General features: G+C 36.5%; 82 protein-coding genes, 1 rRNA gene and 2 riboswitches (1 of these 85 only partly in view). Of the genes, 67 read left to right on the top strand and 16 right to left on the bottom strand.

Features of this window, described 5'->3' with window-relative positions; genetic code table 11:
• Nucleotides 1-267: 267 nt before the first annotated feature.
• The 15 genes from rrf (at nt 268) to purD (ending at nt 14,528) form a co-directional block, all read left to right on the top strand.
• A 5S ribosomal RNA gene (rrf, locus tag EW028_RS19545) occupies nt 268-383 on the top strand.
• A gap of 140 nt (nt 384-523) precedes the next feature.
• On the top strand, nt 524-790 hold the full coding sequence (locus tag EW028_RS19540; protein ID WP_131522012.1) for a hypothetical protein: 267 nt from the start codon (nt 524-526) through the stop codon (nt 788-790).
• A 140-nt stretch (nt 791-930) separates the two neighbouring features.
• Nucleotides 931-1,125 (top strand): NETI motif-containing protein, encoded by a 195-nt coding sequence (locus tag EW028_RS19535; RefSeq protein WP_131522011.1) that lies wholly within the window; start codon nt 931-933, stop codon nt 1,123-1,125.
• A gap of 93 nt (nt 1,126-1,218) precedes the next feature.
• Nucleotides 1,219-1,317, top strand: a riboswitch (purine riboswitch).
• Nucleotides 1,318-1,525: 208 nt separating this feature from the next.
• Complete coding sequence (gene purE / locus EW028_RS19530) at nt 1,526-2,014, top strand: 5-(carboxyamino)imidazole ribonucleotide mutase (protein ID WP_131522010.1); 489 nt, start codon at nt 1,526-1,528, stop codon at nt 2,012-2,014.
• Nucleotides 2,011-3,135: a 5-(carboxyamino)imidazole ribonucleotide synthase gene (gene purK / locus EW028_RS19525; protein WP_004225748.1), complete on the top strand. Its 1,125-nt coding sequence runs from the start codon at nt 2,011-2,013 to the stop codon at nt 3,133-3,135. The genes purE and purK overlap by 4 nt, the downstream gene beginning before the upstream one ends.
• 13 nt (nt 3,136-3,148) lie before the next feature.
• Nucleotides 3,149-4,444 (top strand): adenylosuccinate lyase, encoded by a 1,296-nt coding sequence (gene purB, locus EW028_RS19520; RefSeq protein ID WP_131522009.1) that lies wholly within the window; start codon nt 3,149-3,151, stop codon nt 4,442-4,444.
• A 128-nt stretch (nt 4,445-4,572) separates the two neighbouring features.
• Nucleotides 4,573-5,283, top strand: coding sequence for a phosphoribosylaminoimidazolesuccinocarboxamide synthase (gene purC / locus EW028_RS19515; protein WP_131522008.1), 711 nt, complete (start codon nt 4,573-4,575; stop codon nt 5,281-5,283).
• 2 nt (nt 5,284-5,285) lie between these two features.
• Nucleotides 5,286-5,534: a phosphoribosylformylglycinamidine synthase subunit PurS gene (purS, locus tag EW028_RS19510; protein WP_004225741.1), complete on the top strand. Its 249-nt coding sequence runs from the start codon at nt 5,286-5,288 to the stop codon at nt 5,532-5,534.
• Between the two features lie 2 nt (nt 5,535-5,536).
• Nucleotides 5,537-6,220: a phosphoribosylformylglycinamidine synthase subunit PurQ gene (purQ, locus tag EW028_RS19505; protein ID WP_048394895.1), complete on the top strand. Its 684-nt coding sequence runs from the start codon at nt 5,537-5,539 to the stop codon at nt 6,218-6,220.
• Nucleotides 6,207-8,441, top strand: a complete 2,235-nt coding sequence (gene purL / locus EW028_RS19500) for a phosphoribosylformylglycinamidine synthase subunit PurL (RefSeq protein ID WP_131522007.1) — start codon at nt 6,207-6,209, stop codon at nt 8,439-8,441. Before purQ ends, purL begins: the two co-directional genes overlap by 14 nt.
• Entirely contained in the window at nt 8,417-9,841 is a 1,425-nt protein-coding gene (gene purF / locus EW028_RS19495; protein WP_004225733.1) for an amidophosphoribosyltransferase, read from the top strand. Before purL ends, purF begins: the two co-directional genes overlap by 25 nt.
• 84 nt (nt 9,842-9,925) lie before the next feature.
• Entirely contained in the window at nt 9,926-10,981 is a 1,056-nt protein-coding gene (purM, locus tag EW028_RS19490) for a phosphoribosylformylglycinamidine cyclo-ligase (RefSeq protein WP_131522006.1), read from the top strand.
• Nucleotides 10,981-11,550, top strand: a complete 570-nt coding sequence (purN, locus tag EW028_RS19485; RefSeq protein ID WP_004225729.1) for a phosphoribosylglycinamide formyltransferase — start codon at nt 10,981-10,983, stop codon at nt 11,548-11,550. Before purM ends, purN begins: the two co-directional genes overlap by 1 nt.
• Nucleotides 11,551-11,663: 113 nt before the next feature.
• Entirely contained in the window at nt 11,664-13,190 is a 1,527-nt protein-coding gene (gene purH, locus EW028_RS19480; RefSeq protein WP_131522005.1) for a bifunctional phosphoribosylaminoimidazolecarboxamide formyltransferase/IMP cyclohydrolase, read from the top strand.
• Between the two features lie 81 nt (nt 13,191-13,271).
• Complete coding sequence (gene purD / locus EW028_RS19475; protein WP_131522004.1) at nt 13,272-14,528, top strand: phosphoribosylamine--glycine ligase; 1,257 nt, start codon at nt 13,272-13,274, stop codon at nt 14,526-14,528.
• 95 nt (nt 14,529-14,623) lie between these two features.
• Here purD and EW028_RS19470 read toward each other — a convergent pair whose 3' ends face one another.
• Complete coding sequence (locus tag EW028_RS19470; RefSeq protein ID WP_131522003.1) at nt 14,624-15,049, bottom strand: YgaP-like transmembrane domain; 426 nt, start codon at nt 15,047-15,049, stop codon at nt 14,624-14,626.
• A 199-nt stretch (nt 15,050-15,248) separates the two neighbouring features.
• On the opposite strand from EW028_RS19470, the gene EW028_RS19465 reads away from it, so the two are divergent.
• The 16 genes from EW028_RS19465 (at nt 15,249) to rlmD (ending at nt 34,362) form a co-directional block, all read left to right on the top strand.
• Nucleotides 15,249-16,970 (top strand): adenine deaminase C-terminal domain-containing protein, encoded by a 1,722-nt coding sequence (locus tag EW028_RS19465; protein WP_131522002.1) that lies wholly within the window; start codon nt 15,249-15,251, stop codon nt 16,968-16,970.
• A gap of 69 nt (nt 16,971-17,039) precedes the next feature.
• Entirely contained in the window at nt 17,040-18,095 is a 1,056-nt protein-coding gene (locus tag EW028_RS19460; protein WP_131522001.1) for a DUF3048 domain-containing protein, read from the top strand.
• A gap of 15 nt (nt 18,096-18,110) precedes the next feature.
• Nucleotides 18,111-18,431, top strand: a complete 321-nt coding sequence (locus EW028_RS19455) for a YerC/YecD family TrpR-related protein (RefSeq protein ID WP_004225717.1) — start codon at nt 18,111-18,113, stop codon at nt 18,429-18,431.
• 111 nt (nt 18,432-18,542) lie between these two features.
• Nucleotides 18,543-19,232: a heptaprenylglyceryl phosphate synthase gene (gene pcrB, locus EW028_RS19450; protein WP_131522000.1), complete on the top strand. Its 690-nt coding sequence runs from the start codon at nt 18,543-18,545 to the stop codon at nt 19,230-19,232.
• A gap of 32 nt (nt 19,233-19,264) precedes the next feature.
• Nucleotides 19,265-21,517 carry a DNA helicase PcrA gene (gene pcrA / locus EW028_RS19445; protein ID WP_131521999.1) on the top strand — a complete coding sequence of 751 codons (2,253 nt, stop codon included), beginning with the start codon at nt 19,265-19,267 and terminating at the stop codon, nt 21,515-21,517.
• 14 nt (nt 21,518-21,531) lie between these two features.
• On the top strand, nt 21,532-23,538 hold the full coding sequence (gene ligA, locus EW028_RS19440) for an NAD-dependent DNA ligase LigA (RefSeq protein ID WP_131521998.1): 2,007 nt from the start codon (nt 21,532-21,534) through the stop codon (nt 23,536-23,538).
• 118 nt (nt 23,539-23,656) lie between these two features.
• The gene (locus EW028_RS19435) at nt 23,657-24,796 is read left to right on the top strand and encodes a CamS family sex pheromone protein (protein ID WP_131521997.1); all 1,140 of its coding nucleotides are present in this window, start codon (nt 23,657-23,659) and stop codon (nt 24,794-24,796) included.
• Between the two features lie 233 nt (nt 24,797-25,029).
• Nucleotides 25,030-25,317: an Asp-tRNA(Asn)/Glu-tRNA(Gln) amidotransferase subunit GatC gene (gene gatC, locus EW028_RS19430; protein WP_004225708.1), complete on the top strand. Its 288-nt coding sequence runs from the start codon at nt 25,030-25,032 to the stop codon at nt 25,315-25,317.
• Between the two features lie 24 nt (nt 25,318-25,341).
• Entirely contained in the window at nt 25,342-26,805 is a 1,464-nt protein-coding gene (gatA, locus tag EW028_RS19425) for an Asp-tRNA(Asn)/Glu-tRNA(Gln) amidotransferase subunit GatA (protein WP_131521996.1), read from the top strand.
• A 1-nt stretch (nt 26,806) separates the two neighbouring features.
• On the top strand, nt 26,807-28,234 hold the full coding sequence (gene gatB / locus EW028_RS19420) for an Asp-tRNA(Asn)/Glu-tRNA(Gln) amidotransferase subunit GatB (protein ID WP_048394874.1): 1,428 nt from the start codon (nt 26,807-26,809) through the stop codon (nt 28,232-28,234).
• A 157-nt stretch (nt 28,235-28,391) separates the two neighbouring features.
• Nucleotides 28,392-28,955 carry a thioredoxin family protein gene (locus EW028_RS19415; protein WP_131521995.1) on the top strand — a complete coding sequence of 188 codons (564 nt, stop codon included), beginning with the start codon at nt 28,392-28,394 and terminating at the stop codon, nt 28,953-28,955.
• A gap of 72 nt (nt 28,956-29,027) precedes the next feature.
• Entirely contained in the window at nt 29,028-29,942 is a 915-nt protein-coding gene (locus tag EW028_RS19410; protein ID WP_004225701.1) for a diacylglycerol kinase, read from the top strand.
• Between the two features lie 432 nt (nt 29,943-30,374).
• A complete protein-coding gene (locus EW028_RS19405; RefSeq protein ID WP_131521994.1) occupies nt 30,375-31,721 on the top strand; it encodes a cytochrome ubiquinol oxidase subunit I in 1,347 nt (448 codons plus the stop codon).
• Nucleotides 31,718-32,743 carry a cytochrome d ubiquinol oxidase subunit II gene (locus EW028_RS19400; RefSeq protein ID WP_131521993.1) on the top strand — a complete coding sequence of 342 codons (1,026 nt, stop codon included), beginning with the start codon at nt 31,718-31,720 and terminating at the stop codon, nt 32,741-32,743. Before EW028_RS19405 ends, EW028_RS19400 begins: the two co-directional genes overlap by 4 nt.
• Nucleotides 32,744-32,756: 13 nt before the next feature.
• Nucleotides 32,757-32,879 carry a cytochrome bd oxidase small subunit CydS family protein gene (cydS, locus tag EW028_RS25925; protein WP_004225690.1) on the top strand — a complete coding sequence of 41 codons (123 nt, stop codon included), beginning with the start codon at nt 32,757-32,759 and terminating at the stop codon, nt 32,877-32,879.
• 109 nt (nt 32,880-32,988) lie between these two features.
• Entirely contained in the window at nt 32,989-34,362 is a 1,374-nt protein-coding gene (gene rlmD, locus EW028_RS19395) for a 23S rRNA (uracil(1939)-C(5))-methyltransferase RlmD (protein ID WP_131522013.1), read from the top strand.
• Between the two features lie 29 nt (nt 34,363-34,391).
• On the opposite strand, the gene EW028_RS19390 is transcribed toward rlmD, so the two are convergent.
• The 5 genes from EW028_RS19390 to EW028_RS25355 all read right to left on the bottom strand — a co-directional run bounded on the left by EW028_RS19390 (nt 34,392) and on the right by EW028_RS25355 (nt 39,458).
• Entirely contained in the window at nt 34,392-35,876 is a 1,485-nt protein-coding gene (locus EW028_RS19390; protein WP_131521992.1) for a recombinase family protein, read from the bottom strand.
• The gene (locus EW028_RS25360) at nt 35,873-36,034 is read right to left on the bottom strand and encodes a hypothetical protein (protein ID WP_193767405.1); all 162 of its coding nucleotides are present in this window, start codon (nt 36,032-36,034) and stop codon (nt 35,873-35,875) included. The genes EW028_RS19390 and EW028_RS25360 overlap by 4 nt, the downstream gene beginning before the upstream one ends.
• Nucleotides 36,035-36,421: 387 nt before the next feature.
• Nucleotides 36,422-37,921, bottom strand: a complete 1,500-nt coding sequence (locus EW028_RS19385) for a recombinase family protein (protein ID WP_131521991.1) — start codon at nt 37,919-37,921, stop codon at nt 36,422-36,424.
• Nucleotides 37,918-39,294, bottom strand: coding sequence for a recombinase family protein (locus tag EW028_RS19380; protein ID WP_131521990.1), 1,377 nt, complete (start codon nt 39,292-39,294; stop codon nt 37,918-37,920). The genes EW028_RS19385 and EW028_RS19380 overlap by 4 nt, the downstream gene beginning before the upstream one ends.
• A gap of 5 nt (nt 39,295-39,299) precedes the next feature.
• On the bottom strand, nt 39,300-39,458 hold the full coding sequence (locus EW028_RS25355; protein ID WP_193767404.1) for a hypothetical protein: 159 nt from the start codon (nt 39,456-39,458) through the stop codon (nt 39,300-39,302).
• Nucleotides 39,459-40,172: 714 nt separating this feature from the next.
• Here EW028_RS25355 and EW028_RS19375 point away from each other — a divergent pair.
• The 6 genes from EW028_RS19375 to EW028_RS19350 all read left to right on the top strand — a co-directional run bounded on the left by EW028_RS19375 (nt 40,173) and on the right by EW028_RS19350 (nt 50,064).
• A complete protein-coding gene (locus EW028_RS19375) occupies nt 40,173-41,378 on the top strand; it encodes an ABC-three component system protein (protein WP_131521989.1) in 1,206 nt (401 codons plus the stop codon).
• Between the two features lie 2 nt (nt 41,379-41,380).
• On the top strand, nt 41,381-41,878 hold the full coding sequence (locus EW028_RS19370) for a three component ABC system middle component (RefSeq protein ID WP_131521988.1): 498 nt from the start codon (nt 41,381-41,383) through the stop codon (nt 41,876-41,878).
• Nucleotides 41,875-43,818 (top strand): DUF3732 domain-containing protein, encoded by a 1,944-nt coding sequence (locus EW028_RS19365; protein WP_131521987.1) that lies wholly within the window; start codon nt 41,875-41,877, stop codon nt 43,816-43,818. Before EW028_RS19370 ends, EW028_RS19365 begins: the two co-directional genes overlap by 4 nt.
• A 192-nt stretch (nt 43,819-44,010) precedes the next feature.
• A complete protein-coding gene (locus tag EW028_RS19360) occupies nt 44,011-44,736 on the top strand; it encodes a hypothetical protein (protein WP_131521986.1) in 726 nt (241 codons plus the stop codon).
• A 20-nt stretch (nt 44,737-44,756) separates the two neighbouring features.
• On the top strand, nt 44,757-45,524 hold the full coding sequence (locus EW028_RS19355; protein ID WP_131521985.1) for an HNH endonuclease: 768 nt from the start codon (nt 44,757-44,759) through the stop codon (nt 45,522-45,524).
• Between the two features lie 409 nt (nt 45,525-45,933).
• Nucleotides 45,934-50,064 (top strand): NACHT domain-containing protein, encoded by a 4,131-nt coding sequence (locus EW028_RS19350; protein ID WP_131521984.1) that lies wholly within the window; start codon nt 45,934-45,936, stop codon nt 50,062-50,064.
• A gap of 638 nt (nt 50,065-50,702) precedes the next feature.
• Here EW028_RS19350 and EW028_RS19345 read toward each other — a convergent pair.
• The gene (locus EW028_RS19345; protein WP_131521983.1) at nt 50,703-51,428 is read right to left on the bottom strand and encodes a FadR/GntR family transcriptional regulator; all 726 of its coding nucleotides are present in this window, start codon (nt 51,426-51,428) and stop codon (nt 50,703-50,705) included.
• Nucleotides 51,429-51,653: 225 nt separating this feature from the next.
• Between EW028_RS19345 and EW028_RS19340 the strand changes: the two genes are divergently transcribed.
• The 5 genes from EW028_RS19340 (at nt 51,654) to EW028_RS19320 (ending at nt 56,717) form a co-directional block, all read left to right on the top strand.
• Nucleotides 51,654-53,039: an FAD-binding oxidoreductase gene (locus tag EW028_RS19340; RefSeq protein WP_131521982.1), complete on the top strand. Its 1,386-nt coding sequence runs from the start codon at nt 51,654-51,656 to the stop codon at nt 53,037-53,039.
• Between the two features lie 11 nt (nt 53,040-53,050).
• Nucleotides 53,051-54,034: a bile acid:sodium symporter family protein gene (locus EW028_RS19335; protein ID WP_131521981.1), complete on the top strand. Its 984-nt coding sequence runs from the start codon at nt 53,051-53,053 to the stop codon at nt 54,032-54,034.
• A gap of 309 nt (nt 54,035-54,343) precedes the next feature.
• Nucleotides 54,344-55,312, top strand: a complete 969-nt coding sequence (locus tag EW028_RS19330; protein WP_048394862.1) for a tRNA dihydrouridine synthase — start codon at nt 54,344-54,346, stop codon at nt 55,310-55,312.
• Nucleotides 55,313-55,576: 264 nt separating this feature from the next.
• Nucleotides 55,577-56,071: an RNA polymerase sigma factor gene (locus tag EW028_RS19325; protein ID WP_054548990.1), complete on the top strand. Its 495-nt coding sequence runs from the start codon at nt 55,577-55,579 to the stop codon at nt 56,069-56,071.
• Nucleotides 56,058-56,717: a zf-HC2 domain-containing protein gene (locus tag EW028_RS19320; RefSeq protein ID WP_131521980.1), complete on the top strand. Its 660-nt coding sequence runs from the start codon at nt 56,058-56,060 to the stop codon at nt 56,715-56,717. Before EW028_RS19325 ends, EW028_RS19320 begins: the two co-directional genes overlap by 14 nt.
• A 227-nt stretch (nt 56,718-56,944) precedes the next feature.
• On the opposite strand, the gene EW028_RS19315 is transcribed toward EW028_RS19320, so the two are convergent.
• Nucleotides 56,945-57,265 (bottom strand): YflT domain-containing protein, encoded by a 321-nt coding sequence (locus tag EW028_RS19315; RefSeq protein WP_131521979.1) that lies wholly within the window; start codon nt 57,263-57,265, stop codon nt 56,945-56,947.
• A gap of 290 nt (nt 57,266-57,555) precedes the next feature.
• On the opposite strand from EW028_RS19315, the gene EW028_RS19310 reads away from it, so the two are divergent.
• Together EW028_RS19310 and EW028_RS19305 are read left to right on the top strand one after the other, a co-directional pair.
• Nucleotides 57,556-58,893 carry a trypsin-like peptidase domain-containing protein gene (locus EW028_RS19310; protein ID WP_131521978.1) on the top strand — a complete coding sequence of 446 codons (1,338 nt, stop codon included), beginning with the start codon at nt 57,556-57,558 and terminating at the stop codon, nt 58,891-58,893.
• 303 nt (nt 58,894-59,196) lie between these two features.
• Nucleotides 59,197-60,393, top strand: coding sequence for an MFS transporter (locus EW028_RS19305; RefSeq protein ID WP_131521977.1), 1,197 nt, complete (start codon nt 59,197-59,199; stop codon nt 60,391-60,393).
• 70 nt (nt 60,394-60,463) lie between these two features.
• On the opposite strand, the gene EW028_RS19300 is transcribed toward EW028_RS19305, so the two are convergent.
• Nucleotides 60,464-60,667: an alpha/beta-type small acid-soluble spore protein gene (locus EW028_RS19300; RefSeq protein WP_004225662.1), complete on the bottom strand. Its 204-nt coding sequence runs from the start codon at nt 60,665-60,667 to the stop codon at nt 60,464-60,466.
• Nucleotides 60,668-60,852: 185 nt separating this feature from the next.
• Here EW028_RS19300 and EW028_RS19295 point away from each other — a divergent pair, with 185 nt between their 5' ends.
• The 6 genes from EW028_RS19295 (at nt 60,853) to EW028_RS19270 (ending at nt 66,905) form a co-directional block, all read left to right on the top strand.
• On the top strand, nt 60,853-61,347 hold the full coding sequence (locus EW028_RS19295) for a YehS family protein (RefSeq protein ID WP_103118849.1): 495 nt from the start codon (nt 60,853-60,855) through the stop codon (nt 61,345-61,347).
• A 141-nt stretch (nt 61,348-61,488) separates the two neighbouring features.
• Nucleotides 61,489-61,683 (top strand): hypothetical protein, encoded by a 195-nt coding sequence (locus tag EW028_RS19290; RefSeq protein WP_004225659.1) that lies wholly within the window; start codon nt 61,489-61,491, stop codon nt 61,681-61,683.
• A 211-nt stretch (nt 61,684-61,894) separates the two neighbouring features.
• Nucleotides 61,895-61,980, top strand: a riboswitch (cyclic di-GMP riboswitch).
• 107 nt (nt 61,981-62,087) lie between these two features.
• Nucleotides 62,088-63,839: a methyl-accepting chemotaxis protein gene (locus EW028_RS19285; protein WP_131521976.1), complete on the top strand. Its 1,752-nt coding sequence runs from the start codon at nt 62,088-62,090 to the stop codon at nt 63,837-63,839.
• Entirely contained in the window at nt 63,829-64,581 is a 753-nt protein-coding gene (locus EW028_RS19280; RefSeq protein ID WP_131521975.1) for an SDR family NAD(P)-dependent oxidoreductase, read from the top strand. Before EW028_RS19285 ends, EW028_RS19280 begins: the two co-directional genes overlap by 11 nt.
• 21 nt (nt 64,582-64,602) lie before the next feature.
• A complete protein-coding gene (locus tag EW028_RS19275; RefSeq protein WP_131521974.1) occupies nt 64,603-66,093 on the top strand; it encodes a sodium:solute symporter family protein in 1,491 nt (496 codons plus the stop codon).
• A 137-nt stretch (nt 66,094-66,230) separates the two neighbouring features.
• Nucleotides 66,231-66,905: a hypothetical protein gene (locus EW028_RS19270; protein WP_131521973.1), complete on the top strand. Its 675-nt coding sequence runs from the start codon at nt 66,231-66,233 to the stop codon at nt 66,903-66,905.
• A 56-nt stretch (nt 66,906-66,961) separates the two neighbouring features.
• Here the strand turns inward: EW028_RS19270 and EW028_RS19265 are convergent, their stop codons facing one another.
• Nucleotides 66,962-68,656 (bottom strand): methyl-accepting chemotaxis protein, encoded by a 1,695-nt coding sequence (locus tag EW028_RS19265; protein WP_131521972.1) that lies wholly within the window; start codon nt 68,654-68,656, stop codon nt 66,962-66,964.
• A gap of 262 nt (nt 68,657-68,918) precedes the next feature.
• Nucleotides 68,919-69,914: a M23 family metallopeptidase gene (locus EW028_RS19260; RefSeq protein WP_131521971.1), complete on the bottom strand. Its 996-nt coding sequence runs from the start codon at nt 69,912-69,914 to the stop codon at nt 68,919-68,921.
• Between the two features lie 212 nt (nt 69,915-70,126).
• Between EW028_RS19260 and EW028_RS19255 the strand changes: the two genes are divergently transcribed.
• The 3 genes from EW028_RS19255 (at nt 70,127) to EW028_RS19245 (ending at nt 74,892) form a co-directional block, all read left to right on the top strand.
• Nucleotides 70,127-72,022, top strand: coding sequence for a PrkA family serine protein kinase (locus EW028_RS19255; RefSeq protein WP_066038234.1), 1,896 nt, complete (start codon nt 70,127-70,129; stop codon nt 72,020-72,022).
• A 264-nt stretch (nt 72,023-72,286) separates the two neighbouring features.
• Complete coding sequence (gene yhbH / locus EW028_RS19250) at nt 72,287-73,444, top strand: sporulation protein YhbH (protein WP_131521970.1); 1,158 nt, start codon at nt 72,287-72,289, stop codon at nt 73,442-73,444.
• A gap of 44 nt (nt 73,445-73,488) precedes the next feature.
• On the top strand, nt 73,489-74,892 hold the full coding sequence (locus EW028_RS19245; protein WP_131521969.1) for a SpoVR family protein: 1,404 nt from the start codon (nt 73,489-73,491) through the stop codon (nt 74,890-74,892).
• Nucleotides 74,893-75,093: 201 nt separating this feature from the next.
• Here the strand turns inward: EW028_RS19245 and EW028_RS19240 are convergent, their stop codons facing one another.
• A complete protein-coding gene (locus tag EW028_RS19240; protein WP_131521968.1) occupies nt 75,094-75,507 on the bottom strand; it encodes a hypothetical protein in 414 nt (137 codons plus the stop codon).
• 196 nt (nt 75,508-75,703) lie between these two features.
• Here EW028_RS19240 and EW028_RS19235 point away from each other — a divergent pair, with 196 nt between their 5' ends.
• Nucleotides 75,704-76,579 carry a radical SAM/SPASM domain-containing protein gene (locus EW028_RS19235; RefSeq protein ID WP_131521967.1) on the top strand — a complete coding sequence of 292 codons (876 nt, stop codon included), beginning with the start codon at nt 75,704-75,706 and terminating at the stop codon, nt 76,577-76,579.
• Nucleotides 76,580-76,621: 42 nt separating this feature from the next.
• On the opposite strand, the gene EW028_RS19230 is transcribed toward EW028_RS19235, so the two are convergent.
• Entirely contained in the window at nt 76,622-77,011 is a 390-nt protein-coding gene (locus tag EW028_RS19230; protein ID WP_004225641.1) for a helix-turn-helix domain-containing protein, read from the bottom strand.
• 211 nt (nt 77,012-77,222) lie between these two features.
• Between EW028_RS19230 and EW028_RS19225 the strand changes: the two genes are divergently transcribed.
• A complete protein-coding gene (locus EW028_RS19225; protein WP_131521966.1) occupies nt 77,223-77,879 on the top strand; it encodes a restriction endonuclease subunit S domain-containing protein in 657 nt (218 codons plus the stop codon).
• 44 nt (nt 77,880-77,923) lie between these two features.
• Here the strand turns inward: EW028_RS19225 and EW028_RS19220 are convergent, their stop codons facing one another.
• Nucleotides 77,924-79,597: a ribonuclease J gene (locus EW028_RS19220; RefSeq protein ID WP_131521965.1), complete on the bottom strand. Its 1,674-nt coding sequence runs from the start codon at nt 79,595-79,597 to the stop codon at nt 77,924-77,926.
• A 202-nt stretch (nt 79,598-79,799) separates the two neighbouring features.
• Between EW028_RS19220 and EW028_RS19215 the strand changes: the two genes are divergently transcribed.
• Nucleotides 79,800-80,567: a DUF2935 domain-containing protein gene (locus tag EW028_RS19215; RefSeq protein WP_131521964.1), complete on the top strand. Its 768-nt coding sequence runs from the start codon at nt 79,800-79,802 to the stop codon at nt 80,565-80,567.
• A 39-nt stretch (nt 80,568-80,606) separates the two neighbouring features.
• Here EW028_RS19215 and EW028_RS19210 read toward each other — a convergent pair whose 3' ends face one another.
• Complete coding sequence (locus EW028_RS19210; RefSeq protein ID WP_131521963.1) at nt 80,607-81,101, bottom strand: L,D-transpeptidase family protein; 495 nt, start codon at nt 81,099-81,101, stop codon at nt 80,607-80,609.
• A gap of 134 nt (nt 81,102-81,235) precedes the next feature.
• Here EW028_RS19210 and EW028_RS19205 point away from each other — a divergent pair, with 134 nt between their 5' ends.
• The 6 genes from EW028_RS19205 (at nt 81,236) to EW028_RS19180 (ending at nt 84,921) form a co-directional block, all read left to right on the top strand.
• Nucleotides 81,236-81,469 (top strand): hypothetical protein, encoded by a 234-nt coding sequence (locus EW028_RS19205; protein WP_016993469.1) that lies wholly within the window; start codon nt 81,236-81,238, stop codon nt 81,467-81,469.
• A 44-nt stretch (nt 81,470-81,513) separates the two neighbouring features.
• Nucleotides 81,514-81,723, top strand: a complete 210-nt coding sequence (locus tag EW028_RS19200; protein WP_004225632.1) for a hypothetical protein — start codon at nt 81,514-81,516, stop codon at nt 81,721-81,723.
• A gap of 12 nt (nt 81,724-81,735) precedes the next feature.
• On the top strand, nt 81,736-81,933 hold the full coding sequence (locus EW028_RS19195) for a gamma-type small acid-soluble spore protein (protein WP_131521962.1): 198 nt from the start codon (nt 81,736-81,738) through the stop codon (nt 81,931-81,933).
• A gap of 79 nt (nt 81,934-82,012) precedes the next feature.
• Nucleotides 82,013-82,201, top strand: a complete 189-nt coding sequence (locus EW028_RS19190) for a cysteine-rich CWC family protein (RefSeq protein WP_131521961.1) — start codon at nt 82,013-82,015, stop codon at nt 82,199-82,201.
• A 102-nt stretch (nt 82,202-82,303) separates the two neighbouring features.
• A complete protein-coding gene (locus tag EW028_RS19185; protein WP_004225628.1) occupies nt 82,304-82,888 on the top strand; it encodes a DUF305 domain-containing protein in 585 nt (194 codons plus the stop codon).
• Nucleotides 82,889-83,169: 281 nt separating this feature from the next.
• Nucleotides 83,170-84,921, top strand: a complete 1,752-nt coding sequence (locus EW028_RS19180; RefSeq protein WP_131521960.1) for a methyl-accepting chemotaxis protein — start codon at nt 83,170-83,172, stop codon at nt 84,919-84,921.
• Between the two features lie 40 nt (nt 84,922-84,961).
• On the opposite strand, the gene EW028_RS19175 is transcribed toward EW028_RS19180, so the two are convergent.
• Complete coding sequence (locus EW028_RS19175) at nt 84,962-85,555, bottom strand: metallophosphoesterase family protein (RefSeq protein ID WP_131521959.1); 594 nt, start codon at nt 85,553-85,555, stop codon at nt 84,962-84,964.
• Between the two features lie 244 nt (nt 85,556-85,799).
• Here EW028_RS19175 and EW028_RS19170 point away from each other — a divergent pair, with 244 nt between their 5' ends.
• The 5 genes from EW028_RS19170 to EW028_RS19150 form a co-directional block, all read left to right on the top strand.
• Nucleotides 85,800-87,296, top strand: coding sequence for a class I adenylate-forming enzyme family protein (locus tag EW028_RS19170; RefSeq protein ID WP_131521958.1), 1,497 nt, complete (start codon nt 85,800-85,802; stop codon nt 87,294-87,296).
• A 210-nt stretch (nt 87,297-87,506) separates the two neighbouring features.
• Nucleotides 87,507-88,496, top strand: coding sequence for a C39 family peptidase (locus EW028_RS19165; RefSeq protein ID WP_131521957.1), 990 nt, complete (start codon nt 87,507-87,509; stop codon nt 88,494-88,496).
• Between the two features lie 55 nt (nt 88,497-88,551).
• Nucleotides 88,552-89,784, top strand: coding sequence for a carboxylate--amine ligase (locus EW028_RS19160; RefSeq protein ID WP_131521956.1), 1,233 nt, complete (start codon nt 88,552-88,554; stop codon nt 89,782-89,784).
• Nucleotides 89,781-90,482 carry a cysteate racemase gene (gene cuyB / locus EW028_RS19155; RefSeq protein WP_131521955.1) on the top strand — a complete coding sequence of 234 codons (702 nt, stop codon included), beginning with the start codon at nt 89,781-89,783 and terminating at the stop codon, nt 90,480-90,482. The genes EW028_RS19160 and cuyB overlap by 4 nt, the downstream gene beginning before the upstream one ends.
• A 210-nt stretch (nt 90,483-90,692) precedes the next feature.
• On the top strand, nt 90,693-91,643 hold the 5' portion of the coding sequence (locus EW028_RS19150) for a DEAD/DEAH box helicase (RefSeq protein ID WP_004225614.1). The gene runs 198 nt beyond the window's last position; the window shows 951 of its 1,149 coding nt (coding positions 1-951); the start codon lies at nt 90,693-90,695; the stop codon falls past the right edge of the window.

Raw genomic sequence — 91,643 nt, 5'->3', positions numbered from 1 at the left:
AGGTAGATAGGTTCGAGGTGGAAGTGTGGTGACACATGGAGCTGACGAATACTAATCGATCGAGGACTTAACCAAAAACGTTTGAAGCATTCAATGCACCGTTTATCCAGTTTTGAAAGAACAACTCTTTCAACAAAAAAAGAGAGCTTCAAGACACAAGTAGTACAAGGAAGCAAACGAGTGATTGAAGGAGCGTACTTATGTACGTGACTGATTGAACGAGAGCAGCTGACGCAGTAATACGCCGTGTATTGGAGGTCGAATAAGTCTAGTGATGATGGCAAAGAGGTCACACCCGTTCCCATACCGAACACGGAAGTTAAGCTCTTTAGCGCCGATGGTAGTTGGGGGCTTCCCCCTGTGAGAGTAGGACGTCGCTAGGCAATTATAAAGTCATGGATCTATTCCATGACTTTTTTTTATTTTGTGAACTATTCATAAAATGCTATAATATATTTAAGTGGATTTAAAGGAAAATTCTTTCACCTAGATACATTCTGGATTTAATAATGGAGGAATCAAAATGAGGCAGAACATTTTTTCTGCGATTTCGATCTCAAGTCTACTACTTATATTCTTTATGTTTGGCTATGATTCAACCAAATGGTATGGAAACTTTTTTACACTTCTCTATCGTGTAAATATGTTTATGCCGTTTATTTTAGGTGGTTTAGGCATCACCAGTGCCCTATTTGGCATCAAAGGATATCGTATGGTTCTTGTTGTCCTTCATTTGTTCCTACTGTTATTATTTTTTTGTATCTATTTAAAGGCATTTTATATTCTATGAGCATTCATCAAAACTGTGGAGAGAAATCTGCAGTTTTTTTCTATTTATTTAAGTTCTTACATACTTCTGTAAGCAACAAAAGGTATAATGAATTACAAATTGGTTGTGAATGAATATGTACAATGGAAAGGAAGAAAAAGTTGGGAAAAAAGCAAATTTGGTATGAGGTACTGGAAAACGAGTCAATCGAGGATTGCTTGGCAAGAATGCGGAAAGATGGCTTTATGGTCATAGGACGAAAAGAAGAGCCGCTTTTTCATATCGTAGATGACGAGCCAGCTTATCTGCGTCAAAAAATTCAGTTTAAAGGTATACCTGCTCAAGATATCGAATGATTTTGACTAAAAACCGAACATTTTTTTTCGCCTAATAAAAAATGTTCGCATTTTTGGATTGACGATAAGACAATCCCTTGTTAAAATGTGAGAAGGAAAAACAAATAGATCCCACATATATGCTAGAGGATTGGCTCTAGTGTCTCTACCCGGCACCGTAAATGCTGGACTATGCGGGAAAGCACTTTTGGCGTATGGTGAGAAGGTCTTTGTACAGCTATGTACATGGAGACGATCTTGTCCGAATAATCCTCAAGTAAACTGCTTTCACGTGTACTGGTAGAGAGTAGTTTACTTGGGGATTTTCTTTGTAAATAAGAATTGCAGTAGCTATTTAAAATAGAGGCTAGCACAATAAATAATTGATCATTTTTCTATCGTTTAAAAGGAGCGACAATTTATGAATCCGAAAATCGGTGTCATTATGGGTAGTTCAAGTGACTGGGAAACAATGAAACATGCATGTGATATTTTAGATGAATTACAAGTACCGTACGAAAAGAAAGTTGTATCTGCACATCGTACACCTGATTTAATGTTTGAATATGCAGAGGCAGCTCGCGAGCGAGGAATACAAGTAATTATTGCTGGTGCAGGCGGTGCTGCACATTTGCCAGGAATGGTGGCAGCTAAAACAACATTACCTGTCATTGGTGTACCAGTTCAATCACGAGCACTTAATGGACTTGATTCACTATTATCCATCGTTCAAATGCCTGGTGGCGTACCTGTAGCTACTGTAGCGATTGGCAAAGCAGGAGCGACTAATGCAGGGTTACTTGCAGCTCAGATTTTGTCAACAACAGATGTGGAGCTTGCTAATAAATTAGATGCTAGACGTGAAGCAACAAAGCAGCAAGTATTAGAAAGTACAGGTGACTTAGTGTGACGAAGATTATTTATCCTGGACAAACGATAGGCATTATAGGCGGAGGACAACTTGGTCGAATGATGGCACTTGCTGCAAAAGAGTCAGGTTTTAAAGTGGCTGTTCTTGAACCAGCAATGGACTCACCTTGTGGGCAGGTAGCAGATATTCGCATTGTAGCTCCATATGATGATGAAGCTGCTTTAGAAGAACTTGCAGAAGTAAGTGATATTATCACATATGAATTTGAAAATATTGATTATGAAGGCTTAAAGCGTTTATCACAAATGGCTTATGTTCCTCAAGGAGCAGAGTTGGTACGTATTACACAAAACCGTATAACAGAGAAAGAAGCTATTGTGAAAGCTGGTTGCCCAGTAGCACCATATATTGTTGCAAAAACTTATGAAGAATTAGTAGCCAATATTGATTCGATTGGTTATCCTTGTATAGTCAAAACAGCAAGAGGTGGTTATGATGGCAAGGGACAGCAGCTTTTAAAATCAACTGAAGATTTGCCTTTAGCGAAAGAATTATTCACACATTCACAATGTATTGCAGAAGGGTTTGTTCCTTTCGTAAAGGAAGTATCGGTCATTGTTCAAAGAAATGGTCATGGTGAATCGTATTGTCAGCCAGTTGGAGAGAACATTCATGTTCATCATATTCTTCACGAGACAATAGTACCTGCTCGCATAACTGAAAGCACAGCTCAAGCTGCCGAACGAGAAGCTTTGAAAATTGCAGATTATTTACATTTAGTAGGAACGCTAGCAGTAGAAATGTTTGTATTAGAAGATGGTAGTATTGTTATCAATGAATTAGCACCAAGACCTCATAATTCTGGTCACTATTCAATTGAAGCATGTAATGTTTCACAATTCCATCAACATATTCGTGCTGTTTGTGGATGGCCGTTACGTAAGCCACAACTATGGGCACCGTCCATTATGGTCAATGTATTAGGGCAGCATGTCGTGCCACTCAGTAACTCAATTGCTAAATATCCTGAATGGTCCATACATCTTTATGGGAAAGCTGAAGCTAAGGTCAACCGTAAAATGGGCCATGTGACGATTATGACAAAAGACTTAGAAGCTACACTACAACAAATCGAAAGTTCTGGCATTTGGTCAGAATAGAAGGAGATACGCGATGATTGAACGTTACACAAGACCCGAAATGGGCGCAATTTGGACAGAACAAAATAAATACCAAGCTTGGCTAGAGGTTGAAATTTTAGCTTGTGAAGCATGGGCAGAGTTAGGGGATATCCCAAAAGAGGATGTTGCTAAAATTCGTGAAAATGCTTCATTTGATGTGAATCGTATATTAGAAATTGAACAAGAAACTCGTCATGACGTTGTAGCCTTTACTCGTGCTGTTTCTGAAACACTTGGAGAAGAGCGCAAATGGGTACATTATGGTTTAACTTCTACTGACGTAGTAGATACAGCACTTTCTTATTTAATCAAACAAGCAAATGATATTTTACGAAAAGATATCGTAAATTTCATTGATATTATTGCTGCTAAGGCAAAAGAACATAAACATACAGTTATGATGGGACGCACACATGGTGTTCATGCTGAACCAACAACTTTCGGTTTGAAACTTGGTTTATGGTACGAGGAAATGAAGCGTAACCTTGAACGTTTTGAAGCAGCTGCGAAAGTAATTGAAACAGGAAAAATGTCTGGGGCTGTTGGAACATATGCCAATATTGATCCTCGTGTTGAGCAATATGTTTGCGATAAATTAGGCCTTGCAGCATCACCGATTTCAACACAAACTTTACAGCGCGACCGCCATGCTCAGTATTTAGGTGCATTAGCTTTAATCGCTACTTCAATTGAAAAATTCGCAACAGAAATTCGTGGACTACAGAAATCTGAAACACGTGAAGTGGAGGAAGCTTTTGCAAAAGGTCAAAAAGGTTCGTCCGCAATGCCACATAAGCGTAATCCAATCGGTTCTGAAAACATGGTTGGTATGTCCCGTTTAATGCGAGGTTATATGGTGACTGCTTATGAAAATGTAGCTTTATGGCATGAGCGTGATATTTCACATTCATCTGCAGAGCGTGTTATTTTACCGGATGCAACAATTACTCTTAACTATATGCTAAATCGCTTCGGTAATATTGTGAAAAACTTAACAGTATTCCCTGAGAACATGAAACGTAATATGGATCGTACATTTGGTCTTATTTATTCTCAACGCATCTTACTAGCATTGATTGATAAAGGATTAGTACGAGAAGAAGCTTATGATACAGTACAACCTTTAGCAATGCAGGCTTGGGACGAGCAAGTTCAGTTCCGTACATTAGTCGATGGAAGTGAAAAAATCACATCTTATTTAACAAAAGAAGAGTTGGATGATTGTTTTGATTACAACTACCACTTACAGCATGTTGATATGATTTTTGAACGACTAGGACTTAACTAATATTTATTTAGCCATCTAATAATAAATGTTAGAGCCACCCGTAAAAGTTTCAGAGTTGAATCGTAGAGATACGGTTCAATTCTGAATATTATTACAAGCGTATCTCATAATATCAGGGGGAAAACGAAATGACTAAAGGTCAACTTTTGTATGAAGGTAAAGCAAAAAAATTGTTCACAACAGAGGAGCCAAATGTGCTACTTGTTGAGTACAAGGATAGTGCAACAGCATTCAATGGTGAAAAGAAAGAGGAAATTGAAGGTAAGGGCATTTTAAATAATCGCATTACTTCATTAATTTTCGAAAAATTACAAGCTAACGGAATTGCGTCACATTTCGTAAAACAATTATCCGATACACAACAACTTGTAAAAAAAGTAGAAATTATTCCGATTGAGGTAGTTGTTCGTAATATTGCTGCTGGAAGTTTAGCAAAGCGCCTAGGTCTTGAAGAGGGGACACCTTTAAAACGACCAATCGTTGAATTTTATTATAAAGACGATGATTTAGGCGACCCACTTATTACGACAGAACATATTGATGTTCTTGAACTTGCCACACCAACTGAAGTGACAGCTATTTATGATGGTGCATTAGCCGTTAACAAAGTGCTACAGCCGATCTTTGCAGATGTCAATGTGACATTGATTGATTTTAAATTAGAGTTTGGCCGTGATATGGATGGTCATGTATTATTGGCAGATGAAATTTCACCAGATACATGCCGACTTTGGGATGCAACAACGAAGCAAAAGTTAGACAAAGATGTTTTTCGTCGTGACCTTGGTAATTTAACTGAAGTTTATACTATTATACTTTCTAGACTCGGAGGCAAATAACAATGAAAAAAGTAAAAATCTATGTAACATTACGTGAGAGTATTCTTGATCCTCAAGGCTCTGCAGTACAAGGTTCTTTAGCTAAGATGGGCTACGGTGAAGTAGAAGATTTACGTATCGGTAAATATCTTGAACTATCAATTAAAGATTCAGAACGTGACATTGATACTCTAGTAAAAGAAATGTGTGAAAAGGTTTTAACGAACGTTGTAATTGAAGACTACCGTTACGAAGTCGAGGAGGCTATTTAATCATGAAATTCGCAGTACTCGTATTCCCTGGGTCAAACTGTGACATCGATATGTATCATGCGATTAAAGACGAGCTAGGTGAAGAAGTAGAATATGTATGGCATACAGCAACAGATCTAAGTGGTTTTGATGGTGTATTAGTACCTGGAGGATTCTCCTATGGGGATTATCTTCGTTGTGGTGCAATGGCTAATCAATCTAACATTATGACAGAAGTTAAGAAGGCAGCAGATGCTGGTAAACCTGTATTAGGTGTATGTAATGGCTTCCAAATCCTAACGGAAGCAGGTTTATTGCCAGGAGCTTTATTGCGCAATAAAAACTTAAAATTTATGTGCCGTACAGTGCAGCTTAAAGTTGAAAACAACAATACATTATTCACAAATCAATATGAGCAAGGTCAAATCATCAATATTCCAATCGCACATGGTGAAGGTAACTACTACTGTGACGAGGAAACTTTACAATCACTAAAAGATAATAATCAAATCGTATTCACATACTCAGGTGACAATCCAAACGGTTCTTTAGAAGATATCGCAGGGATTATAAACGAGCGCGGCAATGTATTAGGGATGATGCCACACCCAGAGCGAGCTGTTGATGCACTGGTGGGCGGCGCAGACGGTCTAGCAGTATTTAAATCAATCGTGAAGCAGTGGAGGGAAAATCATGTCAACAACTAAGTTTGAGCCAACAGCACAGCAGATTAAAGATGAGAAGCTATACGCTGGAATGGGGATGTCAGACGAAGAATTTGCAATGGTAGAAGGTATTTTAGGACGTCTACCTAATTGGACAGAGACAGGTCTTTTCTCAGTAATGTGGTCTGAACACTGCTCGTACAAAAATTCAAAGCCAGTACTACGTAAATTCCCTACTAAAGGGCCACAGGTACTACAAGGACCAGGTGAAGGTGCAGGTATTGTTGATATTGGTGACGAACAAGCAGTAGTGTTTAAAATGGAATCACATAACCATCCATCTGCAATAGAACCTTATCAAGGAGCTGCAACGGGTGTGGGTGGTATCATCCGTGACGTTTTCTCAATGGGTGCACGTCCAATTGCAATGTTAAACTCATTACGCTTTGGTGAATTAAAGTCAGCGCGTGGTAAATATCTATTTGAAGAAGTAGTAGCGGGAATCGCAGGATATGGTAACTGTATCGGAATCCCAACAGTAGGTGGCGAAATTCAATTTGATCCTTGCTATGAAGGTAATCCCCTAGTGAATGCTATGTGTGTCGGTTTAATTGATCATAAAGATATTCAACGAGGTATTGCTGCTGGTGTAGGTAATACAGTGATGTATGTTGGAGCGAAAACAGGCCGTGATGGTATTCATGGTGCAACATTCGCCTCTGAGGAATTAACTGAGGAATCAGAAAACCAACGTCCAGCGGTACAAGTTGGAGATCCATTTATGGAGAAGCTTTTACTTGAAGCTTGTTTAGAGGTTGTAAAATCGGATGCTCTAGTTGGTATTCAAGATATGGGTGCAGCTGGTCTTACTTCTTCTTCAGCAGAAATGGCTTCAAAGGCTGGTTCTGGTGTAGAAATGAACTTAGATTTAGTGCCTCAGCGTGAAACAGGAATGTCAGCGTATGAAATGATGTTGTCTGAGTCTCAAGAACGTATGCTTTTAGTTGTGAAAAAAGGTCGCGAAGATGAAATTAAAGCGATTTTCGATAAATATGATTTAGATGCTGTAGCAATTGGTCGTGTAACGGACGATAAAATGCTTCGTCTTTTACACAATGGACAAGTGGTGGCAGAGGTACCTGCTGATGCATTAGCAGAAGATGCACCTGTTTATCATAAACCATCTGCAGAACCTGCATACTATGCTCAGTTCCAAGCAATCGAAAACACTGAACCTGCTGTGACTGATTACAAAGAAACACTAATTGCTCTATTAAAAGCACCGACAATTGCTTCGAAAGAATGGGTATACGATCAGTACGATTATCAGGTTCGTACTTCAACTGTTGTTAAACCAGGCTCTGATGCGGCTGTTATTCGTGTACGTGGTACAAATAAAGGCTTAGCAATGACAACGGACTGTAACTCTCGCTACATTTATCTAGACCCAGAAGTGGGCGGTGCTATTGCAGTAGCTGAAGCAGCTCGTAATATTGTTGCAACTGGAGGTACGCCACTTGCAATTACAGACTGCTTAAACTTTGGTAATCCAGAGAAACCAGAAATCTTCTGGCAAATTGAAAAATCTGCAGATGGTATTTCGGCAGCTTGTACAGCATTAAATGCTCCAGTAATCGGAGGTAACGTTTCTCTTTATAATGAGCGTTCAGGCGAAGCGGTGTATCCAACGCCAACAATTGGTATGGTTGGTCTTATTGAAGACTTAGCACATGTAACGACACAGGATGTAAAGGCAGCAGGAGATCTTGTCTTTGTTATTGGTGAGACAAAAACAGAATTTGGTGGTTCAGAGCTTCAAAAACTTTTAAATAATGGTGTTATTTCAGGGAAAGCGCCAGCTATTGATTTAGAGGTTGAAGCGACACGTCAGCAAGCTTTATTAAAGGCGATTAAAGCAGGCCTTGTTCAATCTGCGCATGATGTAGCAGAGGGAGGTCTAGCTGTGGCGATTGCTGAAACAACATTTGGCGCTAACGGTCTTGGTGTGGATGTAACATTAACAGGCTCTGCAACAACTGCGCTATTCAGTGAGAGTCAATCTCGTTTTGTTGTCACAGTTAAAGAAGAAAATGCTGCAGCATTTGTAGAAATCATGAAAGATGCTCAAAAAATTGGTGTCGTAACAAACGATGCACTTGTGAAAATCAACGGGGACAAAGGTGTGCTTGTAGAAGGTACAGTGGAGGAATTCCGTTCTAATTGGAAAGGAGCAATCCCATGCTTGCTGAACTCAGAGGCTTAAACGAAGAATGTGGGGTGTTTGGTATTTGGGGTAACCCAAATCCAGCACACCTTAGCTATTACGGGCTTCATGCTCTTCAACACCGTGGACAAGAAGGCGCTGGAATTGTCGTTTCAGACGGACAGCATCTTCGCGCGGTGAAAGGCGAAGGACTAGTTAATGATGTTTTCAACGAAGATAAATTAAAAGCAGTGAACGGCAAAGCAGCTATTGCGCATGTTCGTTATACGACTGCTGGTGGTGGCGGTATCGAAAATGTACAGCCATTATTATTCCACTCCTCAACTGGTAGCCTTTCAATTGCCCATAACGGTAACTTAGTCAATGCGACACATTTAAAGCAATATCTAGAGCGACAAGGTAGCATTTTCCACTCTAGCTCTGATACAGAAGTGTTGGCGCATCTTATTAAGAAAAGTTCGCATTCACCATTCCGTGCGAAGGTGAAAAATGCCCTCTCTCTTTTAAAGGGTGCCTATTCTTTCTTAATTATGACAAAGGATGAAATGCTTGTTGCACGTGATCCACATGGTTTACGTCCACTATCTCTTGGAAAGCTAGGAGATGGCTGGGTGGTAGCTTCTGAAACTTGTGCATTCGATTTAATTGGTGCAGAATTTGTTCGTTCGGTAGAACCAGGTGAATTAATCATTATTAATGATGAGGGCGTAAAATCAGATCGTTTTGCTGATATGGATAAACGTTCGATGTGTGCGATGGAATATGTTTATTTAGCACGTCCTGATTCGGATATTGATGGTATTAACGTTCATATGGCACGAAAACGTATGGGTAAACAGCTTGCTCGTGAGTGTGCGCATATTGAAGCAGATGTTGTAACAGGTGTTCCTGATTCAAGTATTTCCGCAGCGATTGGTTTTGCAGAAGAAAGTGGAATCCCTTATGAATTAGGTCTTATTAAAAACCGTTATGTTGGTCGTACGTTTATTCAGCCGACACAGGAGCTACGTGAACGTGGTGTGAAAATGAAACTTTCACCTGTTGTTCAAGTCGTAAAAGGAAAAAAAGTAGTAATGGTTGATGATTCTATCGTTCGTGGTACAACATCTCGTCGCATTGTCAAAATGCTAAAAGATGCTGGCGCAGCGGAAGTTCATGTTGTGATTTCATCACCGCCGATGACAAACCCTTGTTATTATGGCATTGATACATCAACGCATGAAGAACTAATTGCTTCTAGTCATAATGTAGATGAAATTCGTGAAGCAATTGGTGCAGATTCTCTGACATTCCTTTCTGTTGAGGGGATGGTAGAAACAATTGCACGACCATACGAAGATGAAAACCGAGGACTTTGTCTTGCATGCTTTACAGGCAAATATCCAACAGAGATTTTCCCGGATACGATTTTGCCACATGAAAAAGAATTATTACGTTAAGAACAACATCGCAACAAATTAGTGTCTTACAGTCATTTCTATCTAGGAAACTTAGGCGACTTGGATGATAAGGAGGAACTCTGCGTGTCAAAGGCATATGAACAAGCAGGTGTAAATATTGAAGCGGGCTATGAAGCCGTAAAACGAATGAAGTCTCATGTTGAACGTACGAACCGTCTAGGTGTAATGGGGACATTTGGTGGTTTTGGTGGCATGTTTGACTTGTCAGAACTGAATCTTAAAGAACCTGTTCTTATTTCGGGGACAGATGGTGTTGGAACAAAGCTAAAGCTAGCCTTCATGGTAGACAAGCACGATACAATCGGTGTGGACTGTGTAGCAATGTGTGTAAATGATATTGTTGCTCAAGGAGCAGAACCGCTGTACTTTTTAGATTACGTAGCTCTTGGAAAAGCAGAGCCTGCAAAAATCGAACAAATTGTCAAAGGTGTTGCAGATGGCTGTGTGCAATCAGGTGCGGCTCTAATAGGTGGAGAAACTGCGGAAATGCCTGGTCTTTATGAAGAAGATGAATATGATCTAGCTGGCTTTGCAGTAGGCGCTTGTGAAAAGTCTGCTATCGTGACAGGTGAAGAAATCGTAGAAGGCGATGTACTTATTGGAATTGCATCAAGTGGTGTACATTCAAACGGTTATTCTTTAGTGCGTAAAATTGTCTTTGCAGATCATCAATATGCTGTGGATGCTATTGTAGAAGGCTATGAAGATCTAGGCCCAATCGGTGAGGCGCTTCTAGTGCCAACAAAGCTATATGCTAAACCTGTGCTAGCAGCTTTAAAGGCAGCAGATGTACATGGCTGTGCACATGTTACAGGTGGCGGTTTCTATGAAAATCTACCACGCATGATGCCAGAGGGACTAGCAACGGAAATCGACTTAGGTTCTTGGCCTGTATTACGTATCTTTGAATTCCTAAAAGATAAGGGTCAGCTAGAAGATAAGGATTTATATAATGTGTTTAACATGGGTATTGGCTTTGTAATAGCTGTGCCAGAAACTGAAGCTGATAAAGTAATCGCTGCAGTTGAAGCAAATGGTGAAAAGGCTTATACAATCGGACGTGTTATTAAAGGTGACGGAGTAGTATTTAATGGCTCACATGATGGGAGTTTAGCGTAATGACTGCACCAACAAAAATAGCCGTGTTCGCGTCAGGTAGCGGTAGCAATTTTCAAGCCATTCAAGAGGCCATTGAACGTGGTGAACTCCATGCAAAGGTTGCACTAGTGGTCACAGATAAGCCTGGAGCATTTGTAGTAACGCGTGCTGAAAACTTTGGGATTCCAGTGTTAGCATTGAATCCAAAAGAGTTTGTCTCAAAGTCAGCTTATGAGACAGCAATTATCGAAGCTTTACATGAGTGCGATGTGAAATGGATTGTGCTTGCTGGGTATATGCGTTTAATCAGTGACGTATTATTAGCAGCCTTTCCACAGCGAATTGTTAATATTCACCCGTCCCTATTGCCTGCCTTTCCTGGAAAGGACGCTATTGGACAAGCCATTAATCATGGTGTGAAAATAACAGGTGTCACAGTGCATTTTGTTGATGAAGGAATGGATACTGGACCAATTATCGCTCAGGCAGCGGTACCTGTCATTGAAGGAAATCGCGAGGCAACAGAAGCTGAAATTCATAAACAAGAGCATTTATTATATACAAAGGCATTACAGCAATTATTACAATAACTGAAGAAGGAGTTAGGTCGAGAATCCTACTCAACAAGTAAGACCTAACTCTATTAATCTATTGAAGCAAGTCAGTTCGTGGACAGCACGATAAAAATTAGGAGGATATTGTTGTGACAAAACGTGCATTAATCAGTGTTTCCAATAAAGATGGTATTTTAGAATTTGCAAAGGAATTAGTAGCATTAGGTTATGAAATTTTATCAACTGGCGGTACAAAAAAAATGTTACAGGATAATGCGGTAGCTGTAACAGCAGTAGATGAAGTAACGAAGTTTCCTGAAATTTTAGATGGTCGTGTAAAAACTTTAAATCCAATGATTCACGGTGGTCTATTAGGAAAGTTTGATGATGTCTCTCATCAAGCACAGATGAATGAGCATGGAATTGAACCAATTGAAATTGTTTGTGTGAATCTCTATCCGTTTGTTGAAACAATTTCAAAGCCTAATGTAACTTGGGATGATGCAATTGAAAACATTGATATCGGTGGTCCAACAATGTTACGTTCTGCTGCAAAAAACCATCAATATGTAACAGTAATCGTGGACAGCAATGACTATGCAACAGTATTAGAGGAACTTAAAGCAGACGGTGCCACAACAATTGAAACACGTCGTAAACTAGCTGCGAAAGTTTTCCGTCACACAGCCGCTTATGATTCTTATATTTCGAACTACCTGACTGAAGAAGAGTTCCCAGAGAGCTTAACGATGACATATGAATTAAAGCAAAATTTACGCTATGGCGAAAACCCTCACCAAAAAGCGGCCTTCTACCAAAAGCGTCTTGGCTCTGACTTTTCATTAGCTTATGCTACACAATTACATGGTAAAGAGTTATCCTACAATAATATTCAAGATGGTAATGCAGCATTGCAAATTGTAAAAGAATTTGAAATGCCAGCTGCTGTAGCGGTGAAACATATGAATCCATGTGGTGTTGGCACTGGTGTCACGTTAGAGGCAGCATTCGATAAAGCATATGAGGCCGATCCAACATCTATTTTTGGCGGTATTATCGCATTAAATATGGAAGTAGATGCAGCAACTGCTGAGAAGCTAAGTCATATTTTCCTAGAAATTATTATTGCACCTGCTTTCTCACAAGAAGCATTAGATATTTTAACGAAAAAGAAAAATATCCGCTTACTAACAATTCCTTTCGAGCAAGCGAAACAAGATTCATTCAATGTAGTATCAGTTGAGGGTGGCCTTCTTGTGCAGGAGCCAGATCGTTATGGCTTCGGCAATGCGGATATTAAAGTGATGACAGATCGTGAACCAACAGAGCAAGAATGGGAAGCATTGCAACTTGGTTGGTCTGTTGTCAAACATGTGAAATCCAATGCGATTGTTGTAACAGATTCCCAAATGACACTTGGGGTTGGCGCAGGTCAAATGAATCGTGTAGGTGCAGCTAAAATTGCCTTTGAACAAGCTGGAGAAAAAGCAAAAGGTGCCGCATTAGCATCAGACGCATTTTTCCCAATGAGCGATACTGTGGAGGCGGCGGCAGCTGCAGGGATTACAGCAATTATTCAACCAGGTGGTTCCATTAAAGATCAAGATTCCATTGATAAAGCAAATGAATACGGCATTGCGATGGTATTCACAGGTGTACGTCATTTTAAACATTAATTGTTGAATTGTATAGAAATCAAAACAGACCGAGATGTTGGTTCATCTCGGTCTTACTTACAAAGAGGAGGATTCTCTAAAATGAATGTATTAGTAATCGGAAGCGGTGGCCGTGAGCATGCAATCGCTAAACAATTTAGCATCTCTCCATCAGTGAAAAACGTATTCGTCGCGCCAGGAAATGATGGGATGCGAGGCGAAGTAGAAGTTGTTGCTATTGATACAATGGATTTCGCAGGTCTCGCTCAATTTGCCAAGGAAAATGATATTGCATTAACATTTGTTGGCCCAGAACAGCCGCTTGCTGAAGGCATTGTCGATTTCTTTACAGCTAGAGGTTTACGTATTTTTGGTCCTACAAAAGTTGCTGCTCAAATAGAAAGCAGTAAATCCTATGCGAAAGAAATTATGAATAAATACAATATTCCTACAGCAGCACATGAAACATTTACTGAAGCAGAAAAAGCAATAGCCTATATTAAAGAACAAGGAGCGCCTATTGTCATTAAGGCTGATGGTTTAGCGGCTGGTAAGGGAGTCGTTGTGGCAATGACAGAGGAAGAAGCGATTGAAGCTGTAGTGGATATGATTGGAAACCAACGTTTTGGTGAATCCTCTTCACGTGTTGTCGTTGAGGAATTTTTAGACGGTGAAGAATTCTCCTTTATGTCTTTTGTACACAAAGGACAAATTTATCCGATGGTTATTGCACAAGATCATAAACGAGCTTATGACGGTGATAAAGGACCAAACACAGGAGGTATGGGTGCTTATTCACCAGTACCACAAATCCCACAAGAGGTAGTAGATATTGCATTTCAAACTATTGTAGAACCAACTGTTAAAGGGATGGAGGCAGATGGTGCTTCCTTTACAGGTATTTTATACGCAGGGTTAATTTTAACGAAGAAAGGTCCTCAGGTCATAGAGTTTAATGCTCGTTTTGGTGATCCTGAAACGCAAGTTGTATTGCCACGTATGGTTTCAGATTTTGGTGCATTTATGATGGCGTTAATGGATGAACAGCCTTTTGATTTACAATGGTCAGAAGAAGCAATGCTTGGTGTAGTCATTGCAGCAGAGGGTTACCCAGGAGACGTTGAAAAAGGTAAGGTATTACCGAATTTAGAGGCACTTTCGACATCACATGCAGTTTTCCATGCAGGTACAAAATTAGTAGACGGTCAATTCGTTGGTAACGGAGGACGTGTACTGTTAGTTGGTGCAAAAGCAGCTACTTTACAAGAAGCACAGGAAAAGGTTTATGAAGGTATTGCAACGGAAACATGGGATCACTTTTTCTTCCGTAAAGATATTGGCTGGCGTACATTTAAGTAATTATTATTTTCACTAAATATTTTTGAAACCTCTTGTTGTTTCAAAACGTAAGAGGTAAGAGCCGTCTCAATAATAGATTGGGACGGCTCCTTTGACTAAGAAGGATTTTGAGCTTTATTCGTTGAAGAATCGCTACTATTTGAGGAATTTTGAGTTGAAGTGCTGGTATCAGATTGTTTTGAAGCAGTAGCTTGTGAACCTGAAGAATTACCAGCTATAGCAGAGGAAAAATCCTTCATGAGCTTATCGATTTGTTCAGTAGACATAGAATTTTGCCCGCTGAACATACTTTGCATAGAGGTGTTCATGGCATTCTGCATATTGGAGCTTAAAACTGCTTTCGTTGGACAATATTTAAAAAGTCCCTCAGCCATTTTCATGGCACCTAATGCAATCATTAATCGACCTTTTGTACAATTAGGATTTCTAGAAACTTTAGCGATACCAAATGCGGTCAAACTCGTCCCCATGGCAAAACGACAAAATGCATTCTTTTCGCTTAAATTTGCTTGCTGCATCATCATACTTCCTCCTTTAGTCATTGTGGAAAAAATAAGCGAGGTGCACTTTGCTTTATGAAAGTGCTGTGTTACGATTGAAACAAGATGATTGCATAAAGCATAATTTTTATGAAAATATGCGATTATGCAGTAGTAGTATGTGATTTCAAGTTGGATTTACACAATGAAAAATTACGTAATTTAGGAAGGAGCGAATAGCATGGATCCAGTATGGAAAATAACAAAAATACGTCAACAATTAGCAGTAATTGATGGGAAAAAGGCACCAGATATCGTGCTGAAGAATGCACGTTATTTGCATAGTATGTTAAAACAATTCATAGTAGGGAACATTTGGATTTTGGGAGATCGCATTGTCTATGCTGGTGACAGAATGCCTCCTTTATTAGAAGGAACAGAAGTGGTGGATTGTACAGGAAAAACAATCGTACCTGGCTATATTGAGCCACATGTACACCCATTCCAGCTTTATCATCCACAGTCATTTGCAGATTTTTGTGGTCAGCTTGGGACAACAACTTTTATTTCGGATAATTTAAGCTTTGTTTTAAATTTAGAAAATAAGAAAGCGTTTTCAATTTTAGAGAGTTTGAAAAAGCTACCTTTTTCTTTTTATTGGTGGACTCGCTTTGACTCACAAACTGAATTGGAGCAAGAAGAAGAGGTTTTCTCTAATACTTCTATAGTAGAGTGGTTAGAGAGAAGTGATGTCTTACTTGGTGGAGAGTTGACAGGCTGGCCTAAGCTGTTGCATGGTGACGATCAAATGCTTTATCGTATGCAAATGGCTAAGGGACTGGGAAAAAAAATTGAAGGCCATTTCCCTGGAGCTTCAGAAAGAACATTGGCACGCATGAAACTGCTTGGTGCTGATGGTGATCATGAGGCAATGACAGTAGAAGAGGTAGAGCGTCGTATTATGCAGGGCTATGCTGTAACTTTACGTCATTCTTCCATACGACCAGATTTACCAAATCTACTAAAAGGAATAGTAGAAAAAGAGCTTCCAATCTTTGATCATTTAATGATGACAACAGACGGTTCAACACCTTCATTCCATGAGGATGGTGTGATGGATAAATGCATTCAAGTAGCTTTAGATGCAGGAGTATCTCCTATTGATGCTTATCAAATGGCTTCCTATAATGTAGCACGTTATTACAATATGTCTAATTTACATGGTTTTATCGCAACAGGGCGTTTTGCTTCACTCAATATTCTACAAGATGAATATCATCCTGTTCCAGAAAGTGTCTTATCAAAGGGTGTCTGGTTGAAGCGTGATGGGGATCGTGTGCATAGAATGGCGACAATTGATTATTCTGCCATCCCAGCTTTAGATTTAGATTTCTCATTAGATTCACAGGATTTCCAGTTTTCTATGCCGTTTGGGATTCAATTAGTTAATGATGTGATTACAAAGCCTTATAATTCTTTAATTACGAAAGAAGGGCAATTGGCAAATCATGATGAGTGCTATTTAATGCTCATTAACCGAAAAGGCAACTGGCATGTAAATACAATGATTAAAGGATTTGCAACAGATGTCCAAGGCTTTGCATCCTCTTATTCCAACACGGGTGACATATTGCTAATTGGAAAAAATAAAGACGATATGATTAAAGCCTTCGAAGAAATGAAGGCAATGAATGGTGGTATTGTTCTCGTTGAAAAAGGAGAAGTTATAGCGGATATCCCATTAACAATTGGTGGACTTTTATATGATGGAGATGTATTCACTTTAACGGAGAAAGAAAAGTCTTTAAAACAAGCTTTAGCAGATAGAGGCTATCAATTAGGAGATGCCATTTATACATTATTATTTTTACAATCTACTCATTTACCATATATTCGTATAACACCACAAGGAATTTTCGATGTGATGAAGAATAAGTTATTATTACCTGCTGTTATGCGCTAATTCATGAAAGTGTTTCAGTTGTTTAAACAATTACAAATATGTGTAATTGTTCAAAGGAGAGATATGCTTGTGTTCAAATCGAGAAAATTATGGATTGCTTTTGCATTTAGTGCTTTGGTGATCGGGGGATGTTCAAAGGATACACCAAAAGTCAAAGAGAATGATGAACCAATTGTAGAGGAAGAAGCAGTAGTGGAGGAGCCTGTGCAACAACCAGCTTTTGTTGCACCACTTACTGGGGAGGCTGTACAAGAAGAAATTACACAGCGACCAATTATCGTAACCATTAATAATCATCCAGCGGCACGTCCACAATCAGGCTTAGCTGCGGCGGATATCATTTATGAAATGCTTGCAGAAGGTAATGTGACACGCTTTTTAGCAGTATACCAAAGTGAACTGCCTGAAAATATTGGGCCAGTTCGTAGTGCACGCTCTTATTTTATCGATATGGCCAAGGGATTTGATGCCTTTTATGTAGCACATGGCTATAGTCCAGAGGCGAAAACAATGCTTGATCATCGTATCGTCGACAATATCAACGGTATGGCTTATGATGGTATTCTGTTTAAACGTTCTAACGACCGCGTTGCCCCACATAATTCCTATATTACATCAGAAAACATTCTAAAGGGTGCTGAAATGGTAGGCGCTTCAATGAATTACAGTGAAAAAGTACTTCAGGCTTTTTATGAACCTGATGAACGTGGTAAAATAGGTATTGAAACAAGTCAAGTGGATATTTACTACGGAAATAATGAAGATTTCCATAACGCGTATGTGTATGAACATCAAACTAATCACTATGAACGACAATCGGCTAGCGTGGACACAAAAGATATGTTAACAGACGAAACAGTGTCATTGGCAAATGTTCTATTTTTCGAAATGGATCACCAAACAATTGATGATATTGGTCGCCAAGCAATTGATTTAACGTCTGGTGGAAATGCGTATGTATTTCAAAATGGCTATTTGAGGGAAGTCAAATGGGCTAATGTTAATGGAATACCAATGGCTGTAGAGCAAACAGGGGATCCTGTAAAGCTTGTACCAGGAAAGTCGTGGGTTCATTTCGTACCATCTTCGCCAGGGTTACAAGCAATGGTGAAAACGCAGCCTTAAAGGGAGGAAAATTGCATGCAAATCGAAAAAATTCGGGGGCATCAAACAGATCAATTATTTAAAGCAGTGTTAGAGTTGAAGGACATCGAGGAATGCTATAAGTTTTTTGATGATTTATGTACGATTAGTGAAATTCAATCGTTGGCACAACGCTTTGAGGTTGCACATTTATTACGATTAAAGAAAACCTACGAATCCATTAAAAAGGAAACAGGGGCAAGTACTGCAACTATTTCGCGCGTGCGTCGCTGCTTCGATTACGGGAATGATACATATGATGAAATGTTAGGTCGTTTGTATCCTGATGAAAAACCATTCCAAGCACCAAAAGAATAGTCAGAAAAAAGGCTGAGTAGAAGTTCTACTCGGTCTTTTTCATTTTTTTGTCGTGAATCATAAGCTATACTTGTAAACGAATAGATAGAAAATGATAGGTGGTAAACATAGATGGATTATTTAGAATGGAGACATGTGTTCAAGCTAGATCCAGCGAAGGACATTTCCGATGAAGCACTAGAAAAAATTTGCGAGTCTGGGACAGATGTTATTTTAGTTGGGGGAACAGATAATGTAACGTTGGATGGGGTATTAGATTTACTTGTTCGAGTACGTCGTTTTGAGGTGCCAATAGCCCTTGAAATTTCTACGATTGATGCGGTAACACCAGGTTACGACTATTATTTTATCCCAACGGTATTAAATAGTGATGATCCAAAGTGGATTAAAAATTTACATCACGAGGCTATTAAGGAATACGGCGATATTATGGTATGGGATGAATTAGTAGCGGAAGGATATTGTATTTTGAATCCTGATTGTAAAGTAGCCCACGTAACGGGGGCGAAAACAGATTTAACGATGGATGATGTGGTAGCTTATGCACGCATGGCAGAGAATTTCTTTAAACTGCCTGTTTTTTATTTAGAGTACAGTGGAATGTATGGGGATTTAGGGATAGTCAGTGCTGTGAAAAACGAACTGAAGCATACCAAGCTCTTTTACGGTGGTGGCATAACATCTGCAAAGCAAGCAGAGGAAATGGCACAGTTTGCAGATACGGTAGTAGTTGGAAATATTATTTACGAAGATTTAAAAGCTGCACTTGCGACTGTTAAGGCTGTTAAAAATACGTTATAATTTTAGAACAAATGTTTGTAAGGCGGTGCGAAATGGAACAGTTAACAAAAAATTTACTAGCAGGCATGAATCCTGAACAGGAAAGAGCAGTTAAAACAACTGAAGGACCATTACTCATTATGGCAGGTGCTGGGTCAGGAAAAACACGAGTTTTAACACATCGTATTGCTTACCTAGTGATTGAAAAGGAAGTATATCCTTCTAAAATTTTAGCGATTACATTTACAAATAAAGCAGCACGAGAAATGCGTGAACGTATTGATGGCATTCTTGGTAATGGTACGGGCGATAGTATGTGGGTATCTACTTTCCACTCTATGTGTGTAAGAATTTTACGTCGTAATATCGATCAACTAGGCATTTCCCGTAACTTCTCTATTTTAGATTCTACGGATCAGCTTTCAGTCATCAAAAATGTGATGAAGGAAGAAAATATTGACCCAAAACGTTTTGAGCCACGAGCAGTTTTAAATGCTATTAGTGCAGCAAAAAACGAGTGTATAGCAGCGGATGATTATGCAGGTCAAATGAACGATAAGAATCCTTATGAACAAACAGTTGCACGTGTCTATAAAGGCTATGAGAAAAGATTACGCCGCAACCAATCCCTTGATTTTGATGATTTGATTATGACGACGATTACGTTGTTTAAACGTGTACCAGAAGTGCTTGAATATTATCAAAATAAATTTCAATATATTCATGTCGATGAATATCAAGATACCAATAAATCTCAGTATTTACTTGTACAGTTACTAGCAAAGAAATTTAAAAATATTTGTGTTGTAGGTGATTCCGATCAGTCTATCTATCGTTGGCGTGGTGCAGATATTGGGAATATTCTATCCTTCGAAAAGGATTATCCAACTGCAAAGGTGATTATGCTAGAGCAAAATTATCGTTCAACTAAACGCATCCTACAGGCAGCTAATGACGTCATTCAAAATAATACAACACGTTACCCAAAAGAATTACGCACAGAAAATTCAGAAGGTGAAAAGATTGCGCTATATAAAGCTTATAACGAGCAAGAGGAAGCACAATTTGTTGTACAAACAATTCAACAGCTAATTGAAAAAGAAAATCGTTCATTTGATGACTTTGCTATTTTATATCGTACAAACGCTCAATCTCGCGTAATGGAGGAAGTACTTGTTAAGTCCAATATGGCCTATCAAATAGTAGGCGGAACAAAGTTCTATGATCGTAAAGAGATAAAGGACTTACTAGCATATTTACGACTTATTGCCAATAATGATGATGATTTATCACTAGCACGTATTATTAATGAGCCAAAGCGCAGTATAGGTGCAACTTCCTTTGAAAAAATGGCACGTTATGCAATAGATCAGGATCGTTCGATTTTTGACGCGATGAATGATCTTGTTTTCATGGGACTATCAGGGAAAGCAGCAAATTCGGCTGAGCAATTTTATGCCATGATTAAAGGCTTTACACAAATGCAGGAATATCTATCTGTCACTGAAATTGTGGAGCAAGTTATTGACAAATCGGGTTATCGAGCAATGTTACAAAACGAAAAAACAATTGAAGCAGAAAGCCGTTTAGAAAATATTGAAGAGTTTTTATCTGTCACAAAGGCTTTTGAAGAGCGCAGTGATGATAAAAGCTTAATTGCCTTTTTAACCGATTTAGCCCTTATAGCTGATATTGATGCACTCGACAAAGAGGATGCATCCAAGGGCAATATTATTTTAATGACGATGCATGCAGCTAAAGGCTTAGAGTTCCCAGTTGTCTTTATTATCGGTATGGAGGAAAACATCTTCCCACATTCCCGCTCACTTGACGATCAAGATGAAATGGAAGAGGAACGCCGCCTTATGTACGTAGGTGTGACCCGTGCTGAGGAACGTCTATATTTAACATGTGCCCAAAGCCGTACGATTTTTGGTCGTTCAAGCTTTAATAATGCCTCCCGATTTTTAGGTGAAATTTCTCAAGATATTACAGAGTCAATTTCTAAGGCAGGGACAACATCAACAGTACCATTTGCTACTAACAATCGTTCAACAGGTGGTCATCAAAAGCGTACACTTGGTGCTATTCAGCAAACACAACCTGCCACAGCACGTTTACAAGCAACGGGTGGAGATCAATTTGGATGGAAGGCTGGAGATAAGGCGATTCATAAAAAATGGGGAACAGGTATGGTTGTTAGTGTAAAAGGTGAAGGTGATAGTACAGAGCTCGATATCGCATTCCCACAACCAATTGGTATTAAACGATTACTTGCTCAATTTGCACCGATTGAAAAAGCGTAAGCGGAGGAACGTAAATGAACGAAATAGAACAGCGTATAGCGGAGTTAAATAAATTATTGCATGAATATGGTTATGCCTATTATGTTTTAGATAAACCTGTCGTAGCAGATAGTGTCTATGACCAGCTATTACAGGAACTGATTGCATTAGAAGAAGCGAACCCATCCCTTATTTACCCGGATTCTCCTACGCAGCGTGTTGGTGGAGCAGTGGTAGAGGGCTTTAAAAAAGTAACGCATGATTACCCGATGCTTAGTCTTTCAAATGCTTTTCATGAAGCGGATTTGCGAGAATTCGATCGTAAAGTGCGTCAGGCTATCGGAGATCAATTTTCTTATGTATGTGAGCTGAAAATAGATGGTTTGGCTATTTCATTAAAATATGAAAATGGCATGTTTGTACAAGGGGCTACAAGAGGAGATGGTGTGGTAGGAGAAGATATTACCGCCAATTTAAAGACCATCCGTGCGATTCCCCTTCGTTTAAAGGAACCCATTACGATTGAAGTACGTGGTGAGGCGTATATGCCGAAAAAATCCTTTGAAAACTTAAATGCCCAACGTGCTGACAATGGTGAGGAGTTGTTTGCTAATCCACGTAATGCGGCTGCTGGCTCATTACGTCAGTTAGACCCTAAAATTGCGGCCAGTCGCCAACTATCAACGTTTATCTATGCCATTGGCGGAGACGGTGAAGTATACGGTATCGACGGTCATGCTGAAATGCTTGATTATTTAGAAGGCTTAGGCTTCCCTTCCAATAAAGAACGCCAACGATGCTCTACTATTGAAGAGGTAATGGCCTTTATAGAACATTGGACAGAAAACCGTCCAAAATTGGCTTACGAGATTGACGGAATTGTTATTAAAGTTGACCGTTATGCTCAGCAAGATGAACTAGGTTATACAGCAAAGAGTCCACGCTGGGCGATTGCCTATAAATTTCCTGCAGAGGAAGTTGTTACTACGTTACTTGATATTGATTTAACAGTAGGTCGTACAGGTGTTGTTACTCCTACAGCGATTTTAACCCCCGTACAAGTAGCGGGGACGACGGTTCAGCGTGCTTCTTTACACAATGAGGATTTAATTCGAGATAAGGATATTCGTCTTGGAGATACAGTTATTATTCGAAAAGCTGGAGACATTATCCCTCAAGTTGTAGGTGTACTAATAGAACAACGTCCTGAGGATTCAGTCCCTTTTGTCATGCCAAAAAATTGCCCTGTTTGTGATAGTGAATTGATTCGTATTGAAGGCGAAGTTGCCCTGCGCTGTGTAAATCCTGCCTGCTTTGCTCAAATTGCAGAAAGCATAAAATATTTTGTTTCTCGGAACGCGATGAATATTGACGGTCTTGGGGATAAAGTAGTGGAGCAATTATTGCGTGCAGATTTAATACATGATGTTTCTGACTTGTATCATTTAACGGTGGAGCAACTTGTGGAATTGGAGCGTATGGGCGAAAAATCAGCAACTAATTTAGTAAATGCTATTCAAGAATCGAAGGAAAATTCGATGGAGCGTTTATTAATTGGACTAGGAATTCGTCATGTTGGTGAAAAAGCAGCCAAAATCGTATCAGAGGAATTTGGTTCAATGGAAGCGGTGATGGCTGCAACAGAGGAGCAGCTTGTGGCAATTTATGAAATTGGAGATAAAATGGCTTCATCGTTAGTGGAGTATTTCTCAAATGAAGATGCACGAGCAGTTATTGAGCGTCTTGCTGCTGCAGGCGTTAATATGACATACAAAGGTAAAAAAGTAGAAGTGGCGATTGGTGATAGTCCTTTTGCAGGTAAAACAATTGTCTTAACTGGTAAACTTGAGCAATTGACACGCAACGAAGCAAAAGCGAAAATAGAAGAGTTAGGTGGTACAGTCACGGGTAGTGTCAGCAAAAAAACAGATCTAGTGATCGCAGGTACGGATGCAGGCTCTAAACTAACAAAGGCTGAGCAATTGGGTATCGAAGTTTGGACTGAAGATAACTTAATTGAACAACTTAACCTCATCGAATAAGTGCATGATATCTTCCCTTTTATGAATAGGAAGCGATGTCGAGTGCACAACCGTTACATCAAGGCGTCGAGTAGTTTCGTCGACCTAAAATTGACTATTAGTAAAGGAGCACTAAATAATGAAGTCTTTTCGACTCATTCCAGCAATCGTAGCTGCTGCAATGCTAGTCGGCTGTGTGCCTTCTGACAAGAAGGAGACAGAGCTTACACAGGAAACGCAACAGAAAGAAAAAGCTGAAACAACAATTATCCCAAGCATACAAATTGATGAATCTTATTATAAGACGCTTATCCCTTATAAAGAGAGTGCAAGTAGAGGTCTAGTGGTATCTAATATTTATACGAAATATGATATGAAGGAAGTTGAATCAGGTTTAATGCGTTTATCTCAAAATGAGTTCGACACAGATAACTACTACTTCCAAGAAGGTCAATATTTAGCTGAAAGTACAGTAAGCTCTTGGCTTGCTCGTAGTTCACAAACAGAGGATGGATTAAATCCACCGACAACAGACACAATGACACCAGAGGAGCGAGCAACAAAGGCTCCAGTTTATTTATCTCATATTGTAGAGCAAAACTACTTAACAAAAACGAATGATAATAAAGTGAAACTAGGTGGGATTTCAATTGGTCTTGCCTTAAATTCTATCTATTATTATCAAAAAGAACAGTATGGCGAATATTACGAGAAACCAATTTCAGAGTCTACTCTTATTGAGCAAGGCAAAAAAATGGCTGCTGAAATCGTTTCCCGTTTACGTTCACGTGAAGAGTTAAAGGATGTACCGATTGTGGTCGGTTTGTTTAAGCAGCAAGCCCGTAATCAAATTATTCCAGGGACATACTTTAGCTATGGTGTAGCAAAAGCTGGACAGAACAGCATTGCTGATTGGGAAGGTATAGATGAAAATTACGTCTTGTTCCCAACAGATGATTCACAAGATGTATACCGAGATATCAACAATAACTTCAAGAACTTCAAACAAGATGTTGATAAATATTTTTCTAACTATACAAGTGTGATCGGTACTGGTTTCTATCGTAATAAACAAATTCAAAATCTTTCGATTGAAATTCCAATCCAATTTTTCGGTAAAGCAGAGATAATAGGATTTACGCAATATTTAACAGGGATTTTAATCAATCAATTTGATAATATTCATGTGGAAGTGAGTGTTACTTCAGTGAATGGTCCTGAGGCACTAATCATTAAAAAGGCCAATGACAAGGACCCTTACGTGCATGTCTATGATTAATATAGTCAGCCTTTGTGCTGACTATATTTTTTATGGTAATGGATTGAAATAGAGGAACACAACAGGATGATAGCGACAACACTTTGTTATAGTAGTGAAAGTTTCTATATTTTTAGTGAAAGTTGTGATTTTTAAAATGAAAAATGTTATGATTATTGGCATGGTTAACTTTATTCAACCCTATTGTTATCAATAAAAACAATGAATTGAACAAGTATTCGGAGGTGTGAAAAATGGCTAAATTAACAAAAGAAGAAGTAAAGCACGTGGCAAATTTAGCACGTCTTGCAATTACAGAAGAAGAAGCAGAGAAATTTGCTGAACAGCTTGGTAAAATTACAGACTTTGCGGAGCAGTTAAATGAACTGGATACAACAAATGTTGAACCAACAACGCACGTTTTACCATTAGTGAATGTAATGCGTGAAGATGTAGCAGTAAAAGGTTTAGACCGCGAAGTAATGATGTTAAACGTAAAAGAACAAGAAGATGGTCAAGTAAAAGTACCAGCTATCATGTAATACTAAAACATAGGAGGATTCCTCATGACGCTATTTGAACGTTCAGCTAAGGAGTTACAAGCAGAAATTAAAGCGGGTAACTTATCAATCGCTGACTTAACGAAAGAAGCATACGAGCGTATTGCAAAGCTTGATGGCGATGTACAAGCATTCCTTGCTTCAAACGAAGAAAAAGCAACTGCTCAAGCTGCTGAAATGGATAAAGTACCATTTGAAAAGCGTGGACCATTATTCGGTCTACCGATCGGTGTGAAAGACAACATCGTAACAGAAGGCTTAGAAACAACATGTGCCTCTAAAATTCTAGAAGGCTTTATGCCAATCTATGATGCAACTGTTGTCAACAAGCTACGTGAAGCTGGCATGATTACAGTTGGTAAATTAAACATGGATGAATTTGCAATGGGTTCTTCAAACGAAAACTCATACTATAAAACAACAAAAAATCCATGGAATTTAAACCACGTACCAGGAGGCTCTTCAGGTGCATCTGCAGCAGCTGTAGCAGCTGGTGAAGTACCATTCTCTCTTGGATCAGATACAGGTGGTTCAATCCGTCAACCTGCAGCTTACTGTGGTGTTGTAGGGATGAAACCTACATATGGTCGTGTATCTCGTTTTGGTCTCGTTGCATTCGCATCTTCTCTAGATCAAATTGGACCAATTACACGCAATGTTGAAGATAATGCGCTATTACTAGAAGCTATCGCTGGATTAGATCCAAATGATTCGACTTCCGCGAATGTTGAGGTGCCAAATTACGCTGCAGCTCTTACTGGTGATGTTAAGGGCTTACGTATCGCTGTGCCAAAAGAATTCCTTGGTGAAGGCGTTGGTGAAGCAGCTCGTCAATCAGTGCTTGCGGCATTAGAGGTATTAAAAGGCTTAGGCGCTACTGTAGAAGAGGTATCACTTCCTCACTCGAAATATGCACTAGCTGCGTACTATATCCTTTCTTCATCTGAAGCGTCTTCTAACTTATCTCGTTTCGATGGTATCCGCTATGGTTTCCGTGCAGAAAACGTAACAAATTTAATGGACCTTTATAAAGAAACGCGTGCACAAGGCTTTGGTGATGAAGTAAAACGACGTATCATGCTAGGTACTTACTCACTAAGTGCAGGTACGTATGATGCGTACTACAAAAAGGCACAACAAGCACGTACACTGATCAAAGCAGACTACGATAAAGTATTTGAAGACTTTGATGTTATCATTGGTCCAACAGCTCCAACACCAGCATTCAAGATTGGTGAAAATGTTGATGATCCAATGACAATGTATGCAAACGATATTTTAACAATCCCGATGAACTTAGCAGGTGTACCAGCGATTTCAATTCCTTGTGGCTTTGAAAACGATCTACCATTAGGTTTACAAATAATTGGTAAATATTTCGATGAAGCGACTATTTACCGTGTGGCTCATGCTTTTGAACAAGCAACTGAGTTCCATAAAGAAGTTCCTCAAATGTGGGAGGGAAAATAACATGAACTTTGAAACAGTCATTGGTTTAGAAGTACACGTTGAGTTGAAGACTAACTCAAAAATCTTCTCACCAGCACCAGCTCACTTTGGTGCTGAACCAAATACAAATACAACAGTAATCGATTTAGGCTATCCTGGGGTCCTACCAGTCCTGAACAAAAATGTAGTAGATTTCGCTATGCGTGCAGCGCTTGCACTCAATATGGAAATCGAACAAGAAACAAAGTTTGACCGTAAAAACTACTTCTATCCAGATAATCCGAAAGCTTATCAAATTTCACAATTCGATAAACCAATCGGTAAAAATGGTTGGATTGATATTGAAGTAGACGGCTATACAAAACGTATCGGTATCACGCGTCTTCATATGGAAGAAGACGCTGGTAAGCTTTCACATGCTGGTGACCATTCACTAGTTGACTTTAACCGTCAAGGAACACCGCTTGTTGAAATCGTTTCTGAGCCAGATATTCGTACACCAAACGAAGCGTATGCATATCTCGAAAAATTAAAATCGATTATTCAATATACTGACGTATCTGATTGTAAGATGGAAGAAGGCTCATTACGTTGTGATGCCAATATTTCTATTCGTCCTTATGGTCAAGAAGAATTTGGTACAAAAACAGAGCTTAAAAACCTGAACTCCTTCAACTATGTTCGTCGTGGTTTAGAGCATGAAGAATTACGTCAAGCAGATGTATTATTATCTGGTGGCGTGATTGAGCAAGAAACACGTCGTTTTGATGAAAAAACAGGTAAAACAATTTTAATGCGTGTTAAAGAGGGAACAGATGATTACCGTTACTTCCCAGAGCCAGACTTAGTTCGTCTTTCAATTGATGATGCGTGGTTAGAGCGTGTGAAATCTGAAATTCCAGAGCTTCCAGATGCTCGTAAAAAACGCTATGTTGAAGAACTAGGCTTAACACCTTATGATGCTGGAGTTCTTGTTATCTCTAAAGAAATCTCAGACTTCTTTGAGGCAATGGTAGCAAATGGGGCAGATGCTAAGCTTTCTGCTAACTGGTTAATGGGTGATGTTTCTGCTTATTTAAACGCAGAGCAAAAAGATCTAAAAGATACTGCATTAACACCAGAAAACCTTGCTGAAATGGTAAAATTAATCACGGACGGTACAATTTCTTCTAAGATCGGTAAAAAAGTATTTGCTGAATTGGTAGAAAACGGTGGCTCTGCACAGGATATTGTGAAAGCAAAAGGCTTAGTGCAAATTTCCGATGAAGGTGCATTACTAGCAATCGTAACAGAAGTTTTAGATAACAATGCTCAATCTATCGAGGACTTCAAAAATGGTAAAGACCGTGCGATTGGCTTCTTAGTTGGTCAAATTATGAAGGCAACAAAAGGTCAAGCTAACCCACCAATGGTTAATAAATTATTACAACAAGAAATTGCCAAACGATAATACTCGTTGTAACATAATAGCCGAGAGAGCTTCATTGCTCCCTCGGCTATTACTATTCAAAAATGTAACAAATTTGCATTTTGTGAAACTTAATAGTTGTTTAAAAAGCGTATCCATAGCAAAATATAGAATAGACAGTAATAAGGGGGACGAGCCAATGAAAACAGAACAACAGTATTTTAATGAAGCTATATCAATACAGCAATATATGGAGAACATGACGACGTTAAAAGAAGAAAGCTTTCGTATTTATGATGGCTTTGAAGTACCAACAAACGATGGTTTTATTGCGTTATTAAAAGAAAAACAACCTAAAATTTTAACGATTACAGAGGATTGGTGCGGAGACGCAATGTTAAATAATCCAATTATTCGCCGTATTGCTGAAGCGGCAGGATTAGATATGCGTACCGTTTTCCGTGATGCTGATACAGAGCTAATTGATCGTTATTTAACAAACGGTGGTCGTGCAATTCCAATTTATCTATTATTAGATGATGCTGGAGAAGTGATTGGAAAATGGGGACCACGTGCACCTGAATTACAAGAGTTCGTCGTAACGAAACGAGCAAGCTTACCAGATAAAGAAGATCCAACCTTTGAAGAGGCTCAAAAGGCTCTGTATGCAGAAATTCGTGAGGAAAATATCTCCAATCAAACATATTGGATATATGTTTATGAGGACTTTAAGAAGCAAGTAACAGAAGCATTACAAAAATAACAAGAGCATTGCAACATTTCAACGTATAAATCGTTGAATGAAGTAGAATCTTATGAAGCAGGAAGGTATGTTATGAAACGAGCAAGAATCATTTATAATCCTACATCTGGACGCGAAGTGTTTAAGAAACATCTACCAGAGGTGTTGGAAAAACTAGAGGTAGCAGGCTATGAGACATCCTGTCACGCAACAACATGTGAAGGCGATGCAACGCTTGCAGCAAAAAATGCGGTAGAACGCGGTTTTGATATCATCATCGCAGTTGGTGGAGATGGCACATTAAATGAAGTTGTTTCAGGTGTAAGTCCATTTGAAAACCGTCCGAAAGTTGGTCTAATTCCAATGGGCACTACAAATGATTTTGCCCGTGCCGTGCATATCCCTCGAAATATTGAAGAGGCAGTAGACATTATTATTCAAGGCGACACATTGCCAGTGGATGTTGGTCTCTTAAATGGCGAACGCTATTTCATCAATATTGCTGCTGGCGGACGTATTACAGAGCTTACTTACGAAGTACCAAGCAAAATGAAAACAATGCTTGGTCAGCTAGCCTATTATGTAAAGGCAGTTGAGATGATTCCATCCATCAAAGCCTCACATATGCGCATTGAATATGATGGCGAAGTATTTGATGGCGACGCTATGATGTTCCTATGTGGGTTAACGAATTCAGTAGGCGGCTTTGAAAAACTAGCTCCTGATGCAAGCATTAATGATGGTTACTTTACTTTAATAGTGCTAAAGAAGGTAAGTCTTCCTGAATTTATTCAGCTAGCTGCCATGGCACTAAGAGGCGAACATTTAAATGATGATCGTGTCATCTACAAGAAAGCTAGTGTTGTCAAAGTGACTACAGAAAATGAGGTCCACCTTAACCTCGATGGCGAATATGGCGGAGACGCTCCTGCTACATTTGAAAACCTAAAGCGTCACATCGAAATCTTTGTTCCACTCGCAGATATTCGAGAGGAAGACCGTATTTAATGAACCCGAAAAGCTCATCCGATTTTATTGAGGATGAGCTTTATTTTGTATTTTTTGGTTGATTGCTTGAAGCGCTCTCAAAGGAGGTGAGGCCGCTCCAAATTAAAATTCCATCATTAGAATAAAATTGGCTAAATCCCATAAACTAAGCTTTAGAAGTAAGAATGTGAATGAAATTAGAAAAATGTTTGGCAAATGTGCGTATATTACTTGAACAAAATTTGAAACCTTAATAATAGACTGAAGTTTCGGTCCGTTATTAAGGTTTTTTTCGTTGGAATAGTGGAAAATGGGGGTATGGATAAGGGAAAGGAAGTGTTGCCTTTGTATAAGTCACAAGAAAAGAAGCTTATATGGCTAAGCTTTGGTGTTGCAATCATTATGCTACTTTCTATTCTTGGAAGAATATTTGGAAGTTAAGGGGGCAATGAGATGATTAATGAATCAGCGGTCTATTGGAGCCGAGCATTAACGGAGTTAACATTATCGTTCCATATTATTTATGCAACAATTGGTGTGGGTGTCCCGTTAATGATTATGATTGCTCAATGGACTGGGTATAAAAAGAATGATGAACATTATATCTTAATGGCAAGACGTTGGGCCCGTGGTTTTGTCATTACTGTAGCAGTCGGTGTGGTAACTGGAACCGCAATCGGCTTACAACTATCATTATTGTGGCCTAATTTTATGCAACTCGCTGGTCAAACAATTGCGTTACCACTTTTTATGGAAACGTTTGCATTTTTCTTTGAGGCGATATTCTTGGGCATCTATTTATATACTTGGGATCGCTTTGATAGTCAGAAAAAGCATATGCTTCTGTTAATCCCTGTTGCTGTCGGAGCATCCATGTCAGCAGTCTTTATCACAATCGTTAATGCTTTTATGAACGCACCAAGAGGATTTGATATCGTAGACGGAGAACTTGTTAATATTCAACCTTTTCTTGCAATGTTTAACCCCGCCATGCCAACGAAGGTTGCACATGTACTTGTGACAGCGTACATGACATCGGCTTTTGTGCTAGCAGCTATTGCAGGATTTAGAATGTTAAAAGGCTCGAAGCATGTATACCATAAAAAATCACTACTTTTACTAATGAAAATTGGCTTGATTTTCTCCATAGCAGCCGCTGTGATTGGAGATTTTTCAGGAAAATACTTAGCCGAATATCAACCCGAAAAACTAGCAGCAGCAGAATGGCATTTTGAAACAGAAGGTAAGGCGTCTCTTGTATTATTTGGTGTCTTAGATGGAGAAGAAGTTAAATATGCTATTAAAATTCCGTATGCTTTAAGCATTCTTGCACATTTTAATCCTAATGCAGAGGTAATCGGCTTAGATCAATTTGAGGAAGAGGATCTACCGCCACTCTATATTCACTATCTCTTTGATATCATGGTTTCCATTGGTATGTTTATGCTGCTAGTTTCATTACTTTATGTTGTAGGGAAAGCACGGGGCTGGCAGTTTATTCATTCAAGATGGTATAGATGGATTATCGTAGCGGGTGGACCACTATCAATTATCGCCATTGAAGCAGGTTGGTGGCTTGCCGAAGTTGGACGTCAACCATGGATACTTTATGGACTAATGCGTACACCTGAGGGAGCTACGACGAGCGACCATGTCGATTTAATGCTGCTTTTATTCGCAGGCGTCTATGCAGTATTAGCAGTGGGAAGTATTGTCGTATTGGTAAGAATGTTTAAAAAGAACCCAATCGAACGCGAGATTGAAGATCGCCACTCTGAAAAAGGCGGTGACATCCTATGACGTTAGAGATTTTAGGTATTTCAGTATTATGGATATTCCTATTTGGCTATGTCATTGTCGCATCAATCGATTTTGGTGCTGGCTTCTTTAATGCATACAGTCTACTTATTGGAAAAAATCATATTTTAACAAATATTATTAAACGTTATTTATCGCCTGTTTGGGAAGTTACCAATGTCTTTTTAGTATTCTTCTTTGTAGGAATCGTAGGATTTTTCCCGCAAACCGCTTTTTATTACGGAACGATTTTACTTGTGCCCGTTAGTATTTCGCTTGTACTATTGGCAATTCGAGGCTCCTATTATGCCTTTGAATCGTATGGTACACGAGGCCATATCGGATATACACTGACATATGGTGTAGCAGGTTTATTAATTCCCGCTTCTTTATCCGTTGTCTTTGCCATTGCTGGTGGAGGCTATGTTGATGTAATTGATGGGCAGCCTATGCTGAACTACTGGACTTTATATACAAGTCCATTTGCTTGGAGCATAGTGGTACTCAGTATCGCTGCTGTATTGTATATTTCAGCCGTATTTTTAACATGGTACGCGCATAAAGCAAATGATAGCGAAGCAACGAAACTGATGAGAAAATATGCTCTTGTGTGGGCAGCACCGCTAATGATTAGTGCGCTTGGCATTATGTATGAAATGAAATCCATCAACCCAGAGAGCTACAGTCATATGGTAAATTTATGGTGGATGTTTGCGATTTCAGCTGTCTTATTTATTGTCACAGTCGTACTCATTGCCATGCGTAAAAAGTACGGACTTGCAGTTGGGCTCCTGATTGCTCAATTTGCCGTAGCCTTCTTTGCTTATGGAATAGCTCAATATCCATACCTACTGTATCCGTATTTAACCATTTACGATAGCTTTACAAGCACACAAATGGCGATTGCTTTAGTTATCGCATTTATTTTAGGACTGTGTCTTCTTCTTCCTTCACTTTATTTATTGATGAAACTATTCTTATTCAATAAAAAATATGTGACAGGAAAAGAAGACAATCACGCATAGGAGGAAAGCACATATGCAAAGTTTTTTAATTTTTTATGCACCTTTTATTGTCGTCATACTTGGGATCTTGTGTGCATTTTGGTGGGCACCAAGGGATTATCATATTACAAAAGAGCAGGAAAAGAGTCGCGAATAGCGACTCTTTTTTCAAGTTAATTAGCAGAGACACGCAACAGCCAAGTCTTGTTCTTTTTTCATTCGCCAACACATGCTACAATAAGGAGATTGAAATGGAGGATGTACGAATGTCAGCACCCGTAAAAAAAAATGAACGACTTTCAGTTTATATAGAAGATCTAACGCATGATGGCAATGGTGTCGCAAAGGTTGAAGGTTATCCACTATTCATACAAGGCGCACTGCCAAACGAAACGGCCGAAATCCATGTGTTAAAAACATTAAAAAACTATGGCTTTGCAAAGGTAATAGATATTATCAAGCCATCTCCAGACCGTGTTGAAGCTCCATGTGATTACTTCAAGCAGTGTGGCGGCTGTCAATTACAGCATTTATCCTATGAGGGGCAGCTAAAATGGAAAGAAAATATGGTGCGCAATGTGATGCAGCGGATTGGTAAAATTCATGCACCTGTTCACCCAGTAAAAGGTATGAAAGAACCTTGGCACTACCGTAATAAAGCACAAATTCCTTTCTCTGAAAATGAAGCAGGACAAGCGATTGCAGGCTTTTATAAAACAAAAACGCATAGCATTGTGGATATGGATCGCTGTTTAATTCAAACAGGAGAAGCAGATGCAATTCTTGCAGGCTTGAAAAAGGAATTAGCAACGTTAGGTGTTCGCTCTTACAATGAGCATACACATGAAGGCATGTTGCGTCATGTCGTTATCCGTAAAGCACGAGCAACAGGCGAAGTCATGGTTGTCCTTGTAACGAAAAAGAAAAAGTTCCCACAAAAAGAGGCAGCTATTGCAGTCATCCAAAAGCTAGTGCCAAACGTTACATCGATTATGCAAAATGTGAATAGTGAGAAAACCAATGTTATTTTTGGTGATGACACAATCAACCTTTGGGGTAAAGACGTTATTATTGATACAATTGGTGACGTACGTTTTGAAATCTCTGCTCGCTCCTTCTATCAAGTCAATCCAGAGCAAACAGAGGTCCTCTACAAGCAAGCACTAGATTATGCTGACTTGCAGGGAGATGAACGTGTCATTGATGCGTATTGTGGAATTGGTACGATCTCTTTATTCCTTGCTCAAAAAGCAAAGGCTGTCATGGGCGTGGAAATTGTCCCACAAGCGATTGAAGATGCCAAACGCAACGCACTGCTTAATGGCTTTACAAATACTTATTTTGAAGCAGGGCCAGCAGAGGAAGTTATCCCAAGATGGTATAAAGAAGGCAAGGAAGCAGACGTACTAGTCGTCGATCCACCGCGCAAAGGCTGCGATGAAGCACTGCTAACTACGATTCTAGAGCAACGACCAAAACGAGTGGTCTACGTATCCTGTAACCCAGCCACACTAGCACGCGATCTTCGCATTTTAGAGGATGGCGGCTATCAAACGCAGGAAATCCAGCCAGTGGATATGTTCCCACATTCGACGCATGTAGAGTGTGTCTCGCAACTCATTTTAAAAGAAGGCAACTAACCATGGCTAGTTGCCCTTCTATACAGTTTTTATTCTACTTGTAAGGGGTTCACGAAGGTGTAATGAATATGGATATAACCATCGTGAGTACAAGTAATTTTCTCAACCAATGAATGAAGAATAGGAGGCGTTAGTGCATCTAAGGAAAGAACATCTTTTAGTTTTCTCCCTATAGATACTGCATAATTTTCTTCTTCACATTCGGATGCTTTTTCATTTAATTGAGCTTTCTTAGTTTGTAGTTCCTTAATATTGTTATCTGTTAAATCTCGATACTCAATCAGTTCTTCTTTCGAGATAATATTGTCAGTATATAAATGGACATATTCAAGTTTCTTTTGTTTTAAAGCATCAATATCAGATTTAGTTTTTTCTAGCTCTTTTTGAATTTGATGCTTTTTCTTATTGAGTTTTTTCAACAAGGTCTGTACAAAACTTTCCTCTTTCAAAGTATTGTATAATGGCTTTAGGTCATTCATGATAACGTCAATTAATTCTCTTTCACGCACTGCAGTTTTATTCACACAGAACGTATCACCATGCCTTAAGTTGCCACCACACCGATACCCTTTCTGATTGGCTTTGTACCACATACCTTTCTGACATTCTTCACAGTAAAGTAAGTTTGTAAAAAGGTGTTTTTGTGGTGCAGTACCTGATTTTGTTCGACGTTGCAATAACTCCTGAACTTTATTGAATGTTTCTTTTTCAATAATAGACTCATGAGTGTTCTCATTGAAGATTTGATTCTCTTCATCAATTTCTCTTCTATATGAAGAAGTTACAGATATCGTTTCAGATCGACCTTGTACGAGATCCCCAATATAGTGTCTGTTCTTAAGAATTTTCTTAATTGTAGAACCATGCCATTGTGTTGATGCATTTGATTTCTTGGCAACTTGTGCAGGTGTAAGCACTTTTTCTGTCGTCAAATTTTTAGCAATGGTATCCATACCTATACCTTCGAGATAATCAGAGAATATCCGCCTTACAATATTTGGCTTATCATCTTCTTTTATTTTCAATACACCATTATCAACTGAATAGCCATACGGAGGATGGGAACCAATGTAGAGACCGCGTTGTGCTTTTACCTTTTTTGCTTGTTTGTTTCGACGGCTGCTATTTGCTGACTCAGTTTCATATAGCCAAGCGAATAGTCCAAAGTTTTGAACGTTTCCTTCCAGTGTATTTATGGAATTATCAAGGCAGACTATATGGATATTGTTAAATTGACAGATATCCCGTAGTTCATAAGAAAGTTTACCATTCCTTGCTAAACGTGATAATTCCTTTGCTAAGATGACATCATACTCACCATCTTTACCATCTTTAATTAAAGCCTTCAATCCAGGACGATTGCTCTTTGTCCCAGTTTTTTTATCTGTATAAACTTTTACGATTTCCCAGTTTTTTTGAGCAGCGTAATTATTAAAAATGTCGATTTGATTTTCAATAGATGTTGCTTGTGAATCCATGTTTGTTGAAACGCGTGCGTATACTGCGCATCTCATACATAATCACCACCATGATTAATTTTTTTATGAGATGCTGGTGGGTTTATAGCATTAGTATTTACTTTCTTTTCGAGTTCTAATTCAATTAGTTGACGTAAAATATGTGAAGCATTTACTGCTTTATCAGATGATGCATATGATCGAATAATTTTCATTAAAATGTTTCTCCTTTATAATTACTGATAAAAATAAAAAACCGCAGAATCACATAGCCAAAAAAGTTTGACTATGTGACCTCTGCGGTTTTCGCTTATCGGGTTACAATATTTGATTAAGCATTTCTTAAATCATTATATCTTTGCATTTTTATATTTTAAGACTCTTAAAAAAATAATTATTTTTTAAGTTTAGATTTTCGGTTACTTGACCATAAATGAATTATAGCTTTCGGTTATATAGCCATCGAAGTATACTAAGATGGTTGGAAAACCGAATGGCTATGCTCTAAATCGCTTGATATCAAGGGATTTAGAAGTAAGTAGTTTTGTGAAAGTATAATTAGTAAATTTTATTTCGGTTTCCTAACCAGTCAAAATATCGTTTTATTTAAATTGTTCGGTAATATAGCCAGTTGAAATATCTAATGAAACAAATGGAGATAGGCGGTAATTAATATGAATTTCGTTGTTATTCGCAAAGTTAATTGCAACCTCTTCAAAATACATTAAGAAAAATACTCGTAATTCAGTATCAGTAAAATTAAAAAAGCTTTGTTGTATCATTTCTTTTAAAATTTTGTCGAGATAATCATCTTTAAGAAGAGAATCAATTTCATCTAGTGTTTCATTTGTATAGATTAATTCATTTTTTAAATGCTGCTGGGTAGTATGAAAAACCTCGGCTAAAAGAGAGTTATTCTCAATATCTGTAGACATCATAATTTGGTTATATTGTACTTTTTCAAGAAGTTGTTTTATGCTACTTGTTGTTTTAGTAAGTTTAGTAGACCAACTTTTTAGTTGCTCCTTAGAGGTAGCTGAAAAGTTAAGGAGCTGTGTATTCCATTTTTTCTGCAGATCATTTAGCACAGCTTGATGAGTAGTGATTATTGGTACAGATTTTTTACATCTTGTACATTTATAAATCATGTATTTTCCGTTTTTACCCTTTGGAGAATTATCTTTTGCAACTAAAAAACAATTACATTTTTTACATTTTATTATTGTGCGGAGATAATATGGTGTATTCATTGTGCCAAATTGCTTTTTTAAATCATTTACTTGTTTAGATAAGTGAAAGACTGTTGGACTAACAATGGGTTCATGAACATTTTTGAATAAATCTATCTCTGATTCATGCTTCGGTTTACTAGATTCATAACTAGTCCTAACGTTCCAAGCTAGATTTCCTGAGTAAACCTTATTTGAAAGAATATATCCGATTGTGCTACTGTTCCAATACTTCACTTTTTTAGTTGTAATGTTACATTTGTTTAGGTAATCAGCAATTTTTTCATTAGAGTGTCCCCAACAAGCTAAATGGAAAATTAATTGGACTATTTCAGCATCTTTATTAGGATGTAAAACCCCCCCGATCATATCATAGCCAATAGGGGTGCGACTCCCAGGTCTTGTTGGATGCTCACGGTACAGTAAACTTTTTTGAGCATCTTTTGCTCGGACAGATTTTATTTCTGATTCCTCTGCAGCAAAGACAAGCTTTGCCTGCACGATTGGATCATTTGGATTCCATTCTGCTTCAGATTGAGTACTAAAAAATTTGACATGAGGATACTCCATTTTAATCGGCGAGTAAACCTCATTGAAAAAATCAGTAATGCTTCTAGTTATACGAGACTCTTCGTAGAAGCAGACAGCCTCTGCACCATTCTTAATATCTTCAATAATTAGTTTAATACCTACTCGTTTACTAATGTTATTATGAAATGCACTAGCAGCCTTATCAGCTCGCCATGCAATGATTTCGAGATTTTCCCTTTCTGCTAATGATTGAATATGGCTTTTTTGGATTTCTAATGAATGATTATCTTCCTGTTTCAGATCAGAGTAACGTAAATAACCAGTAGATTTTAATTTTTTCATGAGACCCTATCCTCCTTGTCAAATGATGAAAGGAATAGTTCAACATGTACATAAGTTTCATAAACTTTTACTTTATCAATAAGCAATTCGGACAGTCGTTGAAGGTCTTGTAGTGTTAAATCTAATGTAAGAGGCGTTAATAGTGAACGAATTTCTAAAATTTCTTCCCGGAGTTTCTGTAGACTTAGCAAATCTTGTTCTAAATCATTGTACTTATCTTTTAAAGATTGTAGTTTATCTAAAAGCTTTGCAATAGCAGGTTTTCTTTTTACATCGATAGTACTTAGCGTTAGTGAATTATCTAGGAATTCAGATTTAGTTATCTCTAATTCTTTTTGTAGCCTTTTATTTTCTGAGATGATGCGTTTAGAAATAATGCTTTTTAAATGTTTGGCGGAAATCGATTGGATGTGTTCTAATAATGTTTGTTTAACTAAACTATTTAACTCTTCAACTGTGATTGAAAGTCGTTTGTGGTTATTACTACATACAAAGTTTCCTATATCAAATACATTCTCTCTTCGATGCTTCATTACATTTCCGCACTTCTCGCAATTTGGTAGCACTAAAAACTGGTTATTGGCACCTTCTAAACTTTTTTGATAATAAGAAAAATACTCATCTAGCTTAGATTTACCTTTAAGAAAAAGATCTAAATCAATTATTGGTGTTACATGAGGTAATATTTGATAACCACTTTTTGTTTCATAGTGTCCAGCGTAAAAAGGATTTGATAAAATACGAAACAACTTTTCAGGATTATTTAAACCTTTACGTTTCACCATTAAAAAGTTTAGAAACTGATCACCGTCTTGGACATTACTAAAATCCTCAAATAATGAAAGAATTACATCTTTTTTATCCTCATTAATTTGGAAACGAGCTTGGTCATCTTCTTTTATTCGTGTGTAGCCAAAAAGACGTGAAGGATATTGTTTGCGAGCATCATTCGTACGTGTACGAATATTTTCGCCTTCAAGTTGCCCAAACATTCCATAAAATGCTTCGAGGGCTAGCTTGTTTTTAAAGGGTGGTTCATTACTAGCTGTGTATACAACTTCTACATTATATTTAATAAAAATCTTTGTTAAATCTACAAATTCATAAAAGTTTCGAGCTAAACGATCACGTTTATAAACGATTAGCTTTTCTACTTTGAATTCTTTAATTAGGCTAATTAATTCAACCAATTTTGGTCGCTGGTCCATTTTTAATTTTGTTGCAGAAACATCGTAATCAGATAGATAAATAATTGTTTCCTCGTCTCCGCTTAAATCAATCGATTCAAGATATCTTTTTGCAGCAGTTTCTTGTAATTCAAGACTTTGTGCTGCTGAACTGACCCGCATATAAATAACTATTATTTTTTTCATGTAAATTATCCTTTCTTATTAATCAGTAAAGCTCGTAGTCTATAATCATCTTTCACGACATGGTCTAATAGCGTTTTCTCAATAAAACGTCTAAACCATAGTTCTGATTCTGATGATAGCTCTTCAGAGTAACTGACTTTGACAACTCGATATTTTTCTTTCATTTTTGTTCCCTCCAGTATGATTTTGTAATAATCATTGCCTGGAGAGAAACTTTTTATACGTTAGTTCTCCGAATCTCTTTTTTCATCCTTATTAAAATTCAGTGATAATTGCACAACATCTGCAATCGAAGATTTTTTCTTCCTTGGATTAACAATCACTTTTGTTTGGTATCCGGGAATTTGAAGTTTTCTTATAATCTTGTTCATGCTTTTGTTCCTGTAGGTGGATGAACAAATTAATAACAGTTCTAGAGATACCGGAGGTTTCACAATGGTCTAAACATTGTTTATTCGATTCAGTGTTTTTTAGATAATCTCTGTCCTCCACCGTAGGGGACCCCTCCTTTCTAAATAGAGTGTAAAAGTTATAAAGATGCTCTTGGCCTCAAGCGTTATACATCTTACTCTTGGGGTACGAATTTTCTTATAGGTCAAATTGACCATTTACATCTGATGATATCTATTCTTTTTTTATTTAAAGAGAAAATAAAAAGACATAGTGGGAACATCCACTTCGTCTTTTGATATACAAGTTGCATTCACAACATTAATATTATTCGTATTTAAATTTAAATTTTTCGTTGGGAAATTTAGTTTGAAATTTAAAAACAGAACACAAATATGTAATTTTCCCATTTTCATATAAAATAATATAGTATTATACAATTGTGTTTTTAGGGTAAATACACTAACATTTGGATGGGAGGGGATAGAATGACAAATCCACATTCTGCAGTGGACTCATATTTAGGTTATTACTATCAGGGAATGTATGCTTTAGTGACATTACTAGATGCTAATGACTACGATAAAGTTAGTATTGAAACAGCAGATGATGTTTATTTAGTAGGTAGGGAAAAACATTTATATCAATTAAAACATAGTATAAAAGTCGCGGGATTTTTAAATGAAAAAAATGATGGATTGTGGAAAACTCTAAGAATTTGGGCGGGATTGATACAAAAAGATCTTATTGATGAAAAAACATACTTTATTTTTGCAACTCCTTTAAAAATAGATGAAAAATGTTCGTTAAATAAATTATCTGTTACTGGATCAGAAAGACAAGATGTTATTGATTCACTTTTATATGAAGCAAAGAGAGTTTCTAATGCTAGAGTTAAGGCTGAAAAAGAAAATAAAGAAATACCATATAAAACTAGATGGCCTGGATGTAAGGCGTATCTTGAGTTAACAGAGATACAAAAGAAAGATTTGATAGATAGATTAACAATCCATCCTAGTAATTTTAATATTAAGGGCATTAATTATGAAGTAGAGAAAAGAATTAAAAATACTATTCCACCCAAAATACGAAAAAAATTCGTGGAAAGATTACTAGAGTGGTGGGAACGTAGAGTAGTATTAGGTCTAATAGAAGAGTCTGATAGAGAAATAAGTAAATTAGAACTAACACAACAAATTCATAATTTGTATATTAGTTTTCAGGAAGATAGCCTCCCAGATGATTATAGTGATAAAGCTGATGAGGCAGATATTGATGGTGAACTGGGTGGGAATATGGAATTACAAATTGAAATTGTTAACGGGGGATCTAGTAGAAAAAAAAGAGCTGCTAAAGTAAGATGGCAAGCTAGAAATCAAAGAGAAAAATGGTTAGAAGATGATATTTTATTTAGTAATGAATTAAATAAGTATGACAATCATTTAGTTCAACTTTGGGAAGATTCTTTCCTCCCTATGAAAGATGATTTAGAGGGATGTGAAGAAGAAAAGAGAATTAGAATTGGTCGAGATTTGTTAGACTGGTCTCATAAAACAGCACCATATGAAGTAGTATCTATTAAGTCTAATTGGAAGCAGTCTTACTTAGTACAAGGGACTTATCAGCAACTTGCAGATGAACTTAAGGTTGGTTGGCATCCAGATTATGAAATGAAAATCAAAAAGGAGGAATAAGTGTGATTTCTTCTGATATATACGCATCAACTAACCCCGCTTTTTGTTCTTTAGTTCTTTGGCATTTTCTAAAGGGGTATGAGGAAGTAAGTACTGAAGGGTGTGAGTTACCAATTCTTTTCTTACCTATTCCAATTGTACTATCGAAAAGTAATAGAGAAGCTTTTATTGGAACAAATACAAGTACAGGATTATTAACATGGCTAACAAGAGAGCCACAAGTTTTAATTAATATTGCAGAAAGAATAGAGTCGACAAACAATATCACTAGAGAATCGATAATATTTGGTATCGGGAATGATATAATTTCGATTAATAATCATGGTAAGTTTTACCAAAATAATAAAGGTATAGTACAAAAACGCCTTAAAATATTTTTAAATACACCACCTGGGGAGGATTTAAAAGAAATTTTTTCAGTATCTAAAAAACTAGGGAATTGGTGTGGACAAATGAATTCTTCAAAAATCATATTAAATATTATGGGGTTAACATTATGAACAGATGGAATATAAAAAAAATATTTCTTTATAGTCATCATGAAAAAATGAAAGAATTGGAATTTAATCTTGAAGATGTAACAATTATTACAGGAGATTCTCAGACAGGTAAATCTGCAATTCCAGAAATTATTGACTACTTAATGGGGTCAAGTGAATGTCATATTCCGAGTTTTGTGCGCTCTAGTCTTAGTTGGGTAGGTATTCTTTGGGTTAAAGGAAACGTAAATTTTGCTTTTTTTAGAAAGGTTCCTAATATCGGTAAAAAGTCGAGTGGTGAAATTTATTTTGATAAAGGAGTTAATATTGACATTCCCAATAGAGCTAGTGAAATTAAAAAGACTACTAATTTAGAGGGAGGGCTTAATCACTTTGAAAGTATATTAGGAATTGGTAATGTTAAAACCGAATCATTTATAGAAAATAGTACTTCAAAAAAGATCTCAGTTAGAAATACTATGCCATATTTAATACAAGATGATGACGTTATTATAAGTAAAAACACATTATTAAGAGGTGCAAACGAACCTGAGAAAAAAAATAATATAGTTCAATCATTGCCATATTTTTTTAATGTTATAGATGAGAGTACTTTAGAAAAAGAACTTGAATATAATAAAATGAAAAAGCAAATTACAAGATTAGAGAAAAAAATAGAAATATATAATAAATTGAATGAGGGAGTTAATAATAAATTGTTGAGCTTAATTCAAGAAGCTTCACAACTCGGATTATGTGATGATATTAATTCTATGAATTATTCAGAAAAAGACTATGTAGATACTTTAAAAAAAGTGATACGTTGGAATGTGAAAAAAGAAACAAAAATAGTTGAAGATAAAACCCCTCTTTTACATAATCAGTTAGCAGAAGCTCAAGCTAAAGCTATAGAAATAAAGAATAAAATTCATTCTGCGCGTGATAGGTTAAATGTTATGAATAATTTCGATAAAACTGTTAATAATCAAAGAAGAAAACTTGAAGTTATAAATATATTTAAAAATCCATCAGATATTCATGAGTGTCCACTTTGTTCTAGTACAATAAAAACTGAGGTTTCAGCGGTTAAAAAAATAAATGATCTAGTTAATAAAGTACAAACTGATTTAGGCGGAATTGAAAGAGATCGTCCTAAATTAGATAACTACATTAATGAACTTCAAGTTGAATTAAGTTCAGTAGAGCAGAAAATAGATACTTTGAAGAATCAAATTAAAACGATTATTAACGAAAATGAGCAAGCAGAAGAAAACTTAAATATTCTTGAACGTAGATATAGAACAATCGGAAGAATAAGTTTGTATTTAGAAACTATAGAAAATGATTATAATGATACTCCTGATAAAGATGTCAGATTGCTAAATTCTTTAAAAGAACGATTTAATTATTTACATGAAGAAGTAAACATTGAAGGAAGATTGGAATCTTTAAAGAATATAGAAAGACGAATTTCTTCAGATGCAACACAAATAATATCTAATTTACCATTTGAGGGCAGATACAAAGATAATCCGGTTTATATAAATTTACGAAATTTAAATGTAGGTGTTTCATTAATAACGCATAGTGAAAGTATGCGTGATGTGGGTTCTGATGAGAATTACCTTAGTTTACACGTAGCATTTTTATTAGCAATGCATCGCCAATTTGCTAAATTAAATAGTCCAGTTCCTGGAGTATTATTATTCGATCAGTTAAGTCGTCCTTATTTCCCACCAGATAAAGAGCCAGAAGAGGTACAAATTGATAATGAGAGATCAAGTTTATTAACGTTTTTTGAGGCCCTATTTAATGAGGTCGATCGTGGAGAATCTTTACAAATTATTGTACTAGAACATGCATATTTTAGAAACAATGATAGATATAAATCAGCAGTAAAGTATAGATGGAAAAAAGGTACAAGTGGATTAATACCAAAAGGATGGCCTGAAAAGAAATAAATATTTATATTCTAATTTTAAATATGACTTCCGCAAATAAGGATTTAAGATATGCCACTTCTGTTTTTTACAAATTTTTATATACGACAGCATGATCACTTGTATCATTCTAAAATCAAAAGAAACTATTTGAGCAATATCAATTTTTATAAATATTAAACTATTAATATGTAAATTAGGAGAGAGCAATAAATGAATAATTATAAGCAATTTAGAGTAGTCTCGAAAAATGATTATTTAATTTATTTAAGACAAATTATTGTAGGCTTAAATAAGCATTTTAAATCATTAAAAAAGTATATCAATGAAATGGAAAATTTGGTAAAAAATATAGGTTTATTAGAAAATCCGAAGCTTGAGATTGAAGCAACTTTATACGAGGATTATAGAGATAAAACTCAATTTGTTGAAAACAAAATATTAAATTTACTTGGGGATATGCAAAATGATTCGATGTCCTATAATAAATTTAAGAGAAAGCTTGTGAAACGCAATATAGAAGTTAAACAATTAATTGGAGAAATACCAAATGAATTATCAGAAATGCTTAATGAAATGAATAACTCTAGAAACTGGGGGCTACATGAACCTGAATCTCTTTTAAATGCGCATCTTGAAAATATTAAAGAGTTTTGGCCGAAAGAAGAGTTGGAACGGTATTTAAATAATTTTAATCCAATTTATATAGCAAAATTCAATAAGTATGAAGGACATTGGTTATTAAGTCTTTATCATAGTTGTTTTCATAGCTTAGAAAATTATAAAGAAATTTATAATTACATTATTAAAGATTATGAGATTTTGAGTGGAAATAAAGATGTTCAAATAGTTTTTAATGAGGCAGGCACTCGTCCATTTAAATTAGATATAAAAATACCTGAAACTTCTATGAAAATTCAGAAAAAGCAATATAAATAGAATTCAAGGAGGAACTTTTAATGGGAATCACTGATCCTACTAGAAAAAAATTATGGAGTCGTTCAGGTAATAAATGTGCTATGTGTAAAACCCAGTTAATTTCAGATAACGAAGATGTTATAGGCCAAGAATGTCACATTAAGGGTAAAGAGCCAGGAAGTGAAAGACACGATAGTACGATGAGTAAACAAGAAGTAGATAGTTATGGAAATTTGATATTGTTATGCCCAAATCATCATGTTCTAATCGATAAAAAAGGTAATGGTATGGTATATACAGTTGAATTTTTACTTGAATTAAAAGAGCAGCATGAAGAAGAGGTTAGAGGTAGAGAAGTTGTCTTATTTAAAGACCAACTAAAAGAAAGTGATTTAGTTAGAGTTTACAATAAATTAAGTTTTGGAACATATTATGAGTTGTTTAAAGAATCAATTGAAGAGTTTTTTGATCTAACAACATCAGAACAAAATATGATGTTTTACCTTTTTGGAAGATATGATCTTGGTAAATTTAATATTCCTAAAATCTCAAAAAAAGGTGGGGATAATTTGATAATTATCAAGGCTTTATTAGACAACAACTTTTTAAGTTTCCGAGAAGAAATTTCACTATATGTAGAAACCGGTTTTGGTTTAGATGATTTAAATAGTAATATGGATGTAATAACTCAAAAGGCATATGAACATAATTGGGATTTAGGGAAACATGGGAAGATAGTGTTGAAATGTTTTAAGGATTTTGGACGTCCTACAGATATATCTTCATTTAAGAAAAAATTTAAGAACTAAAGATTTCAGGGATACTACTACATCATCTTAAAATATATTGTTCACTATTAGCACTGACCACTTTGTGAAGCGGTTACATGGTTGGAGCTTTTATAATATACAACGTACACACACGATTCAGAAACAATTCTGAAATTCTTATTCGGAAACCTCGCAAAAGGTTTTCGGATTTTTATTTAGATTATAAAGTATTGTTTTTTACAAAAACGTATACAGAAGAGGTTAAGACAGATTAAACATGACTATATACAGGAGGAAGACACTGTTGAGGTGTATGACTTTATTAGTTATTTATATATGAAATGGGAAAAGGGAGAGTTGAACTTGAAAATATTGATTCCTTTTTCACGATAAAGAATTAGACCGTCAAATTTAAAAAAGACGTAATATTTATCAAAGGAGAATTAATTTGATAGAAATTAATTGGGATGTCTTTAAAGTAAAGAATAAAGATTATACAACTGCTTTTGAATTGCTATGTTATCACATTTTTTGCAGAAGATTTGGACAAACAGAAGGAATTATTGCTGATTTTAATCAAGTGGGTCTTGAAACTATGCCTATTTTATATTCTGATGGAAAGTATTATGGCTTCCAAGCTAAATTCTTTGAAAGAGCAAATTATAGTAATATTGAAAAGTCGATAAGTAAAGCACTTAAAACATTTACTAACGAAGAACAAGAAAAAAATCAATTAAATCATATAGTCATCTTTTTAAATTGTAAAATTCAATCAAGTAGTAAGGGTGCTCAAAAAATTGTAGATCTATGTGCAAAAAAAGGTGTGACGGTGGAGTGGTTTATCACAAATCATTTCGAATCAGTTTTAAATAAACCTAAGAATTTAGATTTAGCTCATCTCTTCTTTGGTGAGCCCGATAAGTTAGGATTTATTTTAGATAGTAAGAACATTAGATCAAATACTCTTCTTTTATCGAAAGAATTTATAGAATTAGAGCTACAGGTAGAGGAGAAAAGAAAATCAATCACTGATTACTCTAAAGAAATTCTAAAAAGTAAAAATAAAATACATTTATTATCAGGTAGTCCCGGATCAGGGAAAAGTGTATGTATGAATAAAATATTACAACTTTATACAGGGAATGATAAAAGTAGTGAAGCGGAAAAAATAGCTGTTATAGATAAAATTGCGGCTATGACGATGTATGTAAATTTAAATATTGTTTCCCTAGACAATTTAGAAAATATAATTCGTAACCGACAGAATGATTATAGAATTAGGGATCGAGGTACCAAGTTTATCTACCTGTTTGATGGTTTAGATGAAGTATCAGATCTTAGAATTGATACAACATTGTCATATATTTTTGAGTTAGCGGACAAAGTATCAACTAAATCAATAATTATTTCTTCAAGATTAGCAAGTCCAAATAAATTCAAATTGAAAATGGGTTATAAAAATATTGTTGAACATCAAATAGTTGGCTTGTCAAAGAAACAAATACAAATGTATTTTTCAAGTAAAGGTGTAAGTGAAAAACAGAAGCTGCTTAGTACACTTGAAAAATCTAATCCAACATTTTTTGAAAGCATTCAAGATACTTTGACATTATCAATATTATGGAAAGAAATTGATAAAATCAACCGAGATAGTTATATAACAGACTTAATAGAAATCCATATTAATGAGACTTTAAATAATATAGCTCATACAAAATATCTATATGAATTAAATCTACCAAATCCCAAAATAGAGACTATCATTGAATTAAATAAGCAAATATCTTTATATAGTTTTGAACATCAAATTATCAGTATTAAATATGAGGAAATATATTCATTATTTTTAGAGCTATTACCAAGATGTGATTATCAAGAAATAAATAGGATAATTGATTTCATGGCAGAGAATTACTTTGATGTCTACGGGACTAACACTGTACAATCATATACCTATAAGCATAGAAGGTATTCTGAATACTTTCTTATGCTAAGTATTGTTGAGAAAATGGAGGATGATAGCAATTTTCTCCGTGAAAAGTATTTGTTAACAAATAATGACTTTTTCTATAAAATGTTAATCCCATATTTGAAAAATAAAGCTAATAAAACAAATAATATAGTTTTATCTCAAAGTTTAGGATTATATGATGTTTACTTGGGTAACAACAGAAATTGGGGAGCTGATGATCCTAATTATAAATGGTCAGACTACTTACCATACGCTTTAACTAGCCAGAAAAACGAGGTATTTGAAGTTATCATAAATGATAATAATCTTATGTTTAGAGACTATCTATTAGGGTTGCCAAATAAGATTATAGAAAAATTGCAAAGTTTAAAAACCAAAGCCAGATTTAAAGATACAGAAATTGATTATTTTTTAAATATCTATCTTAGAAGTATAGTCGAGCTACATAAACAGAATAAGAGGGAAACTGTAATACTTTTTGTTGCGAAATATGAAGAAATTATGCAGATAATTATTGAAGTTAAATATAATCTCAATTACACAGATGAAAAATCTGCAAATGAATTTTGGAGAAATAAGTTTTATATTGATATTGTTATAATACAAAGAAACATAGATGATTATAAAAAAATGCTATCCGAGAATGCACGTGATTTATTTGCAGAGGATTTTATGAGAGAAAACCCCCCAATCAAATTAACTGTTATGAAGTCATTAACGTATATTTTAACTACGGAACACCCAAATGAATTTGTGTCATTTATAAAAGACTTCAATGAATATCAATTGGGAGCCTATCTAATTTCCATTTGTGAACCTGAGTGTTTAGCGTTAATTCACCAACATCCAGATTTGAAAAATGAAATCACAAAAAGAGTTAGCTCTTTAAATCCTACTGAAGGTTTAAATCAGGCCTTATTATATGGGTTTAAAAAATATGTAGGTGAAGATTTAACGGATGAAGAAATTAATTGTATTGAAAAATATGTAACCGAATTAGGAAGAATAGAAAGTTCTGTATTTTGGAAAAACCATCATAATGTTATTGCATTTTTATCATTGCCAAATAGAAACAATAAAAGCATGGAAATTATTTTGCATAGAAGTTTAATGACATACAACGATTTTTATAAAATGTATGTTTTATTGTTAGATGGAACTGGTTCTTTAGCTAAAATGGTAAAATTATTCTCCTCCTCTACTGTTTATAAAAATTCAATTGTTGGATATTATGCTCGTTTGCTACTTGGTAACGCATTTGTATTTAATGAGGAAAATATAAAATCGGTTAAGGGTTGTATTAATTACCTCAATCATAAGAAAATAGAAAATATTCAAGTGATTTTTTTCCAAATAAAGAAAACCAATTGTAAAAAGTATAGGGAATTATTTAGTGCTTTTGAGTTATTAGGGTTAACATCTGAAGAAAATTACAAAGATATAGATTACTCGAGTACAAGCGAATCTATGTTCATATTATCCTATTTGTTATCTGATTTTGATGAAGATAAAAGCTATGAATTTTTATTAAGCGGTGTCGATCATGGGATTATGAGGATGAATTCCAGAAAAGATACTTTAGCTGATGAGATACTTATTGGGTCCTTTGAAATTTTACTTCAAAATCATTGGATTTCAAAAGAACAAGCATATGTATACATTGATAAACTAATAGATATAGCTTTTAAATTAAATAATAACAATGTAGCCAATAGTGTATCTGAGATGTTAATTAATGTATTGATTAGAACTAATTTTGAAATCGCATTCTATTGTTATAAAAAGTTAATCAAGTTTGAAAAGTTAAGTAATGAGTTACATCGTGAAGTTGCAGTGACAATGGTTGATTTAGGATTACCTTTAACAGAAGTTGAAGAATGTATCATGAATTTTGATTCTTATTTCGATAATTATAATCAAACAACAAATTTGTCCTATTTTTATGGAAAAATACAAGTATACTTAGCTTTAGCCTTATCAGATTTTTATAGTAAAAGAGAACAAGTCGAGGTTTTTGAAAATATTCGAAACGAGATAGATAGGCTTGATTATGCAGGTTGGGGAAGAGAGTTATATTCAACAGAGTTTCAGAGTTATAGCAGATTATGTGAACAATTTTCGAAACCGATAGATGTAGATGAGAAAAAAGAAGCAGAATATAATACGACTCTAACTTTATCTAACTCAGAAAAAATGGACTTAATGAAAATTATTAATGAGTTGGATTCTGAAAAAAAAGTGGAACAATTTTTCGCTGATTTTGACTCTAAGTATTGTGTGGATGCCCTTGAACATTATGAATGTTTGGTTAGTATATCCTTAGAATTTTTTGGTGGTATTGATATATTAATTAATCATATGCGTGAAAATAGATATCCGGATATGACCCATCTAAAGAAAAACAGTAAATACTTATATTTGGGGATAGTTGCAGCTTTAGATAATGGAAATTCAAAACAGCAAATGGTAAATTACCTTATAAATGAAGGTGGTGGACATGATAGTTATTTAGAATTGATGAAAGTATATGAAGTATTAGGAGACAAAAATATGTGTTTAAACCTATTTAAGAGCTTAGTTAATGATGTCAACCTATTCGTTTACTAGCCTTTTATTATACTTCTTAACGTTTTTTGAAATGTTTTAATGTCTATTTCCAAATGGATAAGGTTAAAGCAGTTAGAGCTATCTTGCAGCAGATTTCTTATACAAAATTTGAACAAATTCAACAAGTTGCTAAGTATAATGAAGGAATATAAGGATAATGATGATTTTGTATTTGATAATTTTGTTTTAAGAATAAAGAATTATCGATATGCAATTAGTTTTTTGAAGGAGAGTGACGAATTAAGTCCTTTATATGTCTTGCGAATTTATGTTAATTTAGCAAATGTTTATAATGAAAATAGGCTAGATCCCACTGAAATAGGAACCTAGCCATTATTGTAAACCCACCAGCACCAATGTGTTGCCACAGACACTCTACACATTGTGAAGCCGTGGCATGGCTTAAGTTAAATGTGTAACACATTACTAAACTCATCTATACAATATAAAAATTACCGTTTTAGGACGGAATTTAGTTAAAATCAATAAAAACTCGGATTCGATCAAATACGAATCCGAGTTTTTTTCGATGTAATTTCATCCATCTGAAACCTTCACTAATTGAGTCAATTCACATTGACAAAAACCATTCAAAACATCTTATCACTTATAAACTATATCATTGTGTACCTCTAGTTTTAATTGTTTTTTTCTCCAATATGACTTAAAAGAGACTCTGTCAATTCTCGTCTTATTTGCGTGATATGGTTTTCCATGAGTTGCTTAGCTTGGTTCGCATCTCCAGAAGCAATGGCTAAGTAAATTTTTTTATGTTCATCGATGGTTTCTTGCGTTCGTTCTGGATCTTCCAAGCGTTGTCTGCGGGTAGCTCGGATTGTGTCTTGCATATGCTCACTAAGGGTTTGAAATAATTGCAAAAATATAGAGTTATGTGAAGCGAGTACAATATTATGATGGAAACTTAGGTCTGCTTGAATTCCTAATTCTACATCATTTTTACCTTGATCCATCATGTCTAATGCTTTGCTAATTCGTTCTAAGTCTTCAGAAGTAGCTCGTCGGGAAGCTAAAAAGGCACACTCTACTTCAAGTGCTTGGCGAAGTTCCAACATTTCATAAATTAATTTTTTTTCAGTATTTATAATTGTAGAGGAAAGCTCTTCACCTAAAGTATGGGATTCTACTGTTTTAATAAAGCTACCACTGCCTTGTTTAATTTCAATAAATCCCTTTATTTCAAGCTTTCGAAGTGCCTCTCTTACGGATGTCCGACTGACATTAAAACGACTCGCTAATTCTCTTTCTGTCGGGAGTTTATCCCCAGGCTGTAATTCACCATTTAAAAAATATTCCTTTATTTGATCAACGATTACCTGATACGCTTTTTTCTTTGGTTGAGGCATTACCTATCTCACCACCTTAAATACATAGTACTATAAACGCTTTAATCATACAGAAATACAGCATGTTTATCAATTTACGAAAAAAATTAATAGTTGATATTTTCTGAATATTTAGTACAATGTAAAAAGGTTGGACCAATTTTAAGAATACGGAAAATTGGTATGACATATAAATTTATCAATTAAACAATCCAAATACTATGAGAGTAAAAGGGGAAGGAAAAAATGATTATTACAAATGAAGAATTAGTGAGGGCCCTACGAAATGTTCTTCCAGAAATTGAAGTGACAATTAATCAAACGATTTTAGAACAGCATAGCAGTGATGAATCCTATCATAGTGCCTGTCTACCCGATATTGTGGTGTTTCCGACAAAGACAGAAGAAGTGAGTAAGATAATGAACATAGCAAATCAATACAAAGTACCAATAGTGCCATTTGGAAGAGGAACAAGCTTAGAAGGACATGTGATTCCTTATAATCATGGGATAACAATTGATTTTTCACTCATGAACAGAATAGTAGAAGTTAGAGAGAAGGACTTTCTTGTGAAAGTTCAACCAGGGGTGACACGTTCTCAATTGAATAAAGAGTTAAAGAAATATGGATTATTTTTCTCCGTAGACCCAGGAGCAGATGCGACAATTGGAGGAATGGCCGCAACAAATGCTAGTGGGACAACATCTGTTAAATATGGAACTATGCGCGATCAAGTTCGAGATTTAGAGGTTGTTCTGTCAGATGGAACCGTGATTCATACAGGGAATTTAGCAGAGAAATCTTCATCGGGCTATCATTTAAACGGTCTATTTGTTGGGTCAGAGGGAACACTTGGTTGTTTTACTGAGTTGACGTTAAGAGTTTATGGTATTCCTGAATGTGTCATGGCTGCTAGAGCGTCCTTCGAAACAGTGAATGATGCTGTGGAAGGAGTTGTGAGTATTCTACAAGCGGCAATTCCCATTGCAAGAGTTGAACTTGTAGATGAACCTTCAATGAAACAAGTGAACTTGTATAGTCAAACAGCTTATGAGGAACAACCAACCTTATTTTTAGAGTTTGAGGGGAATGAGGCTGGCTTAAAGCAAGATATAGAATTTATGAAAGAGATTGTAGCGGCTCATAATTGCAAAAATATTGAATTTGAGATGGATAATGCAGCCCGAAATCAGCTATGGGAAGCTCGCCATAATTTAGCTTACGCCTATGTCCATGGTCATCCAGGAAAAAAACTAATGGTAACCGATGTTTGCTTACCGATATCCGAGTTAGCAGGTGCTATTGAACATGCAAGAGAAGCACTTGATATGTTAGCGCTTACAGGTGGGGTTGTTGGACATGTTGGTGATGGCAATTTCCATGTACTATTAATGATTGATATGAATGATCCAAAGGAAATAAAGAAAGCTGATGAATTAAATGAGTTGATTGTGATGTATGCACTAGAACGAGGAGGAACTTGCACAGGAGAACATGGTGTGGGCATTGGTAAGCAGAAATATCAAGAGAAAGAACACGGTAAAGCACTTCTAGTGATGGAAAAGATTAAACAAGCACTTGACCCTGACACACTTTTCAATCCGAATAAAATATTGAAAATAAAAATATAGGGAGTGGAAATATGAAGATTTTAGAAACGATTAGTACCATTGCTGGTAAATACTTTGCTATATGGGTTATTTGTATTGCTGTTATTGCCTTTATAGCTCCAAAACCCTTTTTAATATTTGGGGGGTATATCACGATTTTGCTAGGCATTGTTATGTTTGGCATGGGTCTGACGCTAAAAGCAGTAGACTTTAAATTGGTTATAACGAATCCAGTACCAGTCATTATTGGTGTATGTGCTCAATATGTTATCATGCCACTTTCCGCTTTTTTAATTGCTTATATAATGAACTTGCCAGCAGAATTAGCTGCAGGGCTAGTCCTTCTTGGATCTGTACCAGGTGGAACTGCTTCAAACGTCATGGTGTATTTAGCTAAAGGAAATGTACCTTTGTCCATCACAATGACATCCTTTTCGACATTATTAGCTCCAATTGCCACACCATTCATCCTATTATTGCTTGCAGGTAAATGGATGCCAGTTGATCCCATAGCGATGTTTACTTCAATTATTCAAGTAATTATTATCCCTATTATCCTAGGGATTATTATCAGAAGAGTTGTTCCTCAAATCGTAGAAAAAAGTATTAATGTGATTCCTCTTATTTCAGTAGTTGCTATTATGATTATTGTATCTGCTGTTGTTGCTGGTAATGTCGATACCATCGCTTCGGCAGGCTCCATTATTTTTGCAGCTGTAGTGCTTCATAACGCATTCGGATTGTTATTTGGTTATATAACAGCTCGTGTATTAGGCCTCGATGAAAGCAATCGAAGAGCTATTTCAATTGAAGTTGGCATGCAGAACTCTGGTCTGGGTGTAGCGTTAGCCACTGCCCACTTCGGTCCCTTAGCGGCCCTACCTAGTGTACTTGGGGCTGTTTGGCATAATATTTCTGGTCCGATTCTCGCTACCTATTGGTCGAAAAAACCAGAGAAACCAGAGGTACAGTATAATAAACAGATGCAAGAAGATAACCGCAGAACTCAAATATAGAAAGTAAATATTTGAATTCCACCCGATAGTAGTGCAGTCATATTATCTATTTTGTTTAAATCCACCTCACAAATGGATCCATTCGAAAAAATATAGGAATGAAAATTAGGTATAATAAAAGTAGATGAGGTAGAAACAATCTATACCATCTACTTTTTTGTTTGTTAAAATACCATTTAGGACTGATTTTCGTTAAAATAAACATTGTTGATTTTTGCATTAGCTAATGAGATAAATGTAACATTTGACTTTATAATTTTTAACTGAGAGCATGGAGTTTTATCCATAGTGAGAGGATTTGGAATTAACATGATCGATAATTTTTGGCGTGATTTACCACGACCATTTTTTGTATTGGCACCGATGGAAGATGTGACAGATGTTGTGTTTCGTCACGTTGTAAGTGAAGCAGGTCGACCAGATGTGTTTTTTACTGAGTTTACAAATTCCGATAGCTACTGTCATCCAGAGGGAAAGAAAAGTGTGCACGGTCGTTTGCTCTTTACAGAAGATGAGCAGCCAATGGTGGCACATATTTGGGGAGATAATCCCGAATATTTCCGTGAAATGAGTATTGGCATGGCAGAGCTAGGTTTTAAAGGCATTGATATTAACATGGGCTGCCCTGTACCGAATGTAGCATCAAGAGGGAAGGGGAGTGGCCTTATTCTCCGACCAGATGTGGCCGCAGAATTAATTCAAGCAGCAAAAGCGGGCGGACTGCCTGTTAGCGTGAAAACACGGCTTGGCTACAAGGATGTAAATGAGTGGGAGGATTGGCTAACGCATATATTAAAGCAGGATATTGCGAACCTTTCGATTCACCTACGAACAAGAAAGGAAATGAGCCTAGTAGATGCGCATTGGGAGCTTATTCCGGAAATCAAAAAACTACGTGACCGTATTGCACCTAATACGCTACTGACGATCAATGGAGATATTCCTGACCGTCAAACGGGACTTCAACTAGCTGAACAATACGGGATTGATGGCGTAATGATTGGACGAGGTATTTTTAAAAATCCTTTTGCTTTTGAAAAGGAGCCAAAAGAGCATAGCAGTAAAGAGTATCTTAATCTTTTAAGACTGCAGCTCGATCTTCAAGATCAATACGCGGAAGAACTACCACGTTCCATCACAGGGCTTCATCGCTTCTTCAAAATTTATGTCAAAGGATTCAGAGGAGCTGGTGAATTAAGAAGTCAATTGATGAACACAAAATCAACGGATGAAGTGCGTGTATTGCTAGACAACTTTGAATCAAACAATATTGAATGACAATGAAATGATGGAACCACTAATAAAGTCAAGTAAATAACAGTAGAAATAGGAGCAAAGATTTGAGGATGAGATTTCCCTTTCTTTGCTCCTTTCAATTTATCGCTATTGAGGTTTTGTCAGATGCTAGGGGGCTCTTGTTTTTATGATTGTGAAAATAACAATATTGCCCCTGAATCATTTGTAGATTGGTAATCGAAAATAACATATTTTTGTAACGTAATTAAATTCTAAGAGTTATATAAGTGAAAGGGGTGAAAATAGGTGGACTTTGAGGAAATCTATCAGGAATACTTTAAAGAAGTTTATTTATATATCCTATCATTAAGTCACGATGAGCGCATAGCCGAGGAAATAACACAAGAAGCATTTTTTAAGGCATTAAAAGCAATAAAAAAATTTGATGGTTCTAAGGATATTCGAGCATGGCTTTTTACAATTGCGAAAAATACATATTTCTCACACTACAAAAGAAAGAAACGACAAGTAGATTCAGGTGCAGTAGAAGAATCAAGTATGGAAGTGCAAATTGTAAAGCATTTGATGAATGAAGAAGATGCCTTCATGGTTCATCAGTTTCTTCACTCGATGAATGAGCCATATAAGGAGGTCTTTTCATTACGTACTTTTGGAGAATTACCTTTTGAAAAGATAGGACGTCTTTTTGGAAAAAGTGCAGGGTGGGCAAGGGTTACCTTTTACAGAGCGAGAAAACAAATTATCGAGTATATGGAGGCGATGAATTATGAAAGAGATTAAATGCACAATTATTCAAGATGTTTTACCTCTGTATGTTGATGAGGTAGTTAGTGAAGATACAAAAGAAATGGTAGACGAACATTTACAGCATTGTGAAAAATGTCAAAAAGAATATGAAACCATGAAACAGGAACTTTATATCCCGGCAGAAAATAAGGCTTTTCAATTTAAAGAGATCAGTAAAAAATGGCGTAAGAAAAAAGTGATCATTTCCATTACTTCGGTTTTCATAACGGCACTTATTTTATTAGGGACCTATTTGTCTGTTTTCTATTATGAAACGGTTATTTCTTATTCGGAAGATTTGATCAAAATCGAAAGACAAAATGATCATCAGTTGGTTTCCCGATATTATGGCAAAAGCCGTGCAGGTGTTCACGGAACGTTTCCTATGGGAATTGAAATTGATGGAGAGAAAAAGATTGTGAGTTTTATTTATTATACAAAAACAGTGGCTGATTCGCCTTCGAGAAACCTGATTGATGATGAAAAGAGGCTTGGACAAGAAGATACCTTTGTTCTACCTGAAAGTGGAAATAACGATGCGGTATATTATGTGGAATTTGATTCAGAAGAGATGGTTCCTGGAGGAAAGGATTCTTGGGATTCAGTTTTAGAACGTGCAGTATTAATTTGGGAGAAATAATAATCTGATGGAAATCATATTTAGTTATTCCATTATCGGGTGCTTTTCCGTAATAAGGAAAAGTGTCATTCTTTATGAATAGGACCATATTGCTAAAGAAGACTCTTTAATGAAGAAGAAGAAAATTTCCTCGAGCAGATCATTGACAATAGTTGAAAGGCTATCTTGAATACAGAGACGAAGGTGTAAAATGAAACAAACCCGGGATTGGATTCCCGGGTTTGTTTTTACTTATTGGCAATTATGACCAATTTACCTGTATCCAGTTCCTTTTCGAATTGAGCAGCTTCCGATTCACTTAATCCGACAGAAGCTAACTTGTTGCGGAGTTCATCTCCACGGGAATTCACCAGGTTCTTCAGAGAAGTCAGGAACCCTTGCTCGCTAATACCAGCTTCTTCAGTCCCGAGTGCTTCGTTAATATCAACTTCACGTTCTTCATAGTGCGCAAAGATGTAAATGTTATCTCGAAGATATCCTTGCGCTTCTAATTTCTCCACTTCTTGTTTCGCCTGTACTACGTTTTCTACTGTCAATTTGACTGTCATTATTGATCCCTCCTATATATGTTCACATTCAATCTATTCCACTAAATTGAATGGATAAAACATCTTTTTAGTTTTTAATTATGTTAGAGTGGCATTAACAACTAATGGAATACTAATGAACAACTAGAAAACATTGGGGGTTGTTATTCTAAATCTTTATTCCAAAGCTACATCCAATTCTTTATAGAGTTGGGCTTTTTTGTTTGCATCAATAGAGGATTTAGAGAAACATCAGAGAATTGTATATAAGTACCATTATGTAATGACGTTCTTATAGGAGTTGTATGAAGATGATTGTGACAACTAGACCGTTAAAAATTAAATACAATAAATCAGCAAGTACTTTTCAGGAGTTTATGCAAATTCATCACCACAAACATTCTCTTACGAAGGAAGTAGTTTTTCTAAGATATATCGGTATACCTGATTCTGTAGATTTTTATAAAGATGAGATTCTAAAAATGGAGGAGTATTTCTCCAAGCAAAGCATTTTTTATTTACGGCTGCAGAAGCTTGAGGTCATTCGTAATAAGGAGGATGTAGATAGATTGACGGAAAGTTGGAGAAGGTGGCAGACTGCTGCTGAAAACAAGCAATTACTGTATAAGCTTTCTTTGTGTAGTAAATTAGCGAGTGATCAACTTGAATGGACAAAAAAGCTAAGCTTTTTACAGATGATTCAACTATTTAAAGAAAATCAGCCTTATCCTAATGAAACGTTGTTAAAAAATTTTGCCGTTAAATTTTTGTATTGGATGGATTATTATTTACCACAAATTTTTTCTGAGGAAAATCCAACGTCCCCAAAAATTGTTTTTATAGGCGACATTACGCAGCATGAATTACTATTTTTATATTTCTTATCGTCACTGGGGTGCGATATTTGTTACATGAATCCTAAAGGAGATATTGCCAATTTGTACCCTATAATAGAAGCGTCATCTACCTTACATATGTGTCGTCATTTCTATGAAAAAGAAATAACATTGCCTATTAAAAGTACTTCAAGACAATTGAACATTCCTGCTCAAAAAACGAATGCGACAGAGGAGTGGAGCTATGAGCAATTAGCCTCCTTAGCCACATCTGTTGTGATGATAAAGACCTTCGGGGAAGATGACAAGGTTTTATGCTATGGCTCTGGTGTCATTCTCCACCAAGATGGATATATTTTAACAAACTTGCATGTTGTGGGTGGTGGAAAATATTATTCTGTGCTCTATGAAAATGATACCAACGAGTATATTGCCCATCAATTTGTGAAATATCATGATATGCATGATTTGGCTATTTTGAAGGTAGACAGAATAAGCCATCCTTTACCTGTAAAAATGGATGGACAATTAGTTCGAGGGCAAAAAATTGTGGCGATTGGCAGTCCGTTAGGATTGTTTAATTCGGTTTCTGATGGGATTGTTTCGGGTTTTCGTGATATTCGGCAAATGTCTATGATTCAATTTACAGCCGCTATATCAAATGGCAGTTCAGGTGGTGCTTTATTGGATATGCATGGGCGATTGGTTGGTCTGATTACAGCAGGCTTCGATGATGGTCAAAACCTTAATTTGGCTGTACCTGCCAATCTAATTTATCAGTTTGCTCAAAACTTTATAGAAATACCGTGTTGAATTTCCACTATTCGACCATTGCTTTTTCTTCAGTAATCTTATAGAATGTAGAACGGTATAAATGAACGATATATAAATCCTTTAATACGGTCCAGAGAGGCTGAAAAGGGCTATGTGATATTTTTAAGCTAATATCTTTGCTTTGTCATGCCCTTTTGTCCTCTGTGACGGAAGGGCTTTTATTATTGTTCCATACTCCTCTTTTAAAGGAAGTCCTGTGAGGCTTCAAAAGAGAATGGACAAGACAGCTATAATCCATTCACTAAAAGAGATCGACAACTAGAAAATTGGAGGCTAACAAGAATGGATTATCGTAAAAAAACCGTGGTCGCTTCAGTGGCAGGGCTAACGTTAGAAGGAATGGATATTATGTTTATTTCCTTTGCTATGACAATGATTATTGCAGAATTTAATATTGATCTTGCAACAGGTGGATTGATTTCATCCATCACGAATATTGGGATGCTACTGGGTGGTATTGTTTTCGGTGTGTTAGCAGATAAATATGGTCGAGTAAAAGTATTTACGTATACGATTATTTTGTTTGCCATCGGAACGGCCTTAACAGGAGTAGCAACAAGTATTGAACAAGTTTATGTTTATAGATTTATCGCTGGTTTAGGTGCTGGCGGAGAATATGGTATTGGGATGGCGCTTGTGGCGGAGGCTTGGCCAAAGAATAAACAAGGCAGAGCATCCTCTTATGTCAGTGTAGGTGCACAATATGGAGTCATTTTAGCCGCTTTATTAAGTGCTATTATTTTACCAACTTTAGGGTGGCGTGCATTATTCTTTGTAGGATTACTACCAGTTATTTTTGCCTTTATCGTACGTAAAAATATTGATGAATCACCAGAATGGTTAGCAGCGCAGAAACAACAAAATAATAAGGAAGAGAACGGGAAATTAGCACAATTATTTGCTTCACCTCGTATCACCATGACAACACTCTCCCTAATTCTAATGGCTACTGTTCAAATTGCAGGCTATAATGGTCTAATGATTTGGCTACCTTCGATGTTACAGAAATCGCAAGGTTTATCGGTCTCAAGCTCAGCATTGTGGACCATTAGTACCGCAGTAGGCATGATCATTGGAATGCTAACGTTTGGCAGATTTATGGATCGTTTTGGTGCAAAGCGAACGTTCGGGATCTTTTTAGTAGCCTCTGCATGTGCTGTATTCCTTTACTCGTTTGCAACAGGTGCAGTAGCGATATTAGTAGGCGGTGCGGTTGTAGGATTCTTCTCTAATGGAATGTTTGCAGGGTATGGTGCATTAATTAGTAGCTTTTATCCAGTACAAATTCGCAGTACAGCAACAAACACCATTTTTAACTTTGGACGAGCTATAGGTGGGTTTTCACCAATCTTTGTCGGCTTTATTTTACAAAGCTACGATATGACTGTCGTGATGATTTACTTAGCAGCACTGTATTGTATTTCCTTTATCGTTATGCTAACGCTTAAGAGCTCAGGGAAGGAATTGCAAACAGCATAATTTTATAGAGCACGAAAGAACGAATTCCAATTATGTAAATGGGATTCGTTCTTTTCTTATTAGTATTTAATTATAATAAACCTTTTGAACGTTTTTCAGCGATTTCAACCAGGCGTTTTGTAATCTCTCCTCCAACGGAACCATTTGCACGAGAAGATGCTTCTGGTCCAAGCTGAACGCCAAACTCTTGTGCAATTTCATATTTCATTTGATTGACAGCCTCATGTACTCCAGGTACTAGAAGTTTATTTGAACTGCGGTTATTGTTAGCCATTGTTCTCACCTCCTTGACCTTAGAATGGTTGCGATGAAATTTTTCATACATTTAAAAAGTAGGAAATGCACACGCTATTTGCTAACAACAACAACTTGTGGAAAGCTAGCAATAATCAGCAAACTCTCTGTTATAATTAAGCCTGGCTCTTTACTATATAAGGTTAATTAAAGGAGGAACATATAATGACAAATAATGATATCTTAATTCGTTTACGCTATGCGTTCGATATAAAAAATGTAGATATGGTAGAAATTTTTAAACTTGGTGGCATGGATTATACAAAGGAAGAAGTATTAAATATGCTGATTAAGATTAATGATGAGGAAGAAGCGCCAGAGGAATACATCAAATGTAATAATAAAATGTTAGAGGCATTTTTAAATGGATTAATTACTTTTAAACGCGGGCCTCAGAAACCAAGGGAAGGACAGGCGGTTGGACCGTTACCTGTGTCAGGTAAAGAAAGCCCAAATAATATGCTACTAAAGAAAGTGAAAATTGCTTTAGCTTTAACAACCGAGGAGATGCTTGAGATTTTATATGACGGCGGTATTAAAGTCACAAAAGGTGAATTAGGTGCTATTTTAAGAAATCCAAGTCATCGTAATTATAAAGAGTGTGGCGATTCATTCGTACGAAATTTTTTAAGGGGCCTAACATATAAATATAGAGCATAATGCACAATGGATATCAATCATAAAGTGCCATTTTTTTCTTTAAAACTCGTTGACAATTTGTGACGAAATTGTGTACAATGAATTTATCACAAAATGTTCACAAAAAAGATGAAAAATGTTCACAAACAAAGGGGTGCTTGTATGATTTATTTTGACATCTTATTAGTAGCTATTGCATGTATTACAATGCCTTTTATTGTTGCAGTTATGTTAGATATTTTTTATGCAGAACGAAAAAAAGTGCGCTTTTCATTACGTCGTACTTCCGTATGGTATATCGCTATGTTTGCGTTATCCTTCATACCATCCGTATTACTTGTCACACAAAACGTATAATTTATTCAAACACTTAGGGGTAAGTGAATTGAAAGTTGACGGCTACAACGCTAATTGAGGTTGTAGCTGTTTTTATTTTGTCCCATAGATGAATAAAACCTTCATAATTAAGTAATTTATATAATTATTAATGAAGGAACAGCTAGTATAAAATATGTATGTTTTAAGTAGAGAGCATTGACTACTTTTACCTACTGTGTTAATTTTGGTAGGGAAATATAGGCAAATTTACTGAAAAGTAGAGACGCAAAGCTACAGGTCTAAGGCAATAAATGCTATGACGGCTGGGTTGCAAAAGAGTGCTAGTTGTATCATCTTCATTCTAGTTTTTGTTCTTTTATGCCTATTTCTTTTGAAATAGGCATTTTTTTTTGCAAGTAAAGTTCAAAGGAGGAAAAGGGGAAATGACGTTGTTAAAAAACACATCATTAAAAAATAAGCTTTTACTAACAGTCTCTATCGTTGTATTACTGCTTATCGCTATTATTACGACGCAAAGTATTAGTGAATTGAATAATCGGATGAATGTGGATTTGAAGCAAGAATTAAAAAGTGTTGGTTTATTAACAGCTATGAACTTAGACAGTGATGAAGTAAAAGATTTGCTGTCCGAAAAAGGGGAAACAAACGCAAAGTTTACAAAGATCCAAAAGCAACTTGATATGATTCAGGAACAGCAAGGTATTATGAGCTGGAGTTATATTTGGGATGTCAAGGATGAGGGTGGCGTCAATCCAATTGGTTATACCTCTAATCTAAATGAAGTCTATGAAGCTGGTGAAATTTTTACTGATTTAGCGGATGAACATGTAGAAACAGCAAAATTAGCTATTGAAAATAATAGTACAGAGGTAACTGATATTTTCGAGGATCCTTTTGGTTCTTGGAGAACGGTTTTTAGTCCTATTAAAGATGATAATGGCCAACTGATTGCCCTATTAGGGATTGATTACTCCGCTGATTATATCAATACGATTATTAAAACAAGTGTGATTAAGCAAATTGTCATTGCCATTATCGGCATTTTAATTTTATTAGTTTTAGTTTACATAATTATAGATCGACTATTAAAGCCACTGAAAAAAGTAGTGAACGTTGCCAATCAAGTGGCAAATGGTGAATTAATAGATGTTGATTTAGAGACATCGAAGGATGAGATTGGTAAATTATCTGAATCCATTCGTACAATGGTGGCTAATTTGCAACATATTATTTTAAACATACGCAATACATCCAATCACGTTTCTTCAGCAGCCAATCAATTAACGGTACATGCTGGTGAAACTTATAACAGCTCAACAAATATTGCACTAGACATGAATCAAATTACACAAAATGCTGAGGCCTCGATGACCATGACAGAGGAAACAGCTGCTGCTATGGAAGAAACGGCAACAGGTATTCAGCAAATTGCTGATTCTGCAAATGTAGCTGCGGAATCTTCTATTTCAGCATCACAGGCTTCTGAACGAGGCAATGAAGTTGTACAACAAGTTATTGCTCAAATGGAGTTAATTAATGATTCTGTTGAACAAATAGGGACAACCATTAATGGTCTACATGTTAATACGAAAAAAATAAGTGAAATTGTTAGCTTAATTACTGCTATTGCCGATCAAACAAATCTATTAGCATTAAATGCTGCCATCGAAGCGGCACGAGCAGGTGAACATGGAAAAGGCTTTGCCGTTGTTGCGGATGAGGTGAGACGCTTAGCAGAACAATCCTCTCAATCAGCAACAGAAATTTATAATTTAATTAGTTCTATTCAGTCTGATTCAAATGCTTCTATCACGGTTATGGAGAAAGGCAAAGAGGATGTTAAGGTAGGGATGGCATTTACCAATGAAGTAGGCGAAATCTTTAAAGAAATTCTTACTTCATCAGAAGAAGTAGCTAGCCAAATACGTGAAATTTCAGCAGCCTCACAACAAATTTCTGCATCCTCAGAGGAAGTGGCGGCATCTGTTAATAATATTAAACAATCTGCAGAGCAGTCAGCAGAATTCTCTTCAAATGTATCGAAATCTACACAAGAGCAATTATCTACCATGCAGGAAGTAAAGGATGCCTCTTCATCATTGGGCAAAACTGCAGAAGAGCTGCAAGGTCTTGTGGCAAAATTCAAATTGGAGAATGATCAAAATGGACATTAATTTTACAGGAAAAAATGTTTTAATTACAGGCTCTAGTAAAGGAATTGGTAAAGCAATTGCATTAGGCTTTGCGCAACATGGAGCCAATATTTTAATTAATTATATTGGGAATGAGCAAGAGGCAGAAGCTGTACGTGCAGAAGCAGAAAAGTGGGGTGTGAAAGCTTTAATATTCCACGCAGATGTTGCTAACTCACAAGAAGTACAAGCGATGCATCAATTTATGGACGAGCATCTCGGGGATCTTGATATTCTTGTAAATAACGCTGGATTTGCACAGGGTTCCAGTATGACAGATTTAACGGATGAGCAGTGGGACCGCATGATTAAAGTTCATTTATATGGCTGTTTCTATAATTGCCGTGAAGCAGCTAAAAGAATGAAGGAACGTAATACAGGGAAAATCATCAATATTTCATCTGATATTGGTAGCTTGGGTTGTGAAGAATTCACACATTATTCAGCTGCGAAGGGTGCTATTAATGCATTTACAAAGGCTTTAGCAAGAGAATTAGCACCTTCTATACTTGTCAATGCAGTTGCTCCTAGTGGAACATTTACGGACATTCTACGAGAGTTTGGCGATAACTATGTGGAGGAAGAATCCGCAAAATATCCATTAAAACGTTTAGCGCAACCAGAGGAGATTGCGAAAAGTGTATTATTTTTAGCCTCTAATCATGCTGACTTCTATACAGGTCAAATATTAACGCCAAATGGTGGGGTCGTAATGAACGGTTAATGGAAAACGAAGGAGTAAATAATGTTAAATATTATTATCTTTTGCTTATACTTATTATTTATCTATTACATTGGCTATAAAGGCTATAAGCGTGTCAACACAGCCGAGGATTTAATTGTTGCTGGCTGGAGCATGCCTTTATCCGTTGTAACGGGTAGTTTAGTCGCTGCTTTATTAGCTGCTCCCTTCTTTTTTGCAGCGGTAGGCTCTGGCTATACAAGTGGTGGCTTTGAAGGTTCGGCAACAATGGGTGGTTTAGGGACTTGTATGATTCTTGGCGCACTCATTTGGACCAAGCCATTACGACGTTTAAAGGGCTGGACATTAGCAGATTACTACGGTTTACGCTATGGCAGTAAAAAGCTAGGAGCCTATACAGGGGTTGTTATGGCAATTGCTTTTGGTGTTTTTAATGCAGCGGCATTAACAGTTGGTGGAACTTATATTATTCAGCAATTGTTGCAAATTGATTTTATACCTGCGGCGCTTCTATTTGTATCGCTAACGGCTATTTATTCAGTTATTGGTGGTTTATGGGCAGTTGCCTATACTGAAATCGTACAAGGTGCGCTTGCAGTGGCAGGCATTTTGGGTATCACCATTTTTATTTTGTTTTACTATCCAGACGTTACATTTAATCCTGAGTGGTGGAATATCAGTACATTATTTGAGAAGGCAGGAGCAGAATTTTGGACTTTGTATCTTGTACTAGCACTTGGAGATATCCCAGCAGTTGACCTTGGGCAGCGGGTAGCTGCTGCGAAAAGTCCGCGAGTGGCACAACGAAGTATGATTATTGCTGGTATTATTGTCATTGCAATTAGCTGGATTCCAGGGATGCTAGGGGAAGCCTTTAAGTCTATTTATCCTGAGAGCACAAACCCAGAAACATTGATGCTTACCTTTGCACAAGGTTATTTTCCGCCTATATTAGCAGCTATTTTCTTAACAGCTATGGCAGCCATGGGGATGTCTACAGTAGCTGCATGTTATGTAGCGACTTCAGGGATTGTGACAAAGAATATTTATTTAGATTTTATTAATCGTAATCCTGATCCTAAGAAGCTATTAAGATTTTCACGATCTATTATTCTAGCTAGTGCTTTATTAGGTTTAGTGCTAGCTGTAAGCTTCCAAAAAGTAATTGATTTAGCTTATTTAGCTTGGGATATTATATTCGTAACAATATTCTGGCCAATCGTTTTAGGACCATTTTGGAAACGTGTCAGTACACCCGCAGTTTGGGCAAGTATTTCCGTTGGCTTAGTTTATTATATTGTGACATCACTAACATTCGTACCTAGTCTGACAATCCAATCAGAAGGCTTCATAGGCCTATTAAATGAATTATGGCAGGCTCCTGTATTTTCGGGTGTTGTTATAACTGGTATCACAATTGTCGTGGTGAGCTTACTCGTGCCGCCATCTGAGCATGTTCTTGAGATGCATAAAATAGAAAAAGATAAAACATTAGATGACGTAAGTAGTAAAGAAGAGCTAATTGGTCGTTAAAAGCAAAAGCACGGATTCATTGTAAAGTTCAATGAATTCGTGTTTTTTATTAGAATGAAAAGATAGAATCAAGAATACTATTGCTAGTACATCATCTGAATTTTTCTAGTGATTATCTTGATAAAGGCGGGAATTGAATGAAAAATATTTTCTTCATTTTATTAGGGATTGTCTATCTTTATCTAGCAAATGCTATTGAATTAGTCATTATTAAGCAACTATTTTTTTTAATTGGGCTCGCTTTAGTCGGTCTAGGGAGTATCCGTTATTTAAAAGAGCGTTATATGGCCATACAAACTTTGACAGCCATGACGGAAGCTAGTGAGGAGGAGATAATGGCTATTCCTCATACACAATGTACAGTTTCCCATGATGCTTTAAATGCTTTACTGTTAAATGAACAGACAAACATGCTTATTTTCGCCCGAAGAGAAGCTTTAGACGAAGAACTAAAAATTATAGAGGTGCCATTTAACAGAATATATGAGGTGGCCATCATGGAAGATGAAGTATTTACGGTTCGAACAAAGAATCATCTAATGAGTGGTTCCTTACTTGCTGAAGCAGATGAAATAGAAGAAGAGGAGGTAGAAGAAGATACAATTTCACAGCTATCGCTAAAGTTAGTTGTAGATCATTTATCAGAGCCTATTCAAGAATATATGTTCATGGATAATAGTGAAGATCCCATATCAAAAGAGGAGGATGACTATAAAGAAGCCATAGAGCTTTGTGAGAAATGGTTTCAAAAGATAAGTGTTATTATTAAACGTCATGAACTGGAACGAGTGCCAATAAGTCATTGGCAATAAGAGAGAAGGCTATCTCAAAATAGAAAAATTTGAGATAGCCATTGTTGTTTAGATGATTAAATTTTAAATTGCTGTAGCTGTGTATTTAATTCTTCGGCCATTCCAGCAAGCTGATTTGCACTTCTAGCGATTTCATCCATTGTAGCGGCGGTTTCCTCAACAGTTGCTGTTGTTTGCTCAACGCCAGCTGCGGATTCCTGTGAAATGGAGGCCATATCATCAATAGAAGCATTAATGGTTTCCGAATTTTGAGCCAGCTGATTTAAATTCGTTGAAATCGTTGAAATATTATCAATCATATCCCCAACAGCATCAGAAATTTTTTCAAATGTTTTATTTGTTTCATCGAGCTGAGTGGTTCCTCTTTTTACTTCCTCATAGCCAGTCTGAAGGGCAGATGTTACAGTGCCAGTTTCACCTTGAATACGCTGGACAATTGTTGCAATATCCGTGACAGAGAACTGTACTTGCTCAGCAAGCTTTCGGACTTCATCTGCCACAACAGCAAAGCCCTTGCCATGCTCACCTGCTCGTGCTGCTTCGATGGCTGCATTTAAGGCAAGTAAATTTGTTTGGTTTGAAATATCATCGATAACGGACACAAGCTTGGATATTTCAGCAGACTGTTCATTTAAATTTTCCACCTTTTTCACAGAGTCTAATACAATTTCATTTATTGTAGCCATTTGTTTGGTAGATTGAACCATTAAACTTTTCCCTGAAACCGTTAATTGTTGAACATGACTAGAATGTTCGCTTAATTCAATGCCCTCCTGTGTAGTTTCATGAATGCTACGCTTAAATGCTGTCATTGTTTCTGCCAAATCACCTGTGGTAGAAGCTTGTGTTTCTGTACCCGATGCAAGCTCTTGCATGGTTACTGTAATTTGCTCAGTACCTGCTTGTACCTCATTCGATGATTGAGCAAGTTCTTCACTACTAGCTGCTACTGTTTCAGAAACCGTGTAGATAGACTGGATCGTTTGTTTTAATTTTTCGTTCATGTCATTGGCTGCTACCATTAACGTTCCAATTTCATCTCGTGTTTTTACAGGTAGAGGCTCTAGTTGTAAATTTCCATCTGCTAATTCTTTCATTCGGTCGGCTACGACTGTAACAGGTTTAGAAATGGTACTTGCTGTGATAATAGCAATAAGAATACCCGCTATAGTTAGAATCAAGCTAAAGGCGATACCAATTGTTCGATTCTCAGAGCTAGTTGATACGACATCGTTACCGACATCTGTAATGGCTTTAGCGCGTTCATCTGCCAGTTTTTCGTAACCATATCGCACTTTCGTTACGAGTTCATGTGTATCCATTAAATTTTCTAAAGCTAATTCTTTATTGCCCTTTTGGTAGATATCAAATACCTCTGTATTGACAAGGGTACTCCAATCTCGGGCAATTGCTACAAGTTGATCGCGTTCATCTGATTTTTCATATTTGTCTAGAATAGCGTTATTTTCCTCAGCCATTTTGCGATACTCATTAAATGATTCTTTGTATTTTTCGTCACCTGTCAACACATAATTTAACGCTGCAGATAGGCGGACACTCATAGAGAGTGCTAAATTTTTACTTGCATCTAAAACAACTAAATCTTCTTTCACTAAATCTTTTGCTTGTTTTTCCATATTTGTATTGGAATTGTAAGTGTAGGTTGTAAAGCTAACTACTAAAACTAACAAAAGAATAAATGCACTTAAAATTCGAGTTTTAAGTGTTTTAAACTTGATAATGCCTTTCATTTTCCCATCCCTTTACTATCTCATTGAGAAATTTTTTCAACACAAGTATTATTTTATAACTAATTATGCGTATTAATAAGCCTTTCGGTAGAAATATTTAAAAATAGTTTCTTAGTACAATGATATAATTATTTTCCTTTTATTAATAGTTAAATATATATAGATGTCTAACGACTGATTTATATATTTATGTAGAATTTCCTATGTAGAAAGAAAATGCACCTGAAGCAACATGCTTCAAGTGCCATAAGTAAAGGATTCTCTATTGTTTTTGACTTTTCGCCTTGCGCTCCCACTGTAGAAGGGAAGGATAAGGGTCAAAAGCCCATTCGGTTCTTCCATTAAATTTATAAATACCATAATGAAGATGTGGAGGGAATTTGCCAGATGTACCTTCTTTTCCATATCCAGAGCTTCCAACATAGCCAAGAACAGTACCAGGTTTTACAATTGTACCTACTTCAATTTCCTTATGATAGCTACCAAGGTGGGCATAATAGTGGTAGGAATTATGATTGTCCCGAATACCAATACGCCAGCCACCAAATTGATTCCATCCTTTAACCTCCACTATTCCATAAGAGGTAGATAATACAGGCGTTCCATAGCTGGCAAAAATATCAGTTCCCTCATGAATACGGCGTCCACCCCAACCACGATTGGCGCCCCAAGTGCCCCTGTAACTGTAATCAGAGCGGATATTTAGCGGGAAGGTATGTGCATCAAGTTCTATAGTTTTAAAATGTCTGTACAATGTGGAGATGGTAAATATTTGATTGACTGCTTCTTCACTTCCGTAATATTCCCATAATGCTAATTTAAAATCCTCATCTGTTGTTCCGAATTTCCCTAAATAACTAGCCATCGAAAAAATGACATCCTCATCATCCTTTGGACTAGCTATTCCATCATGATTACCGTCAAGGCCCATTCCTCCGAAATAGCTAATTGTCTCAGGAGAAGTGTCTTCCTTTACAGGATTTAATGCGCCTGACCAGTATTCATCAGAAAATTGAATAGCCAAATAGCCCTCTCGTTTAGGGATGTCTTTACGAACTGATTGTAGGTTTCTTTCATATTGATCGATAGCAGCTAAAAAATGCCATGGAATGAGTAATTCATCGAATTGTACATAATAGGACATACGCTGCTGTAAAATTTCTTCTTCTGTAAGATCCTCCTTTGCAAAAGAGACGGAAGGGTACAGCATAATCACTAAAAATAAACACGTGAAAAGAAATATAAAATGGCGATGCAATGATAGACCTCCTTTCTAACGTTAGAATAACCGAAATTTTTATCTTCATTCAGTAAGGTTCTATGTATGAAAACAGTTGATATCTCCGCTATTTTTTTGCAAAAAAAAATAGAAATAATAAGAAGAAACTTCATCAAAGAAAAAGTAATGGTATCATCATGCCATTAACTTCATACTATGTTATAAATCAAGCCCTGAATGGAGGGAAGGCTATTAACATTTTAGATAAAGTGAAAAACTATCGCGAAGAAGAAAACAGGCTGAAGTGGGAAGGGACATTTGCAGATTATTTAAACATCATTAGGGAAAGACCTGAAGTTGCTCAAACAGCCCATTCACGCGTCTACAATATGATAAAAAGTTCTGGTGTAGAGGAACGCGATGGGCAAAAAATGTACAAATTTTTCGGACAAGAAATTTTTGGGCTTGAAACAGCAATTGAAAGACTGGTGGAGGAATATTTCCATCCAGCAGCACGCAGGTTAGATGTTAGAAAACGTATTTTATTATTAATGGGACCAGTTAGTGGTGGTAAATCAACTATCGTTACCTTACTAAAACGCGGCTTAGAGCAATATTCGCGAACAGATGAAGGTGCAGTTTACGCAATTAAGGGATGTCCAATGCATGAAGATCCGCTCCATTTAATTCCACATCATTTGCGTAATGAGTTCTTTGAGGAATATGGGATTAGAATTGAAGGAAGTTTATCGCCTTTAAATACAATGCGTCTTGAAAAGGAATACGATGGACGCATTGAAAATGTAATGATTGAACGTATTACTTTTTCAGAAGATAAACGTGTGGGCATTGGGACATTTACTCCATCAGACCCTAAATCACAGGATATTGCAGATTTAACAGGAAGTATTGATTTTTCTACAATAGGTGAATTTGGCTCAGAGTCGGATCCTCGTGCTTACCGCTTTGATGGGGAGCTGAATAAGGCCAATAGAGGAATGATGGAATTCCAGGAGATGCTAAAACTAGATGAAAAATTCTTATGGAATTTATTATCGCTAACACAGGAAGGAAATTTCAAAGCAGGAAGATTTGCTTTAATTAGTGCAGATGAGTTAATCGTTGCCCATACAAATGAAACAGAGTATCGTTCATTTATTTCGAACAAAAAGAATGAGGCATTACATTCTCGAATTATCGTTATGCCAATTCCCTACAACCTCAAAGTTAGTCAGGAAGAGCATATTTATGAAAAGATGATAAAAGAGAGCGATATGTCCCATGTCCATATTGCACCGCATGCTTTAAAGGCCGCAGCAATCTTTTCGGTTCTTACTCGATTGGAAGTTCCGAAAAAACAAGGTGTGGATCTAATTAAAAAAATGCGCTTGTACGACGGAGAAAATGTGGAGGGATTTAATTCCGTTGACTTAGAGGAGCTGAAGAAAGAGTTCCCGAATGAAGGCATGAACGGTATTGATCCACGCTATATTATTAACCGTATTTCTTCCGCTATTATCCGCAAAGAGATACCATCTATAAATGCCTTAGACGTTTTACGAGCATTGAAGGATGGGCTAGATCAGCATGCATCTATTTCTCAAGAGGATCGTGAAAAATACATGAATTATATTGCGGTTGCTCGTAGAGAATATGATGAAATTGCTAAAAACGAAGTACAAAAGGCTTTTGTGTACTCCTATGAGGAATCGGCAAAAACATTGATGAACAACTACCTCGATAATGTAGAGGCATTTTGTAATAAAAATAAAATTTATGATCCACTTACTGGGGAAGAAATGAACCCAGATGAAAAATTAATGCGCTCGATTGAGGAGCAAATTGGCATTTCAGAAAATGCTAAAAAGGCATTCCGTGAAGAGATTCTCATTCGAATTTCAGCCTATGCACGAAAAGGTAAACGTTTTGATTACAATTCTCATGAAAGATTGCGAGAAGCCATTCAGAAGAAATTATTTGCAGATTTGAAAGATGTCGTGAAAATTACTACTTCTTCTAAGATGCCAGATGAATCGCAGCTGAAGAAGATTAATGAGGTTGTGGCAAGGCTTGTTGATGAACATGGCTATAATACAACATCAGCAAATGAGTTGTTACAGTATGTAGGAAGTTTGCTCAATCGATAACTTGATGTTCATTGTTCCAAGTCAGATAGGAGTGTCCCATTTTTAGGGCACTCCTTTTATTATCAGGAGGAGAGATTTATCAACAAAAAGCCCCAGAGGATGTCCGAGACTTTGAAGAGAAACTTTCGAGCATAATCGGAAAAAATCTGGACGCATTGAGGCGTGATTGATAGATTTACAATTGATTTTATGAAAAAAGTTCAAAAATTTGGCTCTCAAGCATAGTATAGAAAAAGCGAATTTGATAGATGGGTGAGGATAAAAATGACTGAACACAAAAATAAACGCTTTGTCATTTCTCAGGAAAATTGGTCCCTCCATCGTAAAGGGCACCAAGACCAACAACGCCATATGGAAAAAGTGAAAGATGCAATTAAAAATAATTTACCTGATTTAGTTAGCGAAGAAAGTATTGTGATGTCCAATGGTCGCGAGGTTATTAAGATACCAATTCGGTCACTTGATGAATATAAAATTCGATATAACTATGATAACTCTAAGCATGTAGGGCAGGGACAAGGGGATAGTAGTGTTGGAGATGTAGTAGCGCGCGATGGCAGTAAGGCCAATCAGGCTCCCGGTAAAGGTAAAGAAGCAGGTGACAAGCCTGGCCAAGATTATTATGAAGCGGAAGTCAGTATTGAGGAAATTCAAAATGTTTTATTTCATGAACTAGAGTTACCTAATTTACAGCAAAAAGAAAAGGCAGATATTAAAACAGAAAAAATAGAGTTTAATGATATTCGAAAAAAAGGACTCATGGGTAATGTCGATAAAAAGCGTACCATTTTGAATGCATTAAAGCGCAATGCGATGCATGGGAAAGCAGAAATAACGCCAATCCACAATGACGATTTACGTTTTAAAACATGGGATGAAGTGGAGAAACCAGAATCCAAAGCCGTAGTGCTCGCCATGATGGATACAAGTGGCTCAATGGGAGCATTTGAAAAATATTGTGCGAGAAGCTTCTTCTTTTGGATGACGAAGTTTTTACGGTCAAAATATGAAACAGTAGAAATTGAATTTATTGCCCATCATACTGAGGCAAAGGTTGTCACAGAAGAGGAGTTTTTTACAAAGGGCGAAAGTGGTGGAACCATTTGTTCTTCAGCTTATAAAAAGGCATTGGAATTAATTCAGGATAAATATCATCCGTCTCGCTACAATATTTATCCTGTCCATTTTTCAGATGGTGAAAATATATCGATGGACAATGAAAAGTGCTTGAAGCTAGTAGGAGAGTTAATGGATGTATCCAGCATGTTTGGCTATGGTGAGGTGAATCAGCATAACCGATTCTCAACGCTTATGTATACGTATAAAAAAATTGATGATCCTAAATTCAGATACCATATTTTGAGAAAAAAAGGCGATGTGTATGACGCTTTAAAGAGCTTTTTCAAGAAAAGTGAAGAGTAACATGGAAGTATCCTCAGCACCACGTTCAAAGGAGGGGGCGTAAAATGGACACAAAAGAGCTTCATCGTGCAATAGATGAAATTACCGAAATTGCCTCAAGCTTTGGCTTAGATTTTTATCCAATGCGTTATGAAATTTGTCCAGCAGATATTATTTATACATTTGGCGCCTACGGTATGCCCACGCGCTTTTCCCATTGGAGCTTTGGCAAACAATTTCATAAAATGAAGCTTCAATATGATTTAGGACTTAGTCAGATTTATGAGCTTGTCATTAATTCAAATCCTTGCTATGCATTTTTACTGGATACCAATACTTTAACCCAAAATAAATTGATTATTGCCCATGTTCTAGCACACTGCGATTTCTTCAAAAATAATATACGTTTTTCTAATACAAGAAGAGATATGGTAGAAAGTATGACCGCAACTGCGGAGCGAATAGCTGGCTATGAGAGAGAGTATGGCAAGGATGAGGTGGAGCAGTTTTTAGATGCTGTTTTAGCTATTCAAGAACATATTGATCCATCAATTTTAAGACCGAAGCTATCCTGGAGTGAAGAGGATGAGCTTGAGGAGGAAAAACCACCAACAAAATCACCGTATGATGATTTATGGAGTATAGAAGAAAAAGAAAAAGTTTATAAACCAATTCGACGCAGATTAAAGCAATTTCCTCCTCAGCCAGAAAAAGATCTGTTGTTATTCTTAGAGGAACATAGCCGTGAATTGGAAGACTGGCAACGAGATATATTAACAATGATGCGAGAGGAAATGCTTTATTTTTGGCCTCAATTAGAAACTAAAATAATGAACGAGGGCTGGGCCTCCTTCTGGCATCAACGAATCATGCGGGAGCTAAAGTTAACTACTGCTGAAACGATCGAATATGCCAAATTAAATGCGGGGGTTGTGCAGCCCTCCAAAACATCGATTAATCCATATTATCTTGGGATTAAAATTTTCGAGGATATTGAAAATCGCTATAATAATCCTACTGAGGAAATGAAACGGTTAGGTGTTTTGCCAAATACGGGACGTGAAAAGATTTTTGAGGTAAGAGAGGTAGAATCAGATATTTCCTTTATTCGAAACTATTTAACAAAGGATTTAGCGAAGCGTGAAGATTTGTACTTGTTCCAAAAGAAAGGGAATGAATACCGTATAACGGATAAGGATCACGAGATGGTTCGCGATCAACTCGTATCCATGCGTGTAAACGGCGGCTTCCCATATATTGTGGTGAAAAATGGTGATTATTTGCGGAATGGCGAGCTATATTTAGTTCATGGCTATGAAGGGATGGAGTTAGATCCACACTATTTAGAAAATGTATTACCTTATATTTACCAGCTATGGGGACGTCCTGTTCATTTAGAAACCTATGTGGATAAAAAGCCGATGCTCTATTCATATGACGGCACAAAAAATTATAAACGCAATGTATAATAAAAAAACTTCTATCTGTTGAGGGTACCATCAAGCAGATAGAAGTTTTTTCATCGCATTGAAAAACAAAACCATTAATAGTAGTTTTTAGAAAAGGTCAACAATCGGTTGCAAGCTACTAGCTTTCCTGTGGCAGAGCACAGAGCCTGTTCTTGCCAAAAGGACTTTTTTTGCGACTGATATGATCTTTTTGAAACCAATCTACTCGCCTTCTTCAGTTAATACATCAGTCTCTTCATTACTTTCACTATGGTTAGAGGATGAATGAATATCACTATCAATGACAAGACTATCTCGTACTTTAATGCCTTGTTGCCCACCAGCCTCGTCATTATGATTACCAGCAATACCGCTTCTTCCATTACCGTCAGCAAACTGTGAATTGACGTTGCGTGTATGACTACCGTTACTAGCGTTTTGTCCACCTTGGTTGGCATTTGTGCCTACATCATGATTGATTTGGCCTCCGCCTTCTGCACGCTGCTCAAAGTGAAAATCAGTATTTCCTATATTGAATGTAAAATTTATTGTTATATGATTTTTCCCTTGCTTGTTAGAGGATTCCTGCTCAGGTTCGTCAGGTCCATAAAATTTTTTAGAATTAAAACTAGACATCGTTTTTCCTCCCTTCCATTCCTATTACTATTAAGATATTAGCGCTTCTTGAACCCACCTGTACGTGTAGCCATGTTACCTAGAGAAAAGGTAGGAGTGGCCAGAGGGAAGCTCAACGATTTTTGCTATCTATCCAATAAATTTGTTAAAATGAATGAGATTTGATTATTTAGTGAATGGGAACGGAGAAGCAACATTGAGAACATTTAAAAAGGTTTATATAGAAATTACAAGCGTTTGTAATTTAGCATGCAGTTTTTGTCCACCTACAGCGCGTGCAAAGGGGCTTATTAAAGTCGAACAATTTAATAAAATATTAGATGAAATTCGTCCACATACAAAATATATTTATTTGCATGTGAAAGGAGAGCCATTACTACATCCAAGAATTGATCAGCTATTAGATGCTGCCCATGCAAAAGGATTCAAAGTCAATATTACAACGAATGGTACGCTAATCAAAAAGAATCGCGAGAAAATATTAGGAAAGCCAGCATTACGTCAAATTAATTTCTCGTTGCATAGCTTTGATGGGCATGAAGGCTCCGAAAATCGTGAAAAATATTTAGGAGATATTTTGGATTTTGTGCGAGATTCTAGGGAATACAATACGATTATTTCCTATCGTTTATGGAATCTACAACAGGATCATGTTTCAGATGTTGCAGCTCGTCGCAACCGCGAGACTTTAGAAATATTAGAAAATGAGTATCATCTTGATTATCGTATAGAAGAAAAAGTAGAACCTGGTAAAGGGGTAAAAATTGCCCCGCATGTGTATTTAAATCAAGATCATGAGTTTAGATGGCCAAGTCTCCTAGAGCCAGAGGATGAAGGCAAGGGCTTTTGTCATGCTCTGCGTAGTCAAGCAGCTATATTGGTGGATGGTACCGTTGTACCTTGCTGTTTGGATGGTGAAGGTGTCATTAATTTAGGGAATGTACATGAAAAATCCTTCTCCGACATTGTAGAAGGAGAGCGTGCCAATAAGATTGTTGAAGGCTTCTCAAGAAGAGAAGCTGTGGAAGAACTATGTAGAAAATGCGGCTATCGTCAAAAGTTTGGTATGTAGCTTCTAAAAAGTTACGTTGAAATAAAGAAGCAGCTCCAATGGTCATTGACCGTTAGAGCTGTTTTTCTTTGATTGAGAATCAATCGTATCTAAAAAATCCTTCGTTATACGAACTACATATTTTACCTCGTCTAAATTTCGTTCTCTTAATAATGAGCGATGAATGTCTAGCATGAGGTTTTTCTCCTCAATATCAGTAACGCCAGATAATTTTTGAAAATTAAATAGCTCCTCAGGGGTAATGTCTAATGCCTTCATGATTGTTTCCAAAGTACTTAAGGTAATATTAGATTGTCCATGCTCAATATTGGAAACTCTTCCTTTACTGAAACCCAACTTCCCTGTTCTTTCAGCCACTTCTTCTTGGCTAAGTCCTTTAGATAATCGAATAATCCGAAGTTGTTCACCTACTAGCTTTAAAAAATCTGACATATGATTCACCTCTATGTTAAAAGCTAGTGAAAAACAATGGAAATGACTATACTATTATAGTGGTATAATAGAGAAAAAGTTTCATTAAAATGGTACAATCTTTAGAGTAATACTTTTATCCAGACAAATGACCTAAATAAATAACTAGGCATGCGTTAATGAAGATTGAATTCAGGGTATTAATTGGGACAGAGGATTGGAGGGTTCATACATGGTGAAGCAGTTTTTTTTAGAAGAAATAGCAAAAGTCCAAATTGGTCATTTAATTGTGAACGATCAATATTTTACTAGGGAAGGTACTCCTTTTATCACCAAAGCAACACTCTTGAAATTAATGGTAGATGATGATGCTAGTCAAGTGCCAAAGATTGATCACACGGTTGATTCATTAAATTTGTCACTAGTACCTGCAAAAAGCATTCTTCTCAACAAATTAAATGTAAAGGAAACCATTATTTATCAATGTAAAAAAGCTGTGTGCATCGGTCATGATATCATTGCCATTATTCCAAATGAATCCATTGTTGTTAGTGACTATTTATTTCACTTTTTTAAATGGTATCAATTAAATAAAGAGAAGCGTCATATCCTTCGTTTAATAATTGAATTACCTCCTCTTGATATACAGCATAGAGCAGCTCAACTATTAAACGCTATTCAACATCTATTAATGAATAAAGATTCTTTAGTCACAGCGGTAGAAAAACTTCCACAGTATTTCGATAATGTGTCAAAACAAGTAAATCAGCATTCAAAAAACTTACATCATAGCTTTGACCAGCTCCAATCTTTATATGCGGATATGTTACATAAGATTTATAATGGAGATTTCTTAAATGATTCCTCCTTTCAAATGCTGAGCAATTAACATAAGTCGGTGCAAATGGATTGAGCAATCCTTGCACCGACTTGTTAAATTTCAATAATAATTGGTAAAATCATGGGCTTACGTTTTGTTTGGGTAAATAAATATTGTCCAACAGCTCTTTTAATTTCTCGGCGAAGGACATGTATTTGCTGTCTGCCCTCTTCTTGAAGCTCATTGACGATTTCTTTGGAAAGCACATTGACTTTAGTTAACAGTGCCTCGAAATCTTTAGCATAAACAAAACCACGTGAAATGGTATCGGGTTCTGAAATAAAACCACCGTCAGCTTTATTGAGTGTCAATACAATAACAAGCATTCCATCTTCTGAAAGTTGCTTGCGATCACGGAGGACAATTCCTTCGACCTCACCAATGCCAATCCCATCTACATAGGTATCCCCAGCTGGAATTTTCCGTGTTTGCCTTGCCTTTGAATCTTCAATATCAACAACATCCCCATTTTTCATAATAAATGTATGTCCCTTTTGAACGCCAATAGATTCTGCTAATAAACGATGTTGATGTAACATACGGTACTCACCATGAATAGGGATGAAGAATTTAGGCTTCATAAACGTCAGCATAAGTTTCAAGTCCTCTTGATGACCATGTCCTGATACATGCATACCTGTATGACTGGAAGAACCATAAATAACCTTAGCACCAAGCTGAAACAAATTGTCCACAATGCGAGAAACGCCCTTTTCATTACCAGGGATTGGTGAAGCGGCAAGAATGACTGTATCGTCTGGTAAAACTTTAATTTCACGATGATTACCATTTGCTATTCTTGCAAGTGCAGCTAGAGGCTCGCCTTGGCTACCTGTGCAGAGGACCACCACCTCTTCTGGTGGGAGGTATTTGACCTCTCGTGCATCAATTAACAGATCTTCTGGTACAAATAAATAACCTCGTTCAATTGCAACATCAACGACATTGACCATGCTACGCCCTACTAAAGCTAGCTTCCTATTGGTGGCAATTGCTGCATGTACGATTTGTTGAATACGATTAACATTTGAAGCAAAGGTAGAGATGATTACTTTTCGCTCAGCATGTAAAAAGGCTTCCTCAATATGATGCCCTACAAGTTGCTCTGAAGGTGTCAAACCTGGTCTTTCTGCATTTGTACTTTCCGAGATAAGAACTAGCACACCATTTGAACCGATTTCAGCCATTTTATGAATATCAGCAAATTGGTTGTTAACAGGCGTTAGGTCAAATTTAAAATCTCCAGTATGGACAACGTTTCCTTCTGGTGTGGCTAAAACGATTCCTAAACAATCGGGTATACTATGATTGGTTCTAAAGAAACTAACATCGATTTGTCCTAAATGTAGAGCTGAGTCTGCATGAATTTCAATTAAATCGGTTCCTCTTAAAAGTTTATGTTCCTTCAGCTTTAATTCAATAAGTCCAAGCGTGAATCGGGTAGCATACACAGGGACATTTAATTTTTTTAGTAAGTAAGGAATACCACCAATATGATCCTCATGACCATGCGTGACAATTAATGCCTTAATTTTCTCCTTATTATCAAGTAAATACGTAATATCTGGAATGATTAAATCAATTCCAAGCAGTGTTTCATCAGGAAATTTTGCTCCGCAATCAATAATAATTATGTCATCTGCATATTGTACTACATACATATTTTTACCAATTTCATTTATCCCACCTAGGGCGAATATGGATAATAGCTGTTTACTTGTTGACAACGTATTCCCTCCTATAGTTTTAAATAAAGCCTTCTAAATGCTTTTGCCATAGGTAGTATAGCTTTTAGCATTTCATCCTATACGAAATATACGACTAATTGTATAACGCAAAGAATAGAATGGAGAGACAACAAAATCAAAGACAGCTCCGAGTAAATTTTTTAGTTATTTCTCTAAAATCAAGTTAAGAGGAGGTAAACCTTTGTCTAATTTTGTGCAACATGCTATTTTTGAGCATAGATTTTGGCTAGAAATTATGCAAAATCATGCTCAATTTATTCATGACGCTCTCTATTCCTCAGAAAAGGATGCTATTCAAAATGCCCATACGTATATTTATCAATTCTCGCAGCTACTTGCGTATATACCTTCGCTCGATGATTCAAATGCTGTATCTTTTTCAGTGTCCGTGGACGACAATGTTGAGCAATTTAAACAATTCAAGCTTCATCTACTTAGACACCAACTATTGGGGGATATTGGGATTCATTTAACGCCTACGTTTGTCAACCATATGGTCAACGAATTAGAGGAATACCAAAATGTGCTGAATTACTTGAAAAAAGGAGAAGCACCACCGATTTTCCATGAACTTCATCATCATTTAGTTTGGCTTTTAGATGCCTCTGGACATGCAGGCATTATTAATGATGATTTAGATGGTGTTGAGAAGCGTTTGAAGCAAAAGAGTCATGAGTTTGCTCAACACTTTGAACAATTTTACTTAAAGGCCGTAGAATTAACAGGCTATTTACGTACGAATATCGATTCCTTTCCAGCTTTAAAACGATTTAATAAAGATGTTGAGCTAGAAATGACATTATTTAAAACATTCTTAAGAGAATTAGAAGAAATGGAGCTAAGTGCAGAGGTGCTAGGTACATTTACAGCTCCGATGGCGGATCATATGTGGCGTGAAGAGCAATACTATTTAACAAAGCTTGCACAGGCTAGAGAACAAGATAATTAAATCTAAAGGCTATCTAAACTGACTAGATAGCCTTTTTAGTTAGGGATGAATCACTACCTCTGTACCTATTGGCACAATACTGGCTAGCTCTTCAACATCTCGATTTTGCATGCGGATACACCCATGTGAAACAGCATGCCCAATCGAGCTAGGATCATTTGTGCCATGAATTCCGTAATGTTCTTTAGAAAGACTCATCCACATCGTGCCAAAAGGACCGCCAGGGTTTGGCGCTTTATTGATGATAATAAAACTACCTACAGGTGTTTCGTGAAGCATGCGTCCGACTGCAATTGGGTATTGTTTTTGAAGGATATTGTTTTTATATAAACGGAGCCAGCGATTATTGGTGGATATCTCGATACGATAAGGAATTGCTTCAGGGTCGGGCAAGCCGGGGATGATAATTTGTTGACCCATGAAAAGATGGTCAGGCTGAATTCCTGGATTAGCAGCGATAATGGATGCCAAAGGTGTACGGTAATCTTGAGAAATTTGAGCAAGGGTTTCACCAGCTTTGACAGTATGAATCAATTATTATTCACTCCAATGCAAAGATTTATTGCTCTACTATATGCTTCAGATGTTTTAGGTAATGTTAGGAATGCAAAGTTTTTCAGTTTCTGGACAGAATAAACGGTGACATTGCAGGATTAAGGGGCATAAAGATGAAGGAATTTAAAATTACGTATTTTTTTGATGAGGTACATTATGTTCGAAGATTCATTTTTATTGAATCGCAACAAGAGGCAGAAAAATTAGTGAAAAATGAACGCGATCAATATATCTCCTTTACGGATAGTAGGGGAATATACCATGAACTGCACACAAAACATGTACGAGTTATTCAAATAGCTGAGTATCATCGAATAGATAAAAGTGCGAAAGAGAAAGACACATAATCTGTTCAGCATTACACACATTAAAGGTAAAGGAGTGTGACAGAATGGACATCGAAAAAATACCACATGAAAAGAAAATGTTCATGAATTTAAATAGTAAGGACAAGCCTGATATGGTTGAATCAGATACGATTAGTCTTTTCGATCTGCATGAGGATATGCAAACTGTAGATGCCATTCCAATAGAGGAACTCAATAAGCGTGTAAAAAGAGAAGGCGACGAATTAATTGAAATGCAGCCAGATGAATTATAGGAGGTAAAAATGATGAATCGTGAAAAAGACATCCAGTTTACATCTGCAGGTACAAATATTAACGAAGTGAAGCAAAAAAATGCAGATGCAGGATTATCCTATAATGAAGTGAAGGCCCTGTTAGCAAAAAGTGGTGGACGTGGAACGTCTATTTATAGCGACACTGACATTGAAGAAGTAAAACAAGATATACACAGGCATCAACAGTAAAAGTTTTGGGAGGAGCAAGGTATTGAGCGCTCTTCCCTTTTTATTTTACAATGGTGAAAAATAAAGGAGTTGTAAAAGCATGACAACTGGAGAAATGAAATGTCCATTATGCGGAGGCGAAAACCATTGTGGCGTGGCAAGAGGTGAAAAAGAGTGCTGGTGTATGACAGTTAGCATACCAGAAACCCTGTTAACTTCAGTTCAAAGAGAGCCAAATCTATGCATTTGTTCAACATGCATAGATACATATAAGAAAGAGCAAGTATAGTTTTCTACGATGATAAAGATTGGTAAAAATTGAGCAATTGGTACAATTGTCTATCGCACAACAACCTAGCAGGCATACATTACTCTGAAAGGAGTGTGTCTAATGGCTAAACCAATTGAACTCAGTAATGTGACAAAGGCATATTTAGAGGAATATCAGCGAATCCTCAAAAAAATGATGCAGGGTATGACCTATGTTACCATTACTTGTAGTATCTCAGAAAATTTTATTAAGCAAATCATCCCTCATCAAGTTGCAGCAATCCAAATGTCTGAAAATGTTTTACGTTATACAACGAATATACCTGTGCAAAATCTCGCATTAGAAATCATTCGCACACATACAGAAATGGTTGAGAGTCTTGAAGCGATACAAAATCGATGTTGTGTCGTACAAAATTCAGAGTATGAATTATACGAGTATATGTGTGCTTACAAAGAAATTACAGAAGCTATGTTCAATGCAATGTGTGCTCCACCAGTCTCTAATAGCATTAATATCAATTATCTTCGGGAAATGATCGTCCATCATCAGGGTGGTATACGACTGGCACAAAATGTGCTTAGATTCTGCATCTGTCAAGAGTTAATTCCAATCCTACGTTGCATGATTCAAACGCTGTGTGAGCAACTAGAAGCCATGGAAAAGCTACTGGATAGCTTACAAAATTGCGATTGTGAGTGCTAGCACTAACGAGAAGTTTATATGGGAAGAAGGCGCTAAATCAATTGGGATTTTAGCGCTTTTTCTGCGTAAAGACAGTGTTTAACTAAGAAAATAAGAAATTGTCAATAAAGTGGACGAAAAAATAATAAAGTGTAAAGAATTAAATGAGAATCTATTTTTGTCATTCTATTGTTGGTAAAATATATATGTTTTATTAGTTGAAGGTAATGAAGAGAAATCTATAATTGGCTTTAAAATATTGGTAATTATATTTTACTTGAATACAACTAGGAGTGGGAGCTATGTTCAAAAGGAAGAAGATTAATCAAAGTTATGATTATTTTTCGGCTACGAAAAATTCAGACATCGAAACAAATGAACGTTTTAAAGAAAAATTGGATTTCCTTGCTTTATCTAGAATTAGAAGAGAATCTGTAGGGTTTTTACGTAAAATTTACGAGAATAATCGACAGCATATACTCGATAATTTTTATGCTCGTCTACTGGAAATTCCAGAGTTTAATCATGTCATCAATACACATTCGACAGTAGAGCGTTTAAAAGGATTGTTTGATACACATTTTATTAGCTTATTTGATGATGAATTAGATTTAGATTATGTCTTTAAGCGTCGTAAAATTGCGTATGTTCATGCAAGAATTGGTGTACTACCGAATTGGATGATTTCTGCCTATACACTGATTAATCAATTAATCATTCCGCTTATTGTCAAAGAACTATCTCGTGATGAAGAAAAAATGCTGGATGTTTTATTGTCTTACGATAGCTTAGTAACAATTGATCAACAAATTATTTTAGAGACCTATATTGAAATTCAAGCAGGATCCGTAGTAAATGGATTAGGTGAAATAATTACTTATAATACACAGTTAGATACCATTAAGGAACTGATTGAATTTCAGGAGATTCAACAACAGGAAATTGTAGCAGCAGATCAATTAATGCATGAGTTAGACGAAAGTATTGAAGAAATTGCCACATCAGTTGGTGATATTTCAGAGCAAACAAAGTATGCCTTTAAAAAATTAAATCAGGATTTGGAATCATTACAACAAGTATCATCTATTTTACAGACAACCGATGAAGGCCATAAATCAATGCAGGAAGATATTAGGCGTTTAGTTGAACGTGTAAATAGTGTAGCGAAATTAATGGAATTAATTAAAAAAATAGCAGATCAAACAAATTTGCTGGCTTTAAATGCATCAATAGAGGCCGCTCGTGCTGGAGAAGCAGGAAAAGGTTTTGCGGTTGTTGCAGAGGAAGTTCGGAAACTTGCTGATGATACAAGTACATCTGTCAAATCTATACATACAGATATACAGGAGCTACTTCATATTACCCATAATATTAGTTCATTGACGACTCAATTTTCCAAAGATTTACATCAAGGTGTTACAGATACCTTATATATATCACAGACGCTAGCTGAGCTAAATAAAAACTTACAGCAGCAGGGGGCGCGCTTTGAGGAAATAGCTACAACAACAAAGGTTCAGGCACAATCTGCTACTACTATTTCTGAACGTAACCATACTATTACAGAAAGCATGCAAAAAAGTAAGGTAATCGTTTTTGATATGGGCTCTGCCATTTATAAGTTAAGTAAAATGATTGATGGATACCGATCCACAACAATTTCTAAAAACTTTATTATTAGCCAAGAGGATATTATTGAATTAGCTATTACCGACCATCTATTGTGGAGATGGAAAATCTACAATTTGCTACTAGGCTTTGAAACGATGACGGAGCAGGATGTAGGGTCTCCAAAAGAATCACGCCTTGGCGAGTGGTATTACGGCACAGGAAAGAAACTGTTAGGTGATGAGCGTGTCTACGCAGAGTTAGAACAACCATTTATTTACGTGCATGATATAGCAAAAAAAGCAGTGCGTGAATACAATGTAGGCAATAAAACGGGCGCTGAAAAATACCTAAAAGAAATTACGGATGAATCGTATGCTGTAATTGAAAAGTTAAAAGAGTTAAAGGAAATTTTATTGAGCGGGAAAAAGCAATATATTCATTAAAAATTGGAAAGCAAGCTAGTCTACATACTAGCTTGCTCTTTTATAGATTAATAGGTGGAACACACATAAATGTCACTGTACGCTTTTGGCTATCATAAAGACACCATTCACGGTGATTGATAACAGAGCCTACATTCACACCATATTGTTTGTCTTGTAACGCAATTGGTTGCCCGTAGCGAATACGAATCGGCAGCTTTTTTTGTTGATGATAAAGACCTGATTCGTGACTATGCCCAAAGAAAAATAATGGTTTTTGAAAGGATGGGAAAGTCGGTTGCCAGCTTACATTCCACTTAAATTGATGTCCGTGCATAAGCGTGGCTCCATCAATCTCTATTGTCTCAGGTAAAGCTTTAAAACGTTCAATGCCAGTGACCTGAGTAATACGTTCTTCTTGATTGCCTCGAATAGAGGGGAAGGTTAGCAGTTTTTCAAATTCACTTTCTACTATGGCCGCCTTTTGCAAAGGTAAGCCAGATATGGTTTGTGCCTTTTTCTTACTAACAGTGCATTCATATAAATCCCCTAACCCAATGATTTTTGCTTCCTCTGCTGTTTGTTGAATATGAGCTAGAACAGCTTTAGTGTCTTCTATATTAGAATGTAAATCTCCTAAAAGTGCATAAAGCATTTAAACCCGGCCTTTCCTAATAATAATGGTACAAGTATCATACACCCAATAGAAATTGCTAGAAAAGTAAAATGTCTAAGAATATTTCGTTACTTCAGCTACATATTTTGAATGTGTGGAAAAATTGCCAAGAAATACATTGCCTGATAAAATATAATCGTAATTTTCAGAATTTTAAGAAGTTTAATAGTTTCCCATTCTTGTTTATTCAGTAATAATAAAATGAATGTATGGAGGGCTTATAATGACGAAGTTTATGACAGATATTCTTGAAGACTACGCAGGGCAGCAACCAAATGCAATTGCAACACTGTATGATGGAAAGGCATTAAGCTATCATGATTTTTACCAACGTGTAGAAAGATTTGCGGCTTACTTGCAGGAACAAGATTTTGAAAAAAATGATGTGATTGCCCTATATACGCTCAATTCAGATTTATTTTTAATCGCTTATTTAGGCGTCCAATTAGCTGGATTTATTGTAATGCCTATTAACACTAAATTAGCTGCTCCTGAGGTTGATTTTATTTTTAATCATTCACAAGCAAGGGGCTTAATTTTTGATGAAAGATTAACAGAGATATTAGAGGACGTCTCCTATTCATTCCAACATACAATCGGATTTCACGAAATGAAAAACATAATTGAATATGATAATCGTGTTAGAAAAATTGTGCAATTAGAGGCTGACGATACGGCAGTGGTCATGTATACATCAGGAACAACAGGTAAACCGAAAGGCGTCATGCTAACGCATCAGAATATCGTGGCTACAGCAGATATTTGGTCGTCTTCTATGAAAATGTCTAGCAAAGACAAAATGTTTATTTGTACGCCTTTGTTTCATTGTGCAGGTCTTCACGTATTTGCTATGCCTATGTTTTATCGTGGGGGAACAGTGGTCATTGAAGAAGCATTTTCACCAACTAAAACGTTAGCTCAAATTGTAGCGACTGAGGCAACAATTTTCTTTGGTGTTCCATCTATGTATACGATCATATTAAATACTCCAGGATTCAAGGAACATAGCTTTAATCATTTACGTTTATTATGTTACGGGGCTGCCCCGATGCCTTATGAGCTGGTAAAGCAAGTGAAAGAAGCATTTCCAAATGTAAAGGTTCAAAATCTTTATGGTCAAACTGAAAATTCACCTGCAGCTACCTCTCTGCTAGATACAGATGCATTGACGAAAATTGGCTCAGTGGGAAAACCATTAGCACAGACAGAGGTTTGTGTAGTTGATAGTGAAGGAAAGGTCGTACCAGCTGGAGAGGTGGGCGAAATTTGCGTAAGAGGGCCACAAGTAATGAAGGGCTATTTGCGCAATTCAGAGGAAACAGCAAGAGCGATTAGGGATGGCTGGCTGTACTCAGGCGATTTAGGTCGCTTTGATGAGGAAGGCTATTTATATATTGTAGATCGAAAAAAAGATATGATTATTCGTGGTGGAGAAAATATTTACCCAATCGAAATAGAAGAAGTTCTATATCAAATGCCAGAAATTTTAGAAGCTGCAGTGATTGGATTGCCACATGAAGTATATGGAGAAGTACCAAAAGCATTTGTGGTGTTAAAGGAGGGAAAGTCTCTTGATGAAAATTCGATACTATCCTATTGTCAAACACGACTTGCCAAATACAAAGTACCTTATGAAATTGAATTTTTAATAGAATTGCCACGAAATGCCTCTGGGAAGGTCCTAAAGCATACATTACGGCCGAAAGTGACAACGATTTAAGACAGTTCCATTATCCTTTGGCATAATTGCTATCCAGATTTTTGGGGTTTACGTCTTGGGTGTAACTCGCTATTAGTACAAAAAATAGTTACTAAATCAAGATAAAATAGGAACGGCTATGAAAGTATCGTATAATAGAGTCTACGACAAATTGAATAACAGAATGGCGAAGGGGCTGCTCTTCGCCTTAGAATAGGAGCGGAATTTGTCTTGTGGACGGGGTATAAACGCCTTTTACTTATTGGCATTTTGATTATTATGTTACTTTCAGGCTGTCAGCCATTTTCTCAGCAAGATGCTGAACAAAAAAATCAATTAACGGTTTTAACAGTAGAATTTAATAGCGGGGCACCTATTCCAAATCTCTTCCTTACGGTTACAGATGTACAAACAGGTGATGTAGTGGAAGAAGCGATTGGTTCAGAAGAGGGAGAGGCTATATTTTCGAAGCTAAAGGCAGGGAGAGAATATGCAATTGCGGCAACAACACTTGAAAATAGTACGACAAATAATGGGTATACAACAATCGAGAATTTCACTTACGATACAACAAAGCCCTATTATCGATTACAAACACACTTTTTAAGAGACGATCAGGAGTTAGATGTCCCTGTTGTCATGCAAAACCCTGAGCTGCCACATGGCTGTGAAATTACTTCACTTACAGCCGTATTAAATTATTTTGGGATGAATGTGTCAAAACTCGAAATGACTGACAAATACTTACCAAAGCAAGAAATACGAACAGTAGGCAATCAACGTTTTGGACCAAATCCCAATGAAGCTTTTGCAGGTAATCCTCGTGATAAAGCTCGTGGCATGTATGTTTTTGCTGCTCCAATTGTCAAAGCGGCTGAGGCAGTTATTACCGATAAACAAGCTAACCTACATGTCAAAAATATGAGTAACGCCTCGCAGGATGATATTTTACAGCTTGTGCGTGAAGGTATTCCTGTTGTGACATGGGTAACGCTAGATTTATCAAAGCCTAAACGAAAAGCAGAAAGAGGCTGGATTTATACAGGGGAAACGACTCCGCATGATGCTTTTATGAACTTACATGCAGTCGTCTTAACTGGACATTTAGGTGATAAGGTAGTCGTAATGGATCCTTTAAAAGGGTATGTTACTTACAATGTCGATCAATTTTTCAAAAGTTATCAGGAATTAGGCAAACAAGCTGTAGCTGTTCATAAATAAGCTATAAATCATTAGTATGTTACACTAATAAAAAAGTAAAAGTGAGTTGAGTAGAATGGCCATTGAGCACGTTTTTTTACCTGTTTTACTTGGAGATGAAATGAATGCTTATGGCATGGCTAGAGCATTTTATGAAGCCTATGGTGTGAAGCCACTGGCACTAAACCATACGAACATGGAAAAAATTCAACAAAGTGATTTATGGACTTTTCGTGAGATACCGCGACTTCATATCGAAGAAAGGTTTGTGACCGCCCTAAAAGCCATTGCGGAGGAGTTCCAAGACAAAAAATTACTGCTATTAGCCTGTGATGAATTTTATGTCAAAAGAATCGTAGAACACAAAGAGGAGTTAGCAGAGGATTTTCTAGTTCCTTATGTAGACGCCACACTTGCGCATCAACTTTTAACTCGTGAAAGCATGTATGAGCTATGTGCACAATTTGGTTTTCAATACCCTGCTACACATGTATGCACGGTGAATGATTATGAAGACTACAACATGCCTTTTGATTATCCAGTTGTCATTAAGCCCATGAATATGACAAAATATGCTACTTGTATTTTTCCTGGTAAGAAAAAAGTATATATTGCATATGATAAGGACGAAAAGGACAGTATACTACGTGCTATCTATAAAGAATCAGCTTATCGTGATGATCTGATGATTCAACAATATATACCAGGTGAAGACGCTAACATGCGTGTTGTTAATGCATATATAGGACAAGATGGGAAGGCAAAACTTCTTGCCGTAGGAAACCCTATTTTAGAAGAGCATTCTCCAGAAGGGATAGGACGTTATGTAGCGATTATGACAACCTATCATCAGGAATTAATGGATAATGTTAAGCTATTCCTTGAAGCGATACAATTCCAAGGCTTTGCCACATTTGATATGAAATATGATGATCGTGATGGTCAATATAAATTGTTGAGTATTGAATTACATAATGAACTTTCCAATTATTATGTGACGGCCAGTGGCTTTAATTTAATGCAGTATGTAGCGAACGATTATGTTCGAGGAAGTAAACAACAACTAACATATGTGAAGAACAAGCATCTTTGGACAATCGTACCGAATGGTGTATTGTTCAAATATGTTCAAAATGAACAACTAGTAATGGAAGCGAAAAGTTTAATTCGTCAAGGTATGGCTACAGATTCTATTTTTAATTATAAGGATATGAATGCAAAACGTTGGTTGAATGTTACGCTTGATAATTTAAGCTTTTATCGTAGCTATAAGAAATATTTTAATAACAAGGGTCTGTCTAACACATGAAAAAACACACTTTAGGTATTATTGGTGGCGTTGGTCCACTCGCAACAATGTTTATAGGAGAAATGATTGTAAGACGTACGAAGGCACAAAAAGATCAGGATCATTTACATACCATTATTGATAATGATACAAATATTCCTGACCGTACGGCTTTTATTTTAGATAATTCAAAGGAGAATCCAGTTCCAGTCATTATTGAGGATGCAAAAAAACTAGCTTCGGTAGGAGCAGACGTAATAGCTATCCCATGTAATACGGCACACACTTTTTATCAAGAAATTGAAGATGGTTCTCCTATACCTGTCTTGCATATGATTCGTGAAACAGCGAAGCGTGCTGCTGATTTAGGAGCAAAGCGAGTAGGTATTTTAGCAACAACAGGCACGTTAACATCACAGATGTATCAGGAGGCACTTGAGGAGTTTGGTATTACACCAGTTGTTCCAGATAATGAAATGAGATCCTATGTGATGTCGATTATTTATGATTACGTCAAGGCTGGGAAGGATGTTACGCTAGAAGATTGGCAACCGATAGAAGAGGCGATGCTAGCATTAAATTGTGATCGAATTGTATTAGGTTGTACTGAGCTTTCAGTTGTAAACAGAGATTTGAAGCTAAGTGACATTTATATTGATTCATTAATCGTTTTAGCTGAATGTGCCATTTTAGCATGTGGTTATGAATTAGTGGATTAATTGAAAAGAATCTGCTTGCTTTTCACGGGTAAGCTACAATTCTTGAAAGAGTTGTGGACAGGCTTACTTTTCCGTGTTGAGTGAAGCAGATTTTTTATGAAAGGAAGCAATGTTTTATTGAAACGATTAAATAATTGCTTCGTACATATAAAGTAGGAACCTACGGAGTGTGTTAAACTAGTGTCAAGTAGATAGAAGGTGGGAAATAACATGTCAGTCATTAATTTATTAAAAGAAGAACTACAAGCAAAATGGAACTTTGAAACACCCATGAAAATTCAAGATGAAATGATACCAGCTATGCTTGAAGGCAAAGATATTGTAGCGGAATCACCAACAGGATCAGGTAAAACGTTGGCATATGTCTTACCATTATTAAATAAAGTGAATGGGGCAAAAAAGCAAACACAAGGACTGATCGTCGCTCCCTCGCAAGAGCTCGCTATGCAAATCGTAGAAGTAATTCGTGAGTGGACAGCTGGAACAGACATTACTGTTCAACAGCTGATTGGTGGTGCCAATTCTGCTCGTCAAATTGAAAAGTTGAAGAAAAAGCCAACGATTGTTGTTGGCACACCTGGTCGTTTAAACGAATTAGCACGAGCAGGAAAATTAAAACTTAAAGAAGTCGAAACAGTTATTTTAGATGAATGTGATCAATTACTAAGTCGGGAATACCGTGTTGTTATCAAATCCTTTATCGAAGGTTCTGCCTATGGCCGACAAGTTGTTGTTGTATCGGCTACGATTACAGAGGAAATTGAATTAGTGGCAAGTCGTATGATGTTTGAGCCACTGCGTTTTAAAATTAAGCCTGAGGACATGTTAAAGGTTGGTAAAGTTGTCCATTCTTTTGTGAAGGTAGAAGAACGTGATAAAACGGATTTCCTGCGCCGACTTTCGCATACAGAGGGTTTAAGAGCGTTGGCTTTTGTTAATAATATCGATCAATTATTAATGAAGGAAACAAAACTACAATACCGTTCAGCACCGATTGTCACGCTCCATTCTGATATGAAGAAAGAAGAACGTAAAAAAGCGTTAGATGCATTCCGTAAAGGAGATGCACGTATTTTAATTGCAACAGATATTGCAGCTCGTGGTTTAGATATTGCTGGTTTAACACATGTTATTCATGTTGATGTCCCACGAACAATTGAA

Source organism: Lysinibacillus sp. OL1 (assembly GCF_004332175.1).
GTDB lineage: Bacteria > Bacillota > Bacilli > Bacillales_A > Planococcaceae > Lysinibacillus > Lysinibacillus capsici.
This window is presented reverse-complemented; position numbering and strand designations above follow the sequence as displayed.

What these genes read in the sequence shown, in the direction of transcription:
- purQ (WP_048394895.1), top strand. Translation starts at nt 5,537, where the DNA reads ATGAAATTCGCAGTACTCGTATTCCCTGGGTCAAACTGTGACATCGAT.
- EW028_RS19320 (WP_131521980.1), top strand. Translation starts at nt 56,058, where the DNA reads ATGAAAGAGATTAAATGCACAATTATTCAAGATGTTTTACCTCTGTAT.
- purN (WP_004225729.1), top strand. Translation starts at nt 10,981, where the DNA reads ATGACTGCACCAACAAAAATAGCCGTGTTCGCGTCAGGTAGCGGTAGC.
- EW028_RS19160 (WP_131521956.1), top strand. Translation starts at nt 88,552, where the DNA reads ATGGCCATTGAGCACGTTTTTTTACCTGTTTTACTTGGAGATGAAATG.
- gatC (WP_004225708.1), top strand. Translation starts at nt 25,030, where the DNA reads ATGGCTAAATTAACAAAAGAAGAAGTAAAGCACGTGGCAAATTTAGCA.
- gatB (WP_048394874.1), top strand. Translation starts at nt 26,807, where the DNA reads ATGAACTTTGAAACAGTCATTGGTTTAGAAGTACACGTTGAGTTGAAG.
- EW028_RS19280 (WP_131521975.1), top strand. Translation starts at nt 63,829, where the DNA reads ATGGACATTAATTTTACAGGAAAAAATGTTTTAATTACAGGCTCTAGT.
- purD (WP_131522004.1), top strand. Translation starts at nt 13,272, where the DNA reads ATGAATGTATTAGTAATCGGAAGCGGTGGCCGTGAGCATGCAATCGCT.
- EW028_RS19365 (WP_131521987.1), top strand. Translation starts at nt 41,875, where the DNA reads ATGAACAGATGGAATATAAAAAAAATATTTCTTTATAGTCATCATGAA.
- EW028_RS19400 (WP_131521993.1), top strand. Translation starts at nt 31,718, where the DNA reads ATGACGTTAGAGATTTTAGGTATTTCAGTATTATGGATATTCCTATTT.
- EW028_RS19195 (WP_131521962.1), top strand. Translation starts at nt 81,736, where the DNA reads ATGAATCGTGAAAAAGACATCCAGTTTACATCTGCAGGTACAAATATT.
- EW028_RS19305 (WP_131521977.1), top strand. Translation starts at nt 59,197, where the DNA reads ATGGATTATCGTAAAAAAACCGTGGTCGCTTCAGTGGCAGGGCTAACG.
- EW028_RS19190 (WP_131521961.1), top strand. Translation starts at nt 82,013, where the DNA reads ATGACAACTGGAGAAATGAAATGTCCATTATGCGGAGGCGAAAACCAT.
- ligA (WP_131521998.1), top strand. Translation starts at nt 21,532, where the DNA reads ATGAACGAAATAGAACAGCGTATAGCGGAGTTAAATAAATTATTGCAT.
- EW028_RS19540 (WP_131522012.1), top strand. Translation starts at nt 524, where the DNA reads ATGAGGCAGAACATTTTTTCTGCGATTTCGATCTCAAGTCTACTACTT.
- purS (WP_004225741.1), top strand. Translation starts at nt 5,286, where the DNA reads ATGAAAAAAGTAAAAATCTATGTAACATTACGTGAGAGTATTCTTGAT.
- EW028_RS19310 (WP_131521978.1), top strand. Translation starts at nt 57,556, where the DNA reads ATGATTGTGACAACTAGACCGTTAAAAATTAAATACAATAAATCAGCA.
- EW028_RS19330 (WP_048394862.1), top strand. Translation starts at nt 54,344, where the DNA reads ATGATCGATAATTTTTGGCGTGATTTACCACGACCATTTTTTGTATTG.
- EW028_RS19180 (WP_131521960.1), top strand. Translation starts at nt 83,170, where the DNA reads ATGTTCAAAAGGAAGAAGATTAATCAAAGTTATGATTATTTTTCGGCT.
- EW028_RS19170 (WP_131521958.1), top strand. Translation starts at nt 85,800, where the DNA reads ATGACGAAGTTTATGACAGATATTCTTGAAGACTACGCAGGGCAGCAA.
- EW028_RS19465 (WP_131522002.1), top strand. Translation starts at nt 15,249, where the DNA reads ATGGATCCAGTATGGAAAATAACAAAAATACGTCAACAATTAGCAGTA.
- purC (WP_131522008.1), top strand. Translation starts at nt 4,573, where the DNA reads ATGACTAAAGGTCAACTTTTGTATGAAGGTAAAGCAAAAAAATTGTTC.
- EW028_RS19225 (WP_131521966.1), top strand. Translation starts at nt 77,223, where the DNA reads ATGGTGAAGCAGTTTTTTTTAGAAGAAATAGCAAAAGTCCAAATTGGT.
- EW028_RS19275 (WP_131521974.1), top strand. Translation starts at nt 64,603, where the DNA reads ATGTTAAATATTATTATCTTTTGCTTATACTTATTATTTATCTATTAC.
- EW028_RS19405 (WP_131521994.1), top strand. Translation starts at nt 30,375, where the DNA reads ATGATTAATGAATCAGCGGTCTATTGGAGCCGAGCATTAACGGAGTTA.
- pcrB (WP_131522000.1), top strand. Translation starts at nt 18,543, where the DNA reads ATGGATTATTTAGAATGGAGACATGTGTTCAAGCTAGATCCAGCGAAG.
- rlmD (WP_131522013.1), top strand. Translation starts at nt 32,989, where the DNA reads ATGTCAGCACCCGTAAAAAAAAATGAACGACTTTCAGTTTATATAGAA.
- EW028_RS19230 (WP_004225641.1), bottom strand. Translation starts at nt 77,011, where the DNA reads ATGTCAGATTTTTTAAAGCTAGTAGGTGAACAACTTCGGATTATTCGA.
- EW028_RS19265 (WP_131521972.1), bottom strand. Translation starts at nt 68,656, where the DNA reads ATGAAAGGCATTATCAAGTTTAAAACACTTAAAACTCGAATTTTAAGT.
- EW028_RS19270 (WP_131521973.1), top strand. Translation starts at nt 66,231, where the DNA reads ATGAAAAATATTTTCTTCATTTTATTAGGGATTGTCTATCTTTATCTA.
- EW028_RS19245 (WP_131521969.1), top strand. Translation starts at nt 73,489, where the DNA reads ATGGACACAAAAGAGCTTCATCGTGCAATAGATGAAATTACCGAAATT.
- purE (WP_131522010.1), top strand. Translation starts at nt 1,526, where the DNA reads ATGAATCCGAAAATCGGTGTCATTATGGGTAGTTCAAGTGACTGGGAA.
- EW028_RS19290 (WP_004225659.1), top strand. Translation starts at nt 61,489, where the DNA reads ATGATTTATTTTGACATCTTATTAGTAGCTATTGCATGTATTACAATG.
- EW028_RS25355 (WP_193767404.1), bottom strand. Translation starts at nt 39,458, where the DNA reads ATGAAAGAAAAATATCGAGTTGTCAAAGTCAGTTACTCTGAAGAGCTA.
- gatA (WP_131521996.1), top strand. Translation starts at nt 25,342, where the DNA reads ATGACGCTATTTGAACGTTCAGCTAAGGAGTTACAAGCAGAAATTAAA.
- EW028_RS19470 (WP_131522003.1), bottom strand. Translation starts at nt 15,049, where the DNA reads ATGATGCAGCAAGCAAATTTAAGCGAAAAGAATGCATTTTGTCGTTTT.
- cuyB (WP_131521955.1), top strand. Translation starts at nt 89,781, where the DNA reads ATGAAAAAACACACTTTAGGTATTATTGGTGGCGTTGGTCCACTCGCA.
- purB (WP_131522009.1), top strand. Translation starts at nt 3,149, where the DNA reads ATGATTGAACGTTACACAAGACCCGAAATGGGCGCAATTTGGACAGAA.
- EW028_RS19175 (WP_131521959.1), bottom strand. Translation starts at nt 85,555, where the DNA reads ATGCTTTATGCACTTTTAGGAGATTTACATTCTAATATAGAAGACACT.
- EW028_RS19240 (WP_131521968.1), bottom strand. Translation starts at nt 75,507, where the DNA reads ATGTCTAGTTTTAATTCTAAAAAATTTTATGGACCTGACGAACCTGAG.
- EW028_RS19390 (WP_131521992.1), bottom strand. Translation starts at nt 35,876, where the DNA reads ATGAGATGCGCAGTATACGCACGCGTTTCAACAAACATGGATTCACAA.
- yhbH (WP_131521970.1), top strand. Translation starts at nt 72,287, where the DNA reads ATGACTGAACACAAAAATAAACGCTTTGTCATTTCTCAGGAAAATTGG.
- EW028_RS19185 (WP_004225628.1), top strand. Translation starts at nt 82,304, where the DNA reads ATGGCTAAACCAATTGAACTCAGTAATGTGACAAAGGCATATTTAGAG.
- EW028_RS19375 (WP_131521989.1), top strand. Translation starts at nt 40,173, where the DNA reads ATGACAAATCCACATTCTGCAGTGGACTCATATTTAGGTTATTACTAT.
- EW028_RS19295 (WP_103118849.1), top strand. Translation starts at nt 60,853, where the DNA reads ATGACAAATAATGATATCTTAATTCGTTTACGCTATGCGTTCGATATA.
- EW028_RS19205 (WP_016993469.1), top strand. Translation starts at nt 81,236, where the DNA reads ATGAAGGAATTTAAAATTACGTATTTTTTTGATGAGGTACATTATGTT.
- EW028_RS19415 (WP_131521995.1), top strand. Translation starts at nt 28,392, where the DNA reads ATGAAAACAGAACAACAGTATTTTAATGAAGCTATATCAATACAGCAA.
- EW028_RS19410 (WP_004225701.1), top strand. Translation starts at nt 29,028, where the DNA reads ATGAAACGAGCAAGAATCATTTATAATCCTACATCTGGACGCGAAGTG.
- EW028_RS19300 (WP_004225662.1), bottom strand. Translation starts at nt 60,667, where the DNA reads ATGGCTAACAATAACCGCAGTTCAAATAAACTTCTAGTACCTGGAGTA.
- EW028_RS19380 (WP_131521990.1), bottom strand. Translation starts at nt 39,294, where the DNA reads ATGAAAAAAATAATAGTTATTTATATGCGGGTCAGTTCAGCAGCACAA.
- EW028_RS25360 (WP_193767405.1), bottom strand. Translation starts at nt 36,034, where the DNA reads ATGAAAATTATTCGATCATATGCATCATCTGATAAAGCAGTAAATGCT.
- EW028_RS19455 (WP_004225717.1), top strand. Translation starts at nt 18,111, where the DNA reads ATGCAAATCGAAAAAATTCGGGGGCATCAAACAGATCAATTATTTAAA.
- EW028_RS19285 (WP_131521976.1), top strand. Translation starts at nt 62,088, where the DNA reads ATGACGTTGTTAAAAAACACATCATTAAAAAATAAGCTTTTACTAACA.
- cydS (WP_004225690.1), top strand. Translation starts at nt 32,757, where the DNA reads ATGCAAAGTTTTTTAATTTTTTATGCACCTTTTATTGTCGTCATACTT.
- EW028_RS19340 (WP_131521982.1), top strand. Translation starts at nt 51,654, where the DNA reads ATGATTATTACAAATGAAGAATTAGTGAGGGCCCTACGAAATGTTCTT.
- EW028_RS19385 (WP_131521991.1), bottom strand. Translation starts at nt 37,921, where the DNA reads ATGAAAAAATTAAAATCTACTGGTTATTTACGTTACTCTGATCTGAAA.
- EW028_RS19200 (WP_004225632.1), top strand. Translation starts at nt 81,514, where the DNA reads ATGGACATCGAAAAAATACCACATGAAAAGAAAATGTTCATGAATTTA.
- EW028_RS19345 (WP_131521983.1), bottom strand. Translation starts at nt 51,428, where the DNA reads ATGCCTCAACCAAAGAAAAAAGCGTATCAGGTAATCGTTGATCAAATA.
- EW028_RS19355 (WP_131521985.1), top strand. Translation starts at nt 44,757, where the DNA reads ATGGGAATCACTGATCCTACTAGAAAAAAATTATGGAGTCGTTCAGGT.
- purF (WP_004225733.1), top strand. Translation starts at nt 8,417, where the DNA reads ATGCTTGCTGAACTCAGAGGCTTAAACGAAGAATGTGGGGTGTTTGGT.
- pcrA (WP_131521999.1), top strand. Translation starts at nt 19,265, where the DNA reads ATGGAACAGTTAACAAAAAATTTACTAGCAGGCATGAATCCTGAACAG.
- EW028_RS19360 (WP_131521986.1), top strand. Translation starts at nt 44,011, where the DNA reads ATGAATAATTATAAGCAATTTAGAGTAGTCTCGAAAAATGATTATTTA.
- purL (WP_131522007.1), top strand. Translation starts at nt 6,207, where the DNA reads ATGTCAACAACTAAGTTTGAGCCAACAGCACAGCAGATTAAAGATGAG.
- EW028_RS19335 (WP_131521981.1), top strand. Translation starts at nt 53,051, where the DNA reads ATGAAGATTTTAGAAACGATTAGTACCATTGCTGGTAAATACTTTGCT.
- EW028_RS19435 (WP_131521997.1), top strand. Translation starts at nt 23,657, where the DNA reads ATGAAGTCTTTTCGACTCATTCCAGCAATCGTAGCTGCTGCAATGCTA.
- EW028_RS19315 (WP_131521979.1), bottom strand. Translation starts at nt 57,265, where the DNA reads ATGACAGTCAAATTGACAGTAGAAAACGTAGTACAGGCGAAACAAGAA.